This window comes from Brevibacterium sp. (assembly GCF_031179145.1).
GTDB lineage: Bacteria > Actinomycetota > Actinomycetes > Actinomycetales > Brevibacteriaceae > Brevibacterium.
In genome coordinates, this window is sequence record NZ_JAPSIB010000003.1 from 56545 (window position 1) to 171887 (window position 115343).

The window sequence follows — 115343 nt, forward strand, 5'->3', positions numbered from 1 at the left end:
GCGGCGTGTAGACCGTGCCGTCGCCTGCCTCCGCCGGCTTGCCGGGCTTGGCCGCCTGGGCGCGCTTGGTCAGTCCCTCGACGAAGTCGTCGTAGATGTCCTCCATGACGATCATCCGCTTGTTCGAGTTGCAGGCCTGGCCCGTGTTGTACATGCGGGTGCCCCAGGCGGTGTCCACGGCCTCCTCGAGGTCCTCGGTGTCGAGGACGATGTAGGGGTCGGAGCCGCCGAGCTCGAGCACGCACTTCTTCAGGTGCTTGCCGGCGAGCGCGGCCACGGCGGAACCGGCCCGCTCGGAACCGGTCAGGGAGACACCCTGGATCCGGTCGTCGGCGATGATCGTCTCGATCTGCTCATGAGTGGCGAAGATGTTGTTGTACACGCCCTCCGGGACGCCGGCTTCCTTCATGATGTCGGCGATCGCAGAGGCCGAACGGGGGCAGATCTCGGCGTGCTTGAGCACGATGGTGTTGCCGAGCACGAGGTTCGGGGCGGCGAACCGAGCAACCTGGTAGTAGGGGAAGTTCCACGGCATGATGCCGAGCAGAGGACCGATCGGACGGCGCTGGATGAAGGCCTTGCCACCGGAGTAGGTCTTGATCTCCTCGTCCTTGGCGAACTCGGGGCCGTTGTCGGCGTAGTAGTTGAAGATCGCCTCGCAGAACTCGGCCTCCTCGATGCCTTCGGGGACCGGCTTGCCCATCTCCTCGGCGATGATCTCGGCCAGCTGCTGCTTGCGCTCACCGAACAGGTCGGCGACCTTGTTGACGATCGCTCCCCGCTCCTCGATGGTCTTCTCGCTCCACGACGCAAACGCCTTGTCCGCGGCGTCGAGGACCTGGCTGACCTCCTCTTCGGTCGCGTTGTCGAAGCGTTCGATGATCTCCCCGGTCACGGGGCTCTCGACGCGGTAGCCGCCTGCAGCGCTTCCTACATTGCTCATTTACGACTCCTTCGGCTCGTGGGCGCCCGGGTGGCGCCGTCTTCAAGCGATTGCATGCTTCTTCACCGTCTCTGGCGACGGATTGCGCATGCTCAGGTCTCACGCTATCAACACAGTGACCCAGGCAACAAGTGGCGAAACCTGTGGGCTTCGTGAGTCCCGAGCCCCACCGGAGCACCTCGCCGAGGTGGTGCGGATTCCGCAGCGAGTGTTACGGATTCCGTATCTGCCTGTTCAACCCGGGGCTCTTTCCGTCCGCCGCTCACCGCCCCAGCAGGTCGAGGGCCGCATTCGCGATCGCGACCGCGTCGATGCCGTGGAGCTCGTAGGCTTGCGCCACCGAGGAGGCCTGACCGAAGTCGCTCACGCCGAGATTGCACGTCGCGTCCCCGCGGACGCCGGCGAGGAACGCGAGAGTGTGCGGATGACCGTCGAGCACGGTGACGAGCGGGGCCGGATGGGCAGCGGGGAAGAGCTCGTCGGCGATCGCCGAGCGGGTGCTCGCGGCGACCCGGCCTCTCTCCTGGACCGAGCGGAAGATCTTCGACGGGGAGCTCAGGCACACGATGCCCGCCCGCACTCCCAGGCTCGCAAGCCGGGCAGCGGCGTCGATGACCTCGGTCATGATCGCCCCCACGCCCACCAGGGTCACTTCGTCCTGGCTCGCCGGATGCGGGCTCAAGCGGTAACCGCCGGCGACGACCTGCTCCCGTCTGCGCTCCCGCAGCAGAGGATCGGCGGGCACCGCGGCCAGCTCCTGGACCACCGGCCGTGTCGTCAGCCGGAAGTACGCGGAATCGCCGTCGGGGTCGGCGAGCTCCCGCAGCGCCTCGAGCAGAGTCCATTCGAGATCCTGAGCGAAGGCCGGCTCCCAGCTCGTCAGTCGTGGGATCTCCAGGGTCACCGACGGCGTGTTGAACGACTGATGCGCCCCACCCTCCGGCGCCAGGGTCACTCCCGACGGGGTGCCGACCATGATCGAGCGGCCACCTGCATAGAGGGCGAAGGTCCAGGGTTCGAGCGCCCGATTGATGAAGGGATCGTAGATCGTCGCGATCGGCAGCAGGGGCTGACCCCAGCGCGCACCCGTGGATCCCAGCTCGCAAGCCAGGGACACCAGGTTGACCTCCGCGATGCCCATCTCGATGTGCTGACCGCTCGAGTCCTCGTGCCATTTGAGGATCCGCTCCCGATCGTCGGAGAACCAGTCCTCGCGTCCCGCCGGCGACCACACCCCGGTCTTGTTGATCCACCCGCCGAGGTTGGTCGACGTCGCGACGTCCGGGCTGATGGTGACCACGCGCCGGGCCACGGCGGGGGCGACGTGCTTGAGATCGGAGAGGAACCGGCCCGATGCCGCCTGGGTGGAGATCACGGACTTGGGAGTGAAGCCCAACTCCACGGGCACCTCGGCGACGGTGTGGGTCTCGAACTCCTCACGGGTGAGGCGCTCCGCGGTCTCCCGGCACAGCCTGCCCGCGGCAGAGTCGGGGGCGAAAGCCCGCCAGGGATCGTCGAGGTCCATCCCCGAAGCGGTGGCGAGGTCGCGCATCTGCGCTTCGGTGAGCTGGGCGGCGTGGTTGCCGGGGTGCCCCTCGGTGGCCAGGCCCTTGCCCTTGATCGTGTAGGCGAAGATGACGGTCGGGCGGGCATCGTCGATGCGGGAGAACGTGTCGACGAGCTGCCCGAGGTCGTGTCCGCCCAGGTCGCGGATGAGGGATGCGAGGGCGTCGGCGTCGAACTCGTCGAGCAGGGATCTCAGGGCGGCGGCGTCCGCCTCGGCGAGGCCGGACAGCAGGCGGTCACGGACCTCACTGGGGTGGGCGCGCAGGAGCCGTTGGTACTCCGGGTTCGACATCCCGACGAGGCGGTCCTTGAGCGCCTGACCGCCCGTGGAGGCGAACACCGCCTCGAGCCGGCGTCCCCACGGGCAGGTGAGGACCTGCCAGCCGGCGGCGGCGAACATCCCCTGCAGGCGCGCGATCTGCACGTCGGGGATGACGCGGTCGAGGGACTGCCGGTTGAGGTCGACGATCCACACGATCTCGCCCAGCTGGCGCACCTCGGGGTCGATGATGGCCTCCCACACGGCGCCCTCATCCATCTCCGCATCACCGAGCAGCGAGTAGAAACGACCGGCGCGTGGAGTGTCCGGGAACTGGTCGGACGCGTAGCGGTGGGCGAGCGCCGCCCACACCGGGGCGGTGGCCCCGATGCCGACGGATCCGGTCGAGAAGTCGACGGTGTCAGGGTCCTTCGTCCGCGAGGGGTAGGGCTGGAGCCCACCCAGGCTGCGCAGGGTGTCGAGGTGCTCCTCGGCGAGGTCGCCGAGGAGGTAGTTGATCGCGTGGAGCACCGGTGAGGCGTGCGGCTTCACCGAGACGCGATCGATCGACCGCAGCGTGGTGAACCACAGCGCCGTCATGATCGCCGTCATCGAGGCCGACGAGGACTGGTGCCCACCGACCTTGACCCCGTCCGGATTGGCCCGACCCCGGTTGGCCCGGTCGATGATCGACGTGGACAGCCAGAGAACACGCTGGGCGATCTCGTCGAGCACCGCCTCGTCCGCCGAGGAGGACGCCCGCAGCGGCCTGTCGTTCGTCGTCGGCGGGCTGACCTGGAGGGACGTCTCGAACTGGTGGAGCTCGTCGTCCCTGTGCACCGGATCGTCCCCGTACACCGGCTCGTCCCCGTGCATCGGACCGTCCTTGTGCACCGCGTCGTCCCGGTGCCGGGCGGCCCCCTGCTCATCGTTCGTCTGCTGGTGCACGTGCGCCTCGTTCCTGGGTCGGGTTCCTACGGTGAACTGTCGGGTCGGGTTCCTGGGTCGGTCGAGCAGTGGAACCGCTCGAGCTCAGGGGTCAACCGAGCTGCGGGTCAACCGAGCAGGGGTCAGAAGATCGAGCTGTAGGCGTTGAGCGCCAGCTGCCCGCCGAGGTGGGCGTAGAGGACCGTGGAGTCCTCGGCGATCGTGCCGTCGGCGACGAGGTCGATGAGTCCGGCCATCGACTTGCCTTCGTAGACGGGGTCGAGGATGACGCCTTCGAGTTCGGCGGTCTTCCGGATCGCGTTCACGGTGACCTCGTCGGGAATGCCGTAGGCCGGTCCTTCCCAGCCGGGCCGCACGTCGACGTCGGCGTCGGTGATCTCGCGGCCGAGTCCGATCAGTTCGGCGGTGTTCGCGGCGATGCGCTTGACCTGGTCCCGGGTCTTCTCAAGCGTCGCGGAGGCGTCGATGCCGATGACCTGACGCTTGCGCCCCCCGGCTTCCTCGAGCGCGGCGAATCCCGCGATCATGCCGGCATGGGTCGAGCCGGTGACGGTGCAGACGACGATGGTGTCGAAGAAGACGCCGAGCTCCTTCTCCTGCTCGGCGACCTCGTAGGCCCAGTTCGCGAAGCCGAGTCCGCCGAACTTGTGCTCGGAAGCGCCGGCCGGGATCGGGTACGGGGTGCCGCCCGAGGCCTCCACCTCGGCGATGGCGTTCTCCCAGCTCGAGCGGATGCCGATGTCGAATCCGGCGTCGTCGAGGCGGACATCGGCGCCCATGATCCGAGAGAGCTCGATGTTGCCGACCTTGTCGTTGACCGGGTCGTCCCAGTCGACCCAGCGCTCCTGCACCAGGCGGGCCTTCATCCCCAGATGGGCGGCGACGGCCGCAACCTGCCGGGTGTGGTTGGACTGGTAGCCGCCGATCGACACGAGCGTGTCGGCCCCGGAGGCGAGGATGTCCGGGACGATGTACTCGAGCTTGCGGGTCTTGTTGCCGCCGAAGGCGAGACCGGAGTTGACGTCCTCCCGCTTGGCCCAGACCCGGGCCCCGCCGAGGTGGTCGCCGAGTCGTCTCAGCTCGTGCACCGGGCTGGGTCCGAAGGTCAGTGGGTAGCGCTCGAAATCGGTGATTGCCATGTCGTCCTCTTCGTCGTTGGTGGTGACTGCCGAGGGAACTGACAGCCAACGGCCCGTGAAACCTGTGACCCAGATCGCCGTGCCAATATGCAATATATTGCATTCCGGGGCGGACTACAATGGCTTCGACACACTTTCGTCCTCGAGGAAGGATCCCGGTGCCGATTCCCACCACGGCCGCTCCGGCTCGGACGCTGCTGCGCGATGACGTCTATCAGGCGATTCGCGATGCCATCGTGCGGGGGCAGCTGGCTCCCGGCGAGCAGCTGCGCGACACCGAGCTCGGCGCCTGGCTGCAGGTCTCGCGGACACCGGTGCGAGAGGCCCTGCAGCGTTTGGCTCAGGCCGGCCTGGTCGTGGCGGAGCCGGGGAAGATGACCCGGGTCGCCGACGAGGATCCGCGGGCGATCGTGCATGCCCGGCAGATCGCCGCCGAGCTCCACGCCCTGGCGATGAGTCTGGCCATCGGGTCCCTCGACGAGGCGGATCTGACGACGATGGAAGCGGCGAATGCTCGCCTGCGCGCAGCCCTGCAGGGGTCGGACATCGATGCCGCGATCTCCGCCGACGACGACTTCCACGAAGTCGCTCTTCTCCGCAGCGGCAATCCCCTCATCCCCAGCCACCTCGAGGTCGTCACGGCAACGCTGCGCCGGGCGGAGTACCTGCACTTCGATTCGGTCAAGGGCTCGGCCTCACCGGAACAGCACGACGAGATCCTCGCCGCGATCAGATCCGGGGACCGGGAACGTGCGGTCGCTCTGACGCGGGCGAACTGGTCCGTGCTGACCGGCGAGGGGGACCAGAGCCCGAACGAGCGCTGAGTCCGGCGCCGCCTGCGCAGAACCGTCCGGCGTCGCCTGCGCAGAACCGACCGGCATCACCAGCGCAGAACGGTCCGGCGCAGCCTGCTCAGATCTTCGCGGCCCCCACCGCCAGCTGCGCGCCGAACGCGACGATGACTCCGCCGGCGATCCGGTCGATCCACTGTCCGAAGGCCTCGGACCTGAGCTTCTTCGACAGAGTGCGGCCGCCCACGACGACGAGGACGAACCACGACATCCCGATGACGCTGTGGACGAGTGCGAGCAGCACACCCATGAGCAGCGGCGAGACCCCCTCGGGGACGAACTGCGGGATCGTGGCCAGGTAGAAGACTCCGACCTTCGGGTTGAGAAGGTTGGTCATGAATCCGAGCCCCAGCCCCTGCCAGGCGTTGCCCCGGATCTGCGGGAGAGCCGCCTCGGCGTCCTCCTGGGCCTTCTTGAAGCCCTTGATGAGCATGAGGACGCCCATGATCACGAGGTAGGCGGCGCCGGCGACCGTGAGCATGCGGTACGCGAGGTCGGACGCTGCCAGGAGAAGAGTCGCACCGGTCGCGGTGGCGACGCCCCACACGATGGTGCCGAGCTGGATGCCGGCGGCGGTCGAGAACGAATAGGTCTTCGAGCGCGTGATGGAGCTGCGCAGGACCAGCGTCGTGTCGAGACCGGGAATGACGGTGAGCAGGACGGCGAAGGCGGCGAACCCGATGAGGGCGGAGGTGATCGTCACCGGTCAATCATGGAGCCTGGGACACTGCGGCGGCAACCGGGTCTCGGGCGGCGGAGAACGGTCCCAGCTTCAAGGTCACTTCCCAGGTTCGTCGGGCATTTCCCGACTTATTCTTTGAGTATGCGCAACTCCTCCGCTTTGAGGCAGGCCGGCCTCAGGGCGGCGGCCCTGCTCTCCTGCCTGGTTCTCCTCGCCCTGGTCGGTCCCATGCCCGCTCACGCCGCCTATCCGACGAGCGGCGCGATCGGCACCCTGTACCACTCGCTCGGCGGCAGTTCGGGTCGGCTCGGAGAGACGACGAGCCCCGTTCGGTGCACGCTCATCGAGAACGGGTGCTATCAGTCGTTCCAACGCGGCTCGATCCACTGGACGAAGGCCACCGGAGCGCAGGCGACCTGGGGCGCGATCCGCACCGCCTGGTCGAGGTCGGGATGGGAGAACGGGCCGCTCGGATACCCGACCAGCCCGGAACGCTGCACACTCATCCAGAACGGGTGCTATCAGTCGTTCCAACGCGGCTCGATCCACTGGACGAACGCGACCGGAGCGCATCCGACCTGGGGCGCGATCCGCACGGCATGGAAGAACTCCGGCTGGGAGACCGGGCCACTCGGATATCCGACGACCGATGAGTACCGATCAGGGTCCGAGACCCGGCAGAACTTCCAGAAGGGCTGGATCTCCTGGGCCAGCGGACGCGGCGCGACGGTGCACATCACGACCGCCCCGGCGTCGTTCTCGCTCAACGGGTCCGGATTCGGCCACGGCGTGGGGATGAGCCAGTACGGTGCCCGCGGGATGGCCGCGTCCGGGAAGACCGCGACCCAGATCCTCGAGCACTACTACTATCCGGCGAAGGCGACCTCGACCACGGCTCATGCCAACGAGGAGATCAAGGTGCAGCTGGTGGCCGGACGGAAGTCGGTGACCATCACTCCCGCCGCGGGCCGCCTGCGGGTGAAGGTCGGCTCGTCCGTCCTCGAATCAAGCTCCGCGATCACCGTCGAACGCACCTCGGCGGGCACAGTGAAGGCGATCGTGGGCGGGACGTCCCGGGAGGCGAGCTGGATCACCGTGGAGTGGCAGAACACCCGCTACTGGTCGGGCACAGGGGCGACGACGGTGGCGGTGAGCGGGACGCAGAACGGTGCGACCGGCACCTACCGGCACGGAAAGCTGGAGATCCGGCAGCTGTCGAGCGCGCTCAACGTGCTCGGCGTCATGCGCGTCAACACCGAATACCTGCCCGGGATCGCCGAGATGCCTGCGTCCTGGCATCAGGAAGCGCTGCGCACGCAGGCCATCGCGTCCCGCACCTACGCGTACCGGAACCTCGGCTCGGTCAAGTCCGCGTGCGGCTGCAATGTCTACGATGAGGTCGCCTCACAGCGGTTCCTCGGCTGGAACCATGAGAACGCCTCCGGCAGCTCACCCTGGCGCTCCGCCGTGCGCGCCACGCAGGGTATGTCGGGGTCCTCGGTCACGAACGCCCGGGTGGTCATGCACAGCGGTGCGCTGATCGACGCGGTGTACTCGTCCTCGTCCGGAGGCAAGACGAACACGGCGGCCGATGTGTGGGGATCCGCCGTGCCGTACCTCAACTCCCGCGACGATGCCGCCTCGAAGACCGCGGCGGCCGGCAACCCCTATGCCAGCTGGACCGTGTCCGTGAGCCAGTCCAGCATGGCGAAGGCCTTCGGGCTGAGCAATGTGGCGACGATCGAGCTCACCCGCGCCACCTCGGGGCTCGTGAAGACTGCGAAGGCCACCTCGACGCAGGGGGCGACCGCCACCCGGACCGGCGTTCAGCTGCGCAGTTCGCTGGGACTGAGATCGGCGACGTTCACGGTCAAGTGACGGCTCGCCGCGACGAGCAGCCGAATCAGCGGATGCGGCTGCCCTCGCCCACCGCGGGGATTTCCTCCGTATGGTCCGTGTGGTCGGTGAGGCGGTGCGAGGAGCGCAGGTAGGCGACGAAGCTGTGCGCCAGGCGACGATGGACCGCGATGAGCTCGCCATCCGCCGCCGCAGCCTCGGCGATGATCGACTCCTTCGTCTTGCCCTCCGGCAGCGGCAGAGAGTCCGAGTCCAGCCACCGAGCGATCTGCTCCGCATCGGTCTCGGGGTGGAACTGCGTGCCCCAGGCGCACTCGCCCACCCGGAACGCCTGCACCGGAGCGTCCGAGCCTGTGACGAGCAGCTGCGCCCCCTCGGGCAGGTCCATCTGCTCCTGGTGGAAGAGAACTGCGGGGAACGAAGGGGCTGCCGGATCGGATCCCGCGGAGGTCTCCCCCGCCCGGTTCGGCCCCGCCGAGCCGCCTCCCCCGAGCACCCCGAAGACCGGGTCCGCTTCTCCCGCCGAGGTGACGTGCAGCTGATAGACCCCGATCTGCGGGCGCGTGCGCCGGCCGATGGCCGCCGAGGTGGCCACGGCGAGCATCTCTCCGCCGAGGCAGATGTCGAAGCTGGCGAACTCCCCCGCCGCTGAGCGTCGAAGCAGATCCCTGACCTGCGGAAACCATGGATTCTCCGCATCGTCGCAGGGCCCGGACGCACCCCCGAGGACGATGAGTCCCGCATACCCGGCGAGATCGTCGGGAATGGGCTCGCCGAGGTGGGGACGGCGGATCTCGAGATCGGCCCCTGCTTCGATCAGCCAGTCGCCGAAGCGCTCGGGTCCGGTGCCGCGTTCGTGTTCGATCACCAGTATCCGAAGTTCGGTCATGGGATCATGATGGCGCATTCTCACTCGCCGAGGCCTCTACTCAGCGGTCACATAGGCGGCGGTGATCCCACCGTCGACGTTGAAGGCCGTGGCGTTGACGAAGGTCGAGTCGTCGCTGGCGAGGAAGGCCACTGCCGCGGCGATCTCCTCCGGCTCGCCGAAGCGACCGCCGGGCACGTGGACGAGTCGGCGCTGGGCCTGGACCGGGTCGGCGGCGAAGAGGTCGCGCAGGAGCGGGGTGTTGACGGGTCCAGGGCACAGGGCGTTGACGCGGATTCCCTGCTTGGCGAATTCCACCCCGAGTTCGCGGCTCATCGACAGCACCCCTCCCTTGGACGCGGAGTAGGAGATCTGCGAGGTGGCCGCCCCCATCAGCGCGACGAATGAGGCCGTGTTGATGACCGACCCCGCACCCTGCTTGACCATCTGCTCGATCGCGTACTTGCTGCACAGGTACACGGAGGTGAGGTTGACCGTCTGCACCCGCGACCAGGCTTCGATGTCGGTGTCGAGGATCGAACTGTCGTCGGTCGGGTTGATGCCCGCATTGTTGAAGGCCACATCGACCCGGCCGTAGTGCTCGACGGTGCGCGCGAAGAGGTTCTTCACGTCCTCTTCCTTGGCCACATTGACCTTGACGAAGAGTCCGCCCAGTTCCTCGGCCACCTGCGGGCCCTTGACCTCGTCGAGATCGGCGATGACGACATTGGCTCCCTCTTCGGCCAGACGGCGGGCGCTGGCCAGTCCGATCCCGGAGGCTCCCCCGGTGATCACGCAGACCTTGTCCTTGAGGCGAGTCGCTGCAGTGCTCATTGTTCTCCTTGTTGTTCAGTGCTGTGCGAAGTGTGGTGTGCGACGGCGTCATGTCGTCGGACGTCGAGCCCTTCCGGCCCGCGCCGGCCCTCAGGCGCCGCGGGTGGCGAAGAAGACGTTCTTCGTCTCGGTGAAGGCGGACACCGCGTCGGGGCCGAGTTCCCGGCCCAGACCCGATTGCTTGAAGCCGCCGAACGGCGTCCAGTACCGCACCGAGGAGTGCGAGTTCACGGACAGGTTTCCGGCCTCGACCCCGCGAGAGACTCTCATGGCCCGGTCGAGGCTGTTCGTCCAGATCGACCCGGACAGCCCGTATTCGGTGTTGTTGGCGATCGCCAGGGCCTCCTCCTCGGTGTCGAAGGGCACGACCGAGACGACGGGACCGAAGATCTCCTCGTTGAAGTCGGGCCGGTCCAGGTCACCGGGGGTGAGCACGGTGGGAGGGAACCAGAATCCTGGCCCGTCGGGGCAGGTGCCGGTGAAGGCCACCTCGGCGGCGTCGACGTATCCCGCCACCTTCTCCCGGTGAGCCGCGGTGACCAGGGGTCCCATGTCGGTATCCGACCGGCTCGGGTCGCCGCAGGTGAAGCCCGCCACCGACTCCTCGAGCGCGGCCATGAAGTCGGAATAGATCCCGCGCTGGACGAGCAGGCGGGAGCGCGAGCAGCAGTCCTGACCGGAGTTGTCGAACACTGAACCCGGGGCCGCGGCGACCGCCTCGGCGAGGTCCGCATCGTCGAAGACGATGTTCGCGTTCTTGCCGCCGAGCTCGAGGGTCACGTTCTTCACCTGCGCGGCGCAGCCGGACATGATCCGCTTCCCCACCTCGGTGGAGCCGGTGAACACGATCTTGCGCACATCGGGGTGGGTGACGAAACGCTCGCCCACGACGGAGCCGCGACCAGGGATGACGTTGAGCACTCCCTCCGGCAGCCCGGCCTCGAGGGCGAGTTCGCCGATCCGGATCGCCGTCAGCGGGGTGATCTCGGCGGGTTTGAGCACCACGGTGTTCCCGGCGGCGAGCGCGGGCGCGAATCCCCAGCCGGCGATCGGCATCGGGAAGTTCCACGGCACGATGACGCCGACGACGCCGAGCGGTTCGGCGAAGGTCACGTTCATCCCCCCGTCGACGGGGATCTGCCGGCCGAAGAGCCGCTCCGGCACTCCCGCGTAGTACTCGATGACGTCGCGGACGTTCCCCGCCTCCCAGGTCGCATTGGAGATCGTGTGCCCGGCATTGGCGACCTCGAGGGCGGCGAGCTCATCGATGTGGGCGTCGACGACATCCGCGAAGCGGCGCAGGAGCCGGGCCCGGTCCCCAGGCGCCACGGTCCGCCACGTCTCAAAGGCCGCACGGGCCTTGGCGATGACCCTGTCCGTGGTCTCGAGGTCGGCGAGCTCGACCTCTTCCAGGAATTCTTCCGTGGCCGGATTGATGACCCTGTAGGCAGTCAACGAAGTTCTCTCCTCATTCGTGGGTGTTCAGTGTCGTGGGGGTTGGGTGTCGTGGGGGTTGGGTGTCGTGGGGGTTGGGAGTCGTGAGGCTGTCGGGCTCCGGGTGGCGTCGACGAGGGCCTGCACGACCCGTTCGTCCTCCGTGTGGTGCTCGGGATGCCACTGGACCGCGAGCATCCACCCCGGCCAGTCCCCGGCGGACTCCGGCTCGAGGAGCTCCACCAGGCCCTCCGCATTGTGTCCGGAGGCCTTCAGACCTGCGCCGAGGCGGTCGATTCCCTGGTGGTGATAGCAGGGTGCCGTGAGCCGTGGGCCCAGAACCGCCTCGGCGAGGGTCCCGGGCACCGTGTCGACCTCGACCTCACCGTAGACTCCCGGCGCCGGCTGATACTCCGAGTGATCGATGACCTCGGGCAGGTGCTGGTGCAGAGTCCCGCCGGCGAAGACGTTGATGACCTGCATCCCCCGGCAGATTCCGAGCACCGGCAGCGCGCGAGCCCGCGCGGCCTCGAGCAGCATGAGCTCCGAGGCGTCCCGGTGAGGCTGCGAGGCCGTCCTCGGATGCGCCGGCTGCCCGTAGGCCCCGGCGTCGACGTCCGCGCCGCCGGCGAGGATGAGTCCGTCGACCCGGTCGAGGACCGCAGGCCTGAGCCCATGCGGCGGCAGCAGCACGGGGATCCCGCCGCATGCTGCGACCATCCGCACGTAGTCGGCCGGGATCAGGGCCGCCTCGGCGTCCCACACACCCCAGGCCGCCTGCTGCTGGTAACAGCTGATGGCGATGACAGGCGTGTCAGTGCTGACGGGCGCGTCAGTGCCGTGGGGCATGCTCTCAGAGTCGTTCGAAGCCACGGATCCTCTCCCAGTCGGTGACGGTCGCGTTGTAGGCCTCCAGCTCCACATCGGCGGCATGAACATAATGCCTGACGACATCTTCGCCGAGGGCCGAGTTCGCCACCTGGGACGAGGCCAGCCGATCGCGGGCGCCCTGGAGGGTGGTGGGCAAGCGCGCGGCATCCGAGGCATAGGCGTTGCCTGAGGTGATCTCGGGCATCTCGAGTTCGTTCTCGATTCCGTGCAGACCGGCCGCCACCAGGGCGGCGGTGGCGAGGTAGGGATTGAGGTCGGCCCCGCCCACACGGCACTCGACCCGCAGGGATTCACCGCTGCCGACGACCCGGAAGGCACAGGAGCGGTTGTCGAATCCCCAGGCCACCGCGGTGGGGGCGAAGGATCCCTCGACGAAGCGCTTGTAGGAGTTGATGTTGGGGGCGAAGAAGTAGGTGAAGTCCTCGATGCAGGCCAGCTGACCGGCGATGAAGTGCTCCATCAGCCTCGAGAATCCGTGCTCGCCGTCTCCGGCCATGACCATCTGCCCATCCGCGGACCGGAAGCTGAGATGGATGTGGCAGGACGAGCCCTCCTTCTGGTCGTACTTGGCCATGAAGGTGATCGACTTCCCGTGCTGGGCGGCGATCTCCTTCGCGCCGTTCTTGTACACCGCGTGGTCGTCGCAGGCCTTGAGCGCGGGCTGGTACTTGAAGGTGATCTCGTGCTGGCCGAAGTTGCACTCTCCTTTCGCCCCTTCGACGTAGAGTCCCGCTCCGGCCATGGAGTTGCGGATGTCGCGCAGCAGCGGTTCGACCCGCGCCGTGCCCAGCAGGGAGTAGTCGACGTTGTACTGGTTCGACGGGGTCATCCGGGTGTAGCCGGAGGCGAATCCCTCCTCATAGGTGGTGTCGAAGGTGATGAACTCGAGCTCGGTTCCGGCGAAGGCGCTCAGCCCGTGCTCGCCGAGGCGGTCGAGCTGTCTCTTGAGGATCTGACGTGGGGAGGCGCTCACCTCGGCGCCGGTCGTCCACAGGATGTCGCAGTTGACCATGGCGGTGCCCGGCTGCCACGGGATGAGGCGCAGGGTGGCGAGATCCGGCTTCATCACCATGTCCCCGTAGCCGGTCTCCCACGAGGACATCTCATAACCTGCGACGGTGTTCATCTCGACGTCGACGGCCAGCAGATAGTTGCAGCATTCCGAGCCGTGGCCTATCGACTCCTCGAGGAAGAACTGGGCGCCCAGCCGCTTTCCCTGCAGTCGCCCCAGGGAGTCGGTGACGGCGACCACGACGGTGTCGATCGTGCCCGCCGCGACGAGGTCGCGCAGCTCCTCGACGCTCAGCGGCGGGGCCTGGACCGATCCCTTCGTCGTTCTCTGCGGCGAGGTCGGCGTGGTCGGAACGGATGCTTCTCTCATGCGGGGGTCCTCTGTTCGGGAATCTGGACGGCAGTCTGGTCGGACGGTGGAGGCGGGCATGGGGTCGGTGAGCGCGCGATCGATCACTTGAGCTCCTCCTCGGCGGCCTGGATCTGGGCGAACTCCTCCTCCGGGGCGCTCGCGACGAGGTGGTGCCGCGAGTAGAGCCAGAAGTAGGCGAGCGCGACGAGGAAGACTCCGGCGGCGATGGCGGCCGCGGTGATGTCGACGAAGAAGGTCGCGATCACGGCGACCGAGGCCAGCACCAAGGCGATGGAGGTCGTGACGATGCCGCCCGGGGTGCGATAGCCGCGCGGCAGATCCGGTTCCTTGATCCGCAGGCGGATGTGGGAGAGATTGAGCAGGACGTACGACACCGTGGCGCCGAAGACGGCGACATTGAGCAGGATCCCGCCGTTGCCGTCGACGACGATCGCGAGGATGAAGCCGATGGTGCCCGGCACGATGAGGGCGAGCACCGGGGTCCGGCGGCCGCCCGTGAGCGACATCCACTTGGGCAGGTATCCCGCCCGGGACAGCGCGAAGAGCTGCCGGGAGTAGGCGAAGATGATGGAGAAGAAGCTCGCCACCAGTCCCGCGAGTCCGGCCCAGTTGACGAAGGTCGCCAGCGCCGAGTTCTCGCCGTAGGCCTGACGCAGCGCCTCAGGCAGGGGGTTGTCGGATTCGCCCATCGCCGTGGCCCCGGCGACCCCGGGGACGAGGATGAGCATGAGGGCGCCGAAGACGACGAGGACCGCCATCGCGGTGATGATCCCGCGTGGCATGTCCCGTTTGGGGTCGGCCGATTCCTCGGCGGCCAGGGGGACGCCCTCGACGGCGAGGAAGAACCAGATGCCGAAGACCAGGGAGGCGAGCAGACCGCTGAGGCCCATGGGCAGGAACGTGCTCGACCCGAGTGCCGCGGTGGGTTCGATGTCGAAGAGCTTGGAGGCGTCGAAGTGCGGTACGGCGGCGAAGACGAAGACGATGAGGGCGATCACGGCCACCGCGGTGATGACGAACATGAGGCGCAGCGCCTCGCCGACTCCCCACAGGTGGATGCCGATGAAGATCGCGTAGGCCGCCAGGTAGATCGTCCACACGGGGACGCTCTCGGGAAGGATCCCGAGGGCTTGGACGTAGCCGGCGATGAAGGTTGAGATGGCCGCGGGTGCCATGGTGTATTCGATGAGGATCGCCATTCCGGTGGCGAATCCGCCCAGCGGTCCCAGGGCCCGCCGGGCGAAGCCGTAGCCGGCACCCGCCGTGGGCAGGGTGGAGGACAGCTCCGCCAGGCCGAAGACCATGCACACGTACATGAGTCCCATGAGCAGGAACGCGATGAGGAGCCCGCCCCACCCGCCTGCCGCGAGTCCCAGGTTCCAGCCCGAGAAGTCGCCGGAGATGACATAGGCGACGCCGAGACCCGCGAGCAGGATCCACCCAGCCGCGCCCTTCTTCAGTTGTCGCTTCTCCAAATAGTTCTCGGCCACATTGCCGTATTCGATGTTCCGGCTCATATCCGCCCTCAACGTCGTTGCTGATTCGAAATTCTCGTACCCAGTCCACGTTCTGTGCTGGTTCCCGGTCCACTCAATGGATTGATTTCATACCATTGAGCTGTGTCGAATGTAATCCGGATAACATTGTGCTGTCAACTACATCAGCCACCTGTTCTCGACAGAGGGCGGGGAACTCGCGGCAGATGCGGAGTGCGCGGAGTGCATGATTCACAGCAGGAAGAGAGGTGAGCGGCAGTTGGCTCAGCCGACGACCGGACGTCCGAACAATGTCTTCGAGCAGACGATCGCCCGGCTGCTGCGTGCCATTCGCCTCGGTCAGTACCTGGTCGGGGACAAGCTCCCGGCCGAACGGGAACTCGCCGCCGATCTCGGCGTCTCCCGTGCCACCCTGCGGCAGGCACTGGGAGAGCTCCACACCGCGGGGATCGTCGAAGTCAGACGCGGGCGCTACGGCGGCACGTTCGTCACCGCCCTCCCCTCCGCCGAGGCGGGAGGCGGCGTCGATCCCACCGAGCTCTCGGACGCGCTGGCCTTTCGCCGGATCCTCGAATGCGCGGCGGCCCGGATCACGGCCGGGCGCGAGCTCGGAGCGGACGAGCGCTCACGACTACGGGCGGCGGAGGCCGCCTGCGCCGCCGAGAGGGACAGCACGAGCGCCGAGCACTTCCGCGCGCTCGACTCCCGCTTCCACCTCTGCATCGCGGAGCTCACCGGAATCCCGTCCCTGGTCCAGGCCGCAGCCACGACCCGCGACCGGGTGAATGCCTATCTCAATCAGATCCCATTCATCCACACGAACATCACCCACGCCTGCGCGCAGCACCACGAATTGATGGAGGCGATCCTGAAGGGGGACCCGGAGACTGCCGAGGCGCTGGCCGCGCAGCACGCCGAGGGCACGGAAGAACTCCTGCGCGGATTCCTCGAGCTGCAGTCGGAGTAGGATCCACCGCCGGCACTTCACCCCTTGAACCCGACACTTCGCCCTTTAACCTGACACTGTGGCAGGTGACTCAATCGAGATATCGACGGAGAGGATGCATCATGCGGATCGGCGATTTCGCCCGGCTCGGACAGGTCTCTGTTCGCATGCTCAGGCACTACGAATCATTGGGTCTGCTGCTGCCGGACGACGTGGACCGCTTCACCGGTCGCCGCAGCTATTCGGTGGCCCAGCTGTCCCGCCTCAACAGGATCATGGCGCTGAATACGCTGGGCATCCCGCTGAGGAAGCTGACGGCGATGCTCGATTCGGATCTCGACACCGAGCAGCTGGCCGAGATGCTCCGCCTTCGTCGCCATCAGCTGCGAGCCGACAGAGAGGACATCGCGGCGAAGCTGGCCGACGTCGACTTCCGACTGGCCCTCATCGAAAGGAACAAGTCCATGGAACATCTCGATTGCGTCGTCAAGGAGCTGCCTGCCGAACGGATCCTCGGCAGCACCGTCGTCCTCGGCGAACCGCCGTTCGACAGCTCCCAGATCGGCCCGCTCTTCCGCGGGGCGGCCGAGCAGATCGCCGAGGCGGGTGCGAAGCCGGGCGTCGGAGTCGGTCTCTACACCGGCGCGGACAGCACCGGCACCGAGGTGACGTGCGGCTTCCGCTGCACCGGGGCCGAGGAACTGGCGGCCCGACCGGAATGCGCCGGGCTCAGCGTGACGACCCTGCCCGCCTGCACTGCGGCCACTCTGGTTCACGAAGGACCGATGAGCCATATCGCGGTCGGCTGGCAGCACCTCACCCAGTGGTGCGCTGATCAGGGCTTCGACCTGGCCGGACCGTGTCGGGAGGTCTACCTCGAGACCGGCGACGGTTCCGACGATCCGGCCGACCAGTCAGGATGGGTCGTCGAACTCCAGCAGCCGATCGTCCGGAACCAGGCGGCGGACTAGGCATCGCACGGAGGGGCCGCCACCCGAGGCAGGACAGCGCCCACCTCGGCGAGGCCTCACCCGGCGACGAGCCGGCGGGCCTCCTCGCGGTGGGCGGCGATGAGGGCCTCCTTGTCGAGGCCGACGGCATGGCCGTCGAGGACCCGCCAGGCACCGGCGACCATCACCCGGTCGGCCTTCTCCGCTCCGCACAGGACGAGCGCGGGGATCGGATCGTGGGAACCGGAGAAGGCCAGGCCGTCGAGGCGGAACAACGCCAGGTCCGCCTGTTTGCCGACCTCGATACGGCCGATGTCGTCCCTGCCGAGCGCCGCCGCAGACCCCCGGGTCGCCCAGTCGAGGACCCGGGCGCAGGTGACCTCGGCCGATCCGTAGCGCAGACGCTGCAGGTAGAGCGCCTGCCGCACTTCGCGGATGAGGTTGGAGGCGTCGTTCGAGGCGGATCCGTCGACGCCGAGGCCCACGTTCACTCCGGCGTCCTCGAGTTCGACGGCCCGGGCGATCCCTGAGGCCAGTCGCATGTTCGAGGTCGGGCAGTGTGCGACGGACGCCCCGGCGGCGCCGAGGCGGGCGATCTCCTCGGTGTCGAAGTGGATTCCGTGCGCGATCCAGGCGCGCTCATTCAGCCAGCCCACGGATTCGAGGTAGTCGACGGTGCGCAGACCGAAGCGCTCTTTGCAGAACTCCTCCTCGTCGAGCGTCTCGGCGAGGTGGGTGTGAAGACGGACGTCGAGCTCCTCGGCGAGGACCGCGGAATCGCGCATGAGCTCGGTGGTGACGGAGAACGGGGAGCACGGCGCCAGTCCAATCTGCACCTGCGCGCCCTCCCCTCGTTCGTGATACGTCTCGACGAGCCGGCGTGAATCGGCGAGGATCACCTCGGCGTCCTGCACCGTGCTCTGCGGTGGGAGCCCGCCATCGTCGACGCCCAGGGACATGGAACCGCGGGTGAGCAGGGCCCGCATCCCCAGTCGTCGGACCACGTCGACCTGGACGTCGATCGCCTCGTCCATGCCAGTGGGGAACAGATAATGGTGGTCGGCGGCGGTGGTGCAGCCGGATTCGAGCAGTTCGGCCATCGCCACGGTGGTCGCGAGCTCGAGCGCCTTCGGGGTCAATCGGGCCCAGACGGGATAGAGGTTGATGAGCCAATCGAAGAGGGGCTTGTCGGCGACCGGCGCCCAAGCCCGCGTCAGAGTCTGATAGAAGTGGTGATGAGTGTTGATCAGACCCGGGGTGATGACGTGCTCACCCGCGTCGAAGACCTCGTCGACGGATCGTTCGCCGCCCGCCGGCTCCTCACCCGCGGCCACGAGCTCGAGGATGGTCCCGGAGTCGGTGTCGATGACGAGGCCGCGGCCGGCCGATGTCGGATCGATGTCGCGCCCGAGGTGGACGGCAAGGGGGTCGCGCAGCCATACAGTGGACATGTCGCCTCTTTCGCTCAAGTGCTGATGCGGCCGATGTCGACATCGGCCGCCGAGATGGCGACACCGGCTGGGGCGGATCGCCACCAGCTCAGGTTTCACGGCGTCTGCTGCTCCGCCGGTCGACCCAGGGTGGACCTGAAGCAGCTGAACCAGGAACTGAACCAGGATCTGAACCCGAGAGTCGACGGTTCGAGATCCTATCATGTGAGGCAGGGCACATTGGTCCGCACCGGATCGCACCGGCCGCGTGGCAGAGATCACGAAATGGACTTGCGGTGTCGTGAATATCCGCCTAGCATATTGCGATAAGGAAAAACTTTTTCACATTGTGGAAATGTTCGACGCAGAACCGCCCCACACAGCACATAACCTACCGCACAGTACCAACACCGCTTCGCACACTGGCGACGTTCCGGGCAGCAGGCCGATCAGGCCGGCCGCCCACAGGCCCGCAGTACGAAGAGCAACTCAACGGAGAGAAAAATGTCGGTATCCAAACAGTCGGAAACCACGAAGAATCAGATCCGCCCGGAGGATGAGAAGCTGCCTCTCGGCACGCTGATCGCCTATGGCTTCCAGCACGTGCTCACCATGTACGGCGGAATCATCGCCGTCCCGCTCATCATCGGCACCGCCGCCGGCCTGAGCCCGGGCGACATCAGCCTCCTCATCGCCTCCTGCCTGTTCATGGGCGGTCTGGCGACGGTCCTCCAGTCCTGGGGCGTGCCGTTCTTCGGCTCCCAGCTCCCCCTCGTCCAGGGTGTGTCCTTCGCGGGCGTCGCCACGATGACGGCGATCCTCGCCGGCGGAGAGGGACTGCAGGGCATCTTCGGCTCGGTCATCGTCGCCTCGGTGCTGGGTCTGATCATCGCCCCGTTCTTCGCGATGATCGTCCGCTTCTTCCCGCCGGTTGTCACGGGCACCGTGATCACCACGATCGGCCTCTCGCTCATGCCTGTGGCTGCGGGCTGGGCCATGGGAGGCAACCGTCAGGCCGAGGACTTCGGCAGCCTCCGGAACGTCCTCATCGCCATCGGCACGCTGGTCGTCGTCCTCCTCCTCAGCCGCGTCGGCTACGCCGTGATCTCGCGACTGTCGATTCTGCTCTCGATCGTCATCGGCACCGTCGTCTGTGCGATGTTCGGCTGGGCCGACTTCTCCAACATCGCCGATCGCGGCTACTTCGCGCTTCCCGAGCCCTTCGCGTTCGGCTGGCCCACTGTCTCCGTCGCCGCCGTCATCTCCATGTTCATTGTCATCATCGTGACCATGACCGAGACCACCGCCGACATCATCGCCGTCGGAGAGATCGTCGACACCAAGGTCGACAAGAAGCGCATCGCCGACGGACTCCGCGCCGACATGCTGTCCTCGGCTGTCGCCCCCATCTTCAACTCCTTCACCCAGTCCGCGTTCGCCCAGAACGTCGGCCTCGTCGCCATCACCGGTGTGAAGTCGCGCTACGTCGTCACCGCAGGCGGTTTCATCCTCGTCGTCCTCGGACTCCTGCCGGTGGTTGGCGGCCTGGTGGCAGCTGTTCCGTCGCCTGTCCTCGGCGGTGCCGGCATCGTGCTCTTCGGCTCGGTCGCCGCTTCGGGTGTCCGCACCCTGGCCAAGGTGAAGTACGAGGGCAACATGAACATGGTCATCGTGGCCGTGTCCCTGGCCTTCGGCATCATCCCGGTCGTCGAGCCCGACTTCTACCACTCGTTCCCGAACTGGGTCGGCATCATCCTCCACTCGGGCATCTCCTCGGCTGCGATCATGGCCGTGCTGCTCAACCTCCTGTTCAACCACATCGGCGCTAAGAAGGACCGTTCGGACCGCTCCGTCTTCGTCGCCGGCACCAACCGTGTGATCAAGGACGAAGACCTCAGGCGTCTGCTCAACGACGAGGCGATCCTCGCCGAGGGCGACACGATCAAGGACGGAAAGATCTACGACTGCAACGGTGAAGAGGTGCCGGTCGTGACCGCCGCCCAGCACCAGGTCGTCGCCGAGAAGCTCAAGAACGGCGAGGTCAAGACCCGCGAAGATCTCGAGCGAGCGATCAAGGAATGCGACAAGCCCTGACGATCCCCTCGCCGAGGTGATTCCCCGGTGACGATCGACAGCGCGGTCCCTGCCCCGTGAGGGGGTGGGGACCGCGCTGTTTTGCGTGGCGGGGGCGCTTCTCGCGCGGTCACCCCGGCGGGGGCGCTTACCCTGCTGCCACCTCGGCGGGGGCGCTTACCCTGCTGCCACCTCGGCGGGGGCGCTTACCTTGCTGCCACCTCGGCGATGGGAGCTTTCTTCGCTGCCACCTCGGCGGGGCCGTTTCAGTGGGACTGGGTCGCGCTGCTCTCGCGTGACTCGAACCGCCGATCACTGGTGGTGAGAAGCCCGGGCAGTTGCGTCATATCGGTGAAAGTCTCGTCGGCTCCGAGGCCGAGCAGGAGCTCCGGGCTCTGGTGCACAGGGGACGCCGGGCAGAATCCGAAGACATGAGCTCCGGCCGCCCGTCCCGCTTCGACGCCCGGAGGTGAATCCTCGATCACGGCCGATTCAGCCGGATCGACTCCCAGCGCCGCTGCCGCGACGAGGTAGACATCTGGGGCGGGCTTGCCGCGATCGAGCTCCACACCGGAGAAGATCCGGCCCTCGAACACGTCGAAGAGGCCGATCTTCTGCAGCTGCATGTTGATCTTGGGGCGGTCCGCGCTCGAGGCGCAGGCGAGTCGGCCGGGGTAGACCTGCTGCAGGGTGCGGACAGCGTCGACGACACCGGGGATCGCTTCCAGGGAATCGGCGATCTGCACATTGCGTCGGCGGCGGAACTCCATCAGCCAGTCTTCGTCGATGCGATAGCCGGTGTGCCCCTCGATCACGTCCGCCTCGTCGCGGAGCATGCGACCGACGAAGCGCGAGACGCATTCCTCGCTCGACATATGCCATCCCAGTTCGCCGAGCATCTCGCGCAGGACCTCGTTGGTGATCTTCTCCGAATCGACGAGGACGCCGTCACAATCGAACAGCACGGCGGCGAACTTGGGGCTCATCTTCATGACCTCATTCTTCCATTCGGCCATTCGGTGCCGAGTACGCGGGTAGCGGTGGTACAGCGATCCTTGCCACTTTCGGGTCTGTGCGGCTCCGCTTTCGCGGCTGCTCAGACCCGTGTATGGGTCTGTTCAGCCCGCCCACAACGCGGTGTAGAGGAGGTACCCCGAGGCAGCCGCACAGACGCCGATAACCAGGGTGAAAAGAGTCAGCCATGCCCCTGCCGGCAGGCTCGACCCCTGGCTGAGAATGTAGGCGTCGGACTGCTGGACATGCCGCCTCCGCGTGTGAACGCGGATGACCTTGACGAGGTCTTTGAGGGAGCCGATGGCCAGAGCGGTGCCGAGGCCTGCGACGAAGACCGTGACCCACTCGGCGGGCAGGAACACGACGACGAGCTGTGCGGCGATCGCAGTCGTCAGCTCAATGGCGATGCCGGCGAAGTTGCGAATGAAGATGAGGGCGATCAGCAGGATCAGCGCACCGACCGACATCGCCAACGGGGCCCACCCCGTGACCGCCGAGGCGATGAGCGCCAAACCGACGACCCCCGGAGCCGGATACCCCCAGAACCCCGACCAATGCGCCGAGAACCCGACTCGGCCGAAGGAGTTCATCTGTCCCGAGTGGTCGAAATTCAGCGAAATGCCCTTGACGATGCGACCGGTCATCAGAGCCGCAAAGGCGTGCCCGAGTTCATGGACGAAGGTGACGAAGAGACCGAAGAATCGCCAGATAACTGGGGTCAGGGTGACGACAAGTGGAACGCCGATGACAAGGAGAGTCTCGACGAGACCCGGCTCGAGCCCATCCTGCCGCCCGAAGCCCGCAGTGATGGCATCCCACCAGGTAGCAAATCCTTGTTGCGCGTCCATCATCGCCCTTCGTTCGCCTACCGAATCGCCCAGTCTAGGAACCGAAGCTGAACGGGGCTTTCAGCTCGGTCCAGAGACTTTCGAACGGTCTTCGCGAAGTTCGGTCATTCGACAACCTTCCTTAACTCTTATCACTCAAACGGAGTCAGTCTCTCGAAAGTCAGTCAAACTGCGGTCCGTTACCTTATTGTGAGGTTAAAATCATCTCCTTGCGATTAAAATAAGAATAAGGAGCACGAGGAGGTGACGGCAGTGAAGCGGACCGACGGCAACGATGCAGCAACTCCCCCGAGCGATGACGAGCCTCCGGATCCCCAGGACTCGGATCCTCGCGCTTCCTCCCAGCGTCTCCTCCGGGTCGATCCCGAATCCCCATTCGCTCCCGCTCTCGACTGCTTCCTCGCAAGCGACCGGGCCCAGCTTGCCTCGTTGGCGGCAATCGCGAACATCTTCCTCGCTGAAGTCATCGCCGCTCTCAATCCCATCGGTTACAACGCCGATGAAGCCTATTGCCACCGCACCATTCGTGATTCGGTCCTGGGCGGCACGACCCTCGCCGCCCAGGGTGAAGCCATCATCTCGTCCGCTGCTGACACGGAAGACTCTGAACGAGTCACTTCCTCCGACTCGTCAGCGCCTTCGCCCCAGCTGCCGAAGTTCCCCGGCTACCGTCCCACCCATTCGATCTACTCCTGGGTCCACGGGCACGCTCGCTCGGAGGACATGAGCGAACTTGCCGCCCTCACCGGCACCAGCATCACTCGCGCCTACGCTCTCGTGCGGACAGCGATCATGCTTGTCCACGCTCTGCCCCAGTTCCACGAGCGGTGCCTCAAAGGTGACTTCACGATCGAGCACTTGACCACAACGGCCCGCGCCTGTCAGGATCTTCCCTTCCCTGATCTCCCCGCCGTCGATGACTACTTGGCCGTTCGCCGAGCCGACACCACCATCGAGACCTTCAAGAAGGGGCTCTACCTCAAGGTCGTCACCCTCCAGCCGATGGAGGAGACCATCGAGCGCACGGCTGTGCGTCGTCGCGTCGATTTCGGCACCGACGGCAACGGCACCGGGTTCCTCACTCTCACCGGCCCTGCCCCGGAGCTCTATGCCTGCTATCGCCGCATCGAAGGCTTCGCACGGGCTGTCCATTCGGGCAATACCAGTGCCTTCGGCATTCAGCTCCGCCCCGATGAGAAGCTCAATGATGAACGTGGAGTCAAGGTTCTGATGTACGACATCATGAGCCGAACATCGCCCGAGGTGACCGTGACTGTCACCCGCACCAACAGAAGAACCGGAACCGTTCGCACCTCCGATGTCTCCGCCGGCAGCCTCCTAGGATTCATCCACAAGTCCCAATCGGCGGTCAACGCGAACGGCGCCACGGGCATAGAGGCGTTCGGCGTCCCATCCGCCTTCAGCACCGACGCAGCCTTCGGCACCGCAGCGGACCCGGGCCCAGCAAACAGCTCCGCTTCTCCGAGCCTGAGCGACCTCCTCCGCGGGTTCGAACAGGCCGGCCCCGACGACGACGTCAGTTACGACGTCCGGCTGTCCATGCCCACTCACGCCCAATGGCTGAATTCTCAAGCCGACGTCACGGTCACCGTGCCTGCTCTGACGCTCCTCGGCAAGGCCGACCTGCCCGGCACCCTGCCCGACGGGTCGCCGATCCCCGCCGACATGGCTCGCGATCTCGCCGCCCACTCCTCCACATGGTCGAGGATCCTCACCGATCCCGCTGTCGGCACACCGCTCGACGCGAAATCCACCACCTACGCGATACCCCGAAACGTGCGGCGGACACTGACAGCTCAGTGGGTCACGTGCACGATCCCCGGGTGCACCCTCAGAGCCGAGAACTCCGAAATCGACCACATCATCCCGTTCAACCATGAGGATCCCGACCACGGAGGACGCACTCTGTTCGGAAATCTTCACCCGCTGTGCAAAGCACATCACCAATCGAAGACCGACCGAAAGTTCTTCGTCCGTTCCGCGGGACCGCTGTGTCTCGAATACGTGTTCCGACACGGCACCAACGTGAGAGTGCACGCCCCAGACAACCCGATCAACATTGCTCAAGCCCTGCTCTTCGCCGACCTGGGCTCGAACTCCTCGGTCCCCCGCCAGCAGATCGTCGGCAGATTCCACTATCGCGGCGAGCGCACAACCTCCGCCGAGAGACCAGGGCCCGCGCCCAACGAGGGTCGCCCGGGATGGGTGGAAGGCCCTCCCGACCCGTGGTCGGAATATCCCAACACCACAGACCTCAACACCGAGCTCAGGGAGTGGCATTGGGAATCGGACGATCCGCCCCCATTCTGATCTCGGTTCTCTGATCCCGTCTGATCCCGTCTGATCTCGGTTCTCTGTTCTCGCCTGGTCCCGGTTCCGCCATAGGGACGGATGTCGAGCCCGGTATTCACCGGCACTAAACTGTGCCGGTGCCAACTCCTGAAGCCCTCATCTCCTTCTTACTGGCGTCCCTCATCATCATCGTGATCCCGGGACCCACTGTGCTCTTCGTCGTCGGCCAATCACTGTCCCACGGCAGACGCGGTGGACTGACCAGTGTTCTGGGCGGCTGCGCCGGGATCATCCCGCTGATTGTGGCGGTGTCCTTCGGCGTCGGCACGATCGTCGCCCAGTCGGTGGTCATCTTCACGATCGTCAAGATCCTCGGGGCCGCCTACCTCATATACCTCGGTGTCCAAGGCATCCGCCACCGGAGAGCTGGCAACGAAGTCCCCGAAGCCGAGCAGGCTATCGCGCAGGATCCGCCGCCCGACTTCTCGCACACCATCCCCGCACACGGCTGGACCGAGCTCTCAGAAGATGACGAACCCATGCTTTCCCCGACTGTGCGCGACTTCCGCTATCGGTCGATGTTCACACAGGGCTTCATCGTCGGCATCTCGAACCCGAAGACGATCGTCTTCTTCGTCGCCGTCCTCCCGCAGTTCGTCTCACTCGAGGCGGGTCACGTGCCCTTGCAGATGATCGTTCTCGGTCTGGCCTTCCAGACACTGGCGCTGCTCTCCGACGGTTCGTGGGCGTTCATCGCCGGCACCACCCGCAGTTGGTTCGCCCGCTCGCCGAGGCGGATGTCCCGCATCCGTGGAATCGGCGGTGGCATGCTCATCGGCCTCGGCGGAACGATGGCCTTCGCGAGCCAGTAGCCATAGCGCGGCAGCCGGGGTGCTGCGCCACACCGTGCCAGTCAGTGATCGCGCCGGCGGTCGATCCAACAGGCAGACGATCGAGCACCCGACGTTCGGCTCTATTGTCGCGTCGCGCCAGTACAGTGGGAGCAACCACCTCGTCGAAGGAGCACTCATGCCACGGAACCGACCATTCGCACAGGTCGACGTCTTCTCCGCCGACCCCTTCCTGGGCAATCCCGTCGCCGTCATCCTCGACGCCGACGGTCTGTCCGGTGAGGACATGGCCCGGATCGCGAACTGGACGAACCTGTCGGAGACGACCTTCGTCCTGCCGCCCACCGACCCCTCGGCCGACTACCGGCTGCGGATCTTCACCCCCTCCAGTGAACTGCCCTTCGCCGGCCACCCGACCCTGGGTTCGGCTGCCGCCTGGCTGAATGCGGGCGGCACCCCGCACAGCGAAGGCGCTCTGATCCAGGAATGCGATGCCGGCCTGGTGGAGTTGCGCCGGAGCGCCTCCGATGTCCTCTCCTTCGCCGCCCCCGAAGTCATCCGGTCAGGTGAGCTCGACGAGGATGACGTGCAGGCCGTCGCGACGGCACTCGGCGTCGACCGCAGCGACATCCTCGGCCATCAATGGGTCGACAACGGTCCCGGCTGGGCCGCGGTCCGCCTCGCCACGGCCCAGCAGGTCCTCGACCTCAACCCGGACTTCACCGCGCTCCCGGACGCGAAGATCGGCGTCATCGGCGCCCACACCGAGGACTCGGACCACGAATACGAGATCCGCGCCTTCGCGCCCGGCATGGGCATCGTCGAAGATCCCGTCACCGGCAGCCTCAACGCCTCGGTCGCGCAGTGGCTGATCCGCGAAGGGCTGGCCCCCGACAAGTACACCGCCACCCAGGGCACGGCCATCGGCCGCGCCGGCGTCATCTCGATCACCCGCGAGGGAGACCAGGTGTGGGTCGGCGGAGCGACGACGATCTGCTTCAGCGGCACCGCCTTCGCCTGAGCCGCACCCTGAGCTCCACCGTGCTCCGACACCGCTGTGCGCGGGACTGATTCACGCTCGGTCGTGCACCGTGACAGCGTATCCGTCTACATCGGCGAAGGTGAACGTCAGCCCGAAGGGACTCGGAGCCGGTGGGCGAATGATCTCGACCCCGTCGGCGACAAGTGTGTCATGCAGCGCCTGAGCGTCGTCGCAGTGGAACCACAGGGCGACGCCCGTGCCCGGTCGCGCCATGTCATCGAGAACGACCCCCGGCAGGGGCGATCGGACCGCGAATGGTATCGGTGCGGTTGCGAAGACAACTGCTCCGTGAGGCGCCGTGGGAACCCGCTCGAGTCCGATCCGCTGCTCGTAGAACTCCGCTGCCCGCTCAACGTCTCGCACCTGCAGTGCGACGAAATCCGGTCCGGTGACAGTCATGAATTTCCCTCTCTTTCGATATGTCAGTGTCCTGACATGTTTCAAGTTATGTCAGAATACTGACATGATTCAAGACAATGCCGCGCTCGAGTCCCGAATCGGCTATCAGCTCAAGCAAGTGCAATCGGTGCTCCGATCGCGGATGGACGAAGCACTGCGGCCGCTGAACCTGTCGATGCCGCAATATGCCTGCCTCGAGCTGCTCCGGCGGACGCCGGGGGCATCGAATGCCGAGCTCGCTCGCGGAGCCTTCGTGACGCGTCAGACCATGAACACGCTGCTGCGTGGACTCGAGGAACGTGGATTGGTGGTGCGCGCCGAGAGAGCAGAGAGCGGACGCGCACTTCCGACGACCCTCACCGAAGCGGGCGAAGCACTGCTCACCCAAGCGTCAGAACGCGCGATGAGGATCGAGGCCCACATGGTGAGCACTCTCGACACGGACCAGCGGAAGAGCTTGATCCGGGCATTGGAGAAGTGCATCGACGCCCTCCTCACTCCCTGACCGCACTCACTCCTTGACCGCGCGTTCCGCGATCGTGAGGTCCAGGGGGAAGTCGACGGGCGCATCTCCGAACAGGAGACGACCCGCCGATGCGGCCGCCGCCCTGATCGCCTCCGCCGCGTCCTCGGCCTGATCGAGCGGGGAGTGCACGATCACCTCGTCGTGGAGGAAGAAGACCAGGTGCGCCCGCGAGTCGAAGACGGGACCGGAGGGCGATGCCGGCACCGAGGTGGTCGCCGGCAGTCGTGACAGCCGCAGTCTGAGGTCTGCGAGCCAGGCCAGCGCCCACTCCGCGGCGGTTCCCTGGACCACGAAGTTGCGGGTGAACCGGCCCTGATCCCCGGCGGCCCGCCGCGCGATCGCCTCGTCCTGGGCCGTGGCGTCGAAACGGTTGGCACGCGCCTGCAGCTGCCTCCACCCCTCACTCGGCACCGGGGACGTCCGCCCGAGCCACGTCGACACGACTCCGCCCGCGGCCCCCACCTCGGCGGCGGAGTCGACGAGGGCCATCGCCTGCGGGAAGCTCGTCCGCAGCCGGGGAACGAGACGACCACTGTCGCCGGTGGTGCCGCCGTACATGGCGCCGAGCACCGCGATCTTCGCCTCCTGCCTGGTGGCGACGATGCCGGAATCGACGATGCCCGAATAGAGGTCCTTCTCCCGGCCGGCCTCCGCCATCGCCCGGTCGCCGGACATCGCGGCGAGCGCCCGGGGTTCCAGCTGAGCGACGTCGGCGGAGATGAGCGTCCAGCCCGGGTCGGCTCGCAGCGCCGGTCGCAGCTGTCGCGGGATCTGCAGAGCTCCGCCGCCGCTGGCCGCCCACCGGCCGGTGACGACTCCCCCGGGAACGTACACGGGCCGGTACCGTCCGCTCTCGATCCATTCGTCGAGCCAGTGCCAGCCGTTGGCCGACAGCAGTCGGGCGAGCTTCTTGTAGCGCAGCAGCGGCTCGATCGCGGGATGGTCGCTCTCGGCCAGCTCCCATTTCGAGGTCGAGGCGACATTGATGCCGGCCCGGTGCAGGGCGGACAGGAGCTTCGCGTGCGAGTCGAGGTTCGCGCGGGGATCCTCGAGCGCAACCCGGACCTCCTCGGCGACGGCTTGCATCTTCGCCGGCTTCGCACCCAGCGGAGGGCGCGGGCCGAGGACCTCGGTGAGGATCCGGTCGTGTTCGGCCACGTCCCAAGGCGCTCCGGCCGCGTGCATCTCAGCGGCGACCAGTGCGCCTGCGGATTCGGCGGCGAGCAGCAGACGCAGCCGGCCCGGATCCGCGGCGGTGGCGAGGGCCGAGTGCTGGCGCGCGAATTCGGCGAGCGCGGAGTCGATGTCGTGCGGGACCTCCTTGGCCCGATCCCGCCCGCCCTCGACGTCGAAGAGCGCGACCGCATCGGATTCGGCAGCTGCGGTCACGGGGCCCGCGTCCCAGTCGGCCGCCTCCCTCAGCGGCCCCGGTTCGGTGACGAGCTCGGAGCGCATGAGGATCGCATGCGCCAGCCGCAGGTCGTGGCAGCGGCCGATGCGCACTCCGGCCGCCAGCCACGCGGGGTACCAGCGCGGCGCGTCGCTGAAGACCCACCTCGGCCGGAGTGCAGCCGCTTCACGGTCGCGCACGAAGTCGGCCAGCTCATCCTCGCCGAGGCGGACGCCGCCGACCTTCTCACCAGCGGAATCGAGGTCGACCGCAGCGACTTCGTCGGGTCGGTCAGGATTCCGGGTGCGGCCGATCACGCACCAGTGCGTGGATTCGGGCGGGCCAACGGTCATTGTCCAACGGTACTGGCTTCTCCCGCGCGGAGGGGTGCCGAGTCCCCGATTCGGGGGAAGTCCCGGCGCCGGCGGCAGGCCATGCTCGAAGCATGACAACCTCAGCCCGTCCGTACCGCATCGCCCTCGCCTCGGCGACTGTGCTGTCGGCCATCGCCGCGGTCGCCGGCCTCGTCTGGCTGGTCGATCCGACCGCCATCGTCTTCGGGGTGGACACAGTCCCGCCTCTCATCATCGCGCTGTTCGGGATGGGCCCTGCCACCCTCGTGCTCGCGCTCTCCTCCGTCGTCGGCGTCGCGGCCGGCGCTGCGGCCCTCACCGGTTCCGGTCGCGGCCGCCCAGCGGGCATCGGTCTCGTCGCCGCCGTCGGAGCCGCCCAGGCCCTGGTGTTCGGAGTGGGATTCGGCAGCATCTCCAATCTCTCGACCGCCGGCTACCTCGTCGCCATGGCGATTCCGGTGCTCCTGCTCATCGTCATCGTCCAAGTGATCCGCAGATATCCCGCCGCCCGATGGACGATCGGAGTCCCCCTCCTCCTCGCCTCAGGCATCGGGCTCCTCCTCGGTCGAGAACCTCTGGGCGTGCTCGTCTCCAATCTGGGGCCCGCACTCGCACGCCAGGCCGGCTTCCTCCTCGTCACCCTGCTCATGATCGCGATCGGCTTCGCCTGGGCCGCGGCCGCGGTGCTCGCCGTCGTCGACACTGACGCGGCGAAGCGCACCACCCGCTGGGTCACGCGACACCGCACGCTGTTCACCCTCCTCGCAGCGCTCGGACCCGTGCCCTATGGCCTGGCCCGGCTGACCTGGCTCACCCCGTGGCCGATCTTCGGCGCCGAGGCGGCGGCGGATATGCCCACCCGAATCCTCGGACTGGCCCTGTCGAGCGGCAGCTGGTTCGCTCTCGTCCTGACGATCGGCCTGATCCGGCCCTGGGGCGAGGTGTTCCCGCGGTGGATCCCCTTCCTCGCGGGGCGTCGGGTGCCCGTGGCCGCGGCCGCAGTACCCGGCGGAATCGTCGCAGCGATGCTGTGCTTCGCCGCCGTCCCCTTCCTCATGCAGGCGGCCCTCGGCGGGAGCATCGAGATGACGCTCATCTTCCCCTGCTGGCTCTGGGGTCCCGCCCTGGCCCTGGCCGTGTGGGGCTACATCGGACATCGGAGCTCGGGCGATCGCCGAGGCGGAGGCGAGTCGATCGAGCAGCCGGTGAAGCCGTCCCCCACTGATTCACGGGCCTGAAGCGATCACGGTGCCTGCACGGCATGAATGCAGAAGCTCCCGAACCGGATTCAACCGATTCGGGAGCCTGTGTCCGCTGTGCGCGAGGGGGGACTTGAACCCCCACGACCTTTCGATCACTGGCACCTGAAGCCAGCGCGTCTACCAATTCCGCCACTCGCGCGAACAAGAGAAAACTCTAGCAGGGACGAAGCGGAAACAGGAAACCGATTCAGCCGGTTTCCCCCAAACGTGTCCACCCTCACATCGACGAGGACCGGGCACTCCGTTGCTCACCCCGGTCGGGAGCCGGATTCATCGATTACTCAGCACTGACCCCTAAGCTGGGCGACCGCGGGGAATCCGGACCCAACTGCGCCCCGAGAATCCGCGGGACGTGAGTTGAGAGGCTCACCGCGTTAGGATTGAGTGTTGGTGCGCCCGATCCCGGAATCAGCGTCCGGGGCAGAGGGCACCGGCATTGACAAGTGCAGACCGACACTTCGACACGACAGCAACACCCAGCGAAGGAGGTGCCATGGGGATTCTCGATCGATTCGAGAAGGGACTGGAAAACGTCGTCAATGGTGCCTTCGCCAAAGCATTCAGATCTCAGGTCGAACCCGTCGAGCTCGCCGGCGCCCTGCGCCGCGAAGCGGACAACAAGGCAGCAGTCGTCTCCCGCGGGAGGACACTGACCGCCAATCACTACACGATCGAACTCTCGCCGACGGACTTCGAGCGGCTCTCGGGCATCGAGACCGAACTGAGGTCCGACCTGCGCCAGGTCATCGGCGATCATGCCATCGAACAGGCGTACAGCTTCGTCGGACCCGTCTCAGTCGAGTTCGTCGAAGCCGATGACCTCGACACCGGGATGTACCGGGTCGTCTCGAGCACGGAACGCCCCGACGGCTCACCTGCGGCTCAGCCCGCCAACCGCGGCGGCTACGACCCGCCCTCACGCGCCAACAGCATCGTCCATGAGCCATCGATCGGCTCCGGCTCGCGCCCGGCCGCACCGCGGCGGACCTCCGAACCGACCCCCGCCCGCTCGGCCGGCCATGCCCGGCCCGTGCCGGTCCGGCCGGCACCCGCCGCCAAGCCCCGCGCCATCAGCGCCAGTGTGACCATCAACGGACAGACGTACCCCCTGGAGATGGGCAGCAATATCTTCGGCCGCTCCTCGAACAGCTCCGACCTGGTCATCGACGACCCCGGAGTCTCCCGGCGACACTTTGAGATCGTCGTCGAGCGCGACCATGCCGTCGCCAACGATCTCGGGTCCACGAACGGAACCATCCTGCACGGGCGCAGGCTGACCAGCGCGAACCTCGCCGACGGAGACGTGCTCACGGCCGGTGACGCAGAGGTGAAGTATCACGAAACCGAACAGGACTCTCTGTGAGCGAATTTACTGTGACCGTCTTCCGGTTCGCCTTCTTCATCCTCCTCTGGCTCTTCGTCCTCGGTGTGGCAGGCGTTCTGAAACGGGACATCTTCGGCGCCAAGCGCGGACCGCGCAAGTCGCGTCGCAAGTCCCGGAAGTCTGGTCCCGCGGCGAACCCGCCTCCCGCTCCCGCACCCGCTCCACCGACAGCACCGCCGTCGCGGGCACCCGATCGGGCCCATCCCGGCTCGATCAGGGTCACCGCCGGCCCCCTGGCCGGAACCTCGCTCATCCTGTCCGGAGCGCCCGTGACCTTCGGTCGCGCCCCGGACAACACGATCGTCATCAACGATGACTTCGCCTCCAGCCGTCATGCCCGCATCGTCGCGCAGAACGGCGCCCAGGTCCTCGAGGACCTGGGCTCGACGAACGGCACGTTCGTCGACGGCTCTCGCATCACTTCCCCGGTCTCTCTGAGCATCGGCACCCAGATCACCATCGGCCATACGACGCTGGAGACCCAATCGTGACCACCGTGGGTACCATTTCGCTCCGCTCAGCAGCCCGGTCTCACACCGGGCTGGTGCGTAAGAACAACCAGGACTCCGGGTACGCGGGTCCGAACTTCTTACTCATCGCAGACGGAATGGGCGGTCATGCCGGCGGTGACGTCGCCTCGGCGATCACCGTGGCCCGGCTCGCCGAACTCGACCACGAGCCCAGCGGCGACGACGCCCTGGAACTGCTGCGCACCTCCATCCTCGACGCCAACGACCGCATCTGCCGCGGCGTCGTCGAGCAGCCGGAGCTCGCCGGAATGGGCACCACCGTCACCGCCCTGCTGCGCGCCCCGGGCAACCGCTTCGCCCTCGCCCACATCGGCGACTCACGCGGTTACGTGCTCCGCGACGGCGAACTGCAGATGGTCACCCACGACCACACGTTCGTCCAGATGCTCGTCGACGAGGGCCGCATCACCGCCGATGAGGCCGAGACGCACCCTCAGCGCTCCGTCGTGATGAAGGTCCTCGGCGACGTCGGGGCCTCCCCCGACCTCGATCTGTCCCTGCGCGAGGCCCAGGTCGGCGACCGCTGGATGCTCTGCTCCGATGGATTGACCGGGTTCGCCGAGATGTCGGACATCACCCGGATCCTCGCCGAGGTGGACGACCCCGATGAATGCTGCCGCCAGCTCGTCGACCTCGCTCTCGCCGGCGGCGGCGCCGACAACGTCACCGTGGTCATCGGCGACGTCCTCGAAGGCACCGTCGAGACCCCGATCGGAATCGCGGTCGGCTCCGTCCAGATCAACCCGCAGTACGCCCAGATCGGCACGAACGGCTCCACCGACGCACCCACGGAGTCGCTGCAGCACTTCGGCGAGGGCGACGTCCCCACCGACACCGTTCCCATGCACACGGTGCCCGAATCCGAAGGTCAGGAGCCCTCCGCCGAGGCGACCCCCTCCTCCCAGCAGGACGACGCGGACCACGGGACGGCGAAGACCAAAGAGATCGAGACCCGTGCGGTCGACACCGCCGACACCGCCGAAGGAGATGACCTCGACGCCGACGACGACGAGGTGGAAAAACGCTCCTACCTCGGCTGGATCATCACCGCCATCGTCATCATCGCCCTGGCCGTGGGCGGGTTCTTCGCCTACAACTACGTGAGCAACCACTACTTCCTCACCGCCGTCGACGGCAAGGTCGCCCTCTACCGCGGCCTCGACACGACCCTGGGCCCGATCGAGCTCAGCCGTCTCGAGGACACGACCGAGATCGACGTCGACACCCTCAACAGCTTCTCCCAGGACCGTCTGCGCGGCTCCATCCAGGCCGACTCCCGCGATGAGGCCAATCGCATCCTCGAGAACCTGCGCAACGAATCACGGCAGGTCGGCGGGGTCAGCGGCAATGCCGCGGACGGCACTAACCCGAGCGATCCCGCTCCCTCACCGCCGAGCAGTCAGCCCGTGAGTCCGAGTGATTCCATCACCAGGGAGACACAATGATGTCCGCTCCCTCCGATCAGGTCGGGCGGCCGCGGCCGTACCGCCTGGCCGAGCTCGCCCTGCTCATCCTCGCCATCGCAGTGGCGACGAGCGCCTATGCCCTGGTGGGCCTGGGCACCGAGGGAACGATTCCCGCCAACGTCTACGGCTATGCCGGGTGGCTGGCGGCTCTCGGTCTCGTCGTCCACATCGTCATCTGGTGGAAGGCGAAGTACGCCGATCCGGTGCTGCTTCCCATCGCGGTCCTGCTCAACGGCCTCGGCCTGGCGATGATCTATCGCATCGACTACGCCCAGGAGCGCACCGGCACCGACGCTGTCGCTGTCTCGCAGCTGATCTGGATGACCCTGGGGGTCGGTCTGGCCGTCGGTGTCATCATTTTCCTCAAGGACCACCGCTGGCTCCGCCGCTACACCTTCCTCTCCGGGTTGGCCGCGCTCGTCTTCCTCCTCCTACCGCTCCTGCCCGGCCTGGGCAAGACCGTCAATGGCGCCCGAATCTGGATCGGGGTCGGCGGATTCTCCTTCCAGCCCGGAGAGATCGCGAAGATCCTCCTGGCGATCTTCTTCGCCGGCTATCTCGTCAGCTACCGCGACCAGCTCGTGCTGGCCGGCCCCAAGATCCTCGGCATCCGCTTCCCGCGCCTGCGCGACTTCGGCCCCATCGTCATCGCCTGGATCGCCAGCGTCTGCATCCTCGTCCTCGAGCGCGATCTCGGCACCTCGCTGCTGTTCTTCGGGCTGTTCGTGGCCATGCTCTACGTCGCCACCAGCCGCAAGTCCTGGATCCTGCTCGGCCTCGGCTTCTTCAGCATCGGCGCCGTCGCCGCCACCTTCCTCTTCTCCCACGTCGGTCAGCGCGTCGACGGATGGCTCCACGCCCTGACTCCCGAGGAGTACAACAAGACCCCTGGCGGCTCCTATCAGCTGGTCCAGGGTCTGTTCGGGATGGCCAACGGCGGTCTCGTCGGCACCGGCCTCGGCGAAGGCCGTCCGAGCATGGTCCCCTTCGCGGACTCGGACTTCATCTACGCCAGCCTCGGCGAGGAGCTGGGGATGGCGGGTCTGTTCGTCATCCTGCTGTGCTACCTCTTCATCTTCCAGCGCGGCATGAAGACCGCGAGTGAGCTGCGCGACGGCTTCGGCACCCTGCTCGCCACGGGCCTGTCCTTCACGATCGCCCTGCAGGTCTTCGTCGTCGTCGGCGGCGTCACCCGGCTGATCCCCCTCACGGGTCTCACCACCCCGTTCCTCGCCGCCGGCGGATCGTCCCTGGTGGCGAACTGGGTGATCATCGCTCTCCTGCTGCGGATCTCCGACAATGCGAGGCGGCCCGTCGAGGAGTTCCACACCGGAGTCCTGCGGATCACGGAGGACCCGGAGGACGCAGGTTCCCCCAAGCGGCAGGGGGCCGCAGGCTCCCCCAAGCAGAGGGCCGCAGCGAAGAGCCACGGAGCGGCACCGCACGACTTGGACGATGACGCACCCACCACGAATCTGGGAACGACCGGAGGTGAACGATGAAGAAGGCCCTGACCCACGTCTCCGTCGTCGGATTCGTCATGTTCGCACTCCTCTTCGGATCGACGAGCTGGGTGCAGTTCGTGCGCGCCGACGCGCTCAACAACAACTCCCTGAACAACCGGAAGATCCTCGAGCAGCTCTCCCGCGATCGTGGCCCGATCCTCGTCGACGGCACTCCTGTCGCCTACTCCGAACCCGTCGACGACCGCTACAAGTACCAGCGGAAATACGGGTCCGAAGACCTCGACCCGCGCGCTTACGCAGCGCTGACCGGCTACTACTCGATCACCTCTGGCGCCTCGGGCATGGAGCGCTATGCCAACGACTACCTGTCCGGGGACTCCGATGCCCTGTTCTACGACAAGATCGGCAGCATCTTCACCGGCGAACAGCCGCGCGGCGCCGCCGTTGAGCTGACCATCGACCCCGAGGTGCAGGAAGCGGCCTGGAAGGGTCTGGGCAACCAGAACGGAGCCGCCGTCGCCATCGACCCGAAGACCGGGAAGATCCTCGCGATGGCCTCGACCCCGGGCTGGAACCCGAACCGGCTCGCCACCCATGACCCGGAGAAGGCGGCCAGCTCCTACCAGTCTCTGCTCGACGCAGAGGACAACCCCGCCTACAACCGCGCCATCGGCGGCAACCTCTACCCGCCCGGTTCGACCTTCAAGGTCATCGTCGCCGCGGCGGCGCTCGAATCCGGCGACTACACACCGAACTCAACGCTCAAGGGACCCGGCACGCTCGACCTGCCGCAGACGACCGCGACGATCAGCAATTCCCATCCGGGGCCCTGCCGCAACGGCGGGCGCCCATCACTGGCGGATTCCCTCGCCGAGTCCTGCAACACCTCGTTCGCCTCCCTCGGGATGGACCTGGGAGAGGACGCGGTCCGCGAACAGGCGGAGAAGTTCGGATTCGGCCAGGATCTCGACATCCCGCTGCCTGTCTCCCCGTCGTCGTTCCCCAGCGGTCTCAACCCGCCCCAGCTTGCCCAGTCCTCCCTCGGGCAGTACGAGGTCCGCGCGACTCCTCTGCAGATGGCCATGATGACCGCGGGGATCGCCAACGGAGGCTCGATGATGAAGCCGCAGCTCGTCAACCGCGTGCTCAACGCGGGCACTCTGGAGCCGATCGAGGAGACCCGGCCGCAGGAGATGTCGCGCCCGGTCTCCGAGGACACCGCCGGTGAGCTGACGTCGATGATGGAAGGCGTCGTCACCGACGGCACCGCCTCGGTGGCCAAGATCCCCGGGGTCAAGGTCGCCGCGAAGACCGGCACCGCCCAGCACGCACAGGGTGCTGCACCCCACGCCTGGTTCGTCTCCTTCGCCCCCGCAGAGGATCCCCAGATCGCGGTGGCCGTGGTCGTGGAGAACGGCGGAAACGCCGGCAGCGAAGCTTATGGTGCGACGGTCGCCGGGCCGATCGCCAAGGACATGATGGAAGCGGTGGTCAGGAAATGAGACCAGTCGAAGGCACGCTGCTGGGCAATCGCTACAAGCTGACCTCCCGGATCGCCGTGGGCGGCATGGGTGAGGTCTGGAAGGGCACCGACTCGGTGCTCGGCCGCGAAGTCGCCGCGAAGATCCTCAAGGACGAATACCTCTCCGATCCCTCCTTCCTCGCCCGCTTCCAGGCCGAGGCCCAGAACATGGGCCGCGTCTCCGATCCGGGCATCGCCGGCGTCTACGACTACGGCGACGAAGCGGGCTCCCCCTACCTGGTCATGGAGTACGTCCCGGGTGACCCCCTGTCGACCATCATCGAACGGAGCGCACCGCTGTCCGAGGCGGACACCCTGAGCATCGTCTCGCAAGCCGCGCAGGCCCTCGGAGCCGCACACCGGGTGGGAGTCATCCACCGCGACATCAAACCCGGCAACATCCTCATCACCCCGGACTTCCGGGTGAAGATCACCGACTTCGGCATCGCCCGCGTCGCCGATCAGGCGCCGCTGACGAAGACCGGCCAGGTCATGGGCACCGCCCAGTACCTCGCGCCCGAACAGGCCACCGGGAAGGGATCGGGGCCCGGCTCCGACCTCTACGCCCTCGGCATCATCGCCTACGAGGCGTTGGCTGGTCAGCGTCCCTTCACCGGGGACTCGCAGGTCGCCATCGCCATCGCCCAGGTCAACCAGCAGCATCCCCCGCTGCCCGACACTGTGTCCGAACCCCTGCGCCGCCTCGTCGACTGCCTGCTCGAGAAGAAACCCGACCGCCGACCCTCCGACGCCACCGCAGTCGCACGGGCCGCCAACGCCCTGGCCGTCGGCGATGTCGCCGGCGCCGAGGCGATCCTGCCCCAGATGCGTCTGGGCAATTCCGCCACCGAGGCCCTGACCCAGGCATTCAACTCGCCCGAGACCGCCGCCTCGACCCAGGTGATGCCCGTGACCGCGTCCAATGACGCCACCCGGGTCTATTCTGCAGATCAGGCGGGAGCCGCCGGGGCCGCAGGCGCGGCCGGCGCCGGGGCCGGGCTCCTGGCGGCCGATGCCGATGATCGCGGCGGTGTCGACGGCACGAAGAACGACGAAGTCGATGAGAAGCAGAAGAAGAAGGGCCGGACCCTGATCTGGATCCTCGCGCTGCTCGCCCTCATCGCGGTCGGCGCCCTGCTCTGGTTCTTCCTCGGCGGCGCCGGCGATGACCCGGCTCCTGCCCCGACCACGACGAAGGCCACCCCGTCGGAGACGAAGCAGTCGATCACGATCGATCCGGACGACTACATCGGCCTCTCGGAATCCTCGGCGGTCGACAACCTCGAACAACAGGACCTCAAGGCCGAGACCCGCAGCGTCGCTTCGCAGCAGCCGGCCGGCACCGTGGCCGAGGTCCGCGAGGGCGAGAACGGGTACACCTTCCTCGAGGGGGACACCGTCGTCCTCGAGATCTCCTCGGGTCCCGCTCCGGAACCCGAACCCGAACCGGAACCGAAGCGGACGCAGGAACCGAGCAGCCCCGGCAGCGATTCGGGATCGAACTCCGGTTCCGGGTCCGGGTCGGACTCCGGCCGCAACGCCGAGGACGAGTCCGACACCGCCACCGACAGCGGTGCGGAGGAGAACTCGCAGGACAATGCGAACAGCGGCTCGAACGCGAACTCCGGCAGCGGCTCGAACTCCGGCAGCGGCTCGAACTCCGGCAGCGGCTCGAATGCGAATTCCGGCACCGGCTCTGAGGCGAACCAGGACACGGGCTCGAACACCGGCGCCGGGAACGGTCAGGGCGGTCAGGACAACGCCGGGGGCCAGGGCAACGGCGGCGGACTCGACGGCGTGGCGTCGACCGATGTCACCGGCAATGACGGCTAGCAGTGAGCAGCGGCATCGATGACGACGACCAATGATCGGACCAGCAGACAAGTGCGCACGAACTTTCGCCCGACGCGGGTGGACAAAAGCGGAGGACAAGAATGACTGAACCCAAGGTGCTGTCGGGGCGGTACGAAGTTCGTGCGCTCCTCGGCCGTGGGGGCATGGCAGAAGTGCACGAGGGCGTCGACACCCGTCTGGGCCGACGTATCGCGATCAAGCTTCTGCGGTCCGACCTCGCCCGCGACCCCTCGTTCCACACCCGTCTCAAGCGGGAGGCGCAGTCCGCCGCCGGTCTCAACCACCCCGGCATCGTCGCCGTCTACGACTCCGGTGAAGAGGAGTTCGCGGAGACCGGAGGGTCCTCCGTCTCCGTTCCCTTCATCGTCATGGAATACGTCGAGGGCCAGACCCTGCGCGAGGTGCTCAACGACCACGGCACACTGACGATCGAGGAGGCCCTCAACGTCATCGCCGGGGTGCTGGCGCCGCTGGAGTACAGCCACCGCAACGGGATCGTCCACCGCGACATCAAGCCGGCAAACGTCATGCTCACCCCCGAGGGCGACATCAAGGTGATGGACTTCGGCATCGCTCGGGCGCTCAAGGACAACAGCGGTCTGACCCAGACGCAGTCTGTCGTCGGCACCGCGCAGTACCTCTCCCCCGAACAGGCCCGCGGCGAGGTCGTCGACGCCCGCTCCGACCTCTACTCAACCGCGTGCCTGCTCTACGAGCTCCTCGTCGGCAGGCCCCCGTTCGTCGGCGATTCGCAGCTCGCGGTCGCCTACCAGCACGTGGGAGAGACTCCGAAGCCGCCGAGCTTCTACAATCCGAACGTCCCGCCCGAGGTCGACCGGCTGCTCCTCCATGCCCTCCTCAAGGACCGCGACGAACGCTACCAGGACGCCTACACGTTCCGGGAGGACGTGCTCGCCGCCCGCGACGGCAGACCGCTGAGCTTCGACGACGATGCCGATCGCACACAGGCCTTCCCGCTGGCCCCGACGATGGTCGGCCCCAGCCCGCATCCCCAGGGCGCCGAGGCGGCCCCGGAGACGGGTGCTGTCGCGACGATCCTCGATCACGACGAGAAGCCCCCGCAGAAGCGCTCCCGCGCGTGGGTGTGGATCGGCAGCATCTTCGTGCTGCTCGCCCTGGCCGCCGTCGCCCTGTGGGTCTACGAGATCAACAAACCACCGCCGATCGTCCAGGTCCAGATCACCGATGTGGCCGGGATGAGCGCCGATGACGCCGAGGCGGCCCTGATCAAGTCCGGGCTCACCGTCGACCGGGAGGAGGAGGCGAACGCGGACGTCGATGAGGGCGATGCGATCAGAACCGACCCTGCCAGCGGGCAGAGGGCGCCCGAAGGCACCCTCGTCAAGCTCTTCGTGTCCACCGGACCCTCGAGCGTGGACGTGCCCGACGTCTCGGGAGAGACGGAGGCCAAGGCTCGCGAGGTCCTCAGCGATGCGAAGCTGCGCGCCGGCACCCACATCTCGCAGAACTCACCCGATGTGGAGAAGGGCGTCGTCATCGAGACCAAGCCCGGCGCCGGCACCAAGGTCGACGTCGACTCGAATGTCGACCTCGTCGTGTCCTCGGGCATGGTCCAGGTGCCCGACGTCCTCGGCAAGACCGGGGATGAGGCGTGCAAGATCCTCGAGGCCGACGACTATCAGCTGGGATGCAAGGTCGAAGAGGTGGAGACCGCAGACGAGGACGCCGGCAAGGTCTTCGAGCAGTCGGCGACCGGAGGCAGCGAGGTCCAGCAGGGATCGGAGATCACGGTCCGGGTGGCCAAGAAGCCGCCGGAGCCGACTCCGACCACGCCGTCGATCCCCGGCGGAATCCCCACCGGACCGGCCTCACCCAGCCCCACGAAGTCGAGCGATGACCCCAGCGGTGGGGGCCTCGAGGGCATGCAGGACTGGATAGAAGGCAACTGAGATCAAGGAAGCGGGGCGGCACATGTGCCGCCCCGCTTCCTTGATCTCAGGACAGGCAGACGAAGAGGTCGGTCCGCAGTGTCGCGGGATCGACGTCCGGGCCCGGCTCACTCACGTAGACCTCGAAGAAGGGCAGCCCGGGGTGGAGGCCTGCGGCGTGGATCTCGTCCGTGAACGCCTCCCAGGCGCCCGCCAGGCCGTCGAAGCTCCCGATGTGACTGGTGGCCGCGACGGACCCGCCGGGCAGTTCGGCAGGCACGGCTCGCAGATCTCCGCCGAGGTCGAGGGACCGGGTCAGACCGGCGGAGACGGGCACCCCGATCTGAATGTCGACGGTGTCGCTCGGCTGCCGGGTGTAGAGGGAGAACGCCGGACCCACGATGTCGACGGCGGCGGATTCCAGGGCGGGGAACAGGCCGGTGAAGGTGCGATCGAACAGGCTGGGCAGGTCCGCCATCGGGTGGTTCTTCGCCTCGACGACCACAGTGGGCACCGAGGCCGCCTCGAAGACGGTGAGATCGGTGAATGGGTTCGGCGGGAAGTAGCTGGGCTCTTCCATGAGCAGTCCTCTCGGTGAGTGGGAACTGCTACCGATCCTAGTGCCTCACTCGGAGTGAGCGGAAGAGCCCGTCGTCGAGGAGATCGCGCTGGCCAGGGGTGACATCGATGCCGCCTGCTGCGCGGCTCCGGCGACTCCGCACACCTCCAGCCAGTTGCCGAGCATCATGTACCCGCATTCGGTGAGCACGGACTCGGGATGGAACTGGACTCCGAACAGGGGCCGGGACCGGTGCTCGATCGCCATCACCACCCCATCCTCGGTGCGGGCAGTGACCTTGAACTTCTCGAGGTCCAGCGTCTCATCGACGATGGCCAGGGAGTGATAGCGGGTGACGGTGAGCGGGCTCGGGCAACCGGCGAAGATGCCCTCGCCATCGTGGGTGATCGTCGAGGTCTTGCCGTGCATGAGCACGGGCGAATGGGTGACGGTGGCGCCGTAGACCTCACCGAGGGCCTGATGCCCCAGGCAGACGCCGAAGACGGGCGCGCCAGCGGTCTCCGCCCAGTCGATGAGGACGGGGCACAGCCCTGATTCGGACGGTGTGCCGGGACCCGGGGACAGCAGGATCCCGTCGTAGTCGCGGGCTCTGGCCACGGCCGCCTCGGCGCTGAGATCGTCGTTGCGGATGACGTCGACCTCCGCGCCGAGCTCACGCACATAGGCGACGAGCGTGTAGACGAAGCTGTCGTAGTTGTCGATGACGAGGATCTTGGTCATTGGCCACCATCGGTCACTGTTGCGTTGTTGAACGGCATGTACGGGGCGACGACCGGGAACACGTACTGCATGAGCAGGTAGACGACCGCCGCGATGAGGATCAGGCTGAGGATGAGTTTGACGAACCAGTTTCCGGGCAGACTGCGCCAGATGAATCCGTACATGCTCATGCACCGCCCTTCTTGGAGACCTTCTTGTACGCCTCCGAGTCCTTGATCGACCCGGGAGCGCCTTCGTTCGCCGGGGTCCAGTCGGTGAGCTCGGCGTAGGCGACGTAGCGCTCACGCGCCGAGAACATCGGGTTGCACGCCGTCATCGTCAGGATCCGGTCCTTGCCCTTGGAGTCGGGCATATCCGGTACCGGGGCCAGGACCTCGATGGCGTCGGGGAGGATGATGTCGAAGTTGCGGAAGGTGTAGGTGTAGAACCCGTCCTTCGTCTGGACGACGATCTCGTCACCGGGGCGCAGCTCCGCGATCTGGTTGAGCGGCTTGCCGTAGGTCACGCGGTGGCCGGCGATCGAGAAGTTGCCGACGTCGCCGGGCATCGCCGAATTGGGGTACCGGCCCAGGCCCATCCGGTTGAGCACCGGTTCGAGGTCGACGCCCTCGGCCACCGTGCGGTAGTAGTCCCCGCCGAAGCGCGGGATGTAGAAGATCCCGAACGCCTCGTTCTTGCCGACCGGGTCGGCCACGACCGGTTCGTCCGGGTCCTCCGGCAGTTCGTTGGGGTCCTGGTTCTGCCAGTCCTGGGCGAGTTCGTCGGCGAGGACCTCGTTGTCGCGGTTGGCCGCGAGGTCCGTCCACCACAGCTGCCAGACGACGAACAGGATGAGGACGAGGCCGGCCGTGATGCACAGTTCCCCGAACGTGCGGATGGTCCCGCGGACCGGCCCCAGCGGCTCCCGCTCGACAGGCCCGCGACCGCGGGGGCGGTCCCCACGGCCGCCGTCACCGGCATGCGCGCGGCCGATGTCACCACCGGCGCCGAGGTGGCCGCCGCCGTGCTCGTGGCCGCTGTTGTGCTCGTGGCCCCTGTTGTACGGGTGGCCGGCCGCTGACCCGACAGCGGAGTCCTGACGGATCGGTGGCGCATCGGAGTAGACGGCCGTCGGAGCACCCGTGGCCGCCGCTGCTTCCCGCTGACGCAGTTCACGCCGACTGGGCAGGGGCTGCGAATAGGACGCGGGGTCCGGCCGGGAGGAGGTGCTGTCATCGGAGGGAGGGGTGACATGGCGACGCTGGGCAGGACGAATGGTGGGTCGAGACGACGCCTCTGCGTCGGCCTCGTCACCCGAGTAGGGACTATTCACCACTGCTCCACCGTGCCTATTGCTTCTAATCCAAACGGCCTGCCGGTCGGGGGCAGGCGGGACATTCCCCTGCACTTTATCGTATGCAGATGCCATGCAGTTGCGTCCTGTGCCGCTTTCAGGGTAGTCGGAGCATCTGCGGAGCCCCGATTTTTTCAACGAGCATGCGGTGACGAGTAGACTGGTCGCGATTGTCCCTACCCGAGCAAACGGTCACCATTCAGCGGTCGGCCATAGAAGGAGTACCCGTGGCCAAGTCCAACGGACGGACCCAGCGCCCTGCGCGCACTTCTCGCAACACCGCGCAGCCAGCACCCGACACCACTGATGACATCGAGGTCACCGAGGTCGTCGAGGTGGATTCCCCGGACCAGGATGCCGACGTCGAGGCGGCTGAGAAGTCGGACGCGAAGCCGGCTGCTGCGCAGAAGGCCGTGACCTCGGATGAGGCTGTGACTTCCGATGAGGCTGTGGGCGCCGACGAGGTCTCCGACCCCGAAACAGGCGAAGAGAAGTCCGGTGCGACGGCGGTCGGCAAGGCCCCGAAGGACTCCGCCGCCAAGAGCGCAACGGGCAAGTCCGCCGACACGAAGACCTCCGACGCGAAGGCCTCCGACAAGAAGAAGGACGCGAAGAAGACCGGTGCCGCAAAGCGCACCACCCGCTCGGGCAATCCGGCCAAGCGCGCACAGGGACGCAAGACCGCGACCTACACCTCGCAGTCCGGTCAGCAGACCATCAAGCCCAACCCGCGCTGGTTCCTCCCGGTGCTCGTCGGTCTGCTGCTCGTCGGACTGATCTGGCTCGTCGCCTTCTACATCACCCAGGGCGCCTTCCCCGTTGAGGCCTGGGGCAACTGGAACATCCTCATCGGCTTCACCTTCTTCGTGGCGGGGCTGATCATGTCGACCCGCTGGCGGTAGCCGACCGGCTGGCGAGGAGAGACTGCAGAGGGCGATGCCGACGAACTGTCGGCATCGCCCTCTGTGCATTGTCCACGGGGCCAGTCAGAAGCCATACCCGGAAGAAGCCATCCCCGAAAGCAGCCTCAATCGAAGCAGTCTTATCCGCGAGAAGTTATACCCAAGCGGCACAGCGTTCCTGTGGATAAACGAAAGCAAGCCTATGACCAGTAGAAATACACTGATGTAAGTTATCCACCTTGTGGACAAAGGCTGTGGACAGAGCTCAGGCAGTGAGCACGCGCCAGACGTCGCCGCCCACCATCGCGGCCAGCCACGCGATCGCGACCAGGGCGAAGACGATCATCGTACGCCGTTCGCGGACGAGCAGCGCCGCGGCGCCGAGCACGAAGCCCGTCACCAGTCCACCCAGGTGCGCCTGCCAGGAGACACCGGCGACGAGGAATCCGTACCCGAAGTTGAGGGCCACGAACAGCACCGCCCCGCCGATGTTGCGGTCGAGCTCTCGGGTCGGCACCAACAGCACCCCGACGATCGCGAACACCGCTCCGGAGGCACCGATGTTCAGCGTCACCCAATCACGGCTGAAGGGATCGGCGAGGAGGAGCACCGCCGTTGAGCCGCCGATCGCACCGAGGAAGTAGACGACGAAGAACCGGGCATGGCCGAGCGCCCGCTCGACGAAGGAGCCGAAGAAGTACAGCCCGATCATGTTCGCGAGCAGATGCACGGGAGAGGGCTGGTCGTGGACGAGAGCCACGGTCAGGGTCCGCCACGGCTGCTCCAGGGCCAGGGCCGGAACGAATCCCAGACGATGGATCAGGTCGAGGCCGGGAACCAGCTGGAGCAGGAACATGACACCGGTCAGGCCGAGGATCGACCAGGTCACGATGGGACGGAACAGGGAAGGGGCCCGGCCAGTCTCCTGTGCCGAGCCCCCCTCAGGTGTGTCCATCACACCATGGTACTCAGTCGAAGGCCACTGTTCCTCACGCGCAAGGGCGCCTGTCGATCAGCAGTCGATGAGCATCCGATGATCAGGAGATGTCGACCTTCTCGACGATGACCGGTTCCTTGGGCTTGTCCATCGCACCGGTCGGCACGCCCTCGATCTCGTCGACGACCTTCTTCGACTCCTCGTCGGCGACCTCACCGAAGATGGTGTGCTTGCCGTTGAGCCACGGAGTCTCGGCGGTGGTGATGAAGAACTGCGAGCCGTTGGTGCCGCGGCCCATCTGCTTGCCGGCATTGGCCATGGCGAGCAGATACTTGCGATCGAACTGGAGCTCCGGGTGGATCTCGTCGTCGAAGGTGTAGCCGGGTCCGCCGGTGCCGGTGCCCAGCGGGCAGCCGCCCTGGATCATGAAGTCGGTGATGATGCGGTGGAAGCCGAGTCCGTCATAGAAGGGACGCTTGGTCTTCTCACCCGTGGCGGGGTCGGTGAATTCGCGCTCACCCTGGGCCAGTTCCACGAAGTTCGCGACGGTCTTCGGGGCGTGATGGCCGAAGAGGTTGATCGTGATGTCGCCGTGGTTGGTGTGCAGGACCGCTGTGTGTGTTGAAGCTGTAGTCATGCTCTCATTCTTCCACGGCGTCTGCGCTTGTGGAGATTCGCAGGGACCCATGTGCCGACTCTGCCAGCGTTTGCGCAGGCAATTTCCGGATAAGCCTGCGCGCTGGAGTCTGCGGTAACGTCGTAGACTGGAGATTGGTCAATTGAACTCGGCACGGAGGATTTTCAATGTTCATGTCTAAGAAGTCACGTCGGGATCCCGTCGCGTCGAAGCTCGATTCCGCGAAGAAGTCCTCGATCAAGGTTCTCTCAGGTGCCAGCGATTACGCGGCCCCGAAGCTGCGCGAAGCCGCCGACAAGGCGAATCAGCAGGTCGAGTCGCTCGCGGAGAAGGCTCGTCCTCAGGTGGAGGCACTGACCGAGAAGGCACGCCCCCAGGTGGAGGCTTGGGCCGACAAGGCCAACCAGCAGGTGCATGCTCTCGCCGACAGGCTTGACACCTACCGTCCGCAGGCCACCGAAAGGGCCGGGAAGGTCGCGTCCACCGCAGCAGCATCCCTTGCCGCTTACGAGACCCCGCAGATCCTTGACGACCTCGCCGTGCGTCTGACGGGCGACAAGAAGGCGATGAAGAAGGCCCGCAAGGCGCTCACCAATGCCAGCAAGCGCATCTCCAAGGAGACGGCGATCAAGAAGAGCTCGGGCGGCCGCAAGGCTCTCGTCTGGACACTGCTCGCCGGTTCGGCCGCAGGAATCGGCTACTACGTGTGGAAGAAGGCCCAGCCGGTCGAAGACCCCTGGTCGACCCCGCTGCCCAACAACCGGCCCGCCGATGCCCGTCCCGTCGGGTCGACCCCTGCCTCCCGGCAGGGCACCGCTCCGCAGGTGACGCAGACGACTGTCCCCGCCGGCAAGGACGACGCCGACCCCAAGCACTGAGGACTCGGGGTCCTTCCGGCTCCCCTGGGCGAGAAGGACCCCGAGCAGTCAGCTCTGCCCAGTCAGCTCTGCGCACAGAAATGATCACTCTGCTCTGAGACGATCACCCTTTTCGGTGAACATCTCAGAGCACGGTGATCATTGTCGTGTCTGGGTCCGACATTCGCTGTGTCTGGGCCCGACATTCGCTGTGTCTGCGCCCGGCGACCGCTGTCCTACATCCGCTCGGGAACGCGGATGCCGAGGATGCCGAGCCCCTTCTCCAGGGTCGCGAGCACGATCTGGCTCAGGCGCAGTCGTGAGGCGCGCTTCTCCGCCGTGTCGGCGATGAGCACCGGGCACTGCTCGTAGAACGTCGTGAACGCTTGCGCCAGGTCGAAGAGGTACGTGCACAGTTTGTGCGGCTGGGACCCGGCGGCCACCTCGGCGACGACATCGTCGAAGCCGAGGATCGCGAGCGCGAGATCGCGCTCGGCCGCCTCACCGAGGTGTATCGGCGCATCCTGCCACGCTGCCGCCGACTCACCCGGGGTCGCGTCCCCACCGGTCGCCGCAGCGCCCTCCGCCTTGCGCAGGATCGAGCGGATGCGGGCGCCGGCGTACTGCAGGTATGGGGCGGTGTTGCCGATGGGGGCGAGCATCCGGTCGAGGTCGAAGGTGTAGCTCGTGTCGTGGGCGACGGACAGGTCAGCATACTTCACCGCGCCGATGCCGACGATCGCCGCCACCTCGGCCTCCTCCGCGGCGCTGAATTCTGCGCTCGACTCCTGCAGAGTGACCTTGGCACGCTCGATCGCCTCGTCGAGGAGCTCGGCCAGGCGCAGGGGCGCTCCGGACCGGGTGCGCAGTATCTTGCCGTCGGAGCCGAGGACGTTGCCGATCTTCACATGCTCGGGCCTCAGGTGATCCGGCAGCCAGCCGGCGGCGCGGGCGATCGCGAAGACCATCTCGAAATGCAGCGCCTGGGGGGCGCCGACGACGTAGAGGGCGCGGTCGGCGCCGAGCGTCTGCGCCCGGTAGCGGACGGCGGCGAGGTCTGTCGTGGCGTAGCCGTACCCGCCGTCGGACTTGCGGATGATGAGCGGCAGCGGCTCGCCCTCCCGACCGGTGAAGCCTTCGGGGAACACGCACAGGGCGCCGTCGCTGATCCGGGCCAGACCCTTCTCCTCGAGCTCGGCGCAGACCTCGGCGAGGTAGTCGTTGTACATGCTCTCACCAGCGAGGTCGGCATCGGTGAGGCTGACGTCGAGGGTCGAGTAGATGCGATTGAAGTAGGTGCGGGAGAAGCCGACGAGGGTCTCCCAGAGCTCGAGGGTCGGGGCGTCGCCCGACTGCAGGGCGACGACGCGGGCGCGGGACCGGGTCGCGAACTCCTCGTCGCTGTCGAACTTCACCCGCGCAGCCTGGTAGAACGCATTCGGGTTGTCGGAGATCTCCTCCGCCGTGCTCGACTCGATGCCGACGTCGAGGAGGTGTTCGATGAGCATGCCGAACGGCGTGCCCCAGTCGCCGATGTGGTTCTGGCGGATCACCGTGTTGCCGACGAACTCATGGGTGCGGGCGAGAGCGTCGCCGACGACTGTCGTGCGCAGGTGCCCGACGTGCATCTCCTTGGCGACGTTCGGGGCCGAGTAGTCGATGACGACGGTCCGTCCGGCTTCCGACCCGGCTGCGGCTGAGTCGGCGGCCTCGGCACCGGCCGCCAGGTTCTCGGCGAGCCACTCCGGGGTGAAGGTGAGGTTGATGAAGCCGGGGCCGGAGATCTCGGGGGTCTCGCAGACGCCCGCGAGGTCGAGGTGCTCCACGATCGTGGCGGCGACGTCGCGGGGCTTGGACTTCAGCTCTTTGGCCAGTGGCAGAGCGACATTGGCCTGGAGGTCGGCGAACTGACTGCTCCTGATGACCGGGTCGCGTCGCTTGAATTCCTCACCGAAGGCCTGTTCGAGGGCGTGGGCGAAACGAGCGTGGAGAACCGAAGTCAGAGATGGCATGGACCTATTCTATTGGTCGCGCGCTCGGCCCGCCGCGACGCGGCGGATGAATGTAATCTGGAACACGTGACCTATCTTCGCTATCCCCACCTTCACGGTGATCTGATCACGTTCGTCGCCGACGCCGACATCTGGCTCGCGGGCACCGAAGGCGGCCGCGCGTGGCGGCTGACCTCCGACCATGCCCCGGTCCGGAGCCCGCGGTTCTCCCCCGACGGCTCCCACATCGCGTTCGTGTCCCACCGCGACGGCCATCCCGAGCTCATGCTCGCCGAGGTGGCCACCGGTTCCCTGCGCCGGCTGAGCTGGCTCGGCGGCACGGCGACGACCATGCTCGGCTGGGCCGATGACGAACACATCCTCATCGCCTCGAACGCCGGCGAGTTCGAGGTCCGCAGCCTCGTCGTGAAATCGGTGGGCACCGACGGCACCGTCTCGCAGCTGGGTTGGGGCAGAGCCTCGGGGCTGGCCCGGCACCACTCGGGGGCGACCGTGCTGTCGACCCCGTTCTCCCGGCCTCCCGCGCACTGGAAGCGCTACCGCGGAGGCACCGCGCCGAGGCTGTGGCTCGATCGCTCCGCCGACGCCGCCGGCACCGGTGCTCAGTGGCAGCGGCTGCTGCCGGACGAGCCCGCACCGCTGACCGACCCGATGTGGGTCGGTGATTCGCTCCTCTTCGTCTCGGACCGAGCTGCGACCTTCCCCGACCAGGCCCATGAGCAGGCGAACCTGTGGATCTGGGACGGACTGGCGACCCGCACCGACCCGCACGCGGGCGCGCCCCGTCAGCTCACCCACCAGTCCGCAGCCGAAGGATACGTGCGGGACGCCACGACCGATGGCACCCGCATCATCTGGCACAGCCACGGCCGGATCCAGATTCTCGAGCGCCTCGACGCCCCGGTGAGAACCATCGACGTGCAGCTGCCGGGGACGCAGGTGCAGCCGCTCGTCCTCGATTCGAGCTCCGGCTTCGGCGACCTCGCCCCCGACCACGGAGGCAATGCCTCCCTCGTCGAATGGCGCGGGAAGGCGTTCTGGCTGACCCACCGGGAGGGACCCGCCCGCGCCCTGTGCGCGGATTCCTCGATCCGCACCCGCGAGCCCGTCGTCCTCGGGCAGACGGGGAAGGCCGCCTACATCACTGACATCGAAGGGGAGGACGCGATCGAGGTCCGTTCCGTCGACGGCCAGGACCCACCTCGGCGCATCGGGGCAGGGGCTCTGGGCCGGGTTCTGCACATGGTCTCGGACCCGGCCGGGAAGACCGTGGCCACGATCTCCCACGATGGGAACATCCGCCTGATCGACCTCGGCCATGGGAAGGTCCGGGTCATCGGCCACTCGGGGTACGGGGAGGCGCGGACGCCGCGGTTCTCCCCCGACGGTCGCTATCTCGTGTGGTCGCAGCCGACCCGCGGCGAAGAGCTGCTCAGCCAGCTCATCCTCACCGACACCAAGACCGACCACGCCGGCCGGGCCCTGACGAGCGGGAAGTACAACGACTTCTCCCCGGCGTTCACCGCCGACGGGAAGTACATCGCGTTCCTCTCCGACCGCACGTTCGACCCTTCCTACAATCAGCATGCCTTCGACCTGTCCTTCCACGGCACGACCCGGCCCTGGCTGCTGCCTCTGAGCGCCACGGAGGCCGCCCCCTTCGGTCCCAGCGCGAGTGGCTGGGCGATCAGCGAGCCAGATGAGGATGCGAAGTCGGAGAAGTCCAAGCCCGCCACCACCGCCGAGGTGGACCTGGAGGGAGCGGAGGAGCGCATCGTCGCGTTCCCCGTCGTCTCCGGGACTTACCGCGACCTCGAGGCCGCCCACGGCGGCGTGCTGTGGATGCGCTCGGGCGACGAGGGTGAGCTCGGCGCGAAGACCGCCGGCGTCAAGGACGCCAAGCCGGCGGAGTCGATCGAGTTCTTCGACTTCTCCAAGCGGAAGCTCGAGACTCTCGTCGAGAAGGCCGAACGCTACTGGGTCTCCGGGGACGGAAAGCAGATCGTGGTCCTCGAGGACGGCGACCTCACGGTGGCGCCGGCGACCCGGAAGGTCGAGGCCGATGATGACGACGCGGTGTCCGTGGACCTGGGCCGCCTGCGGTTCGAACTCGACCGGCGCGCCGAATGGCTGCAGATGTTCGACGAGAACTCCCGCATCATGCGCGACCACTACTGGCGCTCCGACATGAACGGCGTGGACTGGGCGGGCGTGACCCTGCGCTGGCGCGGGATCGCTGCCAGGGCGCTGACCCATGACGATCTCGTCGACATCCTGTGGGAGACCGTGGGTGAGCTCAACACCTCCCATGCCTATGTCACCCCGCCCGATCCGCTCGGCGAGACGTCGAGGCGGCTCGGATTCCTCGGCACCGACCTCGAACGGACCGCGCAGGGCTGGCGGATCACCCGCATCCTGCCCGGCGAGAGCAGCGAACCCGATGCCCGCTCCCCGCTGCGTCAGGCGGGGGTCGGGGCCCGGGAGGGCGATCTCATCGTCGCCGTCAATGGTCAACCGGTCGACCCGGTGCGCGGGCCGGCTGCGCACCTGCAGGGGGCGGCCGATACGATCGTCGAGCTGACCCTGCGGCGGGGCAGGAAGGATCGGACGGTGGCGATCATCCCGCTCGCCTCCGAGGAGAAGCTGCGCTATCAGGACTGGGTGCGCTCCCGCCGCGACTACGTCGCCGAGAAGTCGGCCGGACGCATCGGCTACGTCCATGTCCCCGACATGATGGCCTACGGCTGGGCGCAGCTGCACCGTGACCTGCGGCAGGCGATGGAATGCGAGGGCGTCGTGGTCGACGTCCGCTACAACCGCGGCGGTCACACGAGTGCGTTGGTCGCCGAGCGCTTCTCCGACCGGGTCGTCGCCTGGAACGCGGCCCGCAGCTACGACGCGATGATCGCCGACCCCGAGGATGCCCGGCGCGGACCGGTCGCCTTCGTCGCGAACGAGTTCTCGGGCTCCGACGGCGACATCATCAACGCCCGCGTCCAGGCCAAGGGCATCGGACCGGTCATCGGCGTGAGAACCTGGGGCGGCGTCGTCGGCATCGACGGCCGCTACGACCTCGTCGACGGCACGTCGGTCACCCAGCCGCGCTACGCGTTCTGGTTCGAGGGCAAGGGGTGGGACGTGGAGAACCACGGCGTCGACCCCGACATCGTGGTCGAGCACGACCCCTCGCAGCACTTCGCCGCCGACGATCCGCAGCTCGACCGCGCCATCGCCGAGGTGCTCTCCGCCTTGGAGGTCAGCCCTGCGGCCACGCCGCCCGAGCTTCCGGTCCCGCGCGTGCGGGGCGGGCAGGAGCAGAAGGGGTAGAGCCGGGCGTGGAACCGTGGTTGAGTGGTGGAGAACGATCGATGCCACCGATGCTCGCCGGGGAGAACCATGGCTGCCACGTACACCTTCGATGTCTTCTGCAGCCTCGACGGGTTCGGATCGTTCGGGCCCGAAGGTGATTGGGGTGGGTACTGGGGCAAGCAGGGTCCCGAGTTCCTCGACCGGCGCGCGGCCCAGTACAAGGAGGCCATGCACCTCGTCCTCGGCGCGAACACCTTCCGCATGTTCCAGATGTACCTCGGCACCCTCACGGCGGAATCCGAAGCGGAGGATCCCGTGAATACGCGCATGAAGCATCTGCCGACCACGGTGGTGTCCTCGACCCTGGAGGAACCCCTCGACTGGCCCGATGCGGCTCTCGTCTCCGGTGATGCGGCCGAGGTGGTGGCAGCGCTCAAGCGCGAATCCGAGGTTCCGCTGCGCTCGCACGGCAGCCTGTCGCTCAACCGGGCGCTGATGGCTGCCGGGCTCGTCGACGCCGTCCAGGTCACGGTCTTCCCCGTCATCACGGGTCGGACCGGAACTCAGCGGATCTTCGAGGACGCCGAGGACTTCGACCTCGAACTCATCGAGCACCGAACCCTCGACGGTCGGATCCAGGAGCTGACCTACCGCCCCACGCTGCACTGATGAGCGCGGTCGCTGTGTTCCTGCGCGCTCTCAGCGACTACACCGCCACGCGGATCCCGGCCCGGGAGGAACGACTCGCACCGTGGCGGATGGCAGTGGCTCGAACCTTCGCCTGGCCGCAATCCTCGCGGCCGAGCTCGCCGCGTTCGAGGGACCACGCATTTGACTGGCGCTCGGCACGACGGCGCTGTTCCAAACCTCGGTGTTCGCCGCCTTCTCCTACTTCTCGCCGTTGCTCACACAGGTTGCAGGAATCTCCCACCAGTTCGTGCCCGGCGTCCTCACGGCCTTCGGCATCGGAGCTCTCATCGGAGTCGTCGTGGGCGGCCGCTTCGCGGACCGGAGCGTGTTCGCCAACATCGTCGGCAGCCTCACCGCTCTCACGTTGAGCCTGCTCGCGCTGTGGGCGGTCGCCGGCATCGGCTGAGCGGCCATCGCCATGATCGTGCTCATCGGCGGGCGATTCGGCCGCTGCCGAGGCCGACACGAATGCAGGAGCCGCCTGCTGAACTGGGCTGTGGCCTCATGACCGCTGTGGCCTCGGTGCACGGGTCTCGGGGGCGTCGTCTTGCCGCATTAAATGTTATCGACTAACATTTGGCTGGTGGTCACCATTCGAGCTCTCCGCACCAGGGCCCGCATCCTCGATGCCGCGCTCGACCTCTTCGAGCGCCAGGGGTATGACGCGACCACGGTGAATGAGATCGCCGAAGCTGCGGGCATCACGCCGATGACGTTCTTCCGCCACTTCCCCACGAAGGACGCCGTCCTCGTCACCGATCCGTACGACCCACTCATCGCCGAGGCGATCGGCACCCAGCCCGTCGACCTTGCACCTCTTGAGCGCACCCGCCGGGGGCTGTTGGCGGCCCTCGGCGACATCTCCGCGCTCGAGGACGCCACAGCCAAGCGCCGGGTCGCCCTCGTCGCCGAGTCGCCGGCCCTGCGCGCCGCCGCAGCCGTCGGCACGGAGGCAACGCAGCAGGCGATCGTCGAGCGCCTGGTCTCCGACGGGGCAGAGCGCCTTGACGCCACCGTCGCCGCCGCCGTCTGCCTGGCCGCAGCCACCGCGGCCCTTCTGGCCTGGGGAACCGCGCCCGATGACACCACCTTGGCCGGCCTCGTCCGCCACGCTCTGACCCAGCTCGCTCCGGATCCCTCATGACTGCGGTCGGTCTCCGATGATCGGTCTCCACATCGATGACGTCTCGCACAGCTTCGCCGGTCGCGTCGCACTCGATCACCTCACCGTGGTGATCCCGCCGGGTCAGGTCACCGCTCTGATCGGCCTCAACGGTGCAGGCAAGACGACGGCCATGCGGACGCTCGCCGGCCGCCTGCACCCCACCGCCGGACAGGTGAGGGTGCTCGGGCACGATCCGGCGAGACTTCCTCCCCGGATCGCCTCCCGGTTCGGTCACCTCGTCGACGCCCCGTTGGTCTACCCGGAACTCACGGTTGCTGAAAACCTCGGCTGTGCCGCCCGCCTCCACGGTGCGGTCAAACGGGATGCTGCGCTCATGGCGAGCGCCACTGTCGAGGCAATGGGCCTGGCTTCGTGGCGACACCGCCCGGCGCGATCTCTGTCCATGGGAAATCGCCAGCGCCTCGGCATCGGCTCTGCCACCCTCCATCGACCGTCCGCACTGATTCTCGACGAACCGACCAGCGCGCTGGATCCGAAAGGCGTGGTCCTCGTTCGCGAACTGATCCGCAACCTGTCCGCCGAGGGGGCGGCGGTCCTCGTCTCGAGTCACCACCTCGACGAGGTCGCACGCATCGCCGATGAGATCGTCGTGCTGCACGACGGACGGGAGATCGGGCGACTGGAACCCGGCGGCACCGACCTGGAACAGAGGTTCTTCGCCATGGTGCTCGACGCCGACGTCAGGGCCACCGATGCCAGAGGCCGGAGGAGGTCTTGAGCTCGGTCTCCGCACTGGCCGCGGCACTGTCGGTCGAATCCCTCAAGCTTCGCCGCTCCCTGATCGCGCGGGTGGCAGGACTGCTGCTCATCGTGCTGGTGCCGACGGTCAGCGTCGGCGCCGTGGCTCTGGCTCGGTCCCCGCTCGCGGTGGGGGCGGCGTCGGCCAAGCTGGCTCCGTACTCCACGGGTGATCTCGTCGCCACTCATCTCTTGGTCTGCGGCCAGGTGCTGTCGATCGGGTCACTGTTCGCCGCCGGATTCGTCCTCGCCTGGTCGTTCGGACGGGAATTCGAGAGTGGGAGTGCGGGAGCACTGTTCGCGCTGACGGTGCCTCGAGCCACGATCGCTCTGGCCAAGGCGCTCGTCGTGCTGGCTTGGTCAGGACTCTGCGTACTCGTGACCGTGGCACTGACCCTGGCTGCCTCGGCCGCGGTCGCGGCGAGTGCCGGGGCATCGTTCGCCGGAGCGTGGAGCGGGGCCGGAATCGCGCTTGCCTCCGGGCTTCTCGGCACCGGCCTGGCCCTGCCGTTCGGATGGCTGGCCACGATCACCCGCAGTCAGCTCGGAACTGTCGGGTGTCTGGTCGGAGTCGTCGCACTTACCCAGATCGTTGTCCTCCTCGGAGGTGGTCCCTGGTTCCCCTATGCGGTGCCCTCGCTGTGGACCGGAATGGGCGGGGCCGCCTCCGCGGCAGCGATCGGGCTGCCCCATCTGCTGACAGCGGCGGCTGTGACTCCCGTGTCACTCTTCCTCATCGTCCACTCGTGGCGTCGCCTGACGAACGTGTGAGCCGTCTGAGGAACCAGGCTCGCTCAGCAGAGGGCGCCTCAGGCCCGCCGGGTCTAGGTTTCAGACCCGCCGGTAGAGGAGGTAGAGGTAGCTGTCATCGGTGGCGTAGGCGCGCTCGAGGTCGAGGTCCAGGGGTGTGGCGAATTCGGCGCCGCTGAGGATGCCTGTCTCATAGCCGGCGACCAGAGTGGGACTGCGAGTCAAGCACACTTCGTCGACCTGATCGGCGCGCAGCAGGTCGGTGAACAGCCGGGGCCCGCCTTCGCACACGATCCGTGAGTGGCCGCGCTCGCGCAGCGCACGGATCACTGCCGGGAGGTCGACGGTCAGCTCTCCGGCGACGATCACCTCGGCGACCTCAGCCGCTTGCTCACGGGCACGCTTCGGAGCCTGGGCGGAGGTGACGATGATGGTCCGGGCATCCTCGGGGGCCTCGGTGAAGAGCGGTGAGTCGAAGTCGAAGCCCAGCCCGTGTGAGACGACCGCCAGCGACGCGGTGGCGCTGCGGCCCTGCCGCAGGTGGCGCCACTGCGGGTCATCCTCGGCGGGACCATAGCCCTCGGTCCGCGCCGTCCCGGCCCCGACGAGGATCACGTCGGCCAGGGCCCGGTTGAGGGAGAAGAGCTGCCTGTCCCACGAATTGGCCAGACCACCGGCTCTCCCCAAGAGGCTCGCGGCGCCGTCGACGGCGGCGATGAACACCGCGCGCACGGTCTCCTCTGCACTGAAGGCGAACGCCTCGTCGAGTGTGACGCCGGTCTGCGGCACCGGAAGCAGCTGAGTCAGTCCCATGGTTCGACGATACCGTCTCGCCCAGCGATCACCTCGGCGACGCCAGTTGATCGTTCAACTAAGGTGGGCCGGTCGTTCACCGTCCACCAGTCAGGAGCCCCCGTGCCATCCGACGCCGCTCTCTCGGAGATCCTCGATCTCCTCGCCTTCGACACCACCAGCCGGGAGACGAACCTGCCTCTCATCGAGCACATCGAGTCCCGCCTCGGCGCATCTGGGATCACATCGGAGCGGGTGACGAACCCGGAAGGCACGAAGGCCAACCTCCTCGCGACGATTCCCGCCCGCGACGGTTCGACGACCGGCGGCATCGTCCTGTCCGGCCACACCGACGTCGTGCCGGTCGACGGTCAGGACTGGAGCAGCGAACCGTTCACCCCTGAGATCCGCAAGGGACGGCTCTACGCCCGGGGCAGCGCCGACATGAAGTCCTTCATCGGCATCATCCTCTCCCGCCTGCCCCAACTCGTCTCCACCGAACTCGCAGAGCCCGTCCACTTGGCGTTCTCCTACGACGAGGAAGTCGGCTGCGTCGGCGCGATCGGCCTCGTCGAGGCGTTCTCCGAGAAGGGCCTCGCACCCCGCGGCTGCGTGGTCGGGGAGCCGACCAGCATGCGCGTCGTCCGCGGGCACAAGTCGATGAACGTCTTCCGAGTCGACTTCCACGGAGTCGCCGCGCATTCCTCGCTGACGCCGGAGGGAGTCAACTCGATCGCCGCAGCCGCGGAATTCGTGAGCTTCGTCCACTCGGTGGCCGCGGAATTCAGAGCCGACGGCCCATTCGACTCGGCCTACGTCGTCCCGTTCACCACGGTCACGGCGAACACGATCGACGGCGGGATCGCCGTCAACACGATCCCCGCGGAATGCACCCTGCGCTTCGAATTCCGGTCCCTGGGAGACGTCGACCGCGAAGCGCTGGTCGAGCGATTCCGCGCGGAGGCCCGGCGGATTGAGTCAGCGATGCAGGCGGAGAACGAAGCCGCGCGAGTCGACTTCCACATCGAGGCCGCAGCACCCGGGCTCGAAACCCCCGCCTCGGCGGACATCGTCGACCTCGCCCGCCGCTGGGGCGGAATCGCTAGTGACGACAAGGTGACCTACGGAACGGAAGCGGGACTCTTCGCCGAAGCCGGCATTCCCACGGTGGTCTGCGGACCCGGCGACATCGCGCAGGCCCACGCTCCCGACGAATTCATCGAACTCGAACAGATCGCGGCGTGCGAGTCGTTCCTCGACTCCCTCATCGCTGATCTGGGCGACGAAGCAGAACAGAGACTTGCATGACCACTTCACTCACCGTCCAGGCCACCCCAGCGCAGCTCGTCGCCGCCCGCAAGGCCGTAATCAGCTCGTCGATCGGCGCCGCTCTCGAGTGGTTCGACATCATCGTCTTCGCGTCGTTCGCAGTCGTGATCTCGGAGCTCTTCTACCCCGAGGGCGACCCCGTCTTCGCACTCATCCTCACCTTCGCCACGTTCGCGATCTCCTACGTCATCCGCCCCTTCGGCGGACTCGTGCTCGGCAGCCTCGCCGACCGGCGGGGGCGGAAGGCCGCGCTCACGCTCACCCTGATGCTGATGATGGTCGGCACCTTGCTCATGGCCGTCGCCCCGACCTACGCCCAGGTGGGGATCTGGGGTGCTCTGATCATCCTCGTCTCGCGCCTCATCCAGGGATTCTCCGCCGGCGGGGAGTTCGGCACCGCCACGACTTTCCTCGTCGAGACCGCGCCGCACAAGAAGATGTTCTACGCCTCCTGGCAGATCGCCAGCCAGGGCGCGTCGATGCTGCTCGCCTCGGCGTTCGGGTTCGCCCTCAACACGATGCTCACCCACGATCAGCTCTACTCGTGGGGTTGGCGGGTGCCCTTCATCATCGGTCTGCTCGTCGGCCCCGTCGGACTCTACATCCGTGCTCGCCTCGACGAGACAGAGGAGTTCAGCTCCAGGGCTCCGGAGAAATCCCCGCTGCTGACCACCTTCGGCCGCCACGGCGGTCGGGTGGCTGCCGGAGCCGCGGCGGTGGGCGTGGCGACGATCTCGGTCTACCTCATCCTCTACATGCCGACCTTCGCCACGAGCAATCTCGGCCTCTCGCCGAACTCCGCCTACCTCGGCGGTGTGGTGGCCGGTCTCATCGCCCTCGTCGGTTCGCCGCTGGTCGGCCGACTCGCGGATCGGGTCGGACCCGCCACCATCATGACGTACACGGCAATGGCTGCCCTGGTGCTCGCGTGGCCGCTGTTCCAGCTCATCGTCACTCAGCGCAGCGTCCCCGTCTTCGTCCTCGTCATCGCCATCCTCGGTCTGCTGATGACGTTCTACTTCGCGCCGCTGCCCGGTCTGATGTCGATGCTCTTCCCCGCCGAAGTGCGTGGAACGGGCCTCTCGGCCTCCTACAACATCGGGGTCACCCTGCTCGGGGGAATCGCACCCCTGGTGCTGACCTGGCTGCTCGACGTCACGGGTTCGCTCAACTCTCCGAGCCTGTACTACATGGGAATCGCAGTCATCTCCCTGCTCGGACTGTTCGTCATCCGCCGGCACTACGGTCTGCGCTGATCGCCGCAGGCAGCCCCTGCCCCACGAGCGCCCCGCCGGTCATCCGGTGGGGCGCTCGTGTCCGTTCCGGACTCAGTGCTCCGCGCGCTGACGCCACAAGTCCGGGGCCGGAGCGGAAGTCCTACACTGGCCTCAACGACGAGGGGAGCATACGATGACCGACATCCGCGTCCGCCGGGTCTATGACGATCCCGCACCGAGCGACGTGACTCGTGTCCTCGTCGATCGTCTCTGGCCGCGGGGAGTGAGCAAGGACCGTGCCGAGCTCACCGAGTGGTGCAAGGACGTGGCACCATCGACCGAACTGCGGAAGTGGTACTCCCATGATCCCGAGAAGTTCGAGGAGTTCTCCCGCAGGTACCGCACGGAGCTCGCGGATGAGGACCGCGCCGAGGCACTGGCCACGCTGCGCAGGTATGCGGAGAAGGGCAGGCTGACGCTGCTCACGGCATCGAAGCGTGACGACATCAGTGAGGCGACCGTGATCGCCGAGGTGCTCGCTGAGACTTGATTCCGATTCGGACCCGGCTGTCGAAGACCGTGCTCAGAGTCCACTGCTCCTGATGCGCTCAAACGCGGTCGCCACGAGTTCGACGTTGTCCCGCGCCCGTCGTCCGTCGGGGAGGATCAGAGTGTCCTCGAGGCCGATGCGGGTGTCGAAGCCCCATCGGACGGCCAGATCGAGGGCGGGCCAAGTCGATCGTTCCTCTCCGTGAAGGAGGATCGGCAGCTCCGGCTCCGCCGCCCGCACCGATTCGACCAGCTCCGTCGCCATCGTGGTGATCTCGTCGACCCCGGCGAGATCGGGCAGTTCGATCAGGACTCGCAGGCAGCGGGATCGCGACGGTGAGTTCCTCCAGCGGCTGAGCCCCTCGAGATGCCAGAGTCCCGCCTCGACGCCGACCCCCATGCCGATGAGCAGCTCGGCGACCTCATCCGCCCCCTCCTCGTGCCAGTTCACCGAGACGAAGTCGGGTATGACCGTCCACGTCCTGATCGCCTCCAGCCTGTCCGCCGGCGAAGACGTCGCCCACGCTCCCGACGTCACTCCGATCGGCACCCGAGGGCACGCCGCTCGGATCGCTGTGACGAATCGATCGACATCGGCCCCGATCAGGCTGTCGTGACCGGTGGGAGACTTGGGATGGACATGCACAGCCGCGGCGCCCGCCGTGATCGACGCCCGGGCCTCCTCGGCGATGGCTGTCGGATCGGCGGTCAGTCGGGGATGCTCGGTCGGGAGGCGGGCACCGTTGACGCAGACTTTGAGCATGCTCCCACGGTAGCCAATGCTCCGGACATGGGAGCGGTCGCGCGACCGTCATTTCGGCACCGGGTGCGCAATACACTGACCTCATGACTGATCAATCGCCCTCGGATTTCTTCGCCCTGCATGTCCCGGGAGACCCGTTCGTGCTTCCGAACGCCTGGGATGTCGCTTCGGCCCTCGCCCTCGCCGAGGCGGGGTTTCCCGCCGTGGGAACGACGAGCCTCGGCGTCGCGGCGTCCGCCGGTCTCCCCGATGAACTCGCGCTGACCAGGCGGAACAACCTCGACCTCCTGAGCAGGATCAGCGACTTCGACGCGGCGCCGATGCTGTCGTGCGATATGGAGAACGGGTACAGTCAGGACCCTGCAGCGGTCGTGGCCGCAGTCGATGAGCTGGTGGAAGTCATGGAAGTCACTTCGCCGATTCGCGGCATCAACCTCGAGGACTCGGCCCACGGCGAGGTCACCGATCCCGGCATTCACGCCGCGAAGATCAGGGCCGTCAAGGATCGCCACCCGGAACTGTTCGTCAATGCCCGCACCGATATCTTCTGGACCGGGGTGAACGACCTCGCCGAGGCACTCGATCGCATCGATCGCTACGCCGTCGCCGGTGCCGACGGGATCTTCGTCCCCGGAAACCTCGACCGTGGCACGATCGCGACGATCACCGAGCGCACCTCGCTGCCCGTCAACGTCCTTGCGATCCCGGGGTCGACCAAGTCTGAGCTGGCGGAGGTCGGGGTGGCGCGGATCAGCACCGGATCACTGCTCTATCGCACCGCCCTGACCGCAGCCGTTAATGCAGCCTGCGGTTTCGCCGATCCGGATGCGAGACCCAGATCGACGTATTCCTACCCCGAAATCTGCGATATGGTCGCAGAAAGCCCGGGGCGCTGACCCGTGTTCGGCCTCCACGCCCGGGCCGCCCGGAACGTGAGGAGCAGCCATGTCGCATCGTTTCAAGGTCGGTGACCACGTGAAATGGAACTCCGAGGCCGGAATGGTCTCTGGGACGATCACCAAGATCCACACCGAGGACTTCGACTACAAGGGCCACAACCGGCGGGCGTCGCAGGACGATCCCCAGTACGAGATCAAGAGTGACAAGACCGATCACGTGGCCGCTCACAAGGAATCGGCGCTGAGCCCGGCCGACGATGACTGATGGCTGAATCCGCGAGCGCATTCTTCACCATCGGTCACTCCAATCGCTCCATCGAAGAATTCATCGAGCTGCTCCGGGAGAGCGACATCGATCTGGTCGTCGATGTCCGCAGGCTCCCAGGCTCGAAGAAGTACCCGCAGTTCAACGAGGACTCCCTCGCACAGTCACTCACCGAGGCGGACATCGGGCTGCGCCGAGCCCAAGGACTGACCGGTCGACGCAACGTCAGCAAGGAGATTCCCTTCGAGGTCAACGCATGGTGGAAGAACCGCAGCTTCCACAACTACGCCGACCATGCCCTCTCGGACGAGTTCCGCGCGAGCCTCGACGAACTCCGCACATGGGGCGAGTCCGCACGGCCGGCGGTGATGTGCTCGGAAGCTGTGTGGTGGAGGTGCCATCGCCGGCTGATCGCCGACAACCTGCTGGCCCGCGAGCTCTCGGTCGAGCACATTCTCGGCAAGGGCCAGGTCAAGCCGGCAGAGCTGAGCGCAGGCGCGGTCATCGACGATGACGGCAGCGTCACCTATCCGCCGACGGAGGACCAGGAGGATTGACGGCCACTCACCCGCGCAGGTCCACGCTGAGGTTGCCCTTGACCGTGGCATAGACCCGACACCAGTCCGCACTCAGGGGCAGCTCATCCGCGTCAGCCCGGAGTCGCCGAGGCGGCCCGTCGATCCCATTCGCTCGCAGTTCGACGAACAGATCGGCGACAACCGGACCCAGTCCCGCGAGATCGGCCCGCGGCAGCACGAACCGGTGAGCAGCGTCGGCGCACTGGACTGCGAATGTGGCCGCCGCCTCGGCGCCGGCATCGCGTGCCCGGGCCACGATCCGGACGATCTCGACATCGCCGCTCGGCTCCAGTTCCAGCTCGAAGCGCACCATCTCCTCGTCGGCAACGACCCGCACCGCATGCGGATTCTGGTCGAGCAGCTCCTGCGTCTCGGCCAGGGACAGCAGCCCTGCGACGTCACGGGAACGGATGAGCTGCGAGCGCTCCCGGAAGGGGAACTCCAGCTCAGCGTCCAACCGTTCGGGGATGAACCGCTCCATGAACAGGGAGTGGGCCTTCACCCACCTGCGCCGGGTCAGTGACGACATCAGGCTCAAACGCTCGGGCTCGTAGAAGCGCAGCACCTTGCGTTGGTGGAGGTCGAGCACCATGAGCTCCGCGAGATCGGGATCGGGCTCCAGCTCCTCGATGATGGTCGCGAGTTCGACCACGGACTTCGTATAGTCTCGCGGCCTCACACCCTGGGAGCTGATGTTCCTCCCGTCATCGCGCCGACGGAGGTAGTAGTAGTCGTAGTCGGCGAGGATCGCGGTCTGGCGGGAATGCAGATAGCACCGGGTCAGCATCATCCCGTCCTCGAGGCGGACCCTCCCCTCCGGAAACCGGATCCCGTGCTTCTCGAGCAGCTCGCGGCGGATCAGCTTCTGCGGCGACAGAGTGGCCAGCACCGTGCGCGCATCGACGTCGACGACGGTGTCGGTGAAGAGAGAAGAACGGACTCTGCGGCCACCGAGTGCCACGAGGCGAGGCGCGAGAACGTCCACGCCGTGCTCATCGGCGAATGCCACCATCCGACGCAGCGCCTCGGGACCGAGCCTGTCATCGGCATCGCAGAAGAAGACATAGTCACCGGCAGCGACGTCGATGCCGACATTGCGCGGTTGGCCCGGCCACCCGCTGTTCTTCTGATGGATGACCCGCCAATTGGAATGCCGGGAGGCGAACTCGTCGAGGAGATTGCCACCGCCATCGGTCGAACCGTCGTCGACAGCAATGACTTCGAAGAGCGCAGGGTCCATGTCCTGTGCGGCCAGCGAGTCGAGCAGTTCGACCAGATACGGCATGGCATTGAACAGAGGGATGATCACCGACACCCGTGCGGTGGAGTCACTGGCTGTGGGACCTGAATCGCTTGCGTTGACCCGGAACTGAGCCAACCGGGCCGCAAACCGCGTGAGCCTGCGCCGCACACCGGCGAATCTGCTGATGGCAGCCACACGGTCCCCTTTGATCTCTCGCGTCAACCTGCATTGTCACAATACAGCTGCGAGAGCAGCAAACGGCGCGCCCGGGTTCCGGGCGCGCCGCAGATGTCGGTCTCAGAGGAGACAGCGTTCAGAAGCGGTTGAGCAGCTCCTGCTCGGCGTCGGGATGGATTTCGCCCGTGTCCTTGTCCACGACAGATTCGACGCGCCCCTGCTGCTCCCATTCGGCCGCGATGACTCCCAGCTCCGCCTGAACGGCTTCCTGGCTGGCGCCGAAATGCTCGGAGTCGGAGATCTTAGCCATGGAGATCCTTCGTCGGGGTCTGTCCTGGCCTGTCGTCGTCGCCGGACATCTTCGACTTCATGTCTCCGCCGGCCTTCTTCGCTTCATGGCCTGCGGTCTTCAGTGCCTCCTCGGCCTTCTCCTGCACGACCGGCGCCTTCTCCTTCACGGTCTCCTGCATGTCGGAAACCCGGTCCTGAACCTTGGGGTCGTTCCACAGTTCCTGTGCCCGTGCTTTGAGCGATTCATAGCTCTGCCGTCCCGCTCGTGAACCGAGAACATAGCCGATCCCCATCCCTGCTGCCAGCAGAAGTTTGCCCTTCATGTTGCCTCCTTCTCTCGGATTTCCAATGGTGCTGTGAAGTCTCGCCCGGGTGCCGTGACTCTGATGTTGATCATCCCAGCGAGGGGATGTCCGCGCGCGATTCCGATTCCTCGGCTTCGGCCAGGGCCTCCCGCACTGCGGCGAGCATCTCGGTCGCCGACGCCTTCTCGGATTCGGAGCTCGTGTCGACGCGCACGACTGGACCGAATTCGAGCGGCGCACTGGTCCGCCACAGCTCGATGTCATTCGGATCGTCCTCGTGGATGCCGTGGCGGTCACGATTCTCATAGCGTTCGACGGCCTCTTCCAGCGGGGCATCACACCACACCTCGACAACCGCCCGGGCACCCGCCGTGCGCAGTCCTTCCCGGACACTGTCGCGATCACGCTCGATTGCCCAGAACGACTCGATCACCACCGTGTCGTCGACCAGAGAGGCAAGTTCCCATGCCACTCTGTGGGCCAGGTTGTGAGCGGGATCGCGGGGAAACCGATAGTTCACGGAATCCACCAGTCGTTCGAGCACCTCGTCGACGGACAGGAACGGAACGTCGGCCGCCTCGGCGAGTTCGGAGGCGAGTGTCGACTTGCCAGAGGCGGGAAGCCCATTGACCAGGATCACGGTTTCTGCCATCGTTCCATCCCTTTCCTACCGAATTCTGCTCTCACCGGTTGTCGATGAGGCTCGCTCGGTCGACCTTGCGATGGAACCGCATACCGGCCAGTCCGCCGAGGATCGCACCGACGAGTGTCACAACCAGGGCCACGAGGGCCGCGATGATGCTCCCGGTCGTCAGCTTGCTGAGGTCGGGGACCTGGGGAAAGCTGCTCAGCTGGGACATGACGTCGAATCGCGATCCCGTGATGAGGCCGATGACCGCCACGACGACGGCGATGACGACAGCCCACAGCCAGACGGCCACGCCCTGTTTGGCACCGTTGAACCGCGCCATTCGCCCGGCCACGTACCCGCCGCAATAATAGGCGATGAACAGGATCACGGCGACCACGATGGCCCCGATGATCCCCGCGGACTGAGGGTCACGCATGGCCTGGCCCACCGCATCGGTGCCGGTCGCTCCTCCGATGAGGGCACCCACCGCGCCGGCCAGCGCGGTCAGCAGGACCGCAGAGCCGACGGCGGTGAGCCAGCCGAAGAATGCCGAGCCGATCTTGACCCCTCCGAACGCCTCCTTCTCCCGCTCCACGAGGTGATCGCGCGGATCCCGCGCGGCCTCGCGGTCGGTGCCCCGATCCGGATCGTGGGCACCGTCGCGGTTGCGGTCGACGCCGTGGGCACCGAGGTGGTCACCGCGGTCCCTCCCGTAGCCGAGGTCGTTGCCGAATGCAGGGTCGTCCGACCCGTCGCGGGCCGGTCCTGGGTTCGTGCTCATGATGGCTCCCTCTTCAGGACTCGTGCAGTGTCATCCTCGACGTTCGCGGGGATCGATCCCTTCTCCGTCGGTCTCGATTCGCTCCTTCCGGACCTCGTCGCTGACGGTCTCCTCGTCGGTGACCCTCTCCTTGTCGAGGCGCACGCGTTCGACGGGGACCGTCTCCTTGTCGACGACCGGCCGCTCCTCGTGCAGGGTGACCTCGTGCTCTTCCTCGCTGATGGCGGGGCCGTCCAGGGCTTCGTCACGGTTGGCGTCCGTGATCGGCTCCCTCTCGACACGGACCTCTTCGCGCTCCACCGGCACAGTTCTGGTCTCGTTCTCCGTCACGACGTACTTGCGGAGGCGGGCCCGGCCGGTTTCGCGGGATTCCTTGCCGACGTGGAGCTCCTCTTCGGAGCGGGTCATCGCCTCATCCGTGGTCGGTCCCGAGGTGTCGTGTCCGACCGCACCACGGTCGGTGTCCCCGAGACCGCGGTCGGTTTGCCCTCCGGCAACGCCGCCCGCGGGGCCGCCGTCGGAGACGCTGTAGTACCGATACAGCTCCGCCTGCTCCTGCTCGCTGAGGTGACCCTCGGGATCGATGCTGGGAGCATCCTTGACCGTGTCCTTGTCGAATGCGATGCGGATGTCGTCACCGTCGATAGTCGCGCCGTCCAGGGGAGCGAAGGATTCCTTGGTTCCGAACAGTCCGGTGTTCGCAGTCACCCAGCTGGGCTCTCCCGTCCGGTCGTCGACGTAGACCTGGCCGATCGAGCCGATCTTGTCACCGTCGGGTCCGAGTACCTTGCCGCCGTTGTCGAGGATCTGCGCGATGTTCTGTTTGGTGATCATGGTGTTCTCCCTTGCAGTTGCGTTTGGTTCGGTGCTGCTGGAGCTGCGCCCCGGTCCGCGATCGGAAGTCCGCGGGACCGTTGCGCGTGGCCCCACCGTAACCACAGGCGGCAGTCAGCAGGAAGACCCGCGCGTTGACTCAGCGAAAACCACCGCGAAGTGACAAGTTCGTTTGCACCGGGGCACGAATTGCCCTGCTCAATCGTCCAGCACCGGCGGATCTTCCTCGGGCGAGCGCTCCGTCACGGTCCCACTGGGCTCCTCGCCTTCGAACAGGGCCACGGCAGCGTCGGCGACGGCAGAACCCGCTCCCGCATAGATGTTGACGATGGCTTCGACTCCTTCCTCTTCGAGGTGGTCAACCTGGTCAGGCCGCTGGACCACAGCGGCGATGTGCCCGTCGAAACCGGCTGCGCGCAGCTGGTCGAGAGCGAAGGCATTGGAGTCGTGGATGGCCATGGCCAGGATGACCGTGGGCACGAACCCGCCTGCCACAAGGCGCTGCCAGAACTCATGATCGGTCGCATCCCCTTCGAGGACATCGTAGCCCTGCTCCTTGAGGCGCGAGACCACCGCATGGTCGTTGTCGATGCCGATGACCCTGAGCCCACGATGGTCGACGAGCCGCGAATATGCCGCTCTGCCCACTCGCCCCATGCCGAGCACCACGACGTCGGCGCCGCTGGTGTCGATCGGGCGATCCTGTGGGCGCAGTTTCGTCGGCTTCTCATCCGGCATCAGGTCTTCGAAGAAGGCCGCGATCGCCAAGCTGTGAGCGTTGGCGACGGAGGAGATGATCATGCTCAGCGCCACTGCGAGCGAGATCGGGGAGATCCAGTGCTCGGCGAAGAGTCCGCCGGCCACCCCGACAACCACGACGATGATCGAGAACTCCGAGAAATTGCTCAGTGCCAGGCTGCTCCTGATGCTCGTCCGATTGCGAAGACCGAACAGGCGACCGAGCAGGACGAAGCCGATGAAGGTGAGGGGGATGAGGATGAGACAGAGCAGGCCGGCGAGCTCGAGGTCCTCCCAGGTCGGCGTCGACTCGATGCCGATGACGATGAAGAAGCCGACGAGGAAGAGCTCCTTGACGCTGAACAGCGCCTTCGAGAGTTCTATCGCTCGCGAGTGCGTGGCGAGGAGGGCACCCATGATGAGAGCGCCCAGGTCCCCGTGAATCCCGACGCTCTCGAAAGCGTAATAGCCGGGTCCCAGTGCGATGACCACCCCGAAGAGCACGAGCAGTTCCCCGTGCCCGATTCGATCGAGCACCCTGCGGACGACCCACATCACGGGAATCACCAGGATCAGTGCGAACGCCCACAAACTCGGTGGTTCGTCTCCCGTCAGCGTGAAGAACACGACTGCGGCGAGATCCTGGATGACGAGGATCGCGATCGCCGTCTGCCCGTAGTAGGAGCCGTCGTCGGAACGCTCCTCGAGAACTTTGACACAGAGCACGGTCGAGGAGAACGACAGGGCGAAGCCGAGCAGAGCCAGGGTCCGCCAGTCACCGTCGAGGTCGGCGATTCCGATGGTGACCGCCAATGCGACGGTGACGCCGCCGAGGATGACACTGGCGAACATATGGATCAGCGCAGTTCCGTACGCTTCCGGATGCAGCAGTGAGCGCAGGTCGAACTTGAGACCGATGGTGAACAGGAGAAGGGTCACCCCGAGGTTGGCCAGTTCTTCCAATCCGGGGAAGAGCGCGACGTCCAGCGCGCCGAGGAGGAAGCCGGCACCGAGGAACCCGACGAGGGCGGGCACTTTGATCTCGTGGGCAAGCACGCCGAAGACCGCGGCGACGACGATGGTCAGGACGATGTCATGCACGTGCATCCCCTCTTCCGCGACAGCGGCGATTCGACCTCACGGCCGAACCGCGGGCAAGAGGTACTGGCTTCTCTCACCAAGCTACCGTGAGAAGCCGCTTCACGGGTCCATCTGTGCACAACGAATTGGGGTCAATGATCCTGACGTCACTCGGGGCCCGAACCTCTGCGAGCTGATGTCGGAGGTTGAAGGGCATCTCGCGAGCCGCGGCTCATCCCGTACGTGGGAAGTCACCATTCCGCCGCTCCACGGCTTCTCGCAGGTGGGACATGTTGGCATTCTCCTGGTGGCGGACTCGGTGAATGAACCACATCGACTGGAACCACCTCTCCGCGCAGGGCCGACGCGGTGGACACGACGAAGGCCTCGGACCAAATCGGTCCGAGGCCTGTGCCGCGAGTGCTGTCTCAATGCTTCTCGAGTGGAGGTAAGGGGACTCGAACCCCTAACCCCCTGCTTGCAAAGCAGGTGCGCTACCAATTGCGCCATACCCCCGGAGGCGACAGTGCATCGCTCCAGCAGTGTTCATCCTACTCGCTCGGTCACTGAGGGGACAATCGCCGCCTCTCAGCCTGCGAAGGTCTCGTCCAGCGCGCAGGAGATGTCAGCGATGAGGTCAGCCGGATCCTCGAGGCCGACGGACAGACGCAAGTGGCCGAATCGACGGAATTCCTCGGGGTAGCTCTCAGATCCTCCGCGAGCGTCACCGCCGACATGGACGATGAGGCTCTCATCGTGTCCCAGTGAGAACGCCGAGGTGATGACGCGCAGGCGGGACACGAATCGGTTCTGAGTGTCCGTGTCGCCGGCGACGGCGAACGCCATCATCGCACCGAATCCTCGAGCGCCGAACTGACGGAGGGCGAGATCGTGCTGCGGGTGGGACCTCAGTCCCGGGTAACGGACATAGGCAATGCGTGGATCCTGTTCGATGAATCGTGCCACTGCCATCGCGGAATCCATGTGCTGGCGCAAGCGCAGCGGCAGAGTCACCGAGCCCCTCATGATCAGCCAGGCATTGAATGGGGAGATCGTTCCACCGACATCGACCATCGCCTCCGACTTGAGCCTCGAGATCAGAGATGAGGCACCAATCACTGCTCCGCCCATGGAGTCTCCATGGCCGTTGATGAATTTCGTCAGCGAATGGATGACGAGGTCGGCCCCATGGTCGAGCGGTCGGAACAGGGGCGGGGGCGTGAAAGTCGAATCGATCGACAGCAGAGCCCCCGCAGAGTGTGCGAGATCTGCGAGCGCCGAGATGTCGACGACTTTCGTGGTCGGATTGGCGATGGCCTCGGCGTGGATGAGCTGCGTGTTCGGCCGAATGGCCGCGCGCACGGCGTCCATATCGGTGAGATCGACGAAACTCGCCTCGATCCCGTACTTCCTCGGCAGCAGATCGGTCAGCAGCTTCCACACGGCTTCATATGTGACGTCTCCGACGACGACGTGATCGCCCGAATTGAGGAAGGTGAAGAAGACGCTGTGGATCGCGGCCACTCCGCTGGCGAGCACAGCCGCCTCCTCGCCTCCCTCAAGAGCTGCGAGCTTCTTCTGCAGACCGATCTGGTTGAGTCCCGAGTTGCGGGTGTAGGCGAGCACCTCGGTACCCGACCAATCCATGTCGGAAGGATCCTCGGGCAAGCGGTAGGAATTGCCCATCACTATGGGAGTTCGGATGGCAGCCGTCCCGTCGGCCTCGTTTCCGCCGTGGACGGATTGGGTGGCGAAGGCGAGGGAGCCGGGATTGCGTTTGTCGGGGCGCCGCGATTCTTCGCGACCGGCGATGAGATTCTCCAACTGCGACTCAGACGGTCTTGCGGATGCCGTCGAGCAGCGGCTTGAAGACCAATCCGCCGAGCAGCGCGCCGACGATTGGGAAGACCAGGAACGCCCACAGCTGGATGAGGGATTCGCTTCCGCCGTAGATTGCGGCCGCGATCGAGCGGGCGGGGTTGACCGAAGTGTTCGATACGGGGATCGAGACGAGGTGGATCAGTGTCAGGCTGAGCCCGATCGTCAGGCCGGCGGCGGCGGGCGTCGACCGGGGTGCGGTGGCTCCGAGGATGACGATGACGAACACCGCGGTGAGAACGATCTCGACGAGGGCCACGGACAGCAGCCCATAGCCGTCGGGGGAAGCCGCCCCATAGCCGTTGGACGCGAAGTTCTTCAGGTCCGCACCATCGCGTCCGGTGGCGATGAGGAAGAGCAGGGTGCTCGCGATGAGGCCGCCGATGATCTGAGCGCCGATGTAACCGGGCACGTCTCTCCACGCGAACCGGCCGGCGGTGGCCAGGCCGACGGTGACGGCGGGGTTGAAGTGGCCGCCGGAGATCGGGCCGAAGGAATAGGCGCCGACGACCACTGTGAGTCCGAAGGCAAGGGCGACTCCGAGGAAGCCGACGTGCTCACCGGCGAGAACCGCGGTGCCGACACCTCCGAGGACCAGGAGGAATGTGCCCAGCGCCTCGGCGCCCCAACGGGCTCCCGTGCTCGGCAATTGCGATTCGATGTCCACTGCGTGTGCTTCGGTATCCACGTGTCTGTCCTTCTCAGAGGGGAGCAGTGAACGGACACCCTCACTCAGACCAAGGCACTCCGCTGTCCTGCAGGTTCACTTCAACGTAGCACCGAACTGACGCTTTCAGCGGCTCGTTCACCGGATATTTACAGAAACGTTCTTTGCGAGTGCTCGCACTCAGTGCTCATCTCTCCGTCTTCAGCGATTGCGGATCCTCAGATCCGGGCGCCGCCTTCCCGCCGAGAGTCTCGATCTGCTGAGTCAGCGCCGCGATCGTGGCCTCGAGGGCATGGATGTGGGCGACGGTGGCCGATTGGTTCTCCTCCGCATCCGTCGACACCTTCTCGACAATCCAGGACGCCAGCGTTCCGGTGACGACACCGAGGAGTGCGATTCCTCCCAGCATCAGGCACACCGCGAGCATCCGCCCCACCCCGCTCACCGGTGCCATGTCCCCGTAGCCGACGGTGGTCACGGTGACGAAGGCCCACCAGATGGCGTCGCCGAACGTGTTGATCGCCGATTCGGTCCCGCGTTCGGCGTCGAGGACGGCAAGCGCTGCGGCATAGACGAGCAGTGCCGACGCCGAGGCGGTGTAGATGAGGATCCGACCGCGCACAGCTGTGCCGACGGTCCGGTTGAGGATGTGGATGACCGTGATCGCGCGCAGCACGCGCAGGGGCCGCAGCAGCGGCAGGACGATGACGGCGAGGTCGAAGAGATGGTGACGGAACCACGCCCACCTGTCGTCGGCGAGATACAGGCTGACAACATAATCGGCGACGAAGACGAACCACGGGATGATGACCAGGGCCACGGCGATGTCGGCACGCGTACTGGTCGGCTGTCCGATCACCTGCCAGCTGTAAGCGCCGAGGAAGATGAGCGCAGCCACCACAAGTGGCCATTCCATGATGTGCTGCCAACGGTCTGAGTTCACGACGACGACTCTAGTTCAGTTCGCTCCGATCGAGGTCTCCATCACAGGTTCTGAAAATCTCTGCGCGATCCTGTCCGATTGCGGCTCAACTTTCATGTTAATACCCATTGACACGAATACTCCGGGCTCCCATACTGAGAAGCATGACCAGCCGTGCCTACCGGATGACCGCGCGAGCCGAGGCTGTGGAAAGCACTCGGCGCGGCATTCAGGATGCGTACGTGGAACTCACCTCCGAACGCCTGTTCGCCACGATCTCGCTCAACGATGTTGCTCAGCGAGCAGGTGTCAGCGTGCAGACGATTCTGCGACACTTCGGGACCAAGGAACGACTGCGTGAGGAGACTGTCGCCTACATGGCCGCGGTTGTCACCTCCGAACGGAGAGCTTCCGACAGCACCATCGACGATGCTGTTGCTGTCCTCGTCGACCACTATGAGAAACGCGGGGCCATGATGCTGATGCTCCTCGCTCAGGAACGCACTGATGACTTCGCGGCCCAGATCGCGAAGACAGGACGTGATCTGCACCGGCGCTGGGTCAGAAACTCCTTGGCTCCCGACGACGATGCAGATCTCCTCGACCTTCTCATCGTTGCCACTGACCTCTCCACGTGGAAACTGCTCCGCCATGATCATGGCCGGAGCGTCGAAGCCACCCAATCTCGGATCAAGCATCTGGTCACAGCGATCCTCGCCATGGCCGGGAAGGACTGACCATGTCCAGCATCGTCTTCGTCACGTGGGATGGCGGAGGCAATCTGCCGCCCATGCTCGCTGTCGCCGGTGAGCTGTCGGCACGCGGGCACTTCATCACCTTCCTCGCCCATCCGGGGCAAGAGCGAACCATCAGAGATGCAGGCCTGGCGTTCTCCGCGTACTCCGAGGCGAACACCGGGCTCCGCGAGCTCAGTCTCTTCGCTGATCGCGGACATGGGACAGACGTCCTCCGGTGGGTCGAGCAGAACCGTCCCGATCTCGTCATCGTCGACTGCTTCCTCTTCGGCGTCATGGAGACGCTGATGAGCGCCGGCAGGCAATATGCCGTGTTCGTCCATCTCTTCGACGGCTATCTCAGGCCGGCGCTGCGCGGGCCGTTCGGAATCGTCCTCCGTCTCAAAGGCGTTCGTGGACTTCGCGTTCTCAACTGGTCCATCGGGACGGTGGCGACGAGTTGGGAGCGCCTCGATCCCCAGCGCGACCATGTCGTCCACGTCGGTCCCGTCACCGGAGGCGTCCCGTCGATTCCGTCGAGCCCTCCGACTGTGCTCCTCAGCCTGAGCACCTATCCCTACAGACACCTCACTGACCTGTGGCAGGAGCTGTTCGATGCAGTCGAAGGCATGCCCATTCGAGCCATTGCCACGCTCGGACCGCACGTGACACCGGAGCAGCTCACCATTCCGGACTCGGTGGAGGTCCATGAATGGCTGCCTCACCACGCCGTGATGCCGAGCGCGTCCCTGGTGGTCACACACGGCGGTCACGGCACAGCAATGACGGCGCTGGCCCATGGTGTTCCGGTTCTCATCCTGCCGCTGGACCTGCGCACGGACCAGTCCGCTGTGGGTCGGGCAATACAGGCAGCCGGAGCCGGTCGATTGATCAGCCGACGTTCGACTCCCGATCGGATCCGCCTCGCAATCACCGACCTCCTCACGGACGGTTTCGCACAGGCTGCGGCGAATCTGGGTGCAGAACTCCGAGCGCTCGACGGCCCCAGGGCAGGAGCAGACGCCTACGAGTCGATGCTCGATCCTTCTGTCCCCTGAGCCTCGACAGGATCACGGCATCGTCGCGAGCAGATCCCGGCAGGCCTGCTCGCAGGTCCGGCAGGCTTCGGCGCAGATGCGGCAGTGCTCATGGTGGTCCGCGTGTCGCTCACACTCATCGCCACAGGAGCGGCACGCCTGGACACAGGCCTCGAGCTGGGCACGGGCGACCTCGGCATTGTCACCGGTATGACGGGACAGCACGCGAGCGGTGGTCGCGCAGATATCGGCGCAGTTGAGATCGGTCCGAATGCACTCTCCCATTCGGGCATCCTGCTCCTCGCCGCTCAGGCAGGCGTCTGCGCAGACGGTGCAGGCCTGCGCACAGGAAAGGAGAGCGTCGACCGTGCGCGTCAGGAGCTCTCGGTCAAGCCTGGTCTCGGACGGATGGGAGTTGAACATCTCGGCAGTCGTCATGGCTACCTCCCTTGTCGGTCGGTGGCGACGCCGCGCTGACCGCGACGCCGCGGTTGCTGTTTCGATCGTTACGCATCATGATCCGGAGCGCAACCGGTGCAGTCCATTCCCCGTGCTCTTCCGGTGCCTCACCGTTGCCCGACGTCGAGGCGCATCACGACTCGCCTGACTCCGCCCACCTCAGACAGGGTGTCCGCGACCTTCGTGAAGCCGGCTGCCTCGAACATAGACCGCAGTCCCGGGTAGGTGAAGATCGGGGGCATCTTCTCCGAGGTGTCGAGAGGGTAGCCTTCGACCACCTCGGCGCCGTTGTCACGGGCGAAGCCGATCGCCCCGCGCAGCAGCTCCCGGCCCATACCCCTGCGGCGGCGCCTGGCCCTGGCCCGCAGGCAGAGAATCGACCACGGCTCGATATCGTCGATCCGCGGGAATCGACCGGAGTCGGCCAGTTCGGCGAACTCGGACCGGGGCGCCACGGCTGCCCAGCCGATCACCTCGTCGTCGAGGTAGCCGAGGACTCCGGGAGGTGGGGTGCGTGCACACAGCTCGCTCATGGTCTCGTCTTTTCCAGCTGTGAGAGGGAGGGGAGGCGAGTGGGATCGGCCAGCACGTCGAGGGAGACGATCGTCCCATCGACGATGGTGAACGCCATAACGGCGACCACCCGCGAGCTGTGGATCGCGGCAAGTCCGGGACGACCGTCGATGAGGACCGGGATCGACCGGGCGGCGAGGCTGCCCAGCATCACTGCCTGCGCCGCGATGTCGCCGGCACCGGCGATCACCTCGCTCCGTTCGCCGTAGTCGGCACGCAGAACCGCGTTGTCATCGAGCAGCTCGAGGAGGACGCGGAGATCCCCGTCCTCGACTGCGCGCCGCCAGGCGTGGACGAGGCGCATTCCGCGGCGGCTCTCCGCCTCCCTCGGTCCCTCATGCTCGCGGAGGCGACGCCTGGCGCGGGAGGCGAGCTGACGTGCGGCCTGCGGCGAACGGTCGACCACCTCGGCAATGGAATCGAAGGACTGGGCGAACACGTCGTGCAGGATGAAGGCGATTCTCTCCGCCGGCGACAGAGTGTCCAGGACCATGAGCAGGGCGACGCCGATCCGGTCGGCTTCGATGACGGCCTCGGCAGGATCCGGAGCGGGGTCGACCGGTTCTGTCCAGGACTCCACCTGCCACGAGCTCTCGCGGGTGCGCCGCGGCGCGCGCAGCAGATCGAGACAGACCCGGGAGGTCACCGTGGTCAGCCAAGCGTTCAGGTTCTCGATCGTCGAGGGGTCGCTGCGGGTCAGGCGCAGCCACGTCTCCTGGACGGCATCCTCGGCATCGACGGTCCCGCCGAGCAGCTGAACGGCAAGTGCGCGCAGCCGGGGCCGCTGCTCCTCGAACGTCTCCGCCAGTTCCATGTCACATCTCCTCGTCCTCGCTCGTCATGGTGATGACGGTCGAACAGGCCGTGGTGTGACGAAGGAAGGACGATCATGACCAAACCGATTCTGGTGACCGGTGGCACGGGGAACATCGGCAGCCGCGTGGTGCGGATGCTGCGTGAGGCCGACCGTGAGGTACGCATCCTCACTCGTCGTCCCCACTCTAACTCTCCCGGCGTCGACTATGTGAGCGGCGACACAGTGAAGAACCGAGCCCTCGCCGAGGCGGTGGCGGGAGTGGACACGATCATTCACCTCGCCGGTGGTCCCCGGGGAGACGAGGTGGCGGCCGCCAATCTCGTCGCTGCGGCGCAGGGTGCCGGGGTCGAGCACGTGGTGCTCATCTCCGTCATCGGGGCCGATCGAATGCCCATCGGCTATTTCCGGCGCAAAGCCGAGGCTGAGGGCATCGTCATGGGCTCGGGGATGCCGTGGACGATACTTCGGGCCGCCCAACTCCACGACTTCGTCCTGCCGATCGTCCGGACCCTGTCGACTCTCCGTGTGGTCCCGCGCGATCTGCGGTTCGAGCCCGTCGACGGCGACCAGGTGGCGGCCCGGCTGACCGCTCTCGCGCTGGGAGAACCTTCCGGGCATGTCCCGGACATCGCCGGTCCACACGTGGAAGAGGCGCGGGACCTGGTCAAGACCTACAACCAGGCCCAGGGTCGTCGGCGGCCGCTGCTGACAGTTCCCCTCATCGGCGTGATCGGTCGGGCGTATCGCAGTGGCGCCAACCTCGGCGATGCCTCCACCATGCGTGGAAGCCTCTCATGGGAGGAGTATCTGATGAGGCAGACCGGTGCTCTGCTCGCAGGACGTGATTGATCAGCGGAAGACGGTTCCCGTTCCGCAGGCACAGACCCGGAGACGAGAACTGCCCCGCCGGATGACGGGGCAGTTCTCGATATTCTGTGGAGGTAAGGGGACTCGAACCCCTAACCCCCTGCTTGCAAAGCAGGTGCGCTACCAATTGCGCCATACCCCCTGAAACGGGCGATCACCCTACACCGAGTCGGTGTATTTGGACCATTCGGCCTGGGCACTCTGGTTCCTGTGCCGCCACCGGAAGAACACTCCCAATCCCACCAAGGTGAGACTGCTGAGAATCCACTTCTTCATGATCCTCCTCGAAAGGGTGTGGGCCTACCTGGACTTGAACCAGGGACCTCTTCGTTATCAGCGAAGCGCTCTAACCGCCTGAGCTATAGGCCCTTTCGGGGGTGAACCCGAAGTAAAAATATACCGGTCGCGCCTCGGCAAACACAAATCCGGCGGCAGTGACTCCAGTCACAGGCCGCTGGATCGGTGAGATCCGCAAGAGATCAGTCGTCGGTGAGGGTCAGGTGGAAACCGCCGGCGATGAGCGAACCGATGTTGTAGAGGAACGCCGCCAGGGTCGACAGCGCGGTCAGCAGCACGATGTTGATGACGGCGATGATGAACCCTGCGGCCACGACCCGGCCGAACGCGAAGATGCCGAGGAGCCTCTCGGCGGACTCAGCACCTGCCAGCTCGGTCATCGTGGCTTCCATCGAACTCATCACACCGGTCGCCTGGAGCACGATCCAGAGGACGATGAAGGCGACGATCGTGGCGATGCCGATGGCCACGGAGATGAGGAAGGACATCTTCATCACCGACCAGGGGTCGATGGCGGAGACGGTGAGGCGAACGGTCCGCGGACCCTTCTTCTTCTTGCCCTTACCGCTCTCGACCATGTTCTTGACGCCCATCTTGACGCCGCCGGAGCTGGCCCGCACGGTATTGGCCGCGGCGGCCATCTTCGAGGTGGCCGCGTTGCCGCCGGATCCGGTCTGCTGGCCTCCGCTCGGCTGTGAGCCGGTGGTCTGCGCACCGCCGCCAGTGGCTGAACCCGCACCTGTGGTCGGGCCGGAGCCGGTGGTCGAGCCCGAACCGGAGGCCGGGCCGGACCCGGACTGCGGTGCCGCTTTGGGCGCAGGAGGCGCGACGACCGTGGGAGGACCACTCGTCTTCGCGGACTTCGCCCCAGCAGAGGGGGTCGGGGACTGACCACCCGAGGACTGACGCGGCGCCGGTGACTGCCGGGGTCCGGCAGGCTGGCCGTTGGGCGAACCTCCCGGGGTCTCCGGCTTGTCCTCAGTCGTCGCCGATCCCGCGGTCAAGCGAGTCGAGCCGCTCGAAGTCCTGATGATCTTGCCTGAGCCTGGCTTCTTGTTCTCGCTCACTCTTCCACATCCTCGCTGCCGGCCTGAGGCACTGCGACCTCACCCTCCGGTACGTCGGCTTCGTCTTCAACTACGGTCTCGGGTCCACGGGTTACTGCGATGATACGGTCATTCTTCCCCGGCTTCGCGAACACCACACCCATGGTGTTGCGTCCCTTCGCAGGAACTTCGTCGATATTCGACCGGACAACCTTACCGCGTTCCATCACGACCAGGACTTCTTCACCCTGTTCGACGATGAGCCCGCCCACCAAGTCTCCGCGTTCCTCCGTGATCTTGGCAACTCGGATGCCGAGCCCGCCGCGGCCCTGCAGCCGGTATTCGTCGACCGGAGTCCGCTTGGCGTAGCCGCCCTCGGTGACGATGAAGACGTACCTGTCGGGCTGGACGACGTCCATCGTCAGCAGCTCATCGTCGTCACGGAACTTCATTCCCGTGACCCCCGAGGTGACGCGGCCGAGAGGCCGGATCGTCTCGTCGTCGGCGGCGAACCGGATCGACATGCCCTTGCGGGAGATGAGCAGCAGGTGGTCCTCGGGACCGACGATCCGCGCCGAGACCAGTTCGTCGGGCTGACCGTTGTACTCACGCAGGTTGATGGCGATGACGCCACCGGTGCGGTTCGAGTCGTACTCACTCAGGCGGGTCTTCTTCACGACGCCGGAGCGGGTGGCGAGGATGAGGAACTCGGCATCGTCGTAGTCGCGGATCGACAGCACCTTGGCAATCGTCTCACCCGGCTGCAGAGCGAGGAGGTTCGCAACATGCTGGCCCTTGGCGTCGCGGGAACCCTCGGGGATCTCGTAGGCCTTGGCGCGGTAGACGCGACCGGTGTTGGTGAAGAACAGCAGCCAGTTGTGTGTGGAGGTGACGAAGAACTGTTCGACGACATCGTCACCGCGCAGCTGCGCCCCCCTGATTCCCTTGCCCCCACGATGCTGGGCCCGGTAGAGCGAGGTCTGCGTGCGCTTGGCATAGCCGCCGCGGGTGATCGTGACCACGACCTCCTCCTCGGGGATGAGGTCCTCCATGGAGACGTCGCCGTCGAATCCGGCCAGGATCTTCGTCCGGCGGTCATCGCCGAAGCGTTCGACGACCTCGTCGAGCTCCTCGGACACGATCTCCCGCTGGCGGGCTGGAGTTTCGAGGATGTGCTTGTACTCGGCGATCTGCGTCTCGATCTTGTCGGCCTCTTCCTGGATCTTCAAGCGTTCCAGGGCGGCCAGACGACGCAGCTGCAGATCGAGGATCGCATTCGCCTGCAGCTCGTCGACGTCAAGCAGCTCCATCAGACCCGACCTCGCCTCATCGGAGGAGGGCGAGCGGCGGATCAGGGCGATGACGGCGTCGAGGGCGTCGAGGGCCTTGAGGTAGCCGCGCAGGATGTGGGCGCGTTCCTCGGCCTTGCGCAGCCGGAACTTGGTGCGCCGGACGATGACTTCGATCTGATGCTTGACCCACAGGCGCAGGAACGAATCGAGGCTGAGCGTGCGCGGAACGTTGTCGACGAGCGCAAGCATGTTCGCGGAGAAGTTCTCCTGCAGCGAGGTGTGCTTGTAGAGGTTGTTGAGCACGACCTTCGCGACGGCGTCACGCTTGAGGACGATGACGAGGCGCTGGCCGGTGCGGCCCGAGGACTCGTCGCGCAGGTCGGCGATACCGGCCACCTTGCCGTCCTTGACGTAGGAGGCGATCTTCGCGGCGAGGGTGTCGGGGTTGACCATGTACGGCAGCTGGGTGACGACCAGGCAGGTGCGTCCCTGGATCTCCTCAACCTCGACGACGGCGCGCTGGGTGATGGAGCCGCGGCCCGTGCGGTAGGTGTCCTCGATGCCCTTGCGCCCGAGGATCGTGGCTCCCATGGGGAAGTCGGGACCCTTGACGAGACCGAGGAGCGCTTCGAGGGCCTCTTCCTTGCTCGCCTCGGGGTGGGAGAGCAGCCACTGGGCGCCGGCGGCGACCTCCCGCAGGTTGTGCGGCGGGATGTTCGTGGCCATGCCCACGGCGATGCCGGCGGAGCCGTTGACGAGAAGGTTGGGGAACCGCGAGGGCAGGACCACCGGCTCCTGGTTGCGGCCGTCGTAGTTGTCCTGGAAGTCGACGGTGTCTTCCTCGATGTCGCGGACCATCTCCATGGCCAGAGGCGCCATCTTGCACTCGGTGTAACGAGGGGCGGCGGCGCCGTCGTCGCCGGGCGAACCGAAGTTGCCCTGACCGGAGATGAGCGGGTAGCGCATCGTCCACGGCTGCACCAGACGCACCAGCGCATCGTAGATCGCCGTGTCGCCGTGCGGGTGGTACTGACCCATGACGTCACCGACGACGCGGGAGCACTTCGAGAAGTTGCGGTCCGGCCGGTAGCCGCCGTCGAACATCGCGTAGAGGACGCGACGGTGGACGGGTTTGAGACCGTCGCGCACGTCGGGCAGCGCGCGCCCGACGATGACGCTCATCGCATAGTCGAGGTACGACCTCTGCATCTCGAGATTGAGGTCGACCTGTTCGACCCGGTTGATCTCGGTTCCGGTTCCGGTTTCGTTCTCGTCAGCCAATCTGGGCTCTTTCCTTGCTTCTGCTCCGACGCAGCTCTCTCATCGGCAGCGGTTGAGTTCGTGAGGATTCGAATCACCCTCGCCGAGGCGGTCGCTGGGACTCGCGGTCACCTCGGCGGGGTGCGGGGATCAGATGTCGAGGAAGCGGACGTCCTTCGCATTCTCCTGAATGAACCGGCGGCGGGAGTCGACGTCGTCGCCCATGAGCACGGTGAAGATCTCGTCGGCGACGATCGCGTCGTCGAGCGACACCTGCTTGAGCAGCCGATGGTCGGGGTCCATCGTGGTCTCCCACAGCTCCTCGTAGTTCATTTCACCCAGACCCTTGTAGCGCTGGATCGCGAGGTCCTTCGGCAGTCTCTTGCCGGCGGCCTTGCCCTCCGTCAGCAGTCCGTCTCGCTCCTTGTCCGTGTAGGCGAACTGGTGCGGAGAGTTCGACCACTTGATCCGGTACAGGGGCGGGGTGGCCAGGTATACGTAGCCGTGCTCGATGAGGGGCTTCATGTACCGGAAGATCAGCGTCAGCAGCAGGGTGGTGATGTGCTGGCCGTCGACGTCGGCGTCGGCCATGAGCACGATCTTGTGATAGCGGAGCTTGTCGAGGTCGAACTCCTCGCCGATGCCGGTGCCGAAGGCGGTGATCATCGCCTGGACCTCGTTGTTGCCCAGCGCCCGGTCGAGGCGGGCCTTCTCCACGTTGAGGATCTTGCCGCGCAGCGGCAGAATCGCCTGCGTGTTGGGATTGCGGCCCTGCGCGGCGGAACCGCCGGCGGAGTCACCCTCGACGATGAAGACCTCAGAGATCTCCGGGTCCTTCGACTGGCAGTCCTTGAGCTTGCCGGGCATGCCCGAGGACTCGAGCAGGCCCTTGCGGCGGGTGGCTTCGCGTGCCTTCCGGGCCGCCAACCTGGCCTGCGAGGCCTGCAGCGACTTGCGGACGACGTCCTTGGCCTGGGCCGGATTGGACTCCAGCCAGTGCCCGAGCTCATCGCGGACGACTCTCTGCACGAAGCCCTTGACCTCGGAGTTGCCGAGCTTCGTCTTCGTCTGACCCTCGAACTGGGGATCGCCGAGCTTGACGGAGATGACCGCGGTCAGACCCTCGCGGATGTCATCGCCGGTGAGGTTCGGATCCTTCTCGCGCAGCAGCTTCTGATCGCGGGCATAGGCATTGATCAGCGAGGTCAGCGCGGTGCGGAAGCCCTCTTCGTGGGTGCCGCCCTCATGCGTGTTGATGACGTTGGCGTAGGTGTGCACGGACTCGTTGTACGCCGTCGTCCACTGCATCGCGATCTCGAGCGCCAGCGTCTCCTCCGCCTCCTCGGCCTCGAAGACGATGACGTCGGGATGGACGACCTCGGCCTTCTTCGTCGAGTTGAGGTACTGCACGTAGTCGAGCAGGCCGTGCTCGTAGAGGTACGTGGCCTCGCGCGGCTTGGCCTCGGCCGCCTCGTCCTCATCGATCTGCGGGTTGTCGTCGTCGACCTGCAGGTGCCGTTCGTCTCGCAGGCTGATCTGCAGTCCCTTGTTGAGGAACGCCATCTGCTGGAAGCGGGCCCGCAGGTACTCATAGGAGAACTCGGTGGACTCGAAGATGTCGGCGTCGGGCCAGAAGGTGACCGTGGTGCCGGTCTCGTCCGTCGGCGCCCCACGAGTCAGCTCACCGGTGGGGACGCCTCGGCGGAAGTCCATCGTCCAGACGTAGCCGTCGCGCTTGACCTCGACGTCGAGGCGCTCGGACAGGGCGTTGACGACGGTCGAACCGACGCCGTGGAGGCCACCGGCGACCGCATAGCCGCCACCGCCGAACTTGCCGCCGGCATGGAGGATCGTGAGGATCACCTCGACGGTGGGCTTGTTCTCCGTCGGGTGGATGGCCACGGGCATGCCGCGTCCGTTGTCGACGACGCGAACGCCGCCGTCGGCGAGGATCGTCACCTCGATGTGATCGCAGTGACCGGCCATCGCTTCGTCGACGGAGTTGTCGACGATTTCCTGCACGAGGTGGTGGAGACCGCGTTCCGAGGTCGATCCGATGTACATGCCAGGACGCTTGCGAACTGCTTCGAGACCTTCGAGTACCGTGATATCCCCGGCATCGTAATGGGACTGATCCTCGGTCGTCATGTGACTCCTTGTCCAAGTGAACGCTAACAGCCTCCTATTCTACCGCGCCGAGGCGTGAAATGCCCGTAAGCGGCCCCAGAGGGCCTATGTGCGGATATTTGGGCCGTCCGCAGTACCCCCGGACAGCAGAGGGTCGCGCTATCGCCGTTTAAGGCATTCTGTCGTTTTCGCCGAGGTGGTCCGGACACCGGCCGATCCACCGCGGAGCTCGGGTGGAGAACTGGGACGCGGATTCGTCGTATCCGTCCGGCCGCTCAGCCGTAGGTGTCGCGCGGACCGCGCCCCGACACACTGCGCCGGCCCTTCTTGAAGCTGCGGCCCTGCGGCCCGCGGATTTCGATCTCGGTGATCGTCCGCGACCCCAGCCCCGCCTCGAGGGCGGAGAGGATCGTGGGCTTGAGGACGCGCAGCTGCGTCGCCCACGTCGTCGAATCCGCGGCGATGACCAGGAGGGGAGGAGAGAAGTCGACCGGCTTGCAGTGCATGGCGACCTGGGTGCCGACGAGCTCCGGCCAGCGACCGAGGACTTTGCCGATGTCGATCGACGAACTCCACCCGCGTGAGGAGATGAGGTTGCCGAGCGCCGATGAGATCGTCGCCGGGTCCCGTTTGTCCTTGCCCGCCGAGGTGTAGGTGACGTCTCCGCGGATGCGGGTCCGGCGCCGGTGGGCGAAGATCCGCGCCTGGGTCACCTCCATCCGACGCACTCGGTCGAGGGCTTCGAGGGCGGCGACCGGAGTCGCCTCGTCGGGGATGATCCCGCTCATGTCGACTCCACCGGGAGCAGACGGGACTGACCGATTCTGGTCCCCTCGAGACCGGAGGGAAGGTCGGCGTCGACGGCAGCGGTGATGAGGACCTGTTCGGCTTCGGTGATCCGGGCGGCCAGCCGGTTCCGCCGCCCGGTGTCGAGTTCCGCGAAGACGTCGTCGAGGATGAGGATCGGCTGCTCTGCGGTCGATCCCGCGTCGGAGCTGAGCAGGTCCCACCCGGCCAGCTGCATCGCCAGCGCCAATGACCAGGTCTCCCCGTGAGAGGCGTAGCCCTTCGCGGGGTGATCTCCGATGGTGAGTGCGAGATCATCGCGGCCGGGGCCGTGCAGGGTCAGCCCGCGGTCGATCTCGGTGCTGCGCCTGCGCTCGAGTGCGGCGAGGAGGAGCTCCTGGCACTCACCGGCGGAGTCGGCCTGCGCGTAGTCGATCCGGGAGTCGTAGCGGGCCTGGATCCCCTGTCGTTCCAGCCGGGCATCGGCGGCGATGTAGGCGAAGTTCTCCTGGAGTGGGGCGACGATGTCGGCGAGGACCTTGATCCGGCCGAACACCAGCTCCGCCGCAGCCTCCGCGTATGCGATGTTCCAGATGTCCAGGGTCGCCTCCAGGCCGGGGTCGCGCTCTTCCCGCAGGCGTTTGAGGAGGGCGTTGCGCTGTTTGAGAGCCCGTTCGAAGTCAGCGATGACCGAGGCGTAGCGAGGATTCCGGGCGACGACCAGGGTGTCGATCCAGTTCCGGCGTTCGGCCGGCTCTCCGCGCACCAGGCTAAGGTCCTCGGGGGCGAAGACGACACAGGAGACGAGTCCGAGGATCTCCTTGAGCTTGACCGGAGACCGATTCACCCGCGCCCGGTTGGCTCCCTTCGCCTGGATCGACACGTCGACCACGGCATGGCGCTGCCCGCGGTTGACCAGCGCTGAGATCGACGCCATCTGCGCATCCTCATGGACGAGCGGGGCGTCGAAGGCGACCCGATGAGAGCGCAGATGCGCGAGATAGCCGATCGCCTCGACGATGTTGGTCTTGCCCGTGCCGTTGTCGGCGACGAAGGTGGTGACCCCCGGCTCGAACTCGAGATCGAGCTCGCGGTACGAGCGATAGTCACGAAGTGAGAGGCGGGATATCCACATTCAGATACGGGTGGGCATGAGCAAGTACCGGTACGACTCGTCGGCGGGGGAATCGAGGTCCTTCTGCCCGGAGATGATGACCGGCTTCATCGGCTGCGTGAATGAGAAGTTCACGTATGGGCTCTCCACAGCTGCCAGACCCTCGGCGATGTAATGCGGATTGAACCCGACGGTGATCGACTCACCCTGGAGAACCGCCTCGACGGCTTCCGACGCCTGCGCATCGTCGCCGGTTCCGGCGTGCAGCGTGAGCAGGCCGTCACTGACCTCGAAGCGCAGCGGAGTGTTGCGTTCGGCGACCAGGGACACACGACGCACGGCCTCACGCAGAACTCCGGTTTCGACGATCGCGTGGATCGGCACGGAGTCGGGGAACAGCGAGCGGACCTTCGGGTATTCGCCTTCGACGAGCAGCGAGGTGGTGACCCGTCCGGCCGAGGTGAAGGAGATGAGGTCCTTGCCGGAGTCGGTGCTCAGTCCGATCGTGACGTCACCGCCGAGGGACTTCGAGACATCGGACAGTGTGCGACCGCGCAGCAGCGCCACTGCGGAGACATCGGGACGGCCGGGATTCCACGTGAACTCACGCACCGCCAGACGGTAGCGGTCCGTGGCCAGGAGGGTGACCTTCTCGCCCTCGATCTCGACCCGCACGCTGGTGAGAATCGGCAGGGTGTCGTCCTTCGACGTCGCGATCGTCACCTGGGAGACCGAGTTCTGGAATTCGCCGGCGGACACGGTTCCGGAAGCATCGGGAACCTGTGGGAGCGAAGGATACTCCGCAACGGGCATCGTCATCAGGGAGAACCGGGAGGATCCACAGGTGACTTCGACCTTGGAGCCGATCTGCTCGAGGGTCACCTCCTGGTTGGGCAGGGCCTTGGAGATGTCGGCGAGGAGACGACCGGAGACGAGCACAGTCCCCGCGGATGCGACATCGGCGGAGATGTCCACCCGGGAGGAGACTTCGTAGTCGAAGACAGCCAGGCGGACAGTGCCGCCGGCTTCGGCTGTGATGAGGATTCCGGTGAGGACCGGAGCGGATGGGCGATTGGGGAGAGTCTTCGTGGCCCAGGTGACAGCGTCAGCGAGGACATCACGGTTGACTTTGAACTTCAGGGGCGATGCTTCGGCGTTCACTTTACTCCTTGGGGGTGTCCACCCGATGTACTCACGACTTCCCGGCTTCACGCTGCTCGGAAGACTCTACACAGCCTAGCCGAATTCCGGGTAACAGCGCAGGACAGGCCCGTTCCTCCCAGTTCCGCGTGAATCCGCCTCTGACAGCGATCGGCGGTGGGCAGATCTCGTATCCGAGAAACGCTCGTGACGTCATGTTCGAATATCCGGGACCCGCTCCAACCGCAGCTTGAGCGCTTTTCTCAGCTCCCCGAGGTTCTCCCCGGCAGTCGGTGGCGCCGACCCTCCTATGACATGAATTCACTCAGTAGAAGTATCAGCACCTGTGGACACTGTGGACAACTCCCTCTTACGCGCCGGTAGCCAGGGCAGATGGACCTCTCCAGGGTGTGGACCACGTGTGCACCCGGAGCGGTGCCTCCGGGTCCGCCTGGGTAAGCACATGCATGTAGTTCACATCCGTCCACCCGATCGTCTTCACTTGTCCACCAGTTTATCCCCAGTGTGGTCCTGTTGTCCCCAACCTTATCCACAGCTGTGCATAGACGGTTCTATAGACGGTGCTGTTGTTTGATGCGGTTTGTTAATTCGGTGACCTGGGTATAGACAGCCCGACGTTCGGCCATCTGGGTTCGAATCTTCTTGTTCGCATGCATGACTGTGGTGTGGTCGCGGCCGCCGAATGCCTGGCCGATCTTCGGCAGCGACAGATCGGTGAGTTCCCGGCACAGGTACATCGCGATCTGGCGTGCGGTGGTCAGAGTCCGCGAACGCGAGGTGCCGCACAGGTCGTCAAGGGTGAGGCTGAAGTAGGCCGCAGTCTGACCCATGATGTCGGCAGCCGTGATGGTCGGCGTCTCGTCCTGGGTGATGAAGTCCTTGAGGACGGTCTCGGCGAGGCTGACGTCGACGAGCTGGTCGTTGAGGTTGGCGAAGGCGGTGACGCGGATGAGTGCGCCTTCGAGCTCGCGGATGTTCGACGACACTCGCGAGGCGATGTATTCGAGGACGTCGTCGGGAACGTCGAGCTGTTCGCCGGCGGCCTTGCGCCGCAGGATGGCGAATCGGGTCTCCATGTCAGGAGGCTGGACGTCAGTGAGCAGACCCCATTCGAAACGAGAGCGGAGCCGTTCCTCGAAGCCCTTGAGCATCTTCGGCGGCTGATCGGAGGTGATGACGACCTGTTTGGCCTCGTTGTGCAGAGCATTGAACGTGTGGAAGAACTCCTCGACGGTTGCGTCCTTGCCCTGGAGGAACTGGATGTCGTCGATCATCAGGATGTCGACCTCCCGGTAGCGGCGTTGGAAGGCCGGCCGGAGGGAGTTCGAAGTGCGCGACGAGCCGATCGTGTTGATGAAGTCGTTGACGAACTCTTCGCTCGAGACGTACTTGACCCGGATCTCCGGGAACAGCTGCGTCGCGTAGTAGCCGATCGCGTGGAGCAGGTGGGTCTTGCCCAGCCCGGAGTCCCCGTAGATGAAGAGGGGGTTGTAGGCCTTGGCCGGGGCTTCGGCCACGGCGAAGGCGGCAGCATGGGCGAAGCGGTTGGAGGCGCCGATGACGAAGGTGTCGAAGGTGTACTTCGGGTTGAGCTGAGCCACGCCGGGGACTTCCGCGCTCGGAGCCTCCGGAGCGACCGCCTCGGTGGTCATGGTTCCTCCACCGAAGTTATCCACAGCTGTGGGAGAAGAGGCTGCAGCCGCGGGAGTGTGGCGTGAAGTGGGACGGATGGTGCGATCGCGCGTGATGTCCACAGGCTCGAACGCCGACGGCTGGGGACGATCCCACTCCTGTGGCTGACCCGGCGCATTCGAACCGTTCTGCCCCGGACCGGGAGTCGGGGACGGCAGAGCCGCCGCTGGAGTCTCATGGCTGAGGGCGGAGTGGGGGGTGGGCTCCCCGATGAGCTCTTCGAATCGAATGGGGACGTCGAGGTCCGGCTCGACGACGAACCCGAAGGTCACATCGAAACCTAACACTCGTGAGAACTCCCTGGTGAGAGGCTCACGTAAGCGAGTTTCGATGGTGCGGCGAGTGTGCTCGTCACGCACCGCAAGGAGGACGAGCGCGTTGTCGATGAGGGCTTTGGGGAGTGCGAGGAACAGGAATCCCTTCTGGTGGGCCGTCAGGCCGGCGTCCTGCTCCAGGGTCGAGACCACCGTCCGCCATTGGCTGATGAGCTCATTCTTGGAATTCGGCAATCTTCCTCCACGTTCGCACTGCGTCACTGGTGCAATCCACACCTGTGCATGACATCCACATAGTTTTCCACAGTTTGTGGAACAGTGGCGAGCCGGCGCAGTGATGCTCCACATATCGTGGATAAGGATGTGGAAAACTACACTGTTGTGACTTGTGGACACGGGAGCGTCGCCTCCCGACAGTTGTCCGGAAGACGTCCCGGCGGGCACTCCGACGGGTGACCGGAGCCATGAGGCGACGGTTTGACCATCAACTTCGGCATTCGCTAAGATGGAGTGTCCTGTGTGCTGGGCTTCATTCGCTTCTCTTTAAGCTCTAATGCACAGGAGTGCTCGGCGGTCGAGACTCGTACCGCCGTTTTTTGTGAGAACGCACTGTCGTTCACCGGCGACCTAGATATCGGAGACTTGAAGTGAGTAAGCGTACTTTCCAGCCCAACAACCGCAAGCGTGCCAAGAAGCACGGTTTCCGTCTGCGGATGCGCACCCGTGCCGGTCGCGCCATCCTGGCTTCGCGTCGTCGTAAGGGACGTACCGAAGTCTCGGCATAAGACGTGATCCCCGCAGCGCATCGGATCAGGATCGGCGAGGACTTCAAGAGAGTCTTCAAAGCCGGAGTCCGTGTGCGCTCGGAGCACCTGATGGCGCATTGCCTGTCAGACACTGATGATTCCCACGCTGCTCGCGTGGGTTTCATCGTATCCAAGGCCGTTGGCAATGCCGTCAGGCGCAACCGTGTGAAGAGACGACTGCGGGAGATCATGCACAGCCGGCTCGAGGAGCTGGAACCTGGATGCCTGTTCGTCATCCGGGCTCAGCCGAACGCCACCGAGGCGGACTTCGCTCAGCTCGAATCCGAAGTGACCATGCTGCTGACCAAAGCGCGCAGAAAGCTCCTGGACCGTGGACGCCGAGCATGATCTGAAACACGAATCGGAGGTCCCGCGCCGTCCGCATGGATTCTGGCCCAGCCTCTGGTGGTTGATCCGGATCGGTCCGCGGTTTCCGTTCGTCTGGTTCATCCGGGCCTACCGCAAAGTGATCTCGCCCCTCTATGGGCAGGTCTGCCGGTACTACCCGAGCTGCTCGATGTACGGCCTCGAGGCCTTCGAGATACACGGAGTTCTCAAGGGGATGGTGTTGACTGGGTGGCGGATACTGCGGTGCAACCCCTTCTCACACGGCGGGGTGGACCATGTTCCCGGTTCGGCCCGTCAGGCACGGTCGGAGACGATGCGCTTCTGAACGGGAATCCTCGCAGAGACCCGGTGAGAGGCTGCTTCTCTCTGGTCGGTGATGCGGTCGCTCGTCCCCGGCGGCATGCTTCGGATCGCGCTGAATTGCGGGGTCATCGGCGAAACCGGGTGCAGCGAACCGGTGTCGCAACGGACAGACAAGAATGGCAAAATGAACGATCGTGAAGAATCGTTGTAACGAGGAGATCTGAATGGACTGGTTTGACAAGCTGCTCTACCCCCTGCAGTGGGTGGTTGCTTGGATCCTCGCGATCTTCCACGAGATCTTCACATCGATCGGTCTGCCGGCGGACAACGGGTGGACCTGGGTGCTCTCCATCGCGGGACTGACTCTCGTCATCCGCGCCGTGCTGATCCCTCTGTTCGTCTACCAGATCAAAGCTCAGCGCAAGATGCAGCTGCTCCAGCCGGAGATCCAGCGTCTGCAGGCCAAGTACAAGGGTAAGAAGGACCAGTACTCGCGTCAGGCGATGGCCGAAGAGCAGATGGCCCTGTTCAAGGACAACAAGACGAGTCCGTGGGCTTCCTGTCTGCCGCTGCTCGTGCAGATGCCGATCTTCTTCTCGCTCTTCCGCGTCATCCACAACATGCCGAAGGTCGCCAACGGCGACATCGGAAACATCGGAGGCTTCACCCAGAACCTGGCGATCCAGGCTGAGCAGTCCTCGGTGTTCGGGATCTCCCTGTCGGCTGTCTTCACCGATCCCGGCATCGGCGTCAAGCTGCTCACCGGTGTCCTCATCGTCATCATGGCGGCCACCATGTTCGTCACCCAGAAGCAGATGATGGCGAAGAACATGTCGGAAGCCGCGATGGCGAACCCGATGATGCAGTCGCAGAAGATGCTTCTCTACATCATGCCGATCGTCTTCGGCGTCGGCGGCATCTACTTCCCGCTCGGTGTTCTCTTCTACTGGCTGGTCTCCAACACCTGGACCATGGTTCAGCAGCACATCGTCATCCGCAATATGCCGGCTCCCGGTTCCAAGGCTGAGAAGGAGATGCTCGAGCGCAAGGCGCGCAAGGGCAAGGCCATCAAGCAGCCTGAGGTCAACGGATCTGTCGCGGAGAAGGCACCAGAGGTTACGAAGCCCACTGGGCAGCGGCCGCAGCCGGTGAGCAAGAATCGTAAGAAGAACAAGAAGCGCTGAGGAAGAACATGACTGAAGAGATCGTGGAAGACACGGCTGCGAAGCCGACCAGGGCGGAGCTCCTCGAAGAAGAGGGCGAGATCGCAGCGGACTACCTCGAAGAGTTGATGGACCTCGCAGACATCGATGGTGACATCGACATCGACGTCGCTGACGGTCGCGCCCAGCTCTCGATCGTGTGCGAAGACCAGGACGACTCGAACCTGCGCACTCTCGTCGGGCGCGACGGCAAGACGTTGAGCGCGCTCCAGGAGCTCTGCCGTCTGGCCGTGCAGACCAGCACCGGCCAGCGGTCGTGGCTGATGCTCGACATCGACGGCTTCCGGTCCAGTCGCCGTGATGAGCTGATCAAGAAGGCTCAGAAGGCGATCGAGGATGTGAAGGAGACCGGCGAGACCTTCGTGTTCCCGCCGATGAACAGCTTCGAGCGGAAGATCATCCACGATCAGGTCGCACACTCGGGACTGATTTCCGAATCCGAAGGTGAAGGAGACGGTCGCCACGTGATCGTCCGTTCCGCCGATGACTGATTTGTCCGCGCTCGAGGTTCCTCCAAACGGAACGAAAGAGTACTTCGGGGATGCGTTCGGCAGGGCCGAGCGTTACGCCGAGCACCTTGCGACGACCGGGATCGAATGGGGTCTGATCGGTCCTCGCGAAGTCGACAGGCTGTGGACGAGGCACATTCTCAACTGCGCCGTCGTCGCCGAGTTCATCCACGATGGTGACGTCGTCGGGGATGTGGGCAGCGGCGCCGGACTACCGGGCATTCCCATTGCACTGCTTCGCCCTCAGGCGCAGGTCGTGCTGATCGAGCCCATGGAACGACGCGTCGAATGGCTGAAGATGGTCGTCGACGATCTTGGCCTGGACAATGTCCGCATCGTCCGCGCCAGGGTGGAAGAGCTCATCGACGAGGAGATGTTCACCGTCGTGACCGCTCGGGCTGTCAAGGCGATGACGACGCTGATCGAATGGACCCATGAGGTCGTGGGTCCTCAGGGCCGGATACTGGCGCTCAAGGGAGCGTCGGTGGAGGCTGAGCTGGCGAAGACGAAGAAGCTGCTGAAACGGTATCGTTTTGGTCAGCCGACGATCCATGTCGTGGATGGGGGCGGAATCCTTGATGTGCCGAGCCGCGTAGTGGAAATCGTAAAGAAATAGATCAAAGCAAATCTGGTTTAGGCTGAGTAGAGCTTTGTGAACCCAATGGATGATGGAGTGCGCCGAATGCCGATCATGGACGAGTCGTCTCCCATAGGTGCTGCTATTGCGCGCGACAACCGCCGTGCCGACCGCCTGTCGCAGGTGGATTTTCCGAAGCCGGATACGACTCGAGTGTTCACGATCGCCAATCAGAAGGGCGGCGTCGGCAAGACCACTACCGCGGTGAACATCGCTGCCGCACTGGCGAAGCAGAACCTCAACGTCCTGGTCATCGACATCGACCCGCAGGGAAACGCCAGCACTGCGTTGGGCATCGACCATTATTCGGAAGTCACCAGCATCTACGACGTCATCATCGATGACGTGCCGATGTGTGAGGCCGTGGCGCAGTGTCCAGATTTCGAGTCCCTGAAATGTGTGCCCGCGACGATCGATCTGGCGGGCGCCGAGATCGAGCTGGTGTCGTTGGTAGCGCGCGAACAGCGCCTCCACCGGTCCCTGGGCCAATACCTCGATGAAGAGGCCGCGGACGGAGCTCGAGTGGACTATGTCATCATCGACTGCCCGCCCAGCCTCGGCCTGTTGACCGTCAACGCCTTCGTCGCGGCTCGAGAGGTGCTCATCCCCATCCAGTGCGAGTACTACGCGCTGGAGGGCCTGAGCCAGCTGCTGAAGAACATCCAGCTGATCCAGAAGCACCTCAATCCGAGTCTGTCGATCTCGACGATCCTGTTGACGATGTACGACGGCAGGACCAACCTGAGTGCGCAGGTCGCCGACGACGTCCGCACCCATTTCCCCGAACAGGTTCTGCGAACCTCCATCCCCCGATCGGTGCGAATCTCCGAGGCTCCCAGCTATGGGCAGACCGTGATCTCGTACGATCCTCATTCCAGTGGCGCTTTGTCTTATCGGGAAGCTGCCGAAGAAATCGCTATTCGAGGAGTAAAGCGTGGCTGAACGCAGGAAGCGCGGTCTGGGACGGGGTCTGGGCGCGTTGATCCCGGATGCGGCCGCGAGTGAACGTCCGGTGGACGTGTTCTTCTCCGGTGGTGAGGCAGAAGAGCCCAAAGCCGGCGCTGAAGACGCAAAACCGGCTCGCAGTGCGCGGACTGATCCAGCAGCGTCGATGCAGTCCTCGCGACGCCGGAAGGCCAAGAACGGCTCCAGCACCAAGGTGGCAGCCGGCGAGTCGACGACGAACAAGGCAGACTCCTCCAAAGAGACTTCCAAGGCAACCACCTCCAAGACGACGACTTCGAAGTCATCGACTGCTGAGTCAGCTGGGGGGAAGTCGCGGAGCTCCAAGGCCGCTACTGGTCAATCCACGACGTCCAAGTCCTCCGGGACCAAGTCGAAGACGGGGACCGATGGCACCGAATCCAAGAAGCGACCGGCGACTGGCTCGGCACTGAATGCCGCATCCAGCGAGACGGCGGCCGACAAGGCCACGGCCGGCGAGACTGTGGCCGAAAACGCTATGACCGCCGAGGCTGCGGCCGGCGAGACTGTGAAGACGTCCTCAGGGGCGGCAACGAGTCCCGAGGTGTCTGACAGCTCAATATCAGCCCCGGAATCGGACAGAACTGATTCGACTGACGAGGGGGGCACCGCGAGCCGGAAGGACGCTTCTGAGCCTGGTGTCGAATCACCCGTGGCCGATACAGCTGTTGAGTCTGGTGACGGCGATGGGAAGCCTGGTGAAAGCGATGAACCCGCCACGACGTCGGCTCGCGAAGCCGATTTCGACGCTGAGGTTCTCGAGACTCATCCCGGCGTATACCGTTCGGCGTCGGAGGCCCCTACTCACGCAGCTACTGAAAATCGCGGTGGTACTACGGAAGTTGTACCACCTGCTGACTCGACCGACGACGTATCGGATCTCGGGTCGGCATCGGCAGACCCTGCCGACGGAGTTGCGGCCGCTGCCGACGGAGTTGCAGACGCTGCTGTTGCTTCTTCGAGAATCGAGTCCTCCCGCGGCAGCGCTGTGGACACCGAGGTTACGGGTGATGCAACGAACCCGGTGAGTTCGGAGTCGACGGAATTGGGTTCTGACTCCTCTCTGCAGTCTTCCGAGGACAGCAGCGACGATGGCGACGACGACGATGGCCACGGCGACGATGGGGAGGACGCCGATGGCGACGACGATGGCGTCGCATCGATCGCAGACACTGAATACGGCGAAGTCGATGTCGAACTCATCGACCCGAACCCACGTCAGCCGCGTACGGTGTTCGACGAGGACCAGCTGGCAGAACTCGTCCACAGCATCCGCGAAATCGGGGTGCTGCAGCCTGTCGTGGTACGTCAGAAGCCCGGAGAGTCTCCACGTTATGAGCTCATCATGGGTGAGCGGCGACTTCGAGCGACGAAAGAAGCCGGCCTCGCGACGATTCCCGCTATCATCCGGCATGTCGATGACACCGACCTCCTGCGGGATGCTCTCCTGGAGAACCTGCATCGAGCTGAACTGAATCCTTTGGAGGAGGCAGCGGCGTATGGTCAGCTGCTGGAAGACTTCGGATGTACACAGGAAGAACTGTCCGAGCGGATCGGACGTTCGCGCCCTCAGATCTCGAACACTCTGCGTCTCCTGCGTCTCCCACCTCTCGTGCAACGGCGAGTGGCTGCGGGAGTCATCTCCGCTGGTCACGCCCGCGCTATCCTCGGGCTCAAGAACCCGGAGCACATGGAAGTTCTTGCTCAGCGCATCGTGGCTGAGGGAATGTCTGTCAGGGCGTCCGAAGAGGCAGTGGTGCTTCTCAACCGTGGCGACGCCGTTAACGTTTCACGTGGAACGTCCCGGGTGGCGCCCGAGTTCATTGAAGTTGCAGAACGCTTGGGCGACAGGCTGGAGACGAAGGTCAACATCACAGTGGGTAAGCGCAAGGGAAAGCTGAGCGTGGAATTCGCTAATCAGGAAGATTTGGACAGGATCCTGTCCATCCTGGGAATCGATCACTCCGAACGCTGACTCACGTCGTAGCGCTGCAGCTGCGGATAGCCCCTTATCCTTGGCGGATGAGGGGCTTTTTGCACGCGTCTGGAACTCGCTTCCGCTTCGACGGCGAGAGTGCACGGATACATTTTCGAGCGCCTAAAAGGTCGACGTTGCTGCCTGCGGACCTGGCGCGCGTAGTTGTCGTTCCGGATTCTTGTATCTCCCGCTCCCGTTCCACGTGAAACATCGTGATCCGCTTCTCACTCCACCTAGTTCGACGAGGATGGTGATCGGAGGTGCGTTCCTATTCCTTCACCTGGCCACCTCGGCATTTTCTCGAAGGCCCCGGCCGTCATTTCCTCTGTCGCGCGTCTGCAAAACCGCATGCGGTATTTTCGGACGTGCGTCATCTCTGGCCTGACCGGTACGAATCTTCCTGCTGGTATCCGATTCCCACGACGTTCGATCACCGAACGGCGGCGTTAATCCGGATCCTTTAGACTCCATTCCACGGCCAGGCGTAGCATTGCAAATACGGGGTCCTAGTGCGCTTGCCCGTTTGTCTTCTGGATACCGAAGGAAGCGCGCGCACCGCTTCATTTGCAAGGGCCACCGAATGGAGGTTCACCAGACTCCAGACGCGCCGTTTCACGTGGAACATGGACGTGCTTGGAGGTTCACCAGGCCCCCGGCGCGGCGTTCCAGGTGGAACATGGGGTTTCGCCATCTCGGCAAGGATTTTAGCTATTACCGGTGATTGTAGAGACCGGACGCTACGAGCCGCTTGAGTCGCGTTTTCGTTCTCAGCGATGCGGGTCCACTGGGCACTCCAAAAAGGAGAGAACGTCAGGCTCAATTGCGTCGCTTGAACGCTGATTCCCAAGCCTCCCTTCGCGTACCCCAATCGGCTCGTGGTCTTAGTTGCTACCGATTTCACGTGTTACATGGACCACCCCCGATGCTCGGCTTAGTGGGCCAAATATGGCAACCCCTTCCGGTAGAGCGAGTTCGCTGCTTTTCCGCCCCGCCCGCCCCGTACTGGGCTGTTTCACGTGAAACAAATGGGGGTTGCAGTCATGGCGACGCGGGCTCCGTTGGAGCTGGACGAAACGCCGTTGAACTAGCTGCTACGCTCTCCGTGGGCGCATCTGCGTCTGAGGAGTCCAGTTGGGTTTTTGTGGGGTCGGATGCGAACCCGGACTCGTTGCAGTCCCGGATGGTTCCTGTGGTGGCACTTGAATAGTATTTGGTCAACAGCGTGTAGATAATGCTGTGGACCTTACTGCTCGTGTTTCGCTATGTATTCTCTTGAATTTGAGCCGGTTAGACGTGGGCTAGTTCAACTAGCGCCCGGTGTTTCACGTGAAACGGCCGCCGTGTTTCACGCGAAGTTGTGGGGCCGAGGGCCAAATTGGCGCTCTGCTCTTGTTTCAACCAGGATACGCCGTCTCGGTTCACGCGAAACACTCGTTTCACGGGAAACCCCCGTTTCAAGCGAAAGACTCGCTTCACGCGCAACGCTCGCTTCACTCGAAAACTTGGGTCACGTTTATCGACAACGCCAACCGGCGCGTCTTCTACGGCACCCTGCCGGCGGGGAGACTAACTGGTAGGCCTGGGTTATCGTCAGCCAAATGATTCTACCGGGCGGCGACGGCTGTCTCCTGGCAGCTTTACTGAGTGCAACCGCCGCCCGGTGATCATTTCGTCCGTCCTGCGGGTTTGTCGCTTTGGGCATATTCTGAGCGCCGGCTAGGAAGTTTCACGTGGAACATCCGATGGTATTGAGAAGCAGCTGCTACTGGATCTGGGTGGCCTATTCTCTCAACTGCGACCACGGCCCTGTTTAGGACGTCTGTTTCCCTGACTGATGGTGTCAATCGCCGGCGAGAGCGGATACCGCCCGTCCCTAGCAAAGTTCGTGATTTGGTCAGCGAAGTTGGAATCTTGGCTCCTCCGTCCGCCGCGGTACCTCGTTACGCCTCGCTCGAGTTATCAAAACGGACTTGACCCTTCCAGCTGATTGATTTCGTTTAAACACAGAGCTGTCATCGCCGACTCAAGGGTTCTGGCAACGGCATGCATCGACTTCTACAACGATGGGTCGGCTGCTGGTCCTCTGGGGATGGGGATTTCCGGAACTAATACTATACCGCCACCCTCGCTTTCAACTTTCCAGTAGGTCTCTGCCACCTGTGAGCCGAGGCGTTACGTCTTCCTGTCAGCCATTCACCCTCTCGGACTTCTCGAACAATTCGTATAAACACCGATACCCCGGGTTCTCCCCGGCGGCGTTTCACGTGAAACACTCACATCAGGGACAGGAAAGGAGGATTGAGTGGTTCGCGTTTGTTGCTGTAGGTTTATGAGACCGCAGTAGCTACATGTTGGTGTATTTGACGGTTACGCGTAGGCTGACCGTCTTCCCTAATCGGGCCGGTGGTATCGAGCTCATTAGGACCTGTTATTGGTCTACTGCTGTGGGCAGTCGCGGATCGGGCGAACTGGCTGCCGGAATTCCCATTACGGGGTGGCGCTTCACGTGAAACACTGCTTTCAGAGGTGGACCTCTTCGCTGGTGGAGGCTTGCAGATATACCTGTCTCCGTGGGTTATAGGCATGTACTCCGGTACGGAGCTTGGGGAGGGGCGGCTGTTTGTGTTTCCGCGGCTGGCATGCGGCCCTGCGGTGCTCCTCCTGAGGTTGCAAGTCGTGAGCAGTGTTGGAGTACCACTTGGTCCTGTCGGTCCTGGGTAGCTGATCAAGTCAGTTTCGGCGTAGGTCGTGTTCCACGTGAAACGGGAAGACTCCTTCTCGTGGACGCGCCGCCAGACGGGTTCATACTGTGAGCGGCGGATAGCCGTTCCTCCTTGCCTACATCTCTCAGTTACCGGACGCTTCCTTCGGAGTGTTAGTTGTCCTTAGGTATTCAGCTTGCGTCCTTACGTGAGCTCGGACCTCGTGCCAATTGGGTCGCTTTCGCTACTCGCTTGTAATGCAGGATCCGGATCCGGCATTATCCAATCTGTGGAGCCTATGGCTGCTCAGCTTTTGTTTCACGTGAAACGGCTCCTGTCTCCTCTTCTGCGCCCGTCAACGCGCGTAGCCGGTCACTCCGCGCAAGTGAGTCACGTAACCGTTGGTGCGTACGTGGGGTACTAGTTTCAGGACGTGGTGGTCATGCGCAGCGGAAGCTGATGAGGGCATCATGGTATGCGCCGTAGCTTAGCAGGATCTATAAGCGCGTGAGGCAACCCGCTGTTGGTGTGGATCGCGTGCCTCATGTCACGGTCGTAAGGCTAGTAGAGTTCCCCACTCGTCAGTGCTTCACGTGGAACGTGGCAGCTCCGACGGCGCTGAAAAAAGGCAAATAGCGGCCTATACAACAACCCACTTCCGTAGCAGCGCGGCAGTAGGCCCTGTACTACTTCTCACAATTCTGAACTGGCTACAACGTGAACATCGGCTCTCTTAGTCGTTGTGGGTCTATTTCACAGCACCGGGCTCGCTGGCATCCGCTAATTGGTATTGCTGGGTGCCTGCCGCACGGCGCAGAGGAGAAACACGCATATCGGCGTGTACGGTTCTGGGGACCGCCAAGGGTTTGACGTGGCGCAGCTATACCTGCCGATCGGCGTGATCGACGTCGCAGCGATTCGCCCGTCTCGATTGTCAACGGGTGAGCGAAACCAGATGGAATGCCCCTGCGAGAGGGAGCAAGTTGCCTCTGACAAACCTTTGGGCGTTCTGCGACGAAGTATTATCGGAGCCCCAAGGTTGCGAGACTAACTGGTGTCGAGTTGGGAGTGCGTTCGTCGCGCATTCTGCGTTGCTACGGGATGGAACAGTGGGCTTCAGTGTGGCTCGTACTTAGTGCGTTTCACGTGAAACGGTCGATGCAGGACGACCGTCCTGTTTCACGTGGAACAGGACGCGAACTAGTCACTAGCCCGCGCGGCCATCTGTGCCGCTGAGCGCTGGGCGCGAGTATTCAACTGTGCCCGGCTCGAGGCCTGACTACAATGCGGTGGGTCCAGGCCGAACGGAGCCGGCGCACTCCACGCTCAGTTGTAGGCCTTGATCGCTTCAATGCTGAGCGTGCCGGTCTCCGGATCGGCATCTTCTTTGACGTGGAGCCGCTGCAGTGCCGCGGCGATTCCTACTGCCATCGCATCTCTGACCTGGGCGTCCTCAAGGTTCTGGAGATCATCCGGGTTAGTCAGGTAGCCCGCCACGACATGCACTTTTGGAGTCCTGAGTCGCTTCAATGAAGCCCAGGATCGTGCGTGTGTGCGGCAGTCTCGCATACCCGTCCGCACAGTGATCTCGCTCTGGATGAGCGAGGCCAGGCGCGCACCGATCGGTGAGTTCACGTTGGGGTGTTTCTCGTGCCCGAAGTAGAAGGAAGATACTCCATTGGCCTGCGGAGAGCGATTGACGTCGGCAGAAATCGTGATGACTGCCGAAGCACCGAGCTGATCAGCCTTGCTGACTTCAACAGATTTGCCGGAGACGACGATCGCTCCGGCACCGACGGCCTCCAAGCGGCCTGCCAATCGGCGGGCGATATCCTTGGTGATCTCCTCCTCCTTGGCCGACTGAGCCGGAGTCATCGGAAGAGCCACGAAATCTACAACTGTAGTTGCAGCTTCGATGACAAAGGTGCGTCCGACGAGCGATGTGCCTGAAGCAGCGACTCGGGCGGCTTCTTCGAGTGCGAACAGGTTGCCGGTGTCCTGCTGCCTGTCAATGGCTGAGAGCCCGCGCAGCGTCTGTGGCCCTGCCACCCCGTCCGCCTTCGCGCCCAAACTCTTCTGAAGCTCTTTGACGGCCGCTTCGGTCACATTGCGATATTCGGCATCGATGAGTCCCGCGTAGAAGCCGAGAGCGGCGAGACGCTGCTGAAGCTTCAGCACATCGTCGCCGGCGTACGGCTTGACGGGGTCGTAGCGGAGCACACGGTCTCCGAGCTGGTACCGGGCCCGTTCGAGTTCAGCGAATGTCTCTGAACCGAGCACGCCGTCACAGAGTATTCCCCGCATCTGCTGGAACTCCCGCAGGGCGAGCTCGAATTCTCTATCGAACGCTCCTGTTCCGGATTGGCCGACATTCAGACCCATGCGGGCCATCTGAGACTTGACGGTCGTCAGGACTTCAGAGGAATCGCCACGCATCAGGTGAGGGTGAGGTCGGTGTGTCAATTGCTTGCCAATCTGCTGTTCTGATCAGGAGGTCCGAGAACGCGGAAGGCGCCTGTTGAAGGTACAACAGGCGCCTGAGCGTTGGATCAGATGAATTCGGAGAGTTCATCCTCGAGGGCGGGCTTCGGCCGAGCCCCGATGATGGTCTTGGCGACCTCACCGTTCTTGAAGACATAGAGCGCGGGAATCGAGGTGATCCCGTAGGCGCTGGCGGTCTCCAGGTTCTCATCGGTGTTGACCTTGACGACTGTGAGCTTCTCAGCGTTCTCTTCAGCGATCTGGTCGACGATGGGGCTGACCATACGGCACGGTCCGCACCATGGGGCCCAGAAGTCGACCAGAACTGGCTTGTCGGACTTGAGCACGGTCTCTTCGAATGTGGCGTCGGTGACTTCGGTCGTCATGGCCTACCTTTCTTCAATCAATGTTCCCCCAAGGGAACAGCTGCGGAAGGGGTTTCATTCCCTCGCTCAGGAGCCTACAGGCGCCGTGACTGCCGCGTCGGTGACGTCGGCAGCTTGAGACTGCTTGGCTGCCGACTCCAGGTCGGCGAGGTAGTGCTCTGCGTCCAATGCTGCGGCACAGCCGGAGCCGGCGGCAGTGATGGCCTGACGGTACACCGAATCGATGACGTCACCCGCAGCGAAGACACCTTCGATTGAGGTCTTCGAGCTGCGGCCTTCGACCTTGAGGTATCCGTCGTCTCGCATGGGCAGCTGGTCAGCGAACAGGCTGGTGCGGGGATCGGAACCGATTGCCACGAACAGCCCGGTGACCGGAAGCTCGGAAGTCTCTCCGGTGACGGTGTTGCGAACCGTGATTCCGGTCAGTGACTCCTCACCATGGATCTCAGCCACCTCGCTGTCGAGGAGGAACTCAAGCTTCTCGTCGGCGCGGGCACGGTCCTGCATCGCCTGTGAAGCGCGCAGTTCCTGACGGCGGTGGATCAGTGTCACCTTGGAGGCGAAACGGGTGAGGAACGTGGCCTCCTCGAGTGCGGAGTCGCCGCCGCCGATCACAGCGATGTGCTGGTTGCGGAAGAAGAAGCCGTCGCAGGTGGCGCACCAGCTCACTCCGTGGCCGGAGAGCTTCTTCTCGTTGGGAAGGTTGAGCTCACGGTAGGCCGACCCTGTCGCGAGGATGACTGCCTTGGCCGTGTAGCGAGCCCCGAGCGCCGTTTCGATCTCGTGGGCACCGGGATTGAGCTTGAGGGTCTCGACATCGTCGTAGACCACCTCGGCGCCGAACCTCTCGGCCTGGGCGCGCATGTTCTCCATGAGCTCAGGACCCTGCACGCCTTCCGGGAACCCCGGGAAGTTCTCGACGTCGGTCGTGTTCATGAGCTCACCACCGGCAGTCACCGATCCGGCGATGATCACCGGTGAGAGATTGGCACGGGCCGCGTAGACGGCGGCCGTGTAACCGGCCGGACCCGACCCGATGATCACCAATTGAGTTTCAGTCATGTGCAGATGTCCTGTTCAGCTTCGTTCTCGATGCGCCGCCGGCGGAGCGGACGCGGATTGTCTGTCGTATATCTAACCGCCGTGCGGGTGGGGCTATTCCTCACGCGCACAGCGGTGAACTTGTCCGACTACTTGAATTCGACGGTGCTGATCGAGGCGCGGTAGCCACCCTCACCTTTTGGCAGCTTGGTGATCCAGAGGATCAGATTCTCCGTCTCCACACCATCGTCGAGCTCGACGGTGACTCCGTCCTTGTCGAATTCTCCCTCGCCCACCTTCTTGGCGTCCTCAGGGTCCGAGCCGTCGCGGATCTCGAAGGCACCGCCTGACGAGGACGACTTCACCTCGACCTCCTTGACCGTGGTCTTGTCCTTGAGCTCAAAATGCAGGCCGAGCCCCGATTTCAGGTTTCCGAAATCGGCGCTGTTGTAACGGTCGGTGCGCCACGATCCCTTTTCACCCGGGACGACTTTGTCGGCATTGCCGTCATTCTCACTGTTGTCCCCCTCGGGATCAAGGGCGGAGACCTTGTCGATCTCCGGAGGCGCCGCCTGGGGTTCCTCGGCGGGCTGTTCGGTTTCCTGGTCCGCTGGCTGCGCCGGCGACGGGGAATCCGCGACTGTGCCCGAATCGTCGCCCGAGTTCTGGTTGAACACGACGATCCCGATCACGAGCGCGGCGACGAGGATGACTGCCAGGAGGATCCACAGGAACGGCTTCTTCCGCCGCTCAGATGCGTCCGAGTCGGGTCCGGGTCCGCGCGTTCCGGTTCCTGCTGCACCGGGAGCTGCCCCGGTTCCTCCTGGGCCGGCACCAGCCGGAGTTGCACCTGTCGCGGCTGCTCCGACCCCGACCGCCGTTGCGCCGACGCCTGCCGCACCGACCGCAGCGGCCACTCGGGGCCGAGTGTCGCCACTCTGCTGCTCGGCAGCTCCTTGTGTCGAGACAGGCTGCGTCGACGCTCCTTGCGTCGAGGCTTGTGAGCCGGCCGCCGTTCGGTTCGTCACCGGGGCCTGTGGGGACATGGGTGCGGTGGACACGTCGTCGATGTCGCCGGGAGAGAGCCTGCGGACCTGTTTCGGTGGGGTGTGAGCGGTCTCCGCTCGCTTGCCCGCCGAGGCTGCTTCGAGGGCGGCGATGCGACGTCGAGCTTCCTCCTCCTTGGCCCGGGCGATGCGTCGTTCGCGCTCGTACTCACGCAGCTGGTGCTCACGCTGCTGCTCGTAGGTTTCGAACATGCCTCCGAGGAACCACGAACCGTCGTCCTCGTCATCCATGATCACCCGCGTGTCATTGTCGTCGTCCTCGGCGACGATGTCGAGCGCCTGGGTGTCCGGATCATTGGGATCCTGGGCGTCACGGTTCATGATCGGGGTCGTCATGTTGTCGTCATACTCGCGGTCGGCATAGCCGGAGTAGTCGGAATACGTCTGCTCCGGCTCCCATTCGTCCCATTCCTGGGCGGCGTTGTCGATCTGCGAGGCGCCGACGGGGAAACTCGAGGCCTCACGCATCTGCATCCGGTCCGCGTAGCGTCCGGTGGTCCTGCCCACCACTCCTGCGGCCAGACCGCGGGTGCCGGGGCGGGTGATGCCGATCCGCACCAGCGCCGCTTTGACCTGGTCCTCGCTGGCTGTGGCCTGCGAGCCGACCTCACCGATGGATTTCGACCTCGGGGTGGGAAGCCGAGTCGCCTCGTCGAAGCTTCGCGGAGCCTGGTTGAACAGGTTCTCGTTCTCGCGCACAGGCGCGGTGCTGACGTAGCGCAGGATCTGGGGGTCCCACTCGGCGAGGTATCCCAGGACCTCGGCCACCGAGCCCGGGCCCGGATCGACGCCGGTGAGGATCCCGGTGACGAAGTCGTCGACCGTTGTGGGCAGCGCCGGGTTGAGGGAACTCGCGCGGGCGATCCGCGAGTTCTCCCGGCCCGAGGGCGGAATCCCGCTGACCGCCTCGTCGCCGGGCCAATAGCCGGTCAGAGCCGCATAGAAGAGCCGGACCAGGTCAAGGGCGTCCTGCCGGGAGGCCTTCGTCGGAGTCCAGTCCTCGGCCTGGATCACTCCGGTGCCCAGCGCCAGGGCGGTGTCGATGCCAATGCCGGAGACGAGGACACTGCCCTTGGAGGTGATGCCGACGGTGCTCGGGCGCAGGAACATATGGAACAGTCCGCGACGGGCAGCCGCGACGAGGACAGTGCCGATCTCACCGATCAGGGCTCGGGCGGCATCGAGGGACATCGGTGTGCGCGGGATGATCTCCCCGAGCGGTGCGGCCGCGATGCGTTCGACGACGACGTAGTCGAGGCCGTTGGCCTGTCCGACGTCGAGCGTCGGGGCGATGCGGTGATCGCCGAGGATCGACACCCGCCTGGCCGCATCGAGCATGTCTCCGGACTTCTCGGCATCGGCGACGTGGATGAGAACGGGCTCGTCGAGAATGGCGTCGAGCGCGGTGCAGACAGCACCTGCCTCCGGGGCTTCCTCAATCCATGGACGGTCGATCGTCGATACAACATAACGACCGGCCACGACCATGCCGGGTTCGATATGGATCAGGGTGATCACCTCCGTGGGGACTGAGTGCGGCTATCGTCTTATTTTTCCAGCAACGACGCCAATAATCGAATGCAGTTCTCGCACCTTGAGCAGATAGCACACGCCGAGGTAGACGACGAGCATGACCAGACCAAGCACGAGGACCTCGAGCAGAGCCGCGATCCGTCCGACCGGGAACCAGTCATTGATGAGGTAGAGACCGAGGAATCCGATGACCATCGTCACCGCCCCGGCCGCCAGGTACTTGAGGTGGGCCTTGACGATGTTCGGGATGTCGATCCCGCCGAGGCGTCTGTGCAGGATCGAGAACGAGAGGATCATCGCGAGGAGGTAGCCGAGGCTCATCGCCGCTCCGATCGCCATGACCGTGAATTCCTTGGGAATGTACGCGACCGCCCACACGGCGAGGGATGTGAAGATCACCTGGGGCAGCTGGATGAGGAACGGGGTCTTCGCGTCCTCGTAGGCGTAGAACACCCGTTGCGCCAGGTAGTTGGCGCTGAAGGGGATCAGCCCGATCACCATCGTCACGATGACCGCTCCGATCGCCTGCGCCTGCTCGACGTTGGCGTCACCGGCGATCACCAATGCCACCTGGGTGGAGAGGACGAAGAAGGCGACGGTCGCGAAGAGGTTGATCATCCCCACCATCCGCACACCGGTGGAGAATCCCTCCCGCACTGCCGCGGTGTCCTGATTCGCGGCGTCCGTGCTCATCGAGGTGAACAGGGCCGTGGCCAGGGACACTGCGATGAGCGAGTGCGGAAGCATGAAGACGAGGTAGGCCATCGAGTACGCGGCGTTCGAGGCGTTGTCGGCCCCTTCGACCGAGGCTCCGGCAGCGACGCGGGAGATGACGAGGAAACCGAGCTGGCCGATCAGCATCGCCGCGAAGGTCCAGCTGGCGACCTTGCCCGCGGTGCCGAGTCCGACCCCGCGGAAGCCGAACGTGGGACGGTAGGAGAACCCGATCCGTTTGAGCGGCCAGATGAGGATGAGCGCCTGGGCGGCGACGCCGAGAGTGGCGGAGCCGCCCAGCAGGGCGATGCTCTGCGGCGTCCACGTCTCGATGGCATGCGAGGTGGTCTTCTCGGCGCCGAACATGACGATGAAGATGACGAGTCCGATGATCGCCACGACGTTGTTGAGCACCGGGGCCCACATGTAGGGGCCGAACGAGGACTTCGCGTTGAGCACCTGTCCGAGCAGCGTGTAGAGGCCATAGAAGAACAGCTGCGGGAGGCACCAGTAGGCGAATGCGGTGGCCAGAGCCATCTGCCCGGGACTCCACCCCGAGGAGTAGAGCCAGACGAGCACCGGCGCGGCGAGCGTCGCGACGACGCTGACCCCGGCCAGGATCAGGAAGGACAGGGTGAGCAGGCGGTTCGTGTAGTCCTTGCCCCCGTCTTTCATCTTCGCGGCCCGCACCAGCTGCGGCACGAGCACGGCGTTGACCACACCCCCGGCGAGCAGCATGTACAGGGTGTTGGGGACCTTGTTGGCGACGTCGAACGCGTCGGCCTGGACCGCGGTCACGCCGATCGCAGCAGCCAGGAGGGCGGCTTTGACGAAGCCGAGGATGCGGGATGTGAACGTTCCGGCCGTCATCACGGCCGAGGATCTGGCCAGAGCTGTCAGCTTGGACAAGTCCTACCTCTTTTCCGGTTCGTCGTTCTGGGCGCGGGCGACCGCGGCGGCCAGCTGTTGTTCGGGGATCTTCCGGCGTCCGCGGGAGACGGACTTGATCAGGCCGATGATGAACACACCCGCCAGGCCGAGCCCGATCACCGCGGTCCCGATGTTCTCCCAATCAGCCCGGACTCTGACCAGCAGCGAGGTGTCCTGGGGCAGGACGACGTCGGAGGCGGTGACCATCTCGATCGTGGTCGGAACGTCGGCATTGGCCAACCCTTCGACGGGCACGTCGACGCGCGTCGTCGCCTCCGGCGGCACCACGACGGTCTCGGTGGTCTGGGCCTTCAGCTGCGGGGTCTGCGGTCGCATGCGCACCCGCAGCTTCGCCTCGGCGATGGAGTCGTTGACGATCGTCACCGGGATCGTCGTCTTCTCCCCGGTGACGAGGAGGACCGAGGAGCCCTTCTCGAGGTGGATGCTGTCCATCTGTCCCCGGCTCGTCTCCCGCGCGTGCTCGAGGCATCTGTTGGCGTTGCCTCCCGTCGTCCACGCCACCGAGGTGCAGGTGAGCAGCGACCGGTCGAGCGTCGTGTTCGCCGCGGCCACATCGCTGTACACGGTGTTGAACCGGCTCTCGCTCCGGCGGACGTCGGCGATGCCTTCGAAGGTGCGCCGCGCGATGTGCTGGTGGTCGGTGTCGGTGCGCAGCGCGCCGCGGGGCGAGAGTTCGGCGGCGAGGAGATCGTCGAGGCTCGGGGTGTCGGTCCACGGGGCGCTGTCGACGGCACCGACGACCTTGCCCCAGTTCGGTGAGGCCGCCGATCGCGGCAGAGGCAGCAGCAGGTGACGCGTCCGGTAGGGGGCTTCGGCTTGGATGGCCGCAGTGACGGCGACGAGTTCGCTGATGCCGGCCGCAGATCGGTCGGATTCGATGGCGCTGCGGCTGAGCTCCGTGAGAGCTGAATCGGTGATGAGCGTCTCGATCGAGGAGTCGTCGTTCGCCGAGGTGCCGACCTGCGAATGAGCGCTGTCACGCGTGCCGGTTGTCGAGGGCTGCTGCCGGTCATCGAGGATCACCGTCTGCGTTCCCGACTCGGCCAATCCCCGCAGATCACTGCTTTCGGCGCTGCCGGCGATGGGCCAGGCGATCTCCGTCTTCGCGTTCGGCAGCGCCTGCTTGACCAGGTCCTTCTGCGATTCGGAGAAGGCGGAGAGCCCGCTCAGCTGATCCGATCGCAGTCCGATCTGATCGGGGTCGCCGTAGGGCAGCGCCACGACCGTGTGGGACTTGGCCTTGGTGATGAAGTCGCGGTACCAGGCTTCGAGCCGGTCCCGCTGCTCCTGCTGGGCCTGGGCGTCATCGCCCTCGGTGGGTGATTCGGGTTCGGTGTTGCGGGGATCGCTGCCGTCGGGCTCCGGGGCCTTCGTCGGCTCGTCCGTGGTGGGTGGGCTCGCCCCGTCAGTCGGGCTCGGCTCGGAATCCTGGTCCTGACCGTCCTCGACCGCCTCTCCCTCGGCGGGGGCCGCGGGTGCGGACAGCGCCTTGTCGAAGGAGGCGATGATCCGCGGATCGAGGGCGATGGCCACACCCGGGGTGTCGAGGATCTTGGAGATCGACGCCAGGGAGCCTCCCTCGCGGATCGCGGCATCGAGTTCGTCGGAGCTGCTCAGCCCGTTCTCGGAGTATCCGGGCAGGGTGACGGGAGCGAGGAAAGTGATGGAGGTCTTGTCGAACTTCGGGTCGGGGTACCAGGTGGTGAATCCGATGCCGGAGGCGCGCAGACCGGTCGCGTCACGCAGCTGCACGGCCAATCCGCGCGGGCCCCAGGAGGAGACGGGTGAGGACTTCTGCAGGCCGAGGTCCTCGGCGGGGACGGTGATGGAGAATTCCTGTGAACTGCCCGGTGCGATCGTGTCGCCGAATTTCGTGTCGACGACCGGCTTCGGGTCGGACTTCTCATCGTCGTTGTCCTTCTCCGCCTTCTTCCGCGCCTCGGGACCATCGGTGTCGAGGTCGGCGATCGTGCGGTTCTGCGACTGGTCGCTCTTCCACGCGGCGATCCGGTGTTCGGCGTCGAGGTTCTGCGTCGACATCCGCAGCTCGAGGTCGGGGCGGCTCACCGCCTCGTCGGTGGAATTGGTGATCAGCCCCCGCACCGTCAGCGTGCCGTCGGGATCGACCCAGGGCGTCACCTCGTCGAGGGTGATGGCGACACCGGACGAATCGCGATCACCCTCCGCTGCCGGCGATGCCTGGGCGAGGACGGGGAATGCGAGAACCGACCCTGTGAGCAAGAGGGTCGAGCTCAGCAGGGCGAAGAGGAAACGCGCGCGGCTAATGGGCTTCACTGTTCCTTTTCGTCACTCGTCCTGGTCATCGCTGATCCGTCCGCTCACTGATCCTGCCGGATCACCATGGGTCGGGCAGCGGCGACGATACGGCGTTCATTGGCGAACGACAACTTCGATCGCAGCTGATTGAACGGGATCCAAGCCGCTTCGATCGCCTCTTGGTCAGGATCATTATCCACCGTCAGGGTCCCCGATCGGGCACGCAGAAGGAAGTGGTGGACGAGTTTATGGACGCGGATGCCGGCGACCGTGAACCAGTAGTCGACCGTGCCCAACGGCCGGATGACCTCACCGGAGATCCCGGTCTCCTCCTCCACCTCACGGCGAGCCGCCTCGGCAGGGGTCTCCGCTCCCTCCAGGTGGCCTTTCGGCAGACACCATTCGATCCGGCCCGCGCGGTTGAGCCGGGCGATCACGGCGACGGGCAGGTCTGACCTGGTGAAGTCGACGACGATGCCCCCGGCGGAAATCTCCTCAACCGTGGTGCGACGGGACGCTCTGGGTCCCGGCTTGGGCATCGGTGTGGTCATTCTCCTACCTTAATAGGCGATTCTTGGAAGTTTCGTCGAACCGCCCCCGGTAGGCTGGAGGACGCTCGACGAGCCGCCGGAGCGGCAAGCGACCGCAGGGATGAGCCCGCGGCCGCACGGATGAGAAGGAGTTCGGTGGATCCACAGAGTGCACAGGCCCGCCTGCACGACAAGCTCGAGGAGCTCGACCACATCCTCGGGCCGCTGGGACAGCGCTTCGCCGACGCGGGGTTCGAACTCGCGCTCGTCGGCGGATCGGTCCGGGACGCACTGCTGGGCAGACCGATGCCCGACCTCGATTTCACCACCGATGCCCGTCCCGATGACATCCTCGCGCTGATCTCCGGCTGGGTCGACACCCACTGGGACATCGGGCGCGAATTCGGAACGATCGGCGCGATGAAGTCCGGGGCGCAGATCGAGATCACGACTTACCGCGCCGAGGCCTACGACCCCGATTCCCGCAAACCCGTCGTCTCCTTCGGCTCCGAACTCGACGCCGACCTCGTGCGCCGGGACTTCACGATCGGTGCGATGGCCGTCCGCCTGCCCTCGAAGACCTTCGTCGACCCGTTCGGCGGTTTCGCCGACCTCACCGAGGGTGCCATCCGGACCCCCGGGGCCGCCGCGGACTCCTTCTCCGACGATCCCCTGCGGATGATGCGCGCCGCCCGCTTCACCTCCCAGCTCGGACTGCGCGCCGTCGCCGAGGTGGAGGCCGCGATGAGCGACATGGCCGATCGCATCGCCATCGTCTCCGCCGAGCGCGTGCAGGTCGAACTGCGCAAACTCATCACCGGGGTGGACCCCGCCGCCGGCATCGACCTCCTGGTCCGCACTTCGGTCGCCGACCACGTCCTGCCCGAGGTGGCAGGGCTGCGGCTCGAGACCGATGAGCATCACCGGCACAAGGACGTCTACCAGCACAGCCTGACCGTGCTGCGCCAGGCCGTCGAGCTCGAACACGATTACGCCGCGAAGCAGCGCGAGGCGGGACTGAGCCCCGAGGATCCGCAGCGGCTCGAGGAACCCGACTTCACCGTCCGCTTCGCAGCGCTCATGCACGATATCGGCAAGCCGGCGACCCGGAAGTTCCTGCCCGGCGGTGCGGTGACCTTCTATCACCACGACGCGGTCGGTGCGAAGCTGACCGCCAAGCGGATGAAAGCCCTGCGCTTCGACAAGGACACGACCAAAGCGGTCGCGCGCCTCGTCGAGCTGCATCTGCGGTTCTACGGATACGGCGACGCCGGCTGGACCGACTCCGCCGTCCGTCGCTACATCACCGACGCCGGGCCCCTGCTGACCCGGCTGCACATTCTCACCCGCGCCGATGTCACGACTCGGAACAAGAAGAAGGCGGATCGGCTCGCCTTCGCCTACGACGATCTCGAGCAGCGCATCGAGAAGCTGGCCGAGCAGGAGGAGCTCGCCGCGATTCGACCGGACCTCGACGGTCGGCAGATCATGGCCATCCTCGACATCCCACCCTCGCCCTTGGTCGGCAAGGCCTACAAGTACCTGCTCGAGATGCGCCTCGAACACGGTCCGCTCGAACCGGAACGCGCCGAAGAGCTGCTGCGGCAGTGGTGGGCTGAGAACGCCCCGAGCGAGTCCGCGGGAGACGAAGGCCCCGCCGCGGGCTGACTTCACAGGGCTGTTCTCGAGAGAGGATCCACCCCCGCCTGCCGATCCACGTTGACCGGCTGGTAACTTCGTTGTCGTGGACAATGTGTTCGTCGTCACACGCTATGGTGCAGGCAACGATGTGAGGAGACCTCTATGACCGTGACAGAAGAATTCCGTGCCGCCAGGGATCGTCTGATCGAACTGCGCAACGACCGGGAAACTGCGTGCGAGGCCTTCGAATGGCCCCGATTCACCCATTTCAACTTCGGCCTCGACTGGTTCGACCCGATCGCTGTCGGCAACGACGCCCCGGCGCTGTGGATCGTCGAGCAGGACGGCAGTGAGGGCAGGTGGAGCTTCGCCGAGCTCTCTCGCCGGTCCAACCAGGTGGCCAACTTCCTCCGCCGGGCCGGCGTCAGACGGGGCGACCACGTGATGGTGATGCTCGGCAACCAGGTCGAGCTGTGGGAGACGATGCTCGCCGGCATCAAGCTCGGCGCTGTTCTCCTGCCCACGACAACCCAGTTGGGCCCCATCGACCTCACCGACCGGGTGGAGCGCGGACAGGCGCAGTTCGTCGTCGCCGGGCCGGCGGACGCGGCCAAGTTCGACGAGGTCGAGACCGAGGTCGTGCGCATCGTCGTCGGTGGCGAGTCGACCCGCGACCAGGACTACGACTACGCGGACGCCGCCGAGGAGAGCGTCGAGTTCGACCCCCAGGGCAGGTCCCGAGCCGACGACCTGCTGCTGCTCTACTTCACCTCGGGCACCACGTCGAAGGCGAAGATGGTCGCCCACTCCCACGTCTCCTACCCCGTCGGGCACCTGTCGACGATGTACTGGATGGGTCTGACCCCCGGCGACGTCCACCTCAACGTCGCCTCTCCCGGCTGGGCCAAGCATGCCTGGTCGAACATCTTCACCCCCTGGATCGCCGAGTCCTGCGTCTTCCTCTACAACTACACCCGCTTCGACGCGAACGCGCTGATGGAGACCATGGACCGGGTGGGAGTGACGAGCTTCTGCGCCCCACCCACCGTCTGGCGGATGCTCATCCAGGCCGACCTCGGTCATCTGCAGAATCCGCCGAGCAAGGCCCTGGGCGCCGGCGAACCGCTCAACCCCGAGGTCATCGATCAGGTGAAGAGGGACTGGGGCGTGCTCATCCGCGACGGCTACGGCCAGACGGAGACGACTCTGCAGATCGGGAACTCGCCCGGTCAGGAGCTCAGATCCGGTTCGATGGGCAAGCCCCTGCCCGGCTACGATGTGGTGCTCGTCGACCCCGCGACCGGCGAGGAGGGCAACGAGGGTGAGATCTGCCTCCGGCTCGACCCGCGACCGGTCGGTCTGACCAGCGGGTACTGGAACAACGAGGAGAAGACCGCCGAGGCGTTCGCCGACGGCATCTATCACACCGGTGACGTGGCCGAGAGGGACGCGGACGGCTACATCACCTACGTCGGCCGCGCCGACGACGTGTTCAAGGCCAGCGACTACCGCCTGTCCCCGTTCGAGCTCGAGAGCGTGCTCATCGAGCACGAAGCCGTCGCCGAGGCGGCGGTGGTCCCCTCGCCCGATCCCGTGCGTCTCGCGGTTCCCAAGGCCTATGTCGTCGTGGGCAACGGCTATGAGGCAAGCGCGGACACAGCCCGCGACATCCTCGCCTACTGCCGGAAGCATCTGGCACCGTACAAGCGCATCCGCAGGCTCGAATTCGCAGAGCTGCCCAAGACCATCTCCGGCAAGATCCGGCGGGTGGAGCTGCGGGCTCGCGAGAACGAGCTGCATCCCTTCACCGGGGAACCGCGGATCGAAGGTCAGGAGTACGCGGACACGGACTTCGATCTCAAGGGGTGAGGTCACCTCGGCGCGGGTGCGCGGGTTCCCGGTGTTCGCCGCGGCGATCGCACGGGTTCCCGGCGATCGCACGGGCGCCTGCGCCCACCTCGGTGAGGGAATGTGAGCAACGACGCACCAGTTGCGGCGTGTTGAGTGGACATGGTGCATCAGTGCAGGTCAGTGGGAATGTTCGGCGGCCGGGTTTCTTCTTCGCTCGAAGGTCCTGACCTGGGACGGGCCACCCGGCTCAGGCGTCTTTCACTATGTTCCAAAGATTGCGTGTCACACTGAAAATCACGTGTGACCTTTTTTCGAACCTCGTCGCCGACTCATTGCGGCAGGCTGACTGACCTGGAGGACCTTGGGTGGCTAAGGGACAATCCGTTTCCACGACCAGAGGAAACAGCATCAAGAACATACTCAACTACCCGCGCGCTGGAGTGAGCGGGTGGAAGCGTTTCCTCCCCAGCCTTCGCCTGATGGTCACGGGCGGGTTGAGCCTCATCATCCTCGGCTGCATCGGATTCATCATCGGATATGCGGTGACGGACATTCCTGAGCCCAACATCGAGGCAACGGGTCAGACGTCGACGGTCTACTACTCCGATGGCAAGACACCGATCGGGCAGTACAAGGTCGAGGACCGCAAATCTGTCCCGATCGACGAGATCTCCAAGCCGATGCAGCTGGCCGCCATCGCGGCGGAGGACACCACGTTCTATGAGAACCGCGGAATCTCGATCAAGGGTCTGTCCCGAGCGGTCGTGGGCGTGGCGACGAACAATTACGCCGGTGGCGGATCGACGATCACGCAGCAGTACGTGAAGAACTTCTACCTCACGAACGAGCACTCCATGGGCCGCAAGGTCAAGGAGATGTTCATCGCCCTGAAGATCGATCAGGAGCAGAGCAAGGACGAGATCCTCGCCAACTACCTCAACACCATCTACCTCGGTCGCCGCTCCTACGGCATCGAGGTCGCCAGCGAGAACTACTTCGACAAGCCCGCGAAGGACCTCAACCTGAGCGAGTCCGCACTCCTGGCCGCGATGATCCAGCGTCCCGGTGCAGCTGATCCGGCGGACAATCCGGAAGCCTACGAAGACCGCTTCAATTACGTCATCAAGTCGATGGTCGACGAGGGCTTCATCACCCAGGAGCAGGCCGATGAGGTCGAGATGCCGAAGGTGAAGGAGGCCAACAAGGAGAACTCCCTGTCCGGGCAGAAGGGCTACATGTGGGAGTTCGTCCGCCGCGAGGTGATGGCGAAGCTCAACATTGATGAATCACAGCTCGACCGTGGCGGCTACGAGATCGTCACCACCTTCGACAAGGATCGGATGAAGGACGCCGAGAAGGCCATCGAGTCCTTGCCGAAGGACAAGCCGAAAGGTCTGCAGGCTGGGCTCGTCTCCATCAACCCCAAGTCCGGAGCGATCGAGGCATTCTACGGCGGCGAGGACTACCTGGACCAGGCTTTCAACGCCTCGACCCAGGCCGCCGCCCAGGCAGGATCGACATTCAAGCCCTTCGCCTTGGTCGCGGGTCTCGAGAACGGGGTCCGCCTGACGGACAGGTATGTCGGAAGCCCCACAACGCTGCAGCTGCCCGAAGGCGGGACGTGGAGGCCGAAGAACTTCGGCGGGGCGAGCTATGGCCCGGTGACTCTGCTCAAGGCGACTCAGAGTTCGATCAACACCGCATACGCCCAGCTCAACGTTCAGGTCGGCCCTGAGAAGACCGTCGATGTGGCCGAGCGGGCCGGTTTCCGTCCCGGCTGCACCAAGGAACAGGAAAAGCAGGGTGAGATCGCCGCGTGCACTCGGGGGCTCGAGGCGAATTCGGGTAACGTGCTCGGCACCGCCAGCCCGCGGGTCATCGACATGGCCACGGCCTATGCGACCTTCGCCTCGAACGGGGTCCGGCACGAGACCCACGCCATCGACCATGTCACCGACGCCGAAGGCACCGAGATCTACAAGGCGAAGAACAAGGGCAAGCGCGTCTTCGACAAGGCCGTGGCCGCAGAGACCTCCTACGCCCTGCGTCAGGTCGTCAACGGCGGGTCGGGAAGCTACGCTCAGAACCTCGGGCGGCCGGCGGCCGGCAAGACCGGTACCTCGTCGGACAACTACTCCGCATGGTTCGCCGGCTACACCCCGAACCTGTCGACCGTCGTCGCTCTCTACCGCCAAGGCGAGAAGGGACCCGTGCCCATCGGGTCGTACGGTGGTCGCAGCGAAGTCACCGGTGGCTCGTTCCCCATCCAGGTGTGGACCGAGTACATGCAGGACGCTCTCAAGGGTGAGCCGATCGAGAAGTTCCCCGAGCGCGGTCAACTGCCGCAGGTGAAGAAGCCCGTGAACCCGGGCGAGCCGGCGCCTCCGCGGCCGAGCAGGCAGCCGCGCGACAACGATGACAACGATCGTCCGAAGAAGACCAAGGCACCCATCGAGGAGCCCAAGGAGAAGCCGACCGAGGATCCCAAGGACAAGGACAAGGAGTCCGAGGGTGAGAAGGACGGTTCGAAGGACGCCAGGGAAGAGAAGGACGGCTCGAAGGACGGTGGGGACAAGAGCCCCGCGCCTGAGCCGAAGGACCCACCGAAGGAAGATCCTCCGCCAACGAAACCGCCGAAGAACGATAAAGACGCTGACGGAGGCGACGGCCTACTGGAAGGGGAAGTCCCAGCTCAATAGGGTTTGCTTAGTCCCAACCGCTAACCTCTAGCCATGCCTTCGAACTCCAGCACCCGGATCGCCGAGCCCCTGCTCGGCGGTCCGGGCGGCATTCATCTCGGTTTCGCCGGGGCACGCTTCCGGCGCTTCCAGGCCTACATCCTCACCTCCCTGCTCGGTGTCACGACGTTCCTCGCGCTCGCCCTGCAGGCTCCCTGCCTGAGCTCGGGCTACGCCCAGCCCTCCGCCTCGGCGAGGATGTGCGCCGGACCGCTGGCGACCGCATTCCTCGGCCAGCTCAATCCCGACGTGCCGGGACGAGCCGGTGGAGGCGAAGCCGGGTTGTCCGTCCTCGACGCACGCCTGGTCACTGCGATGCAGGGCGTGACCGATGATGTGTCGGTCTTCATGCCGTTCGTCCTCATCCTCAACGTCCTCGGCATCGCGGCGCTCGGAGTCGGACTCCTGGTCCTCGCCCGCGAGAGGGCGTGGCTGGTCGCCGTCTTCGCCTCGCCGGTCATCCTCTTCACTCTCGGTTCGACCCTCGATCCAGTCGCGGTGGCCCTGAGCGTTTGGGCTCTCATTCTGTTCATCGGCGCCCCGCCCGTCCGGTCGCGACCGTGGGCGTCCGGGATGCTGGTCGGGATCGCGACGTTCATCAACCCCCTCGCGCTGCTCGTCGGGCTCGCCCTGTGCTTGGCAGGGCCCCATCCGACCCGAGCCGCACCGCACCGGGATCCGCGGATGATGATCGCCGCGGCGGCGGTCACCTCGGCGCTCATCCTCATCCTCGACGGCAGCGCCGTCGACCGGGTCATGCATTGGTTCTCCGACGCCGTCGACGGTGGTTCCTTCGCCTCGATCCTCGTCCTGGCGAGGATTGGCGACGCCGAGGTGTGGGGTCCGGTGTGGGCCACCGCGGCCCTCGGCGTAGTGGCGGCGGTGTCGATCGCGATGATTCTCGTGCGCAGGAACGGTCTCGACCCCGCGGTTGCGGCCTGTCTGCTCATCGGCGGGTATCTTCTGCTCGCGCCGGGAATGATGACGTGGGACAGCCTGTGGCTGCTGCCCTTTCTGGTCCTCGCCGTCCACCGCTGGTGGGTGCTCATCGTCTGGGCACTGGCGGAGGCGAGCTTCGCCGTGTCGATCCACCTCGGCGATGTCAGCGGCTACGACAGCGACCACGGACTCGAACCGGCATGGGTTGCCCTCTTCACCCTGCTGCGTCTGTTCGCACTCGTGGCGGCAATCATCTTCGCCGGCGAGAATCTCCACCGGCAGCGGATCAGGGCCCCACGGCGAATCACGGTGGCGGCTGCCGGGGTGCCGCCTCGGCGTGGCTGAGGGCACTGTCCGCAAACATGACAGCGGTCGCCCGCGTCCTCTAGAATGGTGAGGTCTGTTCCCAATTCGCGCCTATCGCGGAAGCCGGAACCGATATGCATAGATACCCTCCTGCCATGGAACGACCATGGCCGTGAAGACCAGAGGAGGTGGGTGACACATGCGTCATTACGAGCTCATGCTCATTCTTGACAACGAACTCGAAGAGCGGACGTTGGCTGACACCGTGGACAACTTGCTGAAGGTTGTTCCGGCTGAGAACGGAACCGTCGACAACGTGGACATCTGGGGACGCAGGCGCTTCGCCTACGAGATCCAGAAGAAGTCCGAAGGCTTCTACGTCGTGGTGGACTTCCACGCCGAGCCTGCAACGACCAAGGAACTCGATCGTCAGCTCGGACTCAACGAGTCCGTTCTGCGCACCAAGATCCTCCGCCCAGACGCCAAGTAAGCGTCAAGCTACCTCGCTTCAAGGAGCATTCAATGGCAGGCGAAACAGTCATCACGGTTGTCGGGAATCTGACAAGTGATCCCGAATTGCGATTCACACC

At 65.4% G+C, this 115343-nt stretch carries 99 protein-coding genes and 4 tRNA genes (2 of these 103 only partly in view); 48 read left to right on the forward strand and 55 right to left on the reverse strand.

Going from position 1 to position 115343, the window contains the following annotated elements; genetic code table 11:
- The 3 genes from RIT73_RS03470 to RIT73_RS03480 all read right to left on the reverse strand — a co-directional run.
- Positions 1-943: the 5' portion of an NAD-dependent succinate-semialdehyde dehydrogenase gene (locus RIT73_RS03470; protein ID WP_309130661.1), read on the reverse strand. Its footprint begins 455 nt before the window's first position; only the first 943 of its 1398 coding nucleotides appear in the window; the start codon lies at positions 941-943; the stop codon falls past the left edge of the window.
- A 262-nt stretch (positions 944-1205) separates the two neighbouring features.
- Positions 1206-3644 (reverse strand): pyruvate dehydrogenase, encoded by a 2439-nt coding sequence (locus RIT73_RS03475; RefSeq protein ID WP_309130827.1) that lies wholly within the window; start codon positions 3642-3644, stop codon positions 1206-1208.
- Positions 3645-3838: 194 nt separating this feature from the next.
- A complete protein-coding gene (locus tag RIT73_RS03480) occupies positions 3839-4855 on the reverse strand; it encodes a 1-aminocyclopropane-1-carboxylate deaminase (RefSeq protein WP_309130662.1) in 1017 nt (338 codons plus the stop codon).
- Between the two features lie 158 nt (positions 4856-5013).
- Here RIT73_RS03480 and RIT73_RS03485 point away from each other — a divergent pair, with 158 nt between their 5' ends.
- Complete coding sequence (locus tag RIT73_RS03485) at positions 5014-5679, forward strand: GntR family transcriptional regulator (RefSeq protein WP_309130663.1); 666 nt, start codon at positions 5014-5016, stop codon at positions 5677-5679.
- Between the two features lie 88 nt (positions 5680-5767).
- Here RIT73_RS03485 and RIT73_RS03490 read toward each other — a convergent pair whose 3' ends face one another.
- The gene (locus RIT73_RS03490) at positions 5768-6409 is read right to left on the reverse strand and encodes a LysE family translocator (RefSeq protein ID WP_309130664.1); all 642 of its coding nucleotides are present in this window, start codon (positions 6407-6409) and stop codon (positions 5768-5770) included.
- A gap of 120 nt (positions 6410-6529) precedes the next feature.
- Here RIT73_RS03490 and RIT73_RS03495 point away from each other — a divergent pair, with 120 nt between their 5' ends.
- A complete protein-coding gene (locus RIT73_RS03495) occupies positions 6530-8266 on the forward strand; it encodes a SpoIID/LytB domain-containing protein (protein WP_309130665.1) in 1737 nt (578 codons plus the stop codon).
- A 25-nt stretch (positions 8267-8291) separates the two neighbouring features.
- Here RIT73_RS03495 and RIT73_RS03500 read toward each other — a convergent pair whose 3' ends face one another.
- The 6 genes from RIT73_RS03500 to eat all read right to left on the reverse strand — a co-directional run bounded on the left by RIT73_RS03500 (position 8292) and on the right by eat (position 15173).
- Positions 8292-9134: a type 1 glutamine amidotransferase gene (locus tag RIT73_RS03500; protein ID WP_309130666.1), complete on the reverse strand. Its 843-nt coding sequence runs from the start codon at positions 9132-9134 to the stop codon at positions 8292-8294.
- A gap of 36 nt (positions 9135-9170) precedes the next feature.
- Complete coding sequence (locus tag RIT73_RS03505) at positions 9171-9947, reverse strand: 3-oxoacyl-ACP reductase (RefSeq protein ID WP_309130668.1); 777 nt, start codon at positions 9945-9947, stop codon at positions 9171-9173.
- A gap of 90 nt (positions 9948-10037) precedes the next feature.
- Complete coding sequence (locus tag RIT73_RS03510) at positions 10038-11402, reverse strand: aldehyde dehydrogenase family protein (protein WP_309130669.1); 1365 nt, start codon at positions 11400-11402, stop codon at positions 10038-10040.
- Between the two features lie 27 nt (positions 11403-11429).
- On the reverse strand, positions 11430-12230 hold the full coding sequence (locus RIT73_RS03515) for a gamma-glutamyl-gamma-aminobutyrate hydrolase family protein (RefSeq protein WP_309130670.1): 801 nt from the start codon (positions 12228-12230) through the stop codon (positions 11430-11432).
- Positions 12231-12234: 4 nt separating this feature from the next.
- Positions 12235-13653, reverse strand: coding sequence for a glutamine synthetase family protein (locus RIT73_RS03520; protein WP_309130671.1), 1419 nt, complete (start codon positions 13651-13653; stop codon positions 12235-12237).
- 83 nt (positions 13654-13736) lie between these two features.
- A complete protein-coding gene (eat, locus tag RIT73_RS03525) occupies positions 13737-15173 on the reverse strand; it encodes an ethanolamine permease (RefSeq protein ID WP_309130672.1) in 1437 nt (478 codons plus the stop codon).
- 205 nt (positions 15174-15378) lie between these two features.
- Between eat and RIT73_RS03530 the strand changes: the two genes are divergently transcribed.
- Together RIT73_RS03530 and RIT73_RS03535 are read left to right on the forward strand one after the other, a co-directional pair.
- Entirely contained in the window at positions 15379-16119 is a 741-nt protein-coding gene (locus RIT73_RS03530) for an FCD domain-containing protein (protein WP_309130673.1), read from the forward strand.
- A 101-nt stretch (positions 16120-16220) separates the two neighbouring features.
- The gene (locus RIT73_RS03535; protein WP_309130674.1) at positions 16221-17069 is read left to right on the forward strand and encodes a MerR family transcriptional regulator; all 849 of its coding nucleotides are present in this window, start codon (positions 16221-16223) and stop codon (positions 17067-17069) included.
- 56 nt (positions 17070-17125) lie between these two features.
- Here RIT73_RS03535 and RIT73_RS03540 read toward each other — a convergent pair whose 3' ends face one another.
- Positions 17126-18499, reverse strand: a complete 1374-nt coding sequence (locus tag RIT73_RS03540; RefSeq protein WP_309130675.1) for an 8-oxoguanine deaminase — start codon at positions 18497-18499, stop codon at positions 17126-17128.
- A 483-nt stretch (positions 18500-18982) separates the two neighbouring features.
- On the opposite strand from RIT73_RS03540, the gene RIT73_RS03545 reads away from it, so the two are divergent.
- Entirely contained in the window at positions 18983-20572 is a 1590-nt protein-coding gene (locus RIT73_RS03545; RefSeq protein WP_309130676.1) for a nucleobase:cation symporter-2 family protein, read from the forward strand.
- Between the two features lie 245 nt (positions 20573-20817).
- Here the strand turns inward: RIT73_RS03545 and RIT73_RS03550 are convergent, their stop codons facing one another.
- Both RIT73_RS03550 and RIT73_RS03555 read right to left on the reverse strand, forming a co-directional pair.
- A complete protein-coding gene (locus RIT73_RS03550; protein ID WP_309130677.1) occupies positions 20818-21543 on the reverse strand; it encodes an HAD family phosphatase in 726 nt (241 codons plus the stop codon).
- A gap of 126 nt (positions 21544-21669) precedes the next feature.
- Positions 21670-22413, reverse strand: a complete 744-nt coding sequence (locus RIT73_RS03555; RefSeq protein WP_309130678.1) for a M50 family metallopeptidase — start codon at positions 22411-22413, stop codon at positions 21670-21672.
- A 243-nt stretch (positions 22414-22656) separates the two neighbouring features.
- Here RIT73_RS03555 and RIT73_RS03560 point away from each other — a divergent pair, with 243 nt between their 5' ends.
- The 3 genes from RIT73_RS03560 (at position 22657) to RIT73_RS03570 (ending at position 26598) form a co-directional block, all read left to right on the forward strand.
- Positions 22657-24744 carry an HNH endonuclease signature motif containing protein gene (locus tag RIT73_RS03560; RefSeq protein WP_309130679.1) on the forward strand — a complete coding sequence of 696 codons (2088 nt, stop codon included), beginning with the start codon at positions 22657-22659 and terminating at the stop codon, positions 24742-24744.
- Between the two features lie 119 nt (positions 24745-24863).
- Complete coding sequence (locus RIT73_RS03565; protein WP_309130680.1) at positions 24864-25598, forward strand: LysE family translocator; 735 nt, start codon at positions 24864-24866, stop codon at positions 25596-25598.
- A 157-nt stretch (positions 25599-25755) separates the two neighbouring features.
- Positions 25756-26598, forward strand: coding sequence for a PhzF family phenazine biosynthesis protein (locus RIT73_RS03570; RefSeq protein WP_309130681.1), 843 nt, complete (start codon positions 25756-25758; stop codon positions 26596-26598).
- A gap of 51 nt (positions 26599-26649) precedes the next feature.
- Here the strand turns inward: RIT73_RS03570 and RIT73_RS03575 are convergent, their stop codons facing one another.
- On the reverse strand, positions 26650-27018 hold the full coding sequence (locus tag RIT73_RS03575; RefSeq protein WP_309130682.1) for a VOC family protein: 369 nt from the start codon (positions 27016-27018) through the stop codon (positions 26650-26652).
- A gap of 64 nt (positions 27019-27082) precedes the next feature.
- Between RIT73_RS03575 and RIT73_RS03580 the strand changes: the two genes are divergently transcribed.
- Positions 27083-27523 carry a MarR family transcriptional regulator gene (locus tag RIT73_RS03580; RefSeq protein ID WP_309130683.1) on the forward strand — a complete coding sequence of 147 codons (441 nt, stop codon included), beginning with the start codon at positions 27083-27085 and terminating at the stop codon, positions 27521-27523.
- 6 nt (positions 27524-27529) lie between these two features.
- Here RIT73_RS03580 and RIT73_RS03585 read toward each other — a convergent pair whose 3' ends face one another.
- Positions 27530-29287 (reverse strand): bifunctional 3'-5' exonuclease/DNA polymerase, encoded by a 1758-nt coding sequence (locus RIT73_RS03585; protein WP_309130684.1) that lies wholly within the window; start codon positions 29285-29287, stop codon positions 27530-27532.
- A 92-nt stretch (positions 29288-29379) separates the two neighbouring features.
- Between RIT73_RS03585 and RIT73_RS03590 the strand changes: the two genes are divergently transcribed.
- The gene (locus RIT73_RS03590; RefSeq protein ID WP_309130685.1) at positions 29380-30525 is read left to right on the forward strand and encodes a hypothetical protein; all 1146 of its coding nucleotides are present in this window, start codon (positions 29380-29382) and stop codon (positions 30523-30525) included.
- Positions 30526-30604: 79 nt separating this feature from the next.
- Here RIT73_RS03590 and RIT73_RS03595 read toward each other — a convergent pair.
- Positions 30605-30688 (reverse strand) — tRNA-Leu (locus RIT73_RS03595).
- 354 nt (positions 30689-31042) lie between these two features.
- On the opposite strand from RIT73_RS03595, the gene RIT73_RS03600 reads away from it, so the two are divergent.
- From RIT73_RS03600 to pknB, 7 genes are all read left to right on the forward strand, one after another.
- Complete coding sequence (locus RIT73_RS03600; protein ID WP_309130686.1) at positions 31043-31912, forward strand: DUF3662 and FHA domain-containing protein; 870 nt, start codon at positions 31043-31045, stop codon at positions 31910-31912.
- A complete protein-coding gene (locus tag RIT73_RS03605) occupies positions 31909-32424 on the forward strand; it encodes an FHA domain-containing protein (protein WP_309130687.1) in 516 nt (171 codons plus the stop codon). The genes RIT73_RS03600 and RIT73_RS03605 overlap by 4 nt, the downstream gene beginning before the upstream one ends.
- Entirely contained in the window at positions 32421-33908 is a 1488-nt protein-coding gene (locus RIT73_RS03610) for a protein phosphatase 2C domain-containing protein (RefSeq protein WP_375294971.1), read from the forward strand. Before RIT73_RS03605 ends, RIT73_RS03610 begins: the two co-directional genes overlap by 4 nt.
- Positions 33905-35431: an FtsW/RodA/SpoVE family cell cycle protein gene (locus RIT73_RS03615; RefSeq protein ID WP_309130689.1), complete on the forward strand. Its 1527-nt coding sequence runs from the start codon at positions 33905-33907 to the stop codon at positions 35429-35431. Before RIT73_RS03610 ends, RIT73_RS03615 begins: the two co-directional genes overlap by 4 nt.
- A complete protein-coding gene (locus tag RIT73_RS03620) occupies positions 35428-36897 on the forward strand; it encodes a penicillin-binding protein 2 (protein ID WP_309130690.1) in 1470 nt (489 codons plus the stop codon). The genes RIT73_RS03615 and RIT73_RS03620 overlap by 4 nt, the downstream gene beginning before the upstream one ends.
- On the forward strand, positions 36894-38750 hold the full coding sequence (locus RIT73_RS03625; RefSeq protein WP_309130691.1) for a serine/threonine-protein kinase: 1857 nt from the start codon (positions 36894-36896) through the stop codon (positions 38748-38750). The genes RIT73_RS03620 and RIT73_RS03625 overlap by 4 nt, the downstream gene beginning before the upstream one ends.
- Positions 38751-38851: 101 nt before the next feature.
- Positions 38852-40702, forward strand: a complete 1851-nt coding sequence (gene pknB / locus RIT73_RS03630) for a Stk1 family PASTA domain-containing Ser/Thr kinase (protein ID WP_309130692.1) — start codon at positions 38852-38854, stop codon at positions 40700-40702.
- Between the two features lie 46 nt (positions 40703-40748).
- On the opposite strand, the gene RIT73_RS03635 is transcribed toward pknB, so the two are convergent.
- From RIT73_RS03635 to RIT73_RS03650, 4 genes are read right to left on the reverse strand one after another with little or no spacing between them, the layout of a single operon-like run.
- Complete coding sequence (locus RIT73_RS03635) at positions 40749-41261, reverse strand: GyrI-like domain-containing protein (RefSeq protein ID WP_309130693.1); 513 nt, start codon at positions 41259-41261, stop codon at positions 40749-40751.
- 45 nt (positions 41262-41306) lie between these two features.
- Positions 41307-41981, reverse strand: a complete 675-nt coding sequence (locus tag RIT73_RS03640) for an aminodeoxychorismate/anthranilate synthase component II (protein ID WP_309130694.1) — start codon at positions 41979-41981, stop codon at positions 41307-41309.
- Positions 41978-42151 carry a hypothetical protein gene (locus RIT73_RS03645; protein ID WP_309130830.1) on the reverse strand — a complete coding sequence of 58 codons (174 nt, stop codon included), beginning with the start codon at positions 42149-42151 and terminating at the stop codon, positions 41978-41980. Before RIT73_RS03645 ends, RIT73_RS03640 begins: the two co-directional genes overlap by 4 nt.
- Positions 42148-43293 (reverse strand): class E sortase, encoded by a 1146-nt coding sequence (locus tag RIT73_RS03650; protein WP_309130695.1) that lies wholly within the window; start codon positions 43291-43293, stop codon positions 42148-42150. Before RIT73_RS03650 ends, RIT73_RS03645 begins: the two co-directional genes overlap by 4 nt.
- A gap of 248 nt (positions 43294-43541) precedes the next feature.
- On the opposite strand from RIT73_RS03650, the gene RIT73_RS03655 reads away from it, so the two are divergent.
- Positions 43542-44216, forward strand: a complete 675-nt coding sequence (locus RIT73_RS03655; RefSeq protein WP_309130696.1) for a cell division protein CrgA — start codon at positions 43542-43544, stop codon at positions 44214-44216.
- A gap of 265 nt (positions 44217-44481) precedes the next feature.
- On the opposite strand, the gene RIT73_RS03660 is transcribed toward RIT73_RS03655, so the two are convergent.
- Both RIT73_RS03660 and RIT73_RS03665 read right to left on the reverse strand, forming a co-directional pair.
- Positions 44482-45171, reverse strand: a complete 690-nt coding sequence (locus RIT73_RS03660) for a rhomboid family intramembrane serine protease (protein WP_309130697.1) — start codon at positions 45169-45171, stop codon at positions 44482-44484.
- Between the two features lie 82 nt (positions 45172-45253).
- The gene (locus RIT73_RS03665; RefSeq protein WP_309130698.1) at positions 45254-45790 is read right to left on the reverse strand and encodes a peptidylprolyl isomerase; all 537 of its coding nucleotides are present in this window, start codon (positions 45788-45790) and stop codon (positions 45254-45256) included.
- A gap of 173 nt (positions 45791-45963) precedes the next feature.
- Here RIT73_RS03665 and RIT73_RS03670 point away from each other — a divergent pair, with 173 nt between their 5' ends.
- Positions 45964-46668: a hypothetical protein gene (locus RIT73_RS03670; protein ID WP_309130699.1), complete on the forward strand. Its 705-nt coding sequence runs from the start codon at positions 45964-45966 to the stop codon at positions 46666-46668.
- Positions 46669-46883: 215 nt separating this feature from the next.
- Here RIT73_RS03670 and argS read toward each other — a convergent pair whose 3' ends face one another.
- A complete protein-coding gene (gene argS / locus RIT73_RS03675) occupies positions 46884-48659 on the reverse strand; it encodes an arginine--tRNA ligase (protein WP_309130700.1) in 1776 nt (591 codons plus the stop codon).
- A 66-nt stretch (positions 48660-48725) separates the two neighbouring features.
- Between argS and RIT73_RS03680 the strand changes: the two genes are divergently transcribed.
- The 6 genes from RIT73_RS03680 (at position 48726) to RIT73_RS03705 (ending at position 55353) form a co-directional block, all read left to right on the forward strand.
- Entirely contained in the window at positions 48726-51986 is a 3261-nt protein-coding gene (locus tag RIT73_RS03680) for a PDZ domain-containing protein (RefSeq protein WP_309130701.1), read from the forward strand.
- Between the two features lie 69 nt (positions 51987-52055).
- Positions 52056-52637 carry a dihydrofolate reductase family protein gene (locus RIT73_RS03685; protein WP_309130702.1) on the forward strand — a complete coding sequence of 194 codons (582 nt, stop codon included), beginning with the start codon at positions 52056-52058 and terminating at the stop codon, positions 52635-52637.
- A 232-nt stretch (positions 52638-52869) separates the two neighbouring features.
- Positions 52870-53064: a hypothetical protein gene (locus tag RIT73_RS03690; protein ID WP_309130703.1), complete on the forward strand. Its 195-nt coding sequence runs from the start codon at positions 52870-52872 to the stop codon at positions 53062-53064.
- A 177-nt stretch (positions 53065-53241) separates the two neighbouring features.
- On the forward strand, positions 53242-53802 hold the full coding sequence (locus RIT73_RS03695) for a helix-turn-helix domain-containing protein (protein WP_309130704.1): 561 nt from the start codon (positions 53242-53244) through the stop codon (positions 53800-53802).
- A gap of 16 nt (positions 53803-53818) precedes the next feature.
- Entirely contained in the window at positions 53819-54562 is a 744-nt protein-coding gene (locus RIT73_RS03700) for an ABC transporter ATP-binding protein (protein WP_309130705.1), read from the forward strand.
- Entirely contained in the window at positions 54559-55353 is a 795-nt protein-coding gene (locus RIT73_RS03705; protein WP_309130706.1) for an ABC transporter permease, read from the forward strand. The genes RIT73_RS03700 and RIT73_RS03705 overlap by 4 nt, the downstream gene beginning before the upstream one ends.
- A gap of 60 nt (positions 55354-55413) precedes the next feature.
- On the opposite strand, the gene RIT73_RS03710 is transcribed toward RIT73_RS03705, so the two are convergent.
- Positions 55414-56145, reverse strand: a complete 732-nt coding sequence (locus RIT73_RS03710; protein WP_309130707.1) for a pyrimidine reductase family protein — start codon at positions 56143-56145, stop codon at positions 55414-55416.
- A gap of 102 nt (positions 56146-56247) precedes the next feature.
- On the opposite strand from RIT73_RS03710, the gene argE reads away from it, so the two are divergent.
- From argE to RIT73_RS03725, 3 genes are all read left to right on the forward strand, one after another.
- Positions 56248-57432, forward strand: coding sequence for an acetylornithine deacetylase (argE, locus tag RIT73_RS03715; RefSeq protein WP_309130708.1), 1185 nt, complete (start codon positions 56248-56250; stop codon positions 57430-57432).
- Positions 57429-58709 carry an MFS transporter gene (locus RIT73_RS03720; protein ID WP_309130709.1) on the forward strand — a complete coding sequence of 427 codons (1281 nt, stop codon included), beginning with the start codon at positions 57429-57431 and terminating at the stop codon, positions 58707-58709. The genes argE and RIT73_RS03720 overlap by 4 nt, the downstream gene beginning before the upstream one ends.
- Before the next feature lie 154 nt (positions 58710-58863).
- On the forward strand, positions 58864-59220 hold the full coding sequence (locus RIT73_RS03725) for a DUF488 family protein (protein ID WP_309130710.1): 357 nt from the start codon (positions 58864-58866) through the stop codon (positions 59218-59220).
- Between the two features lie 33 nt (positions 59221-59253).
- Here RIT73_RS03725 and RIT73_RS03730 read toward each other — a convergent pair whose 3' ends face one another.
- Entirely contained in the window at positions 59254-59982 is a 729-nt protein-coding gene (locus tag RIT73_RS03730) for a 3-keto-5-aminohexanoate cleavage protein (protein WP_309130711.1), read from the reverse strand.
- 83 nt (positions 59983-60065) lie between these two features.
- On the opposite strand from RIT73_RS03730, the gene RIT73_RS03735 reads away from it, so the two are divergent.
- The 3 genes from RIT73_RS03735 to RIT73_RS03745 are packed head-to-tail and all read left to right on the forward strand — an operon-like array spanning position 60066 to position 61703.
- Positions 60066-60878: an isocitrate lyase/phosphoenolpyruvate mutase family protein gene (locus tag RIT73_RS03735; protein WP_309130712.1), complete on the forward strand. Its 813-nt coding sequence runs from the start codon at positions 60066-60068 to the stop codon at positions 60876-60878.
- Between the two features lie 49 nt (positions 60879-60927).
- Complete coding sequence (locus RIT73_RS03740; protein ID WP_309130713.1) at positions 60928-61146, forward strand: DUF2945 domain-containing protein; 219 nt, start codon at positions 60928-60930, stop codon at positions 61144-61146.
- Complete coding sequence (locus RIT73_RS03745; protein WP_309130714.1) at positions 61146-61703, forward strand: DUF488 domain-containing protein; 558 nt, start codon at positions 61146-61148, stop codon at positions 61701-61703. The genes RIT73_RS03740 and RIT73_RS03745 overlap by 1 nt, the downstream gene beginning before the upstream one ends.
- 7 nt (positions 61704-61710) lie before the next feature.
- Here the strand turns inward: RIT73_RS03745 and RIT73_RS03750 are convergent, their stop codons facing one another.
- From RIT73_RS03750 to RIT73_RS03800, 11 genes are all read right to left on the reverse strand, one after another.
- Positions 61711-63162 carry a glycosyltransferase family 2 protein gene (locus RIT73_RS03750; RefSeq protein ID WP_309130715.1) on the reverse strand — a complete coding sequence of 484 codons (1452 nt, stop codon included), beginning with the start codon at positions 63160-63162 and terminating at the stop codon, positions 61711-61713.
- Between the two features lie 118 nt (positions 63163-63280).
- Positions 63281-63454: a hypothetical protein gene (locus RIT73_RS03755; protein WP_309130716.1), complete on the reverse strand. Its 174-nt coding sequence runs from the start codon at positions 63452-63454 to the stop codon at positions 63281-63283.
- Complete coding sequence (locus tag RIT73_RS03760; RefSeq protein ID WP_309130717.1) at positions 63447-63758, reverse strand: YtxH domain-containing protein; 312 nt, start codon at positions 63756-63758, stop codon at positions 63447-63449. Before RIT73_RS03760 ends, RIT73_RS03755 begins: the two co-directional genes overlap by 8 nt.
- 70 nt (positions 63759-63828) lie before the next feature.
- Entirely contained in the window at positions 63829-64392 is a 564-nt protein-coding gene (locus RIT73_RS03765; RefSeq protein ID WP_309130718.1) for an ATP-binding protein, read from the reverse strand.
- A gap of 31 nt (positions 64393-64423) precedes the next feature.
- Positions 64424-65152: a hypothetical protein gene (locus tag RIT73_RS03770; protein WP_309130719.1), complete on the reverse strand. Its 729-nt coding sequence runs from the start codon at positions 65150-65152 to the stop codon at positions 64424-64426.
- Positions 65153-65182: 30 nt separating this feature from the next.
- Positions 65183-65986: a YsnF/AvaK domain-containing protein gene (locus RIT73_RS03775; protein ID WP_309130720.1), complete on the reverse strand. Its 804-nt coding sequence runs from the start codon at positions 65984-65986 to the stop codon at positions 65183-65185.
- Positions 65987-66184: 198 nt separating this feature from the next.
- On the reverse strand, positions 66185-67825 hold the full coding sequence (locus RIT73_RS03780) for a cation:proton antiporter (RefSeq protein WP_309130721.1): 1641 nt from the start codon (positions 67823-67825) through the stop codon (positions 66185-66187).
- Positions 67826-68247: 422 nt separating this feature from the next.
- A tRNA-Ala gene (locus tag RIT73_RS03785) sits at positions 68248-68320 on the reverse strand.
- A gap of 72 nt (positions 68321-68392) precedes the next feature.
- Positions 68393-69628: an aminotransferase class I/II-fold pyridoxal phosphate-dependent enzyme gene (locus RIT73_RS03790; RefSeq protein WP_309130722.1), complete on the reverse strand. Its 1236-nt coding sequence runs from the start codon at positions 69626-69628 to the stop codon at positions 68393-68395.
- A 7-nt stretch (positions 69629-69635) separates the two neighbouring features.
- Positions 69636-70370, reverse strand: coding sequence for an aquaporin Z (aqpZ, locus tag RIT73_RS03795; protein ID WP_309130723.1), 735 nt, complete (start codon positions 70368-70370; stop codon positions 69636-69638).
- A 166-nt stretch (positions 70371-70536) separates the two neighbouring features.
- On the reverse strand, positions 70537-71292 hold the full coding sequence (locus RIT73_RS03800) for a potassium channel family protein (protein ID WP_309130724.1): 756 nt from the start codon (positions 71290-71292) through the stop codon (positions 70537-70539).
- A 143-nt stretch (positions 71293-71435) separates the two neighbouring features.
- Here RIT73_RS03800 and RIT73_RS03805 point away from each other — a divergent pair, with 143 nt between their 5' ends.
- Complete coding sequence (locus RIT73_RS03805) at positions 71436-72008, forward strand: TetR/AcrR family transcriptional regulator (RefSeq protein ID WP_309130725.1); 573 nt, start codon at positions 71436-71438, stop codon at positions 72006-72008.
- 2 nt (positions 72009-72010) lie between these two features.
- Entirely contained in the window at positions 72011-73063 is a 1053-nt protein-coding gene (locus tag RIT73_RS03810; RefSeq protein WP_309130726.1) for a glycosyltransferase, read from the forward strand.
- 12 nt (positions 73064-73075) lie between these two features.
- Here RIT73_RS03810 and RIT73_RS03815 read toward each other — a convergent pair whose 3' ends face one another.
- From RIT73_RS03815 to RIT73_RS03825, 3 genes are all read right to left on the reverse strand, one after another.
- Positions 73076-73480: a four-helix bundle copper-binding protein gene (locus tag RIT73_RS03815; protein ID WP_309130727.1), complete on the reverse strand. Its 405-nt coding sequence runs from the start codon at positions 73478-73480 to the stop codon at positions 73076-73078.
- A gap of 128 nt (positions 73481-73608) precedes the next feature.
- Positions 73609-74034 carry a GNAT family N-acetyltransferase gene (locus RIT73_RS03820; RefSeq protein ID WP_309130728.1) on the reverse strand — a complete coding sequence of 142 codons (426 nt, stop codon included), beginning with the start codon at positions 74032-74034 and terminating at the stop codon, positions 73609-73611.
- On the reverse strand, positions 74031-74888 hold the full coding sequence (locus RIT73_RS03825) for a sigma-70 family RNA polymerase sigma factor (protein ID WP_309130729.1): 858 nt from the start codon (positions 74886-74888) through the stop codon (positions 74031-74033). Before RIT73_RS03825 ends, RIT73_RS03820 begins: the two co-directional genes overlap by 4 nt.
- A 75-nt stretch (positions 74889-74963) precedes the next feature.
- On the opposite strand from RIT73_RS03825, the gene RIT73_RS03830 reads away from it, so the two are divergent.
- Positions 74964-75740, forward strand: coding sequence for an SDR family oxidoreductase (locus RIT73_RS03830; protein ID WP_309130730.1), 777 nt, complete (start codon positions 74964-74966; stop codon positions 75738-75740).
- 87 nt (positions 75741-75827) lie between these two features.
- Here the strand turns inward: RIT73_RS03830 and RIT73_RS03835 are convergent.
- The 9 genes from RIT73_RS03835 to dnaA all read right to left on the reverse strand — a co-directional run bounded on the left by RIT73_RS03835 (position 75828) and on the right by dnaA (position 87042).
- Positions 75828-75900: transfer RNA gene (locus tag RIT73_RS03835), tRNA-Ala, on the reverse strand.
- Positions 75901-76053: 153 nt separating this feature from the next.
- Positions 76054-76127: transfer RNA gene (locus RIT73_RS03840), tRNA-Ile, on the reverse strand.
- A gap of 110 nt (positions 76128-76237) precedes the next feature.
- Complete coding sequence (locus tag RIT73_RS03845) at positions 76238-77122, reverse strand: DUF3566 domain-containing protein (protein WP_309130731.1); 885 nt, start codon at positions 77120-77122, stop codon at positions 76238-76240.
- On the reverse strand, positions 77119-79674 hold the full coding sequence (gene gyrA / locus RIT73_RS03850; protein ID WP_309130732.1) for a DNA gyrase subunit A: 2556 nt from the start codon (positions 79672-79674) through the stop codon (positions 77119-77121). The genes RIT73_RS03845 and gyrA overlap by 4 nt, the downstream gene beginning before the upstream one ends.
- Positions 79675-79803: 129 nt before the next feature.
- The gene (gene gyrB, locus RIT73_RS03855) at positions 79804-81801 is read right to left on the reverse strand and encodes a DNA topoisomerase (ATP-hydrolyzing) subunit B (RefSeq protein ID WP_309130733.1); all 1998 of its coding nucleotides are present in this window, start codon (positions 81799-81801) and stop codon (positions 79804-79806) included.
- Positions 81802-82055: 254 nt separating this feature from the next.
- Positions 82056-82568: a DciA family protein gene (locus tag RIT73_RS03860; protein WP_309130734.1), complete on the reverse strand. Its 513-nt coding sequence runs from the start codon at positions 82566-82568 to the stop codon at positions 82056-82058.
- Complete coding sequence (gene recF / locus RIT73_RS03865; RefSeq protein ID WP_309130735.1) at positions 82565-83701, reverse strand: DNA replication/repair protein RecF; 1137 nt, start codon at positions 83699-83701, stop codon at positions 82565-82567. The genes RIT73_RS03860 and recF overlap by 4 nt, the downstream gene beginning before the upstream one ends.
- Positions 83702-84841 carry a DNA polymerase III subunit beta gene (gene dnaN, locus RIT73_RS03870; protein ID WP_309130736.1) on the reverse strand — a complete coding sequence of 380 codons (1140 nt, stop codon included), beginning with the start codon at positions 84839-84841 and terminating at the stop codon, positions 83702-83704. It abuts the gene before it with no gap.
- Positions 84842-85392: 551 nt separating this feature from the next.
- Positions 85393-87042: a chromosomal replication initiator protein DnaA gene (gene dnaA / locus RIT73_RS03875; RefSeq protein WP_309130737.1), complete on the reverse strand. Its 1650-nt coding sequence runs from the start codon at positions 87040-87042 to the stop codon at positions 85393-85395.
- A gap of 413 nt (positions 87043-87455) precedes the next feature.
- On the opposite strand from dnaA, the gene rpmH reads away from it, so the two are divergent.
- The 8 genes from rpmH (at position 87456) to RIT73_RS03915 (ending at position 93593) form a co-directional block, all read left to right on the forward strand.
- Positions 87456-87593 (forward strand): 50S ribosomal protein L34, encoded by a 138-nt coding sequence (gene rpmH, locus RIT73_RS03880; protein ID WP_309130738.1) that lies wholly within the window; start codon positions 87456-87458, stop codon positions 87591-87593.
- Positions 87594-87596: 3 nt separating this feature from the next.
- Positions 87597-87962, forward strand: a complete 366-nt coding sequence (gene rnpA / locus RIT73_RS03885) for a ribonuclease P protein component (protein WP_309130739.1) — start codon at positions 87597-87599, stop codon at positions 87960-87962.
- Positions 87946-88287, forward strand: coding sequence for a membrane protein insertion efficiency factor YidD (gene yidD / locus RIT73_RS03890; protein WP_309130740.1), 342 nt, complete (start codon positions 87946-87948; stop codon positions 88285-88287). The genes rnpA and yidD overlap by 17 nt, the downstream gene beginning before the upstream one ends.
- A 202-nt stretch (positions 88288-88489) precedes the next feature.
- Entirely contained in the window at positions 88490-89449 is a 960-nt protein-coding gene (gene yidC / locus RIT73_RS03895) for a membrane protein insertase YidC (RefSeq protein ID WP_309130741.1), read from the forward strand.
- An 8-nt stretch (positions 89450-89457) separates the two neighbouring features.
- Complete coding sequence (locus RIT73_RS03900; RefSeq protein WP_309130742.1) at positions 89458-89979, forward strand: R3H domain-containing nucleic acid-binding protein; 522 nt, start codon at positions 89458-89460, stop codon at positions 89977-89979.
- Positions 89972-90613, forward strand: coding sequence for a 16S rRNA (guanine(527)-N(7))-methyltransferase RsmG (gene rsmG, locus RIT73_RS03905; RefSeq protein WP_309130743.1), 642 nt, complete (start codon positions 89972-89974; stop codon positions 90611-90613). Before RIT73_RS03900 ends, rsmG begins: the two co-directional genes overlap by 8 nt.
- Positions 90614-90679: 66 nt before the next feature.
- Entirely contained in the window at positions 90680-91576 is an 897-nt protein-coding gene (locus RIT73_RS03910) for an AAA family ATPase (RefSeq protein WP_309130744.1), read from the forward strand.
- Positions 91577-91646: 70 nt separating this feature from the next.
- The gene (locus tag RIT73_RS03915) at positions 91647-93593 is read left to right on the forward strand and encodes a ParB/RepB/Spo0J family partition protein (RefSeq protein WP_309130745.1); all 1947 of its coding nucleotides are present in this window, start codon (positions 91647-91649) and stop codon (positions 93591-93593) included.
- 4031 nt (positions 93594-97624) lie between these two features.
- Here the strand turns inward: RIT73_RS03915 and RIT73_RS03920 are convergent.
- The 7 genes from RIT73_RS03920 to RIT73_RS03950 form a co-directional block, all read right to left on the reverse strand.
- The gene (locus RIT73_RS03920; RefSeq protein WP_309130746.1) at positions 97625-98734 is read right to left on the reverse strand and encodes a peptidoglycan-binding protein; all 1110 of its coding nucleotides are present in this window, start codon (positions 98732-98734) and stop codon (positions 97625-97627) included.
- 113 nt (positions 98735-98847) lie between these two features.
- On the reverse strand, positions 98848-99165 hold the full coding sequence (trxA, locus tag RIT73_RS03925) for a thioredoxin (RefSeq protein ID WP_309130747.1): 318 nt from the start codon (positions 99163-99165) through the stop codon (positions 98848-98850).
- Between the two features lie 66 nt (positions 99166-99231).
- Entirely contained in the window at positions 99232-100227 is a 996-nt protein-coding gene (gene trxB / locus RIT73_RS03930; RefSeq protein ID WP_309130748.1) for a thioredoxin-disulfide reductase, read from the reverse strand.
- 128 nt (positions 100228-100355) lie between these two features.
- Positions 100356-102791, reverse strand: a complete 2436-nt coding sequence (locus RIT73_RS03935; protein WP_309130749.1) for a virulence factor MviN — start codon at positions 102789-102791, stop codon at positions 100356-100358.
- Positions 102792-102812: 21 nt separating this feature from the next.
- Positions 102813-104390: a murein biosynthesis integral membrane protein MurJ gene (murJ, locus tag RIT73_RS03940; RefSeq protein WP_375294972.1), complete on the reverse strand. Its 1578-nt coding sequence runs from the start codon at positions 104388-104390 to the stop codon at positions 102813-102815.
- Positions 104391-104432: 42 nt separating this feature from the next.
- Positions 104433-106766, reverse strand: a complete 2334-nt coding sequence (locus RIT73_RS03945; RefSeq protein WP_309130751.1) for a DUF6049 family protein — start codon at positions 106764-106766, stop codon at positions 104433-104435.
- 44 nt (positions 106767-106810) lie between these two features.
- Positions 106811-107299, reverse strand: coding sequence for an NUDIX hydrolase (locus RIT73_RS03950; protein ID WP_309130752.1), 489 nt, complete (start codon positions 107297-107299; stop codon positions 106811-106813).
- 135 nt (positions 107300-107434) lie between these two features.
- On the opposite strand from RIT73_RS03950, the gene RIT73_RS03955 reads away from it, so the two are divergent.
- The 6 genes from RIT73_RS03955 to RIT73_RS03980 all read left to right on the forward strand — a co-directional run.
- Positions 107435-108946 carry a CCA tRNA nucleotidyltransferase gene (locus RIT73_RS03955; RefSeq protein ID WP_309130753.1) on the forward strand — a complete coding sequence of 504 codons (1512 nt, stop codon included), beginning with the start codon at positions 107435-107437 and terminating at the stop codon, positions 108944-108946.
- 135 nt (positions 108947-109081) lie between these two features.
- Positions 109082-110788 (forward strand): AMP-binding protein, encoded by a 1707-nt coding sequence (locus tag RIT73_RS03960; RefSeq protein ID WP_309130754.1) that lies wholly within the window; start codon positions 109082-109084, stop codon positions 110786-110788.
- Between the two features lie 461 nt (positions 110789-111249).
- Complete coding sequence (locus RIT73_RS03965; RefSeq protein ID WP_309130755.1) at positions 111250-113469, forward strand: transglycosylase domain-containing protein; 2220 nt, start codon at positions 111250-111252, stop codon at positions 113467-113469.
- 33 nt (positions 113470-113502) lie between these two features.
- Positions 113503-114792 carry a glycosyltransferase family 87 protein gene (locus RIT73_RS03970; protein WP_309130756.1) on the forward strand — a complete coding sequence of 430 codons (1290 nt, stop codon included), beginning with the start codon at positions 113503-113505 and terminating at the stop codon, positions 114790-114792.
- Positions 114793-114952: 160 nt separating this feature from the next.
- Positions 114953-115243 carry a 30S ribosomal protein S6 gene (rpsF, locus tag RIT73_RS03975; RefSeq protein WP_309130757.1) on the forward strand — a complete coding sequence of 97 codons (291 nt, stop codon included), beginning with the start codon at positions 114953-114955 and terminating at the stop codon, positions 115241-115243.
- A gap of 32 nt (positions 115244-115275) precedes the next feature.
- Positions 115276-115343: the 5' portion of a single-stranded DNA-binding protein gene (locus RIT73_RS03980; protein ID WP_309130758.1), read on the forward strand. 574 nt of this gene lie beyond the right edge of the window; only the first 68 of its 642 coding nucleotides appear in the window; it begins with the start codon at positions 115276-115278; its stop codon lies off the right edge, out of view.

Coding starts and splice junctions, on each gene's coding strand:
- RIT73_RS03640 (WP_309130694.1), bottom strand. CDS start 41,981: ATGACCAAGATCCTCGTCATCGACAACTACGACAGCTTCGTCTACACG.
- RIT73_RS03685 (WP_309130702.1), top strand. CDS start 52,056: ATGGCTGCCACGTACACCTTCGATGTCTTCTGCAGCCTCGACGGGTTC.
- gyrB (WP_309130733.1), bottom strand. CDS start 81,801: ATGACGACCGAGGATCAGTCCCATTACGATGCCGGGGATATCACGGTA.
- RIT73_RS03500 (WP_309130666.1), bottom strand. CDS start 9,134: ATGACCGAACTTCGGATACTGGTGATCGAACACGAACGCGGCACCGGA.
- RIT73_RS03900 (WP_309130742.1), top strand. CDS start 89,458: ATGACTGAAGAGATCGTGGAAGACACGGCTGCGAAGCCGACCAGGGCG.
- RIT73_RS03670 (WP_309130699.1), top strand. CDS start 45,964: ATGTCTAAGAAGTCACGTCGGGATCCCGTCGCGTCGAAGCTCGATTCC.
- RIT73_RS03570 (WP_309130681.1), top strand. CDS start 25,756: ATGCCACGGAACCGACCATTCGCACAGGTCGACGTCTTCTCCGCCGAC.
- RIT73_RS03480 (WP_309130662.1), bottom strand. CDS start 4,855: ATGGCAATCACCGATTTCGAGCGCTACCCACTGACCTTCGGACCCAGC.
- RIT73_RS03585 (WP_309130684.1), bottom strand. CDS start 29,287: ATGACCGTTGGCCCGCCCGAATCCACGCACTGGTGCGTGATCGGCCGC.
- RIT73_RS03575 (WP_309130682.1), bottom strand. CDS start 27,018: ATGACTGTCACCGGACCGGATTTCGTCGCACTGCAGGTGCGAGACGTT.
- eat (WP_309130672.1), bottom strand. CDS start 15,173: ATGAGCCGGAACATCGAATACGGCAATGTGGCCGAGAACTATTTGGAG.
- RIT73_RS03910 (WP_309130744.1), top strand. CDS start 90,680: ATGCCGATCATGGACGAGTCGTCTCCCATAGGTGCTGCTATTGCGCGC.
- RIT73_RS03820 (WP_309130728.1), bottom strand. CDS start 74,034: ATGAGCGAGCTGTGTGCACGCACCCCACCTCCCGGAGTCCTCGGCTAC.
- RIT73_RS03545 (WP_309130676.1), top strand. CDS start 18,983: ATGTCGGTATCCAAACAGTCGGAAACCACGAAGAATCAGATCCGCCCG.
- RIT73_RS03600 (WP_309130686.1), top strand. CDS start 31,043: ATGGGGATTCTCGATCGATTCGAGAAGGGACTGGAAAACGTCGTCAAT.
- RIT73_RS03590 (WP_309130685.1), top strand. CDS start 29,380: ATGACAACCTCAGCCCGTCCGTACCGCATCGCCCTCGCCTCGGCGACT.
- RIT73_RS03740 (WP_309130713.1), top strand. CDS start 60,928: ATGTCGCATCGTTTCAAGGTCGGTGACCACGTGAAATGGAACTCCGAG.
- RIT73_RS03540 (WP_309130675.1), bottom strand. CDS start 18,499: ATGTCCACTGTATGGCTGCGCGACCCCCTTGCCGTCCACCTCGGGCGC.
- RIT73_RS03745 (WP_309130714.1), top strand. CDS start 61,146: ATGGCTGAATCCGCGAGCGCATTCTTCACCATCGGTCACTCCAATCGC.
- pknB (WP_309130692.1), top strand. CDS start 38,852: ATGACTGAACCCAAGGTGCTGTCGGGGCGGTACGAAGTTCGTGCGCTC.
- RIT73_RS03730 (WP_309130711.1), bottom strand. CDS start 59,982: ATGCTCAAAGTCTGCGTCAACGGTGCCCGCCTCCCGACCGAGCATCCC.
- RIT73_RS03775 (WP_309130720.1), bottom strand. CDS start 65,986: ATGATCACCAAACAGAACATCGCGCAGATCCTCGACAACGGCGGCAAG.
- RIT73_RS03530 (WP_309130673.1), top strand. CDS start 15,379: ATGATTCACAGCAGGAAGAGAGGTGAGCGGCAGTTGGCTCAGCCGACG.
- RIT73_RS03805 (WP_309130725.1), top strand. CDS start 71,436: ATGACCAGCCGTGCCTACCGGATGACCGCGCGAGCCGAGGCTGTGGAA.
- RIT73_RS03700 (WP_309130705.1), top strand. CDS start 53,819: ATGATCGGTCTCCACATCGATGACGTCTCGCACAGCTTCGCCGGTCGC.
- RIT73_RS03475 (WP_309130827.1), bottom strand. CDS start 3,644: ATGCACGGGGACGAGCCGGTGTACGGGGACGATCCGGTGCACAGGGAC.
- yidC (WP_309130741.1), top strand. CDS start 88,490: ATGGACTGGTTTGACAAGCTGCTCTACCCCCTGCAGTGGGTGGTTGCT.
- RIT73_RS03515 (WP_309130670.1), bottom strand. CDS start 12,230: ATGCCCCACGGCACTGACGCGCCCGTCAGCACTGACACGCCTGTCATC.
- RIT73_RS03760 (WP_309130717.1), bottom strand. CDS start 63,758: ATGAAGGGCAAACTTCTGCTGGCAGCAGGGATGGGGATCGGCTATGTT.
- RIT73_RS03950 (WP_309130752.1), bottom strand. CDS start 107,299: ATGACCACACCGATGCCCAAGCCGGGACCCAGAGCGTCCCGTCGCACC.
- RIT73_RS03555 (WP_309130678.1), bottom strand. CDS start 22,413: ATGGACGCGCAACAAGGATTTGCTACCTGGTGGGATGCCATCACTGCG.
- argS (WP_309130700.1), bottom strand. CDS start 48,659: ATGCCATCTCTGACTTCGGTTCTCCACGCTCGTTTCGCCCACGCCCTC.
- RIT73_RS03860 (WP_309130734.1), bottom strand. CDS start 82,568: ATGAGCGGGATCATCCCCGACGAGGCGACTCCGGTCGCCGCCCTCGAA.
- RIT73_RS03770 (WP_309130719.1), bottom strand. CDS start 65,152: ATGAGCACGAACCCAGGACCGGCCCGCGACGGGTCGGACGACCCTGCA.
- RIT73_RS03735 (WP_309130712.1), top strand. CDS start 60,066: ATGACTGATCAATCGCCCTCGGATTTCTTCGCCCTGCATGTCCCGGGA.
- rsmG (WP_309130743.1), top strand. CDS start 89,972: ATGACTGATTTGTCCGCGCTCGAGGTTCCTCCAAACGGAACGAAAGAG.
- RIT73_RS03495 (WP_309130665.1), top strand. CDS start 6,530: ATGCGCAACTCCTCCGCTTTGAGGCAGGCCGGCCTCAGGGCGGCGGCC.
- RIT73_RS03765 (WP_309130718.1), bottom strand. CDS start 64,392: ATGGCAGAAACCGTGATCCTGGTCAATGGGCTTCCCGCCTCTGGCAAG.
- RIT73_RS03965 (WP_309130755.1), top strand. CDS start 111,250: ATGGTCACGGGCGGGTTGAGCCTCATCATCCTCGGCTGCATCGGATTC.
- RIT73_RS03615 (WP_309130689.1), top strand. CDS start 33,905: ATGATGTCCGCTCCCTCCGATCAGGTCGGGCGGCCGCGGCCGTACCGC.
- RIT73_RS03505 (WP_309130668.1), bottom strand. CDS start 9,947: ATGAGCACTGCAGCGACTCGCCTCAAGGACAAGGTCTGCGTGATCACC.
- RIT73_RS03960 (WP_309130754.1), top strand. CDS start 109,082: ATGACCGTGACAGAAGAATTCCGTGCCGCCAGGGATCGTCTGATCGAA.
- RIT73_RS03665 (WP_309130698.1), bottom strand. CDS start 45,790: ATGACTACAGCTTCAACACACACAGCGGTCCTGCACACCAACCACGGC.
- RIT73_RS03725 (WP_309130710.1), top strand. CDS start 58,864: ATGACCGACATCCGCGTCCGCCGGGTCTATGACGATCCCGCACCGAGC.
- RIT73_RS03535 (WP_309130674.1), top strand. CDS start 16,221: ATGCGGATCGGCGATTTCGCCCGGCTCGGACAGGTCTCTGTTCGCATG.
- RIT73_RS03810 (WP_309130726.1), top strand. CDS start 72,011: ATGTCCAGCATCGTCTTCGTCACGTGGGATGGCGGAGGCAATCTGCCG.
- RIT73_RS03755 (WP_309130716.1), bottom strand. CDS start 63,454: ATGGCTAAGATCTCCGACTCCGAGCATTTCGGCGCCAGCCAGGAAGCC.
- RIT73_RS03660 (WP_309130697.1), bottom strand. CDS start 45,171: ATGGACACACCTGAGGGGGGCTCGGCACAGGAGACTGGCCGGGCCCCT.
- RIT73_RS03720 (WP_309130709.1), top strand. CDS start 57,429: ATGACCACTTCACTCACCGTCCAGGCCACCCCAGCGCAGCTCGTCGCC.
- RIT73_RS03550 (WP_309130677.1), bottom strand. CDS start 21,543: ATGAAGATGAGCCCCAAGTTCGCCGCCGTGCTGTTCGATTGTGACGGC.
- RIT73_RS03635 (WP_309130693.1), bottom strand. CDS start 41,261: ATGGAAGAGCCCAGCTACTTCCCGCCGAACCCATTCACCGATCTCACC.
- trxB (WP_309130748.1), bottom strand. CDS start 100,227: ATGACTGAAACTCAATTGGTGATCATCGGGTCGGGTCCGGCCGGTTAC.
- recF (WP_309130735.1), bottom strand. CDS start 83,701: ATGTGGATATCCCGCCTCTCACTTCGTGACTATCGCTCGTACCGCGAG.
- RIT73_RS03815 (WP_309130727.1), bottom strand. CDS start 73,480: ATGACGACTGCCGAGATGTTCAACTCCCATCCGTCCGAGACCAGGCTT.
- trxA (WP_309130747.1), bottom strand. CDS start 99,165: ATGACGACCGAAGTCACCGACGCCACATTCGAAGAGACCGTGCTCAAG.
- RIT73_RS03645 (WP_309130830.1), bottom strand. CDS start 42,151: ATGAGCATGTACGGATTCATCTGGCGCAGTCTGCCCGGAAACTGGTTC.
- rpsF (WP_309130757.1), top strand. CDS start 114,953: ATGCGTCATTACGAGCTCATGCTCATTCTTGACAACGAACTCGAAGAG.
- murJ (WP_375294972.1), bottom strand. CDS start 104,390: ATGACGGCCGGAACGTTCACATCCCGCATCCTCGGCTTCGTCAAAGCC.
- RIT73_RS03825 (WP_309130729.1), bottom strand. CDS start 74,888: ATGGAACTGGCGGAGACGTTCGAGGAGCAGCGGCCCCGGCTGCGCGCA.
- RIT73_RS03920 (WP_309130746.1), bottom strand. CDS start 98,734: ATGCGTGGCGATTCCTCTGAAGTCCTGACGACCGTCAAGTCTCAGATG.
- RIT73_RS03580 (WP_309130683.1), top strand. CDS start 27,083: ATGATTCAAGACAATGCCGCGCTCGAGTCCCGAATCGGCTATCAGCTC.
- RIT73_RS03970 (WP_309130756.1), top strand. CDS start 113,503: ATGCCTTCGAACTCCAGCACCCGGATCGCCGAGCCCCTGCTCGGCGGT.
- RIT73_RS03710 (WP_309130707.1), bottom strand. CDS start 56,145: ATGGGACTGACTCAGCTGCTTCCGGTGCCGCAGACCGGCGTCACACTC.
- RIT73_RS03830 (WP_309130730.1), top strand. CDS start 74,964: ATGACCAAACCGATTCTGGTGACCGGTGGCACGGGGAACATCGGCAGC.
- RIT73_RS03520 (WP_309130671.1), bottom strand. CDS start 13,653: ATGAGAGAAGCATCCGTTCCGACCACGCCGACCTCGCCGCAGAGAACG.
- RIT73_RS03620 (WP_309130690.1), top strand. CDS start 35,428: ATGAAGAAGGCCCTGACCCACGTCTCCGTCGTCGGATTCGTCATGTTC.
- RIT73_RS03625 (WP_309130691.1), top strand. CDS start 36,894: ATGAGACCAGTCGAAGGCACGCTGCTGGGCAATCGCTACAAGCTGACC.